Raw genomic sequence first — 106900 nt, forward strand, 5'->3', positions numbered from 1 at the left:
TTCTTTGATCCTGTGGACGCCCGGGTGCCGGTAAACCTGCCGGATGGTGTCCGCGAAGCAGAACTCCAGGTGACCTACCAGGGCTGTGCGGAAGCCGGTCTTTGCTACCCGCCACAGACCCGGGATGTGCTGTATTATCCAGGCGGAAACGGTGGTGAATCCGCCGCTGCCGCAACCAGCAACAGCAGTGGCAGCGCTTCCGGCACCAATTCCGGCCCGGGCTCCGTGCAGGGCGCAGACACTTCCAGCGCCAGCGGCCTGGCCAGCTTCCTGTCCAGCCAGACCATCTGGATGATTGCCGGCCTGTTTTTCCTGCTGGGGCTGGGCCTGACCTTCACCCCCTGCGTGCTACCCATGGTGCCGATCATTTCCAGCATGGTTTCGGGCAATAACACCCGCTCCACCGGCCAGGCGTTGCTGCTGTCCGGCAGTTATGTGCTGGGCATGGCCATTACCTATGCCTCCGCCGGGGTGATCACCGGGTTGCTGGGAGCCAGCTTCAACCTGCAGGCGCACCTGCAATCGCCCTGGGTGCTCGGGGTCTTTGCGGCGATGTTTGTTGTCTTTGCCCTGTCGATGTTCGACATGTTTGAAATCCAGCTGCCGCGCTTTATCCGGGAGCCCCTGAACGATGCCAGCCAGAAGATGACCGGCGGCCGGGTACTGAGCCTGTTCGGTATCGGCGCGCTGTCTGCCCTGATTGTCTCACCCTGCGTGTCGGCTCCCCTTGCCGGCAGCCTGCTCTATATTTCCACCACCCAGGATGCGGTCATTGGCGGCGTTGCCCTGTTGTCCCTGGGCCTGGGTATGGGCGTGCCACTGATCCTGGTAGCCGTGGGCGGGCGCAAGCTGCTGCCTACCTCGGGCCACTGGATGACTACAGTCAAACACTTCTATGGTGTGATGCTGATGGCCGTGGCCATCTGGCTGGTCGAGCGGCTGATTCCGGCCTGGGCCGGGCTGACGCTCTGGGGTCTTCTGATTGCCATCACCGGCGTGCAACTGGGCGCCTTTGATGCCGCCAGGGCCGGTTGGGAGCGCACCCGCAAAGGCTTCGGCCTGGTGTTTTTTGCCTACGGCCTGGCCTTGCTGGCCGGCGCGGCTGGCGGGGCCAGTGATCCCCTGCGCCCGCTGGATCCCTTTGTAGCCACCGCCGGTACCGTGTCAGCGGCTGGCGCTACCGAAGCCCACGCGCCTTTCGAGCGGGTAGAAGACCCGGAGCAGATTCGCGCCATGCTGGCCGATGCCCGCAGCGCCGGGCAGCCCGTAATGCTCGACTTCTACGCCGACTGGTGTATTTCCTGCAAGGTGATGGAACGCAACGTGTTCAGCAAGCCGGATGTGATTCAGGCATTACAGCCCTACACCCTGTTGCAGATTGATATGACAGATAACACCCGGGCCCAGCAGGCCCTTCTGGACGAACTGGGCCTGTTCGGCCCGCCGGCCATCCTGTTTTACCGCAACAATGGCGAGGAGCTGGGCCAGGCCCGGATTCTGGGAGAAATGGACAGGGAGCAGTTCATGGATCATCTGGGCAAGGTCGCCCGGGAAAGCTGAGCTGACTTGCGTTGACCTGGCCGGCGTCAGCCTTCGTTGCGCCGGATCAGGTATACGTATTCCCCATCCTGCTCCTGTTCACCTATCAGCTCATGGCCAAGGAATTGGCAGAAACGGGGGATATCGCGGGTCGTCGACGGGTCTGTGGCCAATACCCGCAGCACTTGCCCGGGCCCCACATCGTTAATGCGGTTGTGCAGCATCATCACCGGTTCCGGGCAAAACAGCCCCCGGGCATCAAGTTCCGCGTCAAAATCTGAACCTGCCAACATTGCCTCCAGAAGTTCTCGTGATTTTTCAGAATTCAGTGCTAAATTATTGTTTATAGCATCGAAAATAAAGGAGATTTTAATGATCCGGGTTCTGATTGAACGCCATATTGCCGAAACACTCGAAACTGCCTATGAAGAGCGGTCCCGACTGGTGCTGCAGCAGGCGGTGGGCGCGCCGGGGTTTATTTCCGGCGAACCCCTGGTCGACAGCCACGACCCCAACCATCGCATCACCCTGGCCAACTGGCGCTCCGAAGCCGACTGGCAACGCTGGTTCCACTCGGAAACCCGCAAGAACCTGATGGCCGAACTGATACCAATGATGGACCAGGATGAGGCCATCACAGTGCTCGAACAAAGCCCTATGCTTTGAGGGCTAGTCGAGCCGCTCGATAAAACAGGTAATCTCTTCACGGTCATGGTACAGGTGGCGGGCCTTCAGCTGACAATGCAGGCCCGCATCCTCCAGGCCCTGAACCAGGATTTCCCGGCACACCAGCCATTCCTCGTACCGTTTTTTCATCGGCAGCTTGAGATTGAACACCGTGTAGCGGCACAGCTTCTCACCCATCCAGTCCACTGCCATCCGCGCCGTCCGGCGGGGTTTATCAACGATGTCGCACACCATCCAGTCCACGGCCCGCTTCGGCCGCCAGGCGTAGCCATCAGCCTCCACATGTTCCACATGGCCACTGGCCATCAGCTCCGGGTTCATGGGGCCATTGTCCACGGCCGTTACCATCATGCCCTGGCGCACCAGCTGCCAGGTCCAGCCGCCGGGAGCGGCGCCAAGGTCAACCGCCTTTTTGCCGCCGCCAAGATAATCCAGCCAGCGCTCTTTTGGCAGAAACACCTTCCAGGCTTCTTCCAGCTTGAGCGCCGACCTGCTGGGGGCTGACGCCGGCAAACGCAACCTGGGCACGCCACCGACAAAGAGTGACCGGTTGCCGGCCAGGCTGTAACCCACCACAGCGGTGCTGAAATCCGTCAGCAGAATCTCCAGCCTTACCGGTGCCTCGGCCTCCGGGTCGTCCTTTAACAGGCCGGCACCGCGCAGACCTTTTGACAGGGGCGCCACCCATTTGCGGGCGAAGTTGCCAAGGTCCCGGTCGTCATTGATTTCCGACAGCCGTACCTCCAGGCGGGCACAGCGGTCGCCTTGCCACCCCTGATCATTCAGGAACGCCAGGATCGCCCCTACCCGATCGCTGGCCGGCAATTCGCAATCGCCCAGCAGCGCAAACCAGTCCCGGGTGAAGACCAGGCTATCCAGGGCCACGCGGCGCATCAGCTCTTCGGCCGGCTCGTTGCCACCAATGGTAAAGCGGAGTAACCCGGTGTTCTTGCCGGGCTGGAAATAACCAAAAATACCGGCCGCCGCAGCCTGGTCGGTCAGTTCCTGACCTGCCTCGGTCTCGAACCCTGGCCGGCATATCAGCATGATCTGTTGCATATAAAGTGTTTCCCGGGGGCCGTCAGGAAAATGACACCTGGCCGGCCACGAAAGTTGAACCTGTTTAACGGTCGTTCTGGTTTGTTCTGGCTACACTTCCCGCTTTGCTGTTACGGGATGTTGTCTATGCTCAACCGAGCCTGTGCCCTGTTTGTAGTGGCTTTGCTGGCCCTGGCCCTGTTCGGCCCGGAGCAGGCCTTTGCCGCCGAGCGCTGCACGGTGCTTGATGCTGCCAGCGCAGACGCCCGACAGCGCATCAATGATCACCTGTGCTTTTACAGCGCCCGTCCCGGCGACCCGGCCCACAGCGCCAAGTTTCCGGGCGCCTTGCCCGAGAACCTGCAATGGCAGGCGGCGCAGGGCCATGACCTGGTGTTCAGCCATACCGACGCGGTGTACTGGGTGACGCTCACGGTCCGTAACAGCAGCCCGCAACAGGCGTTCTGGTTCCTGAAACTCAGTTATCCGCTGCTGGATGAAATCACCTTCTGGCAACACACCCCGGACAATCCCGGGCAGTACACCGAACTGGAACCACCCCTGCAAACCGGTGATCGCTTCCCGTTTGCCAGCCGGGGCATAGATTACCGTTATTACCTGCTGCCCGTCACACTGGATGCACAGGAAGAACGCGCCATTACCCTTCGGATTCACAGCAGCGGTGCGCTCAATGTACCGCTGTCGCTGGTCACACCCGGTGAAGCCGTCGCCGAGAGCAACCACCTGACCCTGGTACACGGGCTGTTCTACGGTGCACTGCTGGTGCTGGCGGTGTTCAACCTGGTGTTGTTCTTCAGCTCCGGCACCCGCTACTACCTCTTCAACGCGTTCTACATAGTCTCCATGGCCCTGTTCCTGTTTGCCATGGGCGGGCTGGCTAACCAGTACTTCTGGCCCGACAGCACCGAACTGGCCAATCAGTCGATCCCCCTGGGGCTGGCCCTGTGTTCCCTGGCCATGGTGCTGTTTGGCGGGTCTTTCCTGGAAATCGAATCGGGCACCCTTGCGGGAAAGGCCATGCAAGTTCTGGCATGGACCTCAGTCGGCTTCCTTGGAGCCAGCTTTATTCTGCCTTACTCGAAAAGCATCCTGCTGAATACCTTCCTGATCCTGTCGGTAATTGCCAGCCTGTCGGTGATTGCCACCATTCGCTGGCGCCAGGGTTACCAGCCCGCGTTCTGGTATCTCGGCGCATGGCTGGTGATGGTGGTTGGCGCTTTGCTGTACGCCCTGGCCGCTTTCGGCCACCTAGGCGACTACCAGGCCCGGGAAGTAATGATGCAGGCAGCCATCGGTGCCCAGGTGGTGCTGCTGAACTACGCCATGGTGCAACGGTGGCGTCTGCTGAACCAGAAGTTGCTGGATATCGAACAGCAAGCCAGGACCGAACTGGAATTCAAGGTACACGAACGCACCACCCAGTTACGCAACACCATGCAGGAACTGGAGCAGGCAAACCGGAAACTGGCGTCTCTGAGCCTCAACGACGCCCTGACCGGGCTGCACAACCGCCGGCACATGGATAACATCATGCCGGAACTCTGTGCCGAGGCCCGGCGCACCGGCCAGCCACTGACGCTGGCGCTGGTCGACGCCGACCACTTCAAGCGGATCAATGACACCTGGGGCCATGATTTTGGCGACCAGTGCCTGAAGAAGATCGCCGACAACCTGGCCGGCCACGTTAAACGCCCCAGAGATGTCGCCATCCGGTTTGGTGGTGAAGAATTTGCCCTTCTGTTACCCGAGACAACGCCCGATGGCGCCGACACTCTGTGCCAGTCCATCCTCCAGGCCATGCGAACCACAGTAATCCGAACCCCCGATGGCGCCGACCTGTGCCTGACCCTGAGCGCCGGCATTGCCGCCCTGCAACCGGGCGAAGGCCCCAGAGAGCTGTTCCGCCGGGCCGACGAAGCGCTTTACACTGCCAAGGCGGCGGGACGGGACCAGGTCAGGGGCGCACCGGGCACTCACGAGGCTGCGACAAAATCCGCCACAAACTGACGGGTATGGCCGGCCGCCTGCTGAATCAGGCTGGCCTGGGTTTCGGGATGCCGCACCGGAGGCTGGAAATCGTGGTTACCACCATCCAGCCAGACCAGCTTCGAAATCCCCGCAATCTCACCCTGGGCTGCCAGCTCATCCGGCTTGCCGAACGGATCCCGGGTGCCCTGCACCACCATCAGCGGGCAGGAAACCTGCGACAGGTGATCAATACGCCAACGGTCTGGCTTGCCCGGGGGATGGAAAGGATAGCCATAACACACCACACCACGGATACCCGCCATGGCTTCGCCGGCAAGCACCGAAGCCATTCGCCCGCCCATGGACTTGCCCCCGATCAGCAGCCTGGCTCCGGGCCCGACTTCCTGCCGGACGGCCGCGACCACTTCCGAAAAACATTCGAGCAATTTCGGCTGCCGGTCCGGTGGGCGTTTTCTGCCATCTTCCCGGCGTTTCTGCATATAAGGAAACTCGAAACGGACACAGGCAATGCCCTGGTCATCCAGGGCTTCGGCCAGCGCTTCAATAAAGGGAGAATCCATCGGCGCACCGGCCCCGTGGGCCAGAATCATTACCATTTCGGCCTGTTTGCCATAGCCTTTGGTCTTAATCAGCTTCACATCGTTCACCTGTTACCTCTGAAGGGGTATCATTTGTCCACGCGCAAGTGGGTGTCTGTTGCCCTTTCAGGGCTTCTGAACCGTGAATGATTGTCATTGCAACTTACTGGTAAAACTCCGGAATCCGGCGAATTTGACGGATATCAGGAGTTGACCTGAATCATTGCAAACAACTAACTGTTTCTCCATACTTGCGCCCGCATAATTCCCCATCCTGAACCCATTGGTAAGGCTATGAGCACAGTAAATGCAAACCTGACATACAACTACAAGGTGGTGAGACAATTCGCCATCATGACAGTGGTATGGGGTATTGTAGGCATGGCTCTGGGTGTGCTGATTGCAGCGCAGCTGGTTTGGCCATCCCTCAACCTCGACCTGCCCTTTACCCACTTCGGCCGACTGCGGCCGCTGCATACCAACGCCGTTATCTTCGGCTTTGGTGGTAGTGCCCTGTTTGCTACCTCCTATTACGTAGTTCAGCGGACCTGTCAGGCCCGCCTGTTCTCCGATGGCCTGGCGGCATTCACCTTCTGGGGCTGGCAGGCCATTATCGTGGCTGCAGCCATCACCCTGCCAATGGGCCTGACCTCCACCAAGGAATACGCAGAGCTGGAATGGCCGATCGACATCGCCATTGCAATCGTCTGGGTAACCTACGCCCTGGTATTCTTCGGCACGGTCACCAAACGCAGCACGCCACACATCTATGTGGCTAACTGGTTCTACGGCGCGTTCATCATTACCGTTGCTGCCCTGCACATCGGTAACAACATGGCGCTGCCAGCGACTGCGTTCAAGTCCTACTCTGCATACGCCGGTGTTACCGATGCCATGATGCAGTGGTGGTACGGCCACAACGCCGTAGGCTTCTTCCTGACCGCCGGCTTCCTGGGCATGATGTACTACTTCGTACCCAAGCAGGCCAACCGTCCGGTTTACTCCTACCGTCTGTCTATCGTGCACTTCTGGGCACTGATCGCCACCTACGTGTGGGCCGGCGGCCACCACCTGCACTACTCTGCCCTGCCTGACTGGGCACAGACTGCCGGTATGGTTATGTCCCTGATCCTGCTGGCTCCGTCCTGGGGCGGTATGATCAACGGCATGATGACCCTGTCCGGTGCCTGGCACAAACTGCGCACTGACCCGATCCTGCGCTTCCTGGTGGTTTCCCTGTCCTTCTATGGTATGTCTACCTTCGAAGGCCCGATGATGTCCATCAAGACCGTAAACGCCCTGTCCCACAACACTGACTGGACCATCGGCCACGTGCACTCAGGTGCCCTGGGCTGGGTTGCCATGATCAGTATCGGTGCGATCTACCACCTGGTTCCGAAACTGTGGGGCCTGAAAGAAATGCACAGCGTATCCCTGATCAACGTGCACTTCTGGCTGGCTACCGTTGGTACCGTACTGTACATCGCGGCCATGTGGGTTAACGGCATCATGCAAGGCCTGATGTGGCGTGCTGTGAACGAAGACGGCACCCTGACCTACTCTTTCGTGGAAGCTCTGGAAGCCTCGTACCCGGGATACTTCGTCCGCTTCATCGGTGGCGCAATCTTCCTGACCGGTATGCTGATCATGGCCTACAACGTGTACATGACCGTACGTCAGAAAGAAGCCGTTGCAGAGGACAATGCTGCGGTTCAGGCGGCGTAAGGGGAGAGACCAGATGAGACACGAAATAGTCGAAAAGAACCTTGGTTTGATGATCGTACTGATCATCTTCACCATCAGTGGCGGTTTCCTTGCAGAAGTTGTGCCCCTGTTCTTCCACCAGCAGGTGAATGAGCCGGTAGAAGGCCTTGAGCCTCTGTCTGCGCTGGAACTGGAAGGCCGGGACATCTACATCCGCGAAGGCTGCCACGTGTGCCACACCCAGCAGATCCGTCCGTTCCGTGCGGAAACCGAGCGGTATGGCCACTACTCCGTTGCGGGCGAGTTCGTTTACGACCGTCCGTTCCTGTGGGGCTCCAAGCGTACCGGTCCGGACCTGGCCCGTGTAGGCGGTCGTTACTCCGATGCCTGGCAGCGCCAGCACCTGTACGATCCGCGCAGCGTTGTTCCCGAATCCAACATGCCGGCGTTCCCCTGGCTGTTCGAAAACCGTGTAGATCACCAGAGCATCGAAGCGCGTATGTCTACGCTGCAGACTCTGGGCGTTCCCTACACCGACGAACAGGTTGCCAAGGCTTCTGCCGACATCGAAGGCAAGTTTGAAATCGAAGCACTGGTTGCCTACCTGCAGCAGCTGGGCACTGTGATTTCAGAGAAACGGTGAGCCAATGGATATCAATGAGTTACGCGGAATTCACACCTTTCTGGTAATGGCCGTTTTTCTCGGCATCGTGTGGTGGGCCTACAGCGCCCACCGCAAGAAGGCCAATGAGGAAGCGGCTCACCTCCCCTTCGACGACGAAGAAGTGGACAAGCGTACTCTCGAACAGGATAAAACGGAGAAAAAACAATGAGTACCTTCTGGAGCATCTGGGTCACTGTGATCGTGCTCGGTACTGTGTTCGGCTGCTGGTGGCTGCTTTGGGCAACCCGCAAGGGCCAGACAACCGACACTGAAACTGACCGCACCATGGGCCATGCCTTTGACGGCATCGAGGAATACGACAATCCGCTGCCGAAGTGGTGGTTCTACCTCTTCATCGCGACCTGCGTATTCGCCCTGGGCTACCTGGCCCTTTACCCCGGCCTGGGTAACTACAAAGGCCTGCTGGGCTGGACTTCTACTAACCAGTGGGAAGCAGAAGTTGCCGAGGCTGACGAGAAATACGGCGAAATCTATGCCCAGTACGGCAACACCGCCATCCCGGAACTGGCCCAGGACGAAGACGCCATGAAAATCGGCCAGCGCCTGTTCGCCAACAACTGTTCCGTATGCCACGGTACTGCCGCTCGCGGCCAGGTGGGCTTCCCCAACCTGACTGACGATGACTGGCTGTGGGGCGGCGAGCCGGACCAGATCCTGCACAGCATCGCCAAGGGTCGTAACGGCAACATGACGCCGAAAGGTGTCATGCCGAACATGACTAACGAGCAGGTTGACCAGGTGGTTAACTACGTTCTGAGCTTCAGCGGCCGTGAACTCGACGCCGAAGCAGCAAAGGCCGGTGAGCAGGTGTTCGCCCAGGCGTGTGTGGCTTGTCACGGTGCCGATGGTACCGGCATGGCAGCCATGGGTGCGCCGAACCTGACCGATAACGTGTGGCTGTATGGTTCCACCTACGAGTGGATCAAGGAGACCGTGGTTAACGGTCGCCAGAACCAGATGCCCGCACAGGAAGGTCGTCTGACCGACGACCAGATTCAGATTCTGGCGGCTTACGTTTACAGCCTGTCAAACTGAGTCAGACCCGGCCAGGCTAGTCCTGGCCCGGTCTTTTCAACCCTGTACCTGCCCTTGCGGGTACAGGCTTGAGAAGATCAGCAGACCCACCGAGGCCCGCTCCCAGCTTTACCCTATACCGGGAGGTACCCATGAGTAACGAGATTCCTGTCAAGCAGGTTGACCCATCCTCCGATCCCTCGAACAACAAAAACAAGAAAGCAGAGACCGTTGACCTCTACGCAAGTCGTGAAAAGATTTACGTAAAAGAGGTAAAAGGCTTTTTCCAGAGAATCCGGAACGTCAGCCTGACCTTGCTCATGGGCATGTATTTCCTGTTTGTCTGGCTCACCCTGGACGGCCAGCCCCTGATCCACTTTGACCTGCCGGCCCGCGAGTTCCACCTTTACGGCATCACCTTCTTCCCGAAAGATTTCTTCCTGCTCTCGGGCATGCTGATTATCAGCGCCTTCGGCCTGTTCTTCATCACCACCCTGTTTGGCCGTGTCTGGTGTGGTTACACCTGCCCGCAAACCGTGTGGACCTTCATCTTTATGTGGATTGAAGAAAAGGTGGAAGGCAGCCGCAACAAGCGGATGAAACTCGACAAGGCCCCCAACTCCCGGGAAAAGGTCACCAAGAAAACCATCAAACACGCACTGTGGCTGTTTGTTGCCTTTGCCACCGGCGCCACCTTTGTTGGCTATTTCTACCCGATCCGCGAACTGATCGTGGACCTGTTTACCCTGCAGGCCAATGGCTGGGCCTACTTCTGGGTTGCCTTCTTCACCGTCGCCACCTACCTGAACGCCGGCTGGATGCGTGAGCAGGTCTGCCTGTATATGTGCCCGTACGCCCGGTTCCAGTCAGTGATGTTCGACCCCAACACCCGGGTAGTCTCTTACGACCCGAACCGGGGCGAGCCCCGCGGCAAGCGCAAGAAAGGTGTTGCACCTGATGAAGTGGGCCTTGGCGACTGTATCGATTGCGAGCAGTGTGTGCAGGTGTGCCCCACCGGCATCGATATCCGCGATGGCCTGCAGTACGAGTGCATCGGCTGTGCGCTGTGTATTGATGCCTGCGACGAAGTCATGGACAAGATGAATTACCCGAGAGGGCTGATTCGCTACACCACCGAGAACGAACTGGAAGGCAAGACCTCCAAGCTGCTGCGCCCGCGTACCTTCGGTTACGGTGCGGTACTGCTGCTGATGATCGGTGCGGTGATCTTTACCGTGGCTACCCGTGTACCGGCCAAGATGGACGTACTGCGGGACCGTGGCGCACTGTTCAGCTTTAACGGCGAAGGCCGGGTAGAGAATTCCTACACGGTGAAGATCCAGAACATGTCGGAAGTGCCCCAGACCTTCGAACTGAGCGTTGACGGCATGGAAGGTATCCGGATCCTGACCGAAACCACCTTTACCATCAGCAGTGGCGAGAACCGCTCCCTGCCGACGGTTGTGGACGTTCCGCCGGAGTCTATTGTCGAATCCAACAACACCATTCGCTTCTTTGCAGAATCAGAGACAGATCCGTCCCTGAACCTGGAAACTGAAAGCCGTTTTGTTGGTCCAAGGCCCCGTTAACGACCCGTGCGCGGGTCTAAAGCCATCATCCGAGATTGAAGAGTAATGACTGATAACGCACCTGTTGCACCCTGGTACCGCCAGCCCTGGTTCTGGTTTCTGACCATTTTCCCGCTGGCGTCGATCATGTGGGGGATCACCACCCTGGTAGTGTCTTCCAGCCTGGACAACTCCATGGTGTCAGACGATTACTCCAAGGAAGGCCGGGGCATCAATATGTCCATCGCCCGGGACGAGCGCGCCGCTGAACTGCAGCTGGCCGGCGAACTGAGCCTGCAGGACAAATCTGCCACCCTGATGCTGGATACCGCTGACGGTGCGGCAGACTATCCGTACCTGGTGTTCAACCTGTATCACCCGACCCTGTCCGGCCAGGACAAAACCGTTCAGTTCACCCGTGTGGCCCCCGGAGAGTACCGTGGCCAGCTGTTTGAGCAGGTCAGTGGCCGCTGGTATTACGACCTGCAGGGTCCGGACAACGACTGGCGGGTAAAAGGCGAAGTGCGCCTGCCCTCTTCCTCTCCAATCACCATTGATGCGAAAGGCAACGCCCAAGGGTGACCGCCCTGAATTGTTTCCATTGCGGAGAGCCAGCGGACGGTGATCCTCCGATCACGCTGGACCTGAACGGAACACAACAGCATTTCTGCTGCCAGGGCTGCAAAGCCGTGTGTCAGACCATCCACCAGGAAGGTCTGACCGGTTTTTATGACTTCCGTACCGAACCGGCCGTCACGCCCCGGGAACTCACCCGTGCCGAGGTTGAGCGCCTGAGGGAGCTGGACCATCCGCTGGTACAACAATCCTTTGTTTCGCCCGTCAAAGCGGGACAGGAAGCCCAGCTGCTGATTGGCGGGATTACCTGCGCAGCCTGTATCTGGCTGCTGGAAAACCACATGAAGCAGCAACCGGGTGTGCTGAGCTTCACGGTTAACCACACCACCCAGCGCGCCAGGCTGGTCTGGGCGCAGGATCAGACCCGCCTGAGCGACCTGCTCATCGCCATCCATGAGCTGGGCTACACCGCCCGCCCCTACCAGGCAGACGAAGCAGAACAGGCCCTGAAGGCTGAACACCGTTCCATGTTGATCCGGCTTGCGGTGGCAGGCATCGGCACCTTCCAGAGCATGATGCTCGCGTTTCCGCTGTACTTCGAACTGATCAACGACCTGTCCAACGATTTTGTCAGCTTCTTCCGCTGGTTCAGCTTGCTGGTGGCCACACCCGTGGTGTTCTACAGCGCCCGGCCGTTTTTCCGTAACGCCCGGCGCGACCTGCAATCCCGGCACCTGACCATGGACGTGCCGGTAGCCATTGCCATCGGCCTGGCCTATGCCGCCAGCGCCTGGATTACCGTGTTCGGCGGCCACGAGGTGTATTTCGAATCGGTCTGCATGTTTACCTTCTTCCTGCTGTTAGGCCGGTACGTGGAAGTGCAGGCGCGATACCGGGCGGGGCTCACCGGCAACGCACTGGCCGGGTTCCAGCCATCAGTCGCCGCACTGGTGAAGGACGGCCACGCCGATATCGTGCCGATGCACCAGGTCAAGGCCGGCGACATTGTCCGGGTACGCCCCGGAGAAACCCTGCCGGTGGATGGTGAAATTGTTTCCGGTGAATCGACCCTGAACGAAGCTGCTCTGACCGGCGAGTATCTACCCGAAACCCGTCGCCCGGGTGACGCGGTCCATGCCGGCAGCGTCAACGGCGAGAACCCGCTGGATGTCCGCGTAATCAAGGCCGGCGCCCAAACGCGGCTGTCCGGAATCCTGCGGGTGCTGGACCGTGTCCAGTCCGAGAAACCGCCAGTGGCCCGGATGGCCGACCGCATTGCCGGAAAATTCGTTGGCCGTGTATTGATCCTGGCGCCAGTCGTCTGGATCGGATGGTGGCTGGCCGGCGCCGATAACGCGTTCGATATCACCCTGTCGGTTCTGGTGGTCACCTGCCCGTGCGCCCTGTCACTGGCTACGCCCACAGCAATTACCTCGGCCACAGTGCGCCTGCGCAAACTCGGCTTCCTGCCTACCCGGGGCCACACCCTGGAATCCATGAACACCATCGACACGGTGGTGTTCGACAAAACCGGTACCCTGACCCGGGGCGAACTCAGCCTCAGTGGCCAGCAACAGTTCGGCGGCATGGACCAGGCAAGCGCCCTGAAACTTGCAGCCGGGCTGGAGAAGCATTCGGAACACCCGATTGCCAAGGTGTTTCACAGCCTGGCGTCTGTTCCGGTTAGCGACGTAACCAACCATCTGGGCGGCGGATTATCCGGTATCTTCAATGGCCAGCCTGTGTATATCGGCCACAAGAGTTTTGTAGCCGGCTACACCCAGGCACCCGAGCCGGAGTCGGCCCCTACCAGGGGCATGGAGATCTGGCTTGCCAGCGATACCGAGTGGCTGGCCAGCTTCCAGCTGGATGACCAGGTTCGGGACGATGCCGGCAAAGCCGTACGCGCCCTGCAGGACGCCGGTATCCAGACCATCCTGCTCAGCGGTGACCGCTCCGGCCACGTGCAGACCGTCGCGCAAATGCTGGGGATCGACCGGGCGATCGGAGAAGCCTCGCCGGAGCAGAAACTGGAGGTGCTGGATCAGCTACGGGCCGAGGGCCACCGGGTGATGATGGTGGGCGACGGCCTGAACGACCTGCCCTCCATGGCCGGCGCCGGTATTTCGGTGGCCATGGGCACCGCCGCCGACCTGACCCAGCTCAAAGCCGATGCTGTCCTGCTGAACGGCCAGCTTTACCAGCTGGTGGAGGCTCTCAACACCAGCCGGCAGACCCGCCGGATTATCCGCCAGAATATGATCTGGGCTTTCGGGTACAATGTCTGTGCGCTGCCCCTGGCTGCCGCAGGGCTGGTGGCGCCCTGGCTGGCCGCGATCGGCATGTCCGCCAGCTCACTCATTGTGGTGCTTAACGCCCTGCGCCTTAGCCGGAAGGCCTGAAACACCTGTCGCATTCCCCATGCAAGGAGGTTGTCGTGCACATTGTCATGTTCCTGGTCCCCCTGATGCTGCTTCTGGTGGCCCTGGGCGTGTTCCTGTTTTCCTGGGCCGTCAAGAATGGCCAGTATGACGACCTGGACGGCCCGGCCCATCGCATCCTGTATGACGACGATAAAGACATGATTCCGGATGATGCCCGCACAGACAAAAAAGCGGATACGGAAGGACAGGCCAGCACCCGGGATTCTGACCAGAACCCCGATAACAAGGCCTGACCGGCACCATGCAGCCGGAACTTTACCTGAGCTATTCGAGCGCCTTCGTTATCGGCTTGCTGGGCAGCACCCATTGCCTGGGCATGTGCGGAGGAATCAGCGCTTCGCTGTCGATGGCGTTGCCGGTCGGCAGGGGGTTTCGCCTGCGCCAGACACTGCTGCTGATGGCCTTCAATTTCGGCAGGATTGGCAGTTACGCCCTGATTGCCACCCTCGTGGCCCTGCTGAGCACCCAGGCCGCCAGCCAATGGCGCTGGGCCGGCTTGCTGCTGATGACCATAGCCGGCCTGCTGCTGATTTTCATGGGCCTATCCATGGGCCAGTGGTGGCAGGGCATACGCTTTGTTGAAAGGGTGGGAACGCCGGTCTGGAGGGCGTTATCGCCGCTGACCAAACGCTTTATTCCGGTCAATAATGCCGGCCAGGCGCTGGCCCTGGGGGCTCTGTGGGGCTGGCTGCCCTGCGGACTGGTGTACAGCACGCTGGGCTGGGCGGCGCTTCAGCCAACAGTGCCGGCCGCCGCCCTGACCATGTTTTTCTTCGGCCTGGGCACCCTGCCCTCGATGCTGGCCACCGGCTACGCCGCCAACTGGATTCGCGGCATCAAGAGCAACCAGGGCTTCCGCAAGATCAGCGGTGTCCTGCTGATCCTGTTCGGCTTGTGGACGCTACCGTTCCAGGCCTTGTTGATGCACTGATCCAACAGCCGGCGGTTGCTGGCTGATCAGAGATTCAGCACGTCCAGTCGGCCGAAGTCCTGTTCCGGCTCCGCAGACTGCACCACCGCCTGGCGCTTGCCGCCCAGCCGCTTGCCTTCCTTGAAATCGTACAGGTTCGGATCCGCCAGGTGCGATGGCTCGACGTTGCACAGGGCCCGGAACATGGTTTCCAGCCGCCCCGGATGCTGCTTGCCCCAGGTCTGGAACATTTCCTTGATCACCTGCCGCTGGAGGTTTTCCTGGGAACCGCAAAGGTTGCAGGGAATGATGGGAAAATTCCGCAGTCCCGCATAGCGGGCAATATCCTTCTCCCGGGCATAGGCCAGCGGGCGGATGACCGTGTTACGGCCGTCGTCGCTGTGAAGAACCGGGGGCATGGATTTCAGCTTGCCGCCATAGAACATGTTCAGGAACAGGGTTTCCAGCATGTCATCGCGGTGATGGCCCAGGGCGATCTTGGTAATACCGTGCTCTTCGGCAAAGTTGTAGAGAATGCCTCGCCGCAGGCGGGAACACAGACCACAGGTCGTCTTGCCCTCAGGCACTTTCTCTTTGACGATGCTGTAGGTGTCTTTCTCGATGATGTGGTATTCGATACCCAGCGACTTCAGGTACTCAGGCAGGATCTCTTCCGGGAAGCCCGGCTGCTTCTGGTCCAGGTTGACGGCAATCAGCTCGAAACGTACCGGCGCACTTTTCTGCAGGTTCAGCAGAATATCCAGCATGGCGTAGGAATCCTTGCCGCCAGACAGGCAACACATCACCTTGTCGCCCGCTTCGATCATCGAGAAGTCGGCAATGGCCTGCCCCACGTCCCGGCGCAGCCGTTTCTGCAGTTTGTTCAGCTCCAGTTTCTGGCGACGCTCCTGCTCGGACATCGGCGCCTGCTCGGCATTGGCGATCATGGCTTCGGACATTCTGTTGGCACACTTGCAAGGTAAATGAGGCGGCAATTATACGCGCCCCGATTGCCGAGTGACAGGGCCCCCGGGCTCGGTACTTTCCTAAGTGCGCCGCACTCCACTTCCCTCCACCCCGATGCTTTCACGTGCTGGCAGAGTGTCATACCATGGCCGCCATGAATACACCCGCACCTTCCACCCGACCGGACCAATCCCCGATCAGCCGCGATCAGCTCGCCTGGCTTGAGCAGCAGGCCGACCACCTGCAGGTGGCTGCCGAACATGAACTTCGGGCGGCAGGCGCTTCCGGGCTGACAGAGCTGGCTTTGATCCGTGCCTTGCAAAGCCCTCGCTGGCAACTCATCGAGCCCGTTACCTTCAGCGACCCGACCGCGCTCTATCCTGTGCACTTCCTGCTTTTCCATGCCCTTTACCGGCTGCAATCGGAGCTGGCACAGGCCAGTGAAACACTGGTGATTTCCCCGCTTCGATTGTGTATTTTGACGACCGGCTCCGGCAATACCCGGGCCCTGCCGGCAGAAGAAGATCCGCTCAGAAGCTTTTACCTGGATATTTCCCGGTACTTCCTGTCCGGCCACGATATCCGGGGCATGATGGAGCGCTTCCTGGCTGGCGTAACACTGGCCGGCAGCCCGGAGGACGTTCAGGAAGCCGCGCAGGTGCTCGGCTTTGATACACTGCCCGGCGACTTCGATACCGTGAAGCAGCGATTCCGCCGGCGGGTGATGCAAGCCCATCCGGATCGCGGCGGGCGCACAGAAGATATCCAGGAGCTGAACCGGGCGTTTTCCGTCCTCAAACGTCACTTTACCCGGCAATAGACTGACATGACCCGACTCAACCGATTCGCAGCTGCGGCCGTCCTTGGCCTGACAGTTTCCGCACCCCACGCCCTTGCCGACCTTGTTGTGCTGCAGTATCACCATGTGGCCGACCATACGCCTCCGGCCACCAGCACCTCCCGCTCATTGTTTGAAGCCCAGCTGGCCATGATCAGTGACTTGAACCTTGAAGTTGTGCCACTGCTGCCCGCAACCCGGCAGGCGCTGGCCGGTGAGGATGACAGCAACCGTGTTGCCATCAACTTTGACGACGCCTACGAGTCGGTCTATCAAACTGCCGCGCCATTGCTCGAACGCCATGGCATGCCCTACACCATCTTTGTAAACACCGACGCCATCGGCAGCCGGGGCTACATGAGCTGGGAACAGTTGCAGGAGCTGGCCACCGACGAACAGGTGACCATTGCCAACCACAGCGCTGACCACGGCCACCTGGCCCGCAAGCCCGGTGAACCCGAAGCCCAATGGCACAAGCGGACAGACCACAGCCTGGACCAGGCCCAGCGCACGCTGAAAACCCAGCTGGGGGTGGAAGAGCCTATGTTTGCCTACCCCTACGGTGAGTTCGACGAAAAACTGGAGGGCAAACTGGAAGCCAGGGGCTGGCTGGGATTCGGGCAACAGTCCGGGGCAATTGGCCGCTATTCCCACAGCACCCGATTGCCCCGTTTTCCCATGGCGAACAGCTTTGGCCAGCTTGGAAGCCTGAAAGACAAGCTGCTGAGCAAGGCCTTTCCAGTGCCCGCCAGCGAGTTACCCGACGGCGTACTGGAAACCAACCCGCCGGAACTGGTGTTCGAACCGGGGGAAAAACTGACCGCAGACCGGCTCACCTGCTTTGCCTCCGGCCAGGGCCGCATCGAATTCCGGACAACCGGCAATCGGGTCTCGGTGAAGGCACCAAAGGCATTCGACAGCCGGCGTTTTCGCTATAACTGCACCCACCCGGCAGGTGATGGCAGCTACTACTGGCTATCCCAGCAATGGCTAAACCTGGACGCTCCGGAAGACTGATCCCTTACTCTTCGAAGGTGGTCAAGCCGAGTTCACCGTATGGCACATGGGGAATCGCCACGGGGCCGTGATCGGCGTCGTACACGGTTTGCGCGCGCAGGTCTTCGCTGCGGGTGAGCACCAATAACCAACGCTCACCCTGCCCCGGGAACACCGGCACCCAGGCTTCCAGGTAGCCCCGCTTACGCCAGGTTTCCGGGTAATAATCCATCACCAGGTCGGTAATCAGGCGAACCGGGCGAAAATCCCGATCCAGAAACGCCAGTGTGGGCACGAACACGCCCTTGTGGGCGTAGGAGCGCAGTCGCGTTACAAAGCCATGGGTAAACTCACCGGAGGGCAAGGCCACCAGCTGGAAGGCGGACTCGCCACTGCTGAAATCATAAACCGGGGAATCTTCGGTGATACGAACGCCGAACTCCCTTCCCTCCTGCCAGTGCTGGAACTCCTTGTTGGATAACGCTTCACAGCAGTTACCGGCAAAGGTGGTCAACACGTTCTCCGGTTCACGCTCGATGCCGAGGACGGCAAAGGCATCCGGATCATGGCCGGCTACGGGCTCGGCCTCTCCGGATTCCTGCCGGGGCAGGTAAACGCTGGCGGGGGTCAGGTTCAGTGGCGCCATGTCCGGGTTACGTTCCCGCTCGGTGCGGGTATCCGGCTTGTAATAGCTGACCCGGACAATGCCGTTGGCATCTCGCCAGGTGTAATAGGGCTGCCGCTGCCCCGGCCGGATAAAACCGTCCCGGGCCAGCTCTTCGCCATCCGGGTAGTTTTCGGTGGTGTAGTCGCCGGCATCCTCAAGCTTGCTGGCAGCATCGGGCTCGCCCAGTGCCCTCTTGGGAGGTAAGCCCGCAGTCTCGGCAACGTCTTCTCTTTCCGGGCTTTCGGATTCTGATTCTGCTTCGGGAATGCGGGAGTAACGTACCTGGCCCTGTTCGTCTACCCAGGTGAAGTAACCGTCCCGCTGCTCGATGGGGGTTCCGCCCAACTGGCAGCCCGCCGACAGGGCCACTGCCAGAACACAGCCTGCCAACCGGACGGATCGCATCAGAACCATGACAAACTACTCCCCGGACTGCATCAGAATTTGGTACGGAAACTCAGCCCCGCCATCACAACCCGCAGCGAAGTCTTGATCTCCAGATCCGCATAGGGGTTGTAAATGATATTGGTGATGTTGTCACAGTTTACGTTACAGCTGCTGTCTGCCGGAATAGTCTCGATAGACTGCAGGTAAGACAGGTTCAGGTCGATTTCCGTGTCTTTGTCCCAGCGATACCCCAGCCCTACGCTGTACAGATTGGCTCCGCCGAACGGCGCCATGATGGAACGCTGATCGTCCGGAATTACCGAATCCCGGATCTCGACACCCGCCCGCAGGTCCAGTCGGGACGACACATGCAGCTCCGCGCCAAAGGCCCAGTTCCACTGGCTCTTGAAGCCCAGCGGCAGGCGCAGGCTGTCTGGCGTGGCGTTGTCCGGCGACAGAATCCGGGCGGCGTTCAGGAACTCCAGCTTGCGGTCGAACTTGAACTCGAAGGCGTCCCACTGGGCAAAGTCGGTCCAGCCGATGTCGGCGTTCAGGGTCAGCATCGGGTGCACATCCACGCTGATCCCGGTCTGGAAATGCTGCGGATACACCAGGTCCATACTGACGTTCCCGGCCTCCCGGGGGGCACCGGAAGGCAGGCTCAGAATAGCCGAGGTTATAGCCCCCAATACAGAACCGTTAACGCTTTGCCAGAACCCGGTCCAGTCATCGGTGTACTGGATCTCGAACTGGCCTTTCAGGTTCATGTCCGCTTCGGAGGTGTAGCTGGCACCCCAGCGGAACCAGTCCGTGGGCTCCCACATGACACCCAGGGCGTAGGTGGGCGAGATGGTTTCCTGCAAGTTCAGGTTCATCGCGCCGATATCGTCCCAGGGGCCCACGTTACCGCCACACAGAGCCAGCCAGGGTTGCAGGGGTTCGTCACCGCTTTCACAGTTGAAAGCGTCCTGCAGAACCTCTGCCACACCAATCAGCATGTTCGGTGCCCGCATGTACTGGTCTGCCGCAAACCCGAAATGGGACAGGTGAATACCGGCACCCACCGACCATTCATCGTTTATCTCATAGCCAACCGTGGGGGAAAGATAGGTTGTCCGCTGAAGCGTTGCAGCCTGGGGCTGGTAACGGCCGGGATCGTCTTTCTCCCGGTAAAAACCGGCGGCCATCGGCATATAGAACGCGTTGGCAAAGGTCAGCTTTGAGCCGGGTGGCTTGATACTGATACCAGCAGAGGGCGCTACCGCCGGCCCCGGCGGCAGCCGCAGAATGCCATAGCCGGGAACGTACAGGGCGACGTTATTGGTGTGGCTGTGAGTATTGGCCACCGGGTCCCGCTGCTTGCCGGTCAGGGGGTCTGTTTCCAGGCCTTTGATACCGAAAATCTCGTAGTCTTCATCCGCGATGAAGTCGGCATCAATATCCAGGTAGATACTCAGCACGTTGACTTCAAGCTGGCGACCATCCAGCTTGGTGAGGCCTGCCGGGTTGTAATGAATGGCCATCAAACCCGGGGGATCGGCGGTTACCGCGTTCCCCAGTGCCAGTGCCTTGGGGTGCAGCGTCAGGTTCTGGGTCATCTGCGCCTGGGCACCGCAGGACAGGCTTGCCGCGATCAGCGCTCCCAGAATGCGTCGCTTGTGACTAGGTTGTCCCATGAAAATCTTCCCTTCCCGTGAAACGTCTGCAGCTCCAATCACTCTTTGAGGCCGGAGAAATTAATGGGCAGGGATATACCCAGGGAGAAATCCGGGGCATCTTCGGTCAGGCCAATCCCCAGACTGGTGTTTACGATGGTCATATCACTGACCCGGGTACCCAGCGACATGCTCAGGAAGCCCGTCATCTGGTCCTGGGCTACGGCCTGGTCGCCGTTAGAGAAAGTCAGAACGGTCTGGTCGCTGTAGCTGACCTGGGCCGAGATACTCAGGGAAATGTCATAAGACAGTGAATAGGCAAAGCCCGCGGAGCCGGAGAGACCAAAGCCGGGCTCCACCTTCTCTAGCAGGCGGGCACCACGAACCTGTTCCAGGCCGTCTTCGGTCAGGTTATAGGTTGCACTGAGCGAACCGAACACCACCACCGGGTCCAGCACCTTGGACATACTCAGGCCGCCACCAACGGAGTAATAACCGCTACCGGTAGACAGCTGTTCCTTGATGTCGATCTCGTAGGGGCTGACACCGGTCTTGCTGTTCAGGGTGCCAAAGAAGGTAGCCGAAGCCTTGCCGGGTACGTAGGCAAAGGGCTGCCAGCGGGCCGTAAAGGAGATGTCGCCGAAGTCGTAAACATTCAGCTCGTCCTCGGTATCGTACTTGACCACCAGCGGTACCCGGGTACCAACCGTAAGGTTGTCCAGCAAGCCGTAGTCGTAGGAAAAGGCATTGGTGAAGTTATGGGTAGCTGACGGCACCACATCCAGATTGCGCACCGAACCATTGGTAATGGCCAGGTCCAGGCGCTGATCCCCGGTGTAGGAATAGTCGAAGGAATAGTTCAGGGAGTGAGATCCCTTCTTCTGCAACGAATAGTTCTTCTCGGCAGCCTGGAACACTTCCTCGAGCTGCTTGGTGGAATCTTCATCACCTTCCTGGCGTGACAGGGCTTCCCGCGCCTGGTCAACATTTCCGTCCTGGGCCATCGCCATGCCCGGAAGCACACCGGCCGCGGAAACAAGGATAAAACCTCGCACTAACCAACGATTCATCCTGACTCCCTACTCTTATTGGTTTTATTCCTGATCCGGGGAAAACCGCCCGGAAAATTAGTTTCGACGGTAGTAAAGCTGTTTACGGGTATTCTCAACGCTACCGTCAGGATTGTTCTTCTGGCGTTCCAGCAAGTTCTGGACGCGTCTTTCTGTGGATTCGGCGAACGCCGGCATCTGTTGGATAGCCAGCAGTGTCATGGTCTGGTCGTCTACAAAGCGCAGGTCTTCCTCTTTCAGTTCGAGGTTGTCCAGCGGCTTGTCGCTGCCCGGGAAGACAATGAACAGCACGTTGTCGTCCCACTTCTCCTGGAACTGGGCCACGGTAAAGGAAATATTGCCGACGGCGGGGTCGGCCAGGTAAACACGGTCATCCCGGATGGTGCGGAGCACTACAAAGTGTTTGAAGCCGGCGTGGTCGATGGGCACGATAGCCGGGTGATCCAGCTCCATCAGGTCGTCAATCTCGGCTTTGAAGCCGCCAGAGGGATAACCCAAAGCCGTCACCAGGCGCTTCATATCGAGCATGGAAAAGGCCCGGCGCTGGACGATGCGATCGCTCTCACCGTAATGCAGCAGCCCTTCCATCACCTGCCGTTCAGAGAGGGTCCGGCCAAGATAGAAATTGAGGACCGTGGTCAGTGCCGCACTGCCACAGCTGTAGTCGTAGGCCTGGCGCACGATGTTCCGGAACTTCTGCTCGACCAGGGGCTCCACCCGCACATCAGAGCGTTGCTCAACCGGGCTCGCATCCACCTTGTGCTCCAGCACGATGGTGCCCGGCTCGAACGGCTCTACCTCGGTGGCTTCCTGCACCATGGCGAATGTGAGAAGGGATCCGGCCAGCACCAGCAGCATTTTGCAAAGTTCCTGTTTTTATTGGATGTGCAACTTTCTTGGATGTGCAACGTCGGCGTTACATGTTGTAACCGTAAGATACCGAAATCGAATCGGGCTTAAAGATAACTGTGCCTCAAATCTGTAGCTGCAGGCGGGGCCAGCAGCGACAGTACTGAGAACTGGTTCAAGGGAGGGAAAGGCCGGACAGCGTCCGGCCCTCAATCACAGGGAGAAAGCGGTTCCCAACAGCGCGTAGGTAATCAGGGTTACCACCACAATACCCATGATATTGAGCGCAAAACCGGCCCTGATCATATCGGAAATCTTCATGTGGCCACTGGAGAACACGATGGCGTTCGGCGGCGTGGCCACCGGCATCATGAAGGCACAACTGGCGGCAATGGCAGCCGGCACCGTCAACAGCAGCGGAGAGACGTCCTGCGACATCGCCAGGGCACCCAGCAGCGGCAGGAACGCCGCCGCTGTAGCGGTGTTACTGGTCACCTCGGTGAGGAAGATAATCACCCCAGCCACCAGGATCATCATCACCAGTACCGGCAGGGTGCCGGCCACGCCCATGCTCTCGGCAATCCACTCGGCCAGTCCGGAACTGCTGATCACGCCCGCCATGGCCAGGCCGCCACCAAACAGCAGCAGCACGCCCCAGGGCAGGCGGTTAGCCGAATCCCAGTCCAGCACGAAGCTCCTGTCCCGGGTGCTTACCGGAATCAGGAACATGGCAATCGCTGCAGCAATGGCAATACCGGTGTCACTCAGCCAGGGCGCAATGCTGCCAGAGAGCAAAGGCCGGAAAATCCACAGCGACGCCGTCACCACAAACACCAGTGCAACCAGCTTTTCACCCTTGCTCATGGGGCCGAGCGCGGCCAGTTCGTCCCGAATCATCTGGCCGCTTTCCTGGGCGCCTTCAATGCCGAAGTCCTTGCGGGTCAGCCACCACCAGGTCAATGTCAGCATCACCACCGTCACAGGCACACCGAGTAGCATCCATTGGGCAAAGCCCACGGAAATGCCCTGATTTTCGCTCAGGTAAGCCGCCAGCAAGGCATTGGGCGGCGTGCCAATCAGGGTGGCAATACCACCCACGCTGGCGGAATAGGCGATGGCCAGCAGCAAGGCCGTGGCATAACGGCGAACCCCGTCCGGATTGCTGTCATCCATCATGCCGATGACCGACAAGCCGATCGGCAGCATCATGATCGCGGTGGCGGTGTTGCTCACCCACATACTCAGGAAGGCTGTTGCCAGCATGAAGCCGGCAATCTGCCGTTTCGGCTTGTCCCCCATCGCCCGCAAGGTCAGCAGCGCAATCCGCCGGTGCAGGTTCCACCTCTGCATGGCCAGGCCGAGGGTGAACCCGCCCAGGAACAGGAAGATGATCGGATTAGCGTAGGGCGATGTGGCCTGACTGATACTTCCCAACCCCAGCGCCGGTATCAGCACAATCGGCAACAGGGAGGTAGCCGGAATGGGAATGGCTTCGGTAGACCACCAGGTGGCCATCATCAGCATCATGCCCAGGGCGGCCCAGGCCTTCGGCCCCATCGTCTCCGGCGCCGGCACCAGCAGGGTAACCAGCAGGAAAGCGGCGCCAAGAAACAAACCAATTACCTGGCTTTTGGGCAATCCTTGCTTCGGTTCTGATCCAGCGGGGTTCTGTGTCATCTTTACCACTCAGTGTTTGTCAGAATTCAGTTGTCGGCGCAATTTACACAAACGGTGGTGTAAGGCAACACCTGAAGCCGGCGCGGATCGATCTGCTCGCCGCATTTTTCGCATTCGTCCCCTGCTCCGCTGTCGATCCGCTCCAGTGCATGGGCAATCTGTACCAGTTCGGCGCGGGTTTCCACTTCCAGTGAATCGACCACTTCGTCGTTCTGGGTTTGCGTGGCCTGCTCTTCAAAATCCTTATCCAATGCACCCGCTTCACGGTGCTGGTGCGCTTCATACCGGGTCAGGCGGGCCTGCAGTTCCGCTTTCAGGGTTTCCAGTTCGGATTTGCGACTGCTCATGGTTTTCTCCACTGTAAGGTTACAAATTCCAGACTAAAGAATATGCTGGAACGGCGTTTGATGCCTGTCAAAATGATGTCACGCATCTAAAGTTAGACTGAGGATTCCAGTCATTCCAACTACAAAGGAGTTGTACCCCATGAACAATGAGCTGTTCGAAAAAGCCAACCGCCTCAATGAAACCCTGTTCAACCAGTTCGGCAAAGCTGCAGAAATGCAGATGGAAGCGTTCCGCCGGTATGCCGATGTTGCCATGGAACAGGCCCGGAAGATGGCAGAGGTACGCGACCTCGAAAGCCTGAAAACCCTGACCACAGACCAGGCCGAAACCCTGAAAACCATCAGCGAGCAGGTATCTGCAGACTGGAAGGCCTGGCAGGACTACGCCAACGAAACCCGCGAGCAACTGCAGCAGGTGTTCGAGGCAAAACCGGCTGATAACACAGCGGAAAAAACACCGGCCACCGGTAAAGGCAGCAACAGCAAAACCGCTGCCTGACACCCTGAATGACCGGCCGGGCCGGAACGTGTGCGACGCTCCGGCCTTTTTGTATCCGAGGCAAGGAGAACCCCGATGCTGGGTATGGACTACATCAGTAAAACCGCAAAGCAGATGATGAAAACCTTTGACGACAACGTGCGTCAGGGCCAGCAGCAACTGGAACAATGGCTGGGCGACACCGGCATGGTAGACCACGCCAAGCTGTCCACCCTCAGCGAAATGTCAGACGCCTATCGTGCCATGGCCGAAGACTTGCTGCTGCATCCGCTTCGCTTTGCCAGCGCCGAGATCGAGCTGGGCAAAAAGCATCTGGGCCTCGCCCGTTACACTTTCAGCCGGCTGACCGGCAAACAGCCCGAGCCGGTGGCCGTTCCGGAATCCGACGATCGTCGTTTCCTGGCTGACGACTGGCGCAAGCATGTGCCTTTCGATGTGCTTCAGCAGGTATACCTGATCAATTCCGGCGCATTCCTGAACTGGGTAGAGAACATGGAAGGCCTGCCCGGCCCCGCCCGGGACCAGATGATGTTCTATGCCCGGCAACTGACCAGCGCCCTGTCGCCCTCCAACTATCCCCTGACCAACCCGGAAGTGCTGCGCATTACCTGGGAACGCAAGGGGATGAACCTGGTGGATGGCGCCCGCAACCTCGCGGAAGACCTGCGCCAGAACCCCGGCCTGTTCAATGTCGGCATGACCGACCGTTCGGCCTTTGAAGTCGGCGGCAACCTGGCCACCACACCGGGCAAGGTGGTGTACCAAAACGAACTGATACAGCTGATCCAGTACACACCCACCACCAAGACGGTAGCGCAGCAGCCGCTGCTGATCATCCCGCCCTGGATCAACAAGTTCTACATACTCGATCTGACCGAGCGCAACTCGTTTATCCGCTGGCTCGTGAGCCAGGGCCAGACGGTGTTCGTGGTGTCCTGGCGTAACCCGGGCCCGGCCCAGAAAGAGACCGGCTGGGATGATTACATGAAGCTCGGCCCCCTCGCGGCGATCGATGCGGTAACAGAGGCCACCGGCGAAGAGCAGATGAACGCCATCGGCTACTGCATTGGCGGCACCCTGCTGGGCTCTACCATGGCCTGGCTGGAGAAGAAGAACCGCAACCCGATCATCAGCACCACCTATCTGACCACCCTGCTGGACTTCTCGGATCCCGGCAGCATCGGCGTATTCATAAACGATCACTCCATCCGTGGCATCGAGCGGGCCATGGAGCGCAAGGGCTACATGGATGGCCGGGCCATGGCCTTCACGTTTAACCTGCTGCGCGAGAACGACCTGTTCTGGTCGTACTGGACCAACAACTACCTCAAAGGCCTGAAACCCGCCGCCTTTGACCTGCTGTACTGGAACACCGACGGCACCAACCTGCCGTACAGAATGCACAGTTACTACCTGCGGGAAATGTACCTGCATAACCGGCTGGTGCAGCCAGATGCCCTGACCATGAACGGCGAAACCATCAACCTGTCGGAAATCCGGGTGCCATCGTTCTTCCTGTCGGCCCGGCAGGACCACATCGCCAAGTGGAAAACCACTTACTTCGGCGCCCGCGCCTACGGCGGTGATGTCCGATTTGTTTTGTCCGGTTCCGGCCACGTCGCCGGTGTGATCAACCCGCCCTACAAAGAAAAATATGGCTTCTGGACCAACAACACCCTGCCGGAAGATCCGGACGCCTGGTTCTCCGGCGCGGAGCAGCATCCGGGCTCCTGGTGGCCATACTGGCGGGAATGGATTGCCGGCCACGAAGGCGACCAGGTACCGGCCAGACAGCCCGGCGAAGGAAAGCTCGAGGTGATTGAAGATGCGCCTGGCAGTTACGTGAAAGTCAAAGCTGCTGAAGCCGGACAATAAACAACCAGATCAACACCTTCTGAAACTGACGTAAATCAAGCGCCCGCGAATTAGCGGGCGTTTTACACTTTAGTCCCATTGTTGCCTCAAAGCCCCGGGCAGAAACTACGCTATTACTTCAGCCTGACATAAAACAAGAATAGGCTGTGCGAACCCTAAACCGGAGGCCAATCTGCAATGACTTTCAGGACTTTCCTGCTCTCGGCATGTCTGCTTTTGCTCGGCAGCGCCACTGTTTCCGCCGAATCTCTCAAGATCGGTCTTAACTACCCGGAAACGGGACGCTACAAAAACCAGGGCCTGCAACAACGCCTGGCTGCCTACCTTGCGGTTGAGGAAATCAACCAGGCCGGCGGTGTGCTGGGGCAACCACTGGAACTGGTCATCCGCAACACCCGCGGCGAGCCGGAAAAAGGCGCGCGCAACACCGCCGAAATGATTGACCAGGAAGGTGTTCAGATGGTGTTTGGCGGTGTATCCAGCGCCGTTGCCATCGCCTCCGGCAAGGCCGCCCGCGACAGGAACCGCATTTACTTCGGTACCCTCACCTATTCCAACGCCACCACCGGCAGTGAAGGCCACCGGTTCATGTTCCGGGAGCCATACAATGCCTGGATGACCGCCAAGGCACTGGGCGATTACCTGAACCAGAACCACGCAAACGACGATTACTTCTACATCACCTCGGACTACACCTGGGGCTGGTCAGTGGAAGAGTCCGTTCGCCAGTTTTCCAATACCCAGGACACCGAACGCCACCCGGGCGTCAAAACCCCGTTTCCCCGGGCACTGATTACCGATTTCCGCAAGGCCCTGGAACAGGCTGCCGAATCTGACGCCAAGGTGTTGATGATGGTACTGTTTGGCGACGACATGGTGCGCGCGCTGCAGGTGGCCTATGAAATGGGTCTGACCAAGCGCATGCAGGTGGTGGTTCCCAACCTGACCCTGGGCATGGCCCGGCAGGTGGGCCCGGCGATGATGGAAGGTGTGATTGGCGGCGCACCCTGGGTATGGACCCTGCCGTACGAGAACAACTACCCCCGCGGCAAGGAGTTTGTTGAAGCCTTCTCTGCCCGCTATGAAATGCGTCCCTCTTCCTCTGCGGCCTCGGCCTACAGTATTGTGTACCAGTACAAGGAAGCGGTTGAGCGTGCCGGCACCACGAATACTGCCGATGTGATCCGGGCACTGGAAGGCCACCGCTACAGTTTCCTGAAAGACGAGCAGTACTGGCGCGAATTTGATCACCAGAACGTACAAAGCGTTTACGTGGTGAAGGTAAAACCCCGTGACCAGGTGATGGCCGATGAATTTGCCTCGGATTATTTCGAGATCATCGGCTCCATGGCCGGAGACCAGGCCGCACAAACCCAGGAAGAGTGGGAGGAGCGCCGCCGCGAGGCCGGCAAGCCAGTCCGGCTCTGACACAAGGAGTGAGCAGACAGTGGTTCGGAAAGCACCAAAAACCAGCACAGAAACATCACCGCTCGGCGGATTCCCGGACCACTGCGATTTGCTTGTTATCGGTGGCGGCGTAAACGGCACAGGCATTGCCATGGACGCCGCCGGCCGCGGGCTAAGGGTTGTCTTGTGTGAGATGAACGACCTGGCCTCGGCGACGTCGTCCAGCAGCAGCAAGCTAATCCACGGCGGCCTGCGTTATCTGGAGCATTACGAGTTCAGACTGGTGCGTGAAGCGCTGGCGGAACGGGAGGCCCTGCTGGGCAACGCTCCCCACATCATGTGGCCGATGCGTTTTCGCTTACCCCACCAGCCTCACCTGAGACCGGCCTGGATGATCCGCACGGGCCTGTTTCTGTACGACCACCTCGCCAAGCGTGAATTGCTGGCCGGCTCCCGGGCCATCAACTTCGGCAAAGAATCCCCCCTGAAACCGGAAATCACCCGGGGCTTTGAATACTCCGATGGCTGGGTAGACGACGCAAGGCTGGTGGTACTCTCAGCTCGCAAGGCCCAGCAAAAAGGCGCCAGTATCCTGCCCCGCACCCGGTGTATCCGGGCCGAACGCAAGGGCTCTGGCTGGCAGGCGGTAATGGAAGATACCCTCACCGGGCACACACGAACCCTCAGCGCCAGGGTGGTGGTGAATGCCACCGGGCCCTGGGTCAGCCGTCTGTTCGGTGAAAGCCTGGGCATGGTTGCGCCCAAACAGATCCGCATGGTCAAGGGCAGCCACATTGTGGTGCCCCGCCTTAACCAGGATGCCGAAGCCTACATTCTCCAGAATGCCGACGAGCGCATTGTGTTCGTCATCCCCTACGAAGATGAGTTCTCCCTGATTGGCACCACCGATGTGGACTACGAGGGCAACCCGTCTGAAGCACGAATTTCCGAAGAGGAAACCCGCTACCTGCTGGACGTGGTGAACCAGTATTTCCGCCGGCAACTGACACCCGGCGATGTGATATGGAGCTACTCCGGGGTCCGGCCGCTGATGGACGATGAAGGCGGCAATGCCCAGAGCGCTTCCCGCGACTACTCCTACGAGGTCGACGACCAGGATCACCAGGCGCCGTTGATTTCCGTGTTCGGTGGCAAGATCACCACCTTCCGTAAGCTGGCCGAGGCGGTCACCGATGCCGTATGCGATTACTTCCCCGGAGCGGGCAAATCCTGGACCCGGAACGCCCTGTTACCGGGGGCCGACTTTGCCAGCCAGCAACAGCTCGCAGAAGAGCTGCAACTGCACTACCCCTGGCTGGACCGCGCCATTATCCGCCGGTTTGTGCGCAGCTATGGCACCGACAGCCACCACATCCTCAAAGGCTGTACCGGCACAGAGGATCTTGGCCACGCCTACACCGCCACCCTGTACCAGCGTGAAGTGGACTACCTGATTGCCCACGAGTGGGCACTGAGCGCGGAAGATGTGCTCTGGCGGCGTACCAAGCAGGGGCTCTATATCACTGAGCAGCAACGGGAGCAGCTGGACAGCTACATCCATCGGGCGGCAACCCGGCACCAGAGCCTGTTCACCGCCGCCGGGTCAGAGTAATTCCCCGATCCGGGCCTGAAGCCGGGGAATCACCTCCTGCTCGAACCAGGGATTGCTTTTCAGCCAGCGGATATTGCGCGGGCTCGGGTGTGGCATGGGCAATAGCCCTGGCCAGTATTCCCGCCAGGCTTTGACATTATCCGTTACCGATTTGCGGCTGTCCGGCAGGTGCCAGGCCTGGGCATACTGGCCGATCACCAGGGTCAGCTCAACCTTGTCCAGCCGCGCCAGCAAGGCCTCGCGCCAGGTTTCGGCGCATTCCGGCCGGGGCGGCAGGTCGCCGGATTTTCCGGTGCCGGGAAAGCAGAACCCCATGGGCAGAATAGCCACCTGTTCCTCGTTGTAGAATTGCTCCCTGTCCACGCCCATCCATTGCCGAAGCCGGTCACCGCTGGGATCGTTGAACGGAATTCCGGTTTCGTGAACCTTGCGGCCGGGCGCCTGGCCGACCACCAGGATTCGGGACGACCGGGACAGCTGGACAACCGGCCTCGGCCCTTCCGGCAAGACATCTTTACACAAGGTACAGGCCCTTACCTGCTGCACCAGCTGGTCAAAGTCCAGGCTATCCAGATCCGTCTGAGTCATGGTCACCTCCCGGCATTGGTCAGGGCCGCTGCAGCGCCGTACAGCCCGGTGTTGCCATCCAGCACCACCTGAACCGGCGTGGCCTCCAATAACGGCCGCATCCGGCCCTTGTTTTCGAAGGCGGCGCGAAAGCCGCTGGCCATGAAAAAGTCGAGAATCGCCGGCACAATGCCGCCACAAAGATAGACACCGCCGTAACTGCCCAGGGTCAGAACGCTGTTGCCGGCTACCCGGCCCAGAATGTCACAGAACAGGCTGAGCGCCCGGGCTGCCAGCTCGTCATTAGCTGCCACGGCCGCTGCGGAAACCTGCTCCGGGGTTTCCTGTACCGGCTTACTGCCGGTAATCTCCGCCAGCGTTCGATACAGGTTCATGATACCCGAACCACACAGCAGTCGTTCCACAGAAACCCGGCCATAGGCGGCGCGAAGACGGCGGGCAATCTCGCACTCAAGGTCATCCAGCGGCGCAAAGTCCACATGGCCCCCTTCGGTTGCCAGCGGTATCCAGCCATCCCCCGCCGGCACCAGTGCCGACATGCCCAGGCCCGTGCCCGGGCCAAGTACCAGTACCGGGCGCGACGGGTCTGCGCCGCCCCCGCCCACCGGCACCCGTTGGCTGGCCGGCACGTGCATTACGCCCAACGCCATGGCGGTGTAATCATTCACCAGCCGGAACCGGTCCAGGCCGAAGCGTTGCGCCAGGTGCCCGGTATCGAACTGCCAGCGGTTGTTGGTCAGGGTGACAACGTCACCGGTAACCGGGGCGGCAACGGCCACACAGGCTTCGCGGACAGTCACCGGCCCTACATGCTTCAGGTACGCCGCAATGGCCTGCCCGGGCCCCGGGAAATCAGCACAGCGGAAAACCTTCAGCGACTGCAACTGCACCGATCCCGGCACCACCAGCGCAAACCGGGCATGGGTGCCGCCAACATCACCCACCAGCGCCATGGCGTGCGGAACAGCTTCCGTCATCAGCCGGCGCTCCAGAACACACTGGCACCCTGCTCCGGATTCGAGACACCCTGGCGCATCCAGCCGAACAGTTCACGGCCATAGCCGGTATGGTTCGCTGCCAGGTCTGCACTGGCCGGGCTGCGGTCAGCCAGTTCCGCCTCGCCGAGCTGCACCGACAGCACACCACTAACGGCATCCACGCAAATAACGTCGCCGTCACAAATCCTGGCCAGCGGGCCGCCCGCCAGTGCTTCCGGGTAAACATGGATAGCCGCCGGCACCTTGCCGGAGGCTCCGGACATCCGGCCATCGGTCACCAGCGCCACCCGATAGCCTCGATCCTGAAGTACACCGAGGTAAGGGGTCAGCTTGTGCAACTCCGGCATGCCGTTGGCTTTCGGCCCCTGAAAGCGCACCACCACCACGCAATCCCGGTCCAGGTCGCCAGCATCAAAGGCGGCTTTCAGTTCGTTCTGGTCGTTGAACACCACCGCCGGCGCCTCAACCCGATGGTGTTCCGGTGCTACCGCCGACACTTTGATCACTCCGCGCCCGAGATTGCCATCCAGCACCCTCAATCCGCCATCCGGGGCGAAGGGCTCTGCAGCGCTGCTCAGCACATCCGGGCGCTGGCTCCTGGTAACAGCCGGGTGCCAGCGAAGGCTTTCCCCTTCCAGCTCCGGCATCCGGGCGTAGGCATCCAGCCCCTTACCGATCACTGTGTTGACGTCGTTATGCAGGTAGCCTTGTGCCAGCAACTCCCGAATCAGGAACGGCGTGCCGCCGGCTTCGTGGAAAGCGTTGATGTCTTCCTGGCCGTTCGGGTAAATACGGGTCATGGAGGGCACCACCGACGACAACTCGGCGTAGTCGTTCCAGTCAACCAGGATCCCGGCCGCCCGGGCAATGGCGATCCAGTGGATGGTGTGGTTGGTGGAGCCACCGGTCACCAGCAGGGCTACCAGGGCATTCACAATGGCTTTCTCGTCCACCATATGGCCGAGCCCCAACTCGCCGCCGTGGGGCCGGGACAACTTGATGACCTGCTCGGTCGCCGCGCGGGTCAGGGCATCCCGCAGGGGCGTATCGGGGTTTACGAAAGCCGCACCGGGCAGGTGCAGGCCCATTACCTCTACCAGTAACTGGTTACTGTTGGCGGTGCCGTAAAAGGTACAGGTGCCCGGGCTGTGGTAAGACTGGCTTTCGGCTTCCAGCAATTCATCCCGGCCGATCTTGCCCTCGGCATAGAGCTGGCGAATCCGCTGCTTTTCCTTGTTCGGCAGCCCGGACGGCATGGGGCCGGATGGCACCAGAATGGCCGGCAGGTGGCCGAAACTCAGGGCACCAATCAGCAACCCTGGCACAATCTTGTCACATATACCCAGTAGCATAACCGCGTCGAACATGTTGTGGCTCAGCGCCACTGCCGTACTCATGGCGATGGTGTCCCGGGAGAACAGGCTCAGCTCCATTCCCGGCTGGCCCTGGGTGACCCCGTCACACATGGCGGGAGTGCCGCCGGCAAACTGGGCTACCGAGCCCATACCATGGGCCGCTTCGCGGATAAGGTCAGGAAAGCGCTGATAAGGCTGATGGGCAGACAACATGTCGTTGTAGGCGGAAACCATGGCCACATTGGCGCGGTTCAGAAACTTCAGGGTATCTTTATCGCCCTGGCTGCAAGCCGCAAAGCCATGGGCCAGGTTACCGCAAGACAAGGTGCCACGATGGGGGTCCTTTGCCGCCAGCCCGGCCATCCTCTCGAGATAATCCGCGCGGGAAGCCCTGCTGCGTTCGATGATGCGGTTGGTCACCTTCTGAACCGTGGAGTGCATGGGCTTTCTCCCTGTATCGTGGTTATTCCAGACCTAAGTGTACTTTCTTTACCGGAGGCTTTCAGGTTCAATTGAACACTCAAATTTTACAGACAAGGACACGCACTATGCTCAGGCGCACCAAGATTGTCGCCACCCTCGGCCCCGCCACCGACAGTGAGGAATCGCTGGCAGGTATCATCGCCGCCGGCGTTGATGTTACCCGCCTCAACTTTTCCCACGGCAGCGCCGAAGAGCATATGGAACGAGCCCGCCGGGTTCGTGCAGCGGCCGCTGCCCAGGGTCGCTTTGTGGCCATCCTGGCCGACCTGCAAGGCCCGAAACTGCGCATCGCCCGCTTCACCGACAACAAGGTCACCCTGGAACGGGGCCAGACCTTCGTGCTCGACGCCACCATGGACAAAGAGGCTGGCACATCGGAGCAAGTTGGCATTGATTACGAACAACTGATCAACGACGTCAGCCCGGGCGATATCCTGGTGCTGGATGACGGCCGCATTGAAATGGAAGTGACCGCGGTCGACGACCACAGCATCACCTCCACTGTGCTGATCGGCGGCCCGCTGTCCAACAACAAGGGCCTGAACAAGCGCGGTGGCGGCCTCTCAGCGGACGCCCTCACCGAGAAAGACAAGCAGGACATCGTAACCGCAGCCCGGCTGGACGCCGACTATGTCGCCGTCTCGTTTGTCCGTACAGCCGACGACATGCACGTGGCCCGTCAGCTGCTGAAAGAAGCCGGCTCCGATGCCGGCCTGGTGGCGAAGATTGAACGGGCCGAACTGGCCCACGATACCGACGCACTGGATGCCGTTATCGAAGCGTCAGACGCCGTAATGGTCGCCCGGGGCGACCTGGCCGTGGAGATCGGCGATGCCGAACTGGTGGCGGTTCAGAAACACATCATCAAGCGGGCCCGGGTACTGAACCGGGCCGTGATCACCGCGACCCAGATGATGGAGTCGATGATCACCAACCCCATGCCCACCCGGGCGGAAGTGTCTGACGTTGCCAACGCGGTGATGGATTACACAGATGCCGTGATGCTGTCCGCCGAGACTGCCGTAGGCGATTACCCGAAAGAAGCCGTGGAAGCCATGGTGCGCATCTGCACCGGTGCGGAACGGCACCCGTCCATGCACCAATCCCAGCACCGGATCCACGAAAGCATGGAAAAGGTAGACGAGGCGATTGCCCTGTCTGCCATGTACGCCGCCAACCACCTGCAGGGTGTGTCTGCCATTATCTGCCTGACAGAAACCGGTTCCACTCCGCGCCTGATGTCACGGATCAAATCCAGCCTGCCGATCTTTGCCTTCTCACGGCACCACTCCACCCAGCACCGGGTGGCTCTGTTCCGGGGCGTGCAGACGGTTCCGTTCGATTCTGCCAACCACGCCAATGAAAAGGTCAATGCACTGGCCGTGGACGAACTGAAGAGCCGGGGTGTTGTGCAGGATAACGACCTGGTGGTGATCACCAAGGGCGACTATGTGAACGCCCAGGGTGGCACCAACTCCATGAAAATCGTTCGTGTAGGGTCCGACATCCAGTAGCCTGCGCCGGTCAGCCCCGGTGGCCAATGGCCGCCAGGCTGGCCCGGGCGATGCCGGTAATGGTCTGCCAGTCCTTACTGGCCACGGCTTCATCCGGCGTCAGCCAGGTGCCGCCCACCGCAGAGACATTATCCAGCGCGAGGTAGGCTGCAGCTGTCTGCTGGCGAACCCCGCCGGTCGGGCAAAAGCAGACATCCGGGAAGGGGCCGGCAAACGCCTTCAGGGCCCTTTCACCCCCGGATACTTCCGCGGGAAACAGCTTGAAGTGCCGGTAGCCGTGGCTGTACCCCATCATCAGTTCCGAGGCGGTGGCAATGCCCGGCAGCAGGGGGGATTCCGAGGTCACACCGAAATCCAGGATGGCATCAGTTACACCAGGGGTAATAACAAACTCGGCCCCGGCTCGCTCGACGTCCCGGTACTGATCGATGCTGATCACCGTACCCGCCCCCACAATCGCGTCCGGAAGCGCTTCCCGAACCCGCCGGATGGCATCCAGGCCATGCTCTGTGCGCAAGGTGATCTCCAGCGCACGAATACCGCCGTCAAACAACGCCCGACAAAGCGGGATGGCATCGTCCGGATGACGGATGGTGATCACGGGTATCAATGGCGACTGCGCCATCACAAACTCGATCTTTTCCTGGTGCTCCACAGACAGCAATGGCATTCAAGTCTCCCCCGGCGCTAACCGGACAACAGCCCGTTACGGGCTCCAGTAAATTCGCAAGCCTGGTTTCAGAAAAGCACGGATTGGCATTTCCCGCCAGTCATCCGGGGCCTTCAGGGCCCGCTCCAGGGTTTCCAGCTTGTCCTCACCCCTGAGATGCAACGCCAGGAACCGGGCGCCCGCCAGCACCGGCCGGGTCAGGGTTACCCGGGTATGGGCCTGGGACGGCGGTGTCATCACGCACACCCGACCGGGCGCCTGAATAGACATTGCCTCCGGCAGCTGGGGCGCATCCGGGAACAGCGACGCCGTATGGCCATCGTTGCCCATGCCCAGAACCACCACATCCAGCGGCAACTTCAACTCGGCCAGCAGCTGCTCGATAGCAGGCAAGGCTTGCTCGGCGCTGCACAGCGGCTGCCGCAGGCTGAGAAAGCGTACCTCCTTTGCCCTGCCCTGCAGCAGGTTCTGCCGCACCAGGGTCGTGTTGCTGGCGGGGTCCCCTTCCGGCACCCAGCGCTCGTCGGCCAGCAGCATCGTGACCCGGGCCCAGGCCAGCTCCTGCTGCGCCAGCGTTTGAAAGAAGGGCACCGGCGTAGAACCACCGGACACCACCAGCGAAGCCCGTCCGCCCCGGCGGAGCCGGCCACGCAGGCTTTCCGCTACGTGTAACGCCAGCTGGCCCGCACATTCCTGCGTGGTCTCACTGAAAAATGCCTGCACCCCTTCGGGTAGCGGCAGGTCACACGTCTTCATACCAGCTCCTGCCATCCCGGGTGATCATGGCAATCGACGCCACCGGCCCCCAGGTGCCTGCGGCGTAGCGCTTCGGCGGTTCGCCGCTGTCGTGCCAGTTACGGATGATCTGGTCGACCCAGCGCCAGGCGTGCTCTACCTCATCGCGGCGGACAAACAGGTACTGGTTGCCCCGCATGATTTCCCACAGCAACCGCTCGTAGGCATCCGGAATCCGATCGGTATCAAAGGTTTCGGAGAACGTCAGCTCCAGTGGCCCCTGGCGCAACCGCATGCCCTTATCCAGCCCCTGGTCCTTGGTGAGGATCTTCAGTGCCATGCCCTCATCGGGCTGCAGCCGGATAATCAGTTTGTTGTTGGCCAGGTGCTTCTGGTCCGGATCGAAGATGTAATGGGGTGCCGGTTTGAAGTGGATGATGATCTGCGACATTTTCTCCGGCAGCCGCTTGCCGGTGCGAATATAGAAGGGCACGCCAGACCAGCGCCAGTTATCAATCTCGGCCTTCAGTGCAACAAAGGTCTCGGTTTCGCTGGCTTTGTTGGCGCCCTCTTCGTCCAGGTAACCGGGCACCGGCTTGCCTTCACTGGTGCCGGAGGTGTACTGCCCGCGCACCACGTATTCCGCCATCATATCCGGGGTAATCCGTTTCAGCGCCTTCAGCACTTTTACCTTTTCGTCCCGGATACTGTCGGCAGACAGGTCCGATGGCGGGTCCATGGCAATCAGACACAGCAGCTGCAGCAGGTGGTTCTGGATCATGTCCCGGATCTGGCCGGCCTGGTCGAAATAACCCCAGCGGCCTTCAATGCCCATGCTTTCTGCCACCGTGATCTCCACGTGGGAGATATGGTTCTGGTCCCACTGGGAAGCGAACAGGTTGTTGGCAAACCGCAAGGCAATCAGGTTCTGGACCGTTTCCTTACCCAGGTAATGATCAATCCGGAACAGCTGGCTTTCCCGATAAACTTCAGCCAGTTCGTCATTGATCACTTTCGAAGATTCCAGGTCGTGGCCGATGGGTTTCTCCACCACCACCCGGGTACGTTCGGTACAGCAACCACCGGCCCTCAGATTCCGGGCAATCACGCCATACATGGATGGCGGCGTGGCCATATAGACAATTAACTGGTTACCGGGATGGCGCCAGTCGTTGAGCACCAGGAAACCGTCGGTATCGGTGAAATCCAGCTCCAGGTATTCCACACGGCTGACGAATCCCTGCGCTACGGTGGCGTCGAACTCCGGCTCCGGAATCTGCTCTTCCAGCCTGGCCAACAGCGCTTTGCGCAGGGCCGCGGTGTCTGTGTCGCGCCGGGCAATGGCCAGCACCCGGCTGTCCGACGCCAGCAATCCGGCCCGGTCAAGCTGATACAGCGCCGGGAACAGTTTGCGCTGGGCAAGGTCTCCCGAGGCTCCGAACAGCATCAGATCGCAGGCACACACAGGTTGATCCACCATCAGCGTCTCCTTCGCCCGGCGTACCGCAAGGCCGGATTTTTCGTAACTTTAGCCAAATAATGGCACTGTCCCGGGGCCAAGCCAAGGGCACTTCCGATATATGACATATTTACTACCCTTTTATTTGCCCGCAGCAGGTATAATGACGTCTTACCACCAGAACAGAAGGGAGTATAGCTGCATGGCGGACAACCCGGGACGCAGAGACGACAACCTGCTTGAGCAGATCCAGAATCGCCTGGAATCGCTGAATAAATCCGAGCGCAAGGTTGCCGAGGCCATTCTCAAAGACCCGAGTGCGGCAACCCGTTACTCCATCGCTGCCCTTGCCCGCGCAGCGGATGTGAGCGAGCCGACGGTCAACCGGTTCTGCCGCGGATTCTCCGCAACCGGCTTTCCGGACTTCAAAATCCGGCTGGCCCAGAGCATTGCCACCGGCACCCCCTACGTGGGCCAGGATATAGAGCCGGATGACAGCCCGGCGGAGTATGGCGAAAAAATCATGCTCAGCACCATCGCCAACCTGGACAAGGCAAGGCAGGCGCTGGACCCACAGGCCATTGCCACAGTGGTGGATTACCTGATCCAGGCCAAGCAGATTGCCTTTTTCGGCATGGGCGGTTCGGCCTCGGTCGCCCTGGATGCCCAACACAAGTTTTTCCGCTTCAACATCCCGGTAACCTCTTACGACGACGCCCTGATGCAACGCATGGTGGCCGCCGGTTCCGGGGTTGGCGACGCCATCGTGCTGATCTCCTTTACCGGCCGTACCCGGGAAACCGTGGAGATTGCCCACCTGGCCAGGGCCAATGGCGCCACGGTTATCGGCATTACCAATCCGGAGTCGCCGCTGGCGGAAGCCTGCACCGCGGTTGTGGGTGTCACTGCACCGGAAGATACCGAGGTCTACATGCCCATGTCTTCCCGGATTATTCACCTGACGGTCATCGATATCCTGGCTACCGGAGTCACCCTCAAGCGCGGCCCGGATTTCCTGGATCACCTGAAAAAGATCAAGGAAAGCCTGAAGGCTACCCGCTTCCCCCAGAACTGATCCCCGGATACGAAAAAGGGTGCCCGAGGGCACCCTTTAAAGTCTGAAGCCTGACCTTAATTCCGCTCGACTTCTGCGGTGTTTCTCAGGTACTGCTGATAGGCCTGGTACTCACGCTGCCCCTCAAGCTGTGCCAGGAACTGCTGCAGCTGGCGGTACTCAGGATTATCATCCTGAACCTCACCCGGGTTAACCGCGCTCAGCACGATCACCGCAGCCTCGCTACCACCCAGCGCCTTGCCGACAACCGGCTGCTCGCCTTCAGGATGCGGCAGGGAGAACACAGCCTGGGCAATGAACGGATCCAGTCCTGCCACGTTACGGCCCTCGCCTTCAAAACCCTGCCACTGGTCAGCCATCGGCTGCTCACCGGCTTCTACCGCAGCCACCAGCTCGGCCGCACGGTCATCCAGGGCTTTACGGGTTGCACGGCTGGTCAGCAGGTCACGAATCTGGCCTTCAACATCCGCCAACTCCAGCTGGCGCGGCTCCTGATACTCGAGAACCCGGGCCACCACCGCACGATTATTTTCAACATCGATCAGTTCGGTGTTATAGCCGCCAGTCAGCACGTCGTCAGAGAACAACTGTCGAACCAGTCCGGCGTGGTCAAACGGCCCAGGGCCGCCGTCGCGAGTTACACCAGAGACTTCCTGAACTTCCAGCCCCAGTTCGGAGGCCGGGCCCGCCAGGTCATCCGCAGCATAGGCAGCATCCGCCAGCTGGGACCGCACTTCGGCGAAACGCTCGGTTGCCCGGGCACGGGCCAGCTCGTCACGCAGTTCGGCTTCCAGCTCCGCAAATGCCGGCACATCGGCACGGCGCACTTCTTCAAGGCGAATCAGGTGCACACCAAAGCTGGTTTCCACCGGGCCGGAGGTTTCACCTTCTTCCAGTGAAAACAGCGCTTGCTCGAAAGCTTCGTCATAAACACCACGACCGGCAAAGCCCAGGTCGCCACCCTCACGGGCGGAAACGGTATCAACCGAGAACTCTTCCGCCAGCGCAGCGAAGGATTCACCCTCTTCCAGACGCTGCTGGATGGTTGCCATGGTTTGCTCTGCCTCGGCACCCGCTTCAATCAGGATATGGGCGGCACGACGCTCTTCACGGGCAAAGTCTTCGGCCCGCTCATCATAGTAGCCACGCACTTCCTCGTCGGAGATTTCGATAGCACTTGCCAGCGCATCCAGCGACAGGGTGATGTAGGCGGCGGAAACCTGTTCCGGTTTACGGAACTGGTCTTTGTTGTCTTCGTAGTATGCCTCGATGTCTGCATCCGATACCGACACCTGGTCGGCTACCGTATCGGCATCAATCGTCAGTACGCGGAAGTCCCGGGTCTGGTTCTGGATAGCCAGCAGTTGTTCCGCCTGGGCGGGAACCGCAAGGCCGGTCTGGGCAATCGCCGCACGGATCTGGTTAACCACGTAGTTCTTGCGCAGGCTTTCACGGAATTCGGCAACACCCATACCCAGGTTACGCACAGTGGCCACAAAGCGGTCGCGGTTGAACTGGCCATCCACCTGGAACTGGGGCATCTGGGTAATCAGGGAATCGATGTCGGCATCGGAAAGTTCGAGGCCCTGGTTGGCAGCGTCCTGGGTGAGCACGGCTTCCTGGATCAAAGCCTCCAGAACATCCCGGCGAACCTGGTCTTCATCCACCAGTGACGGATCCGGGTTTTCCATCTGCATGAGGCGTTGCTGGGTTTCCAGCTGAACGGTGCGCAGGAACTCCCGTTCGGTAATGTCGTTGCCGTTAACGGTGGCCACTTCCGGTTCACCGGTGAAGCCGCCAATGATCGCGTCCATCCCCCAGATCGACAAGGAAATGATCAAAAGGCCGATAATAACCTTTGCGATGGTGCCCTGGGCATTATCCCGAATATCTTGAAGCATGTTATTCCTGAATCCCTGTTCAAGGTCGTGCGGATGTTTTGTTGGCGAGAAGCTGTTCTGGCAGCCCCTTCTTAACGCAAAAAGGCGCACCCTTTACGGAATGCGCCTCGAGTTCCTGCGGCAGCTCCCGCGTGCGAAAGCCGCCAAGGAAAGAACCGTTACTTAACGGCGTCTTTCAGGGCCTTACCTGCTTTGAAGCCAGGTACTTTAGAGGCCGCGATCTTGATTTCAGCGCCGGTCTGCGGGTTGCGGCCGGTACGGGCTGCACGCTCTTTCACAGAGAAGGTACCGAAACCGATCAGGGTAACCTGGTCGCCTTTCTTCAGAGCACCGGTGATGGAGCTGGTCATTGCATCCAGCGCACGGCCAGCTGCTGCTTTGGAAATATCTGCGGATTCTGCAATTGCGTCGATCAGTTCGGACTTGTTCACACTAAACCCCTTCGATTTCAGGTTGAAGATGTTATAGGTCGGATTTTTTTAGCGGACTTTTCCGACTATCGCATAAGCAGTCGGAGAATTCCATTCTTCTGTTTTTTTATTCCTTGCGGTGTTTCACCGGTGATCGGAATAGGCACATACTGCGCGGGAGCCCTTGGTATTGGCTGCTTCACGGCGAAACAGTTATACCAATGGGCTCTCCGACGTGTCAACAACTCATCCCGTCATTAATGAGTATTTATGCGCTCGGTAACATCACTGGCATCTTCTTTTGCTTTCGAAGACGCCGCTTTGCCAGGGGCATTTTCGGCAGACGGATCCGGTGCGTATTCCAGGGCAATGTCCAGCACCTCGTCAATCCACTTCACCGGACGAATCTCCAGCGACTCCTTGATATTATCCGGTATCTCCTTGAGATCACGGACATTTTCATCAGGAATCAGAATGGTCTTGATGCCACCACGGTGGGCTGCCAGCAACTTTTCCTTCAGTCCGCCGATCGGCAGTACCCTGCCCCGCAATGTGATCTCACCGGTCATGGCCACATCGGCCCGCACAGGAATTCGGGTCAGTGCAGAAACCAGTGCGGTGCACATGCCGATACCGGCGCTCGGGCCGTCTTTCGGGGTTGCACCTTCCGGAACGTGGATGTGCAGATCGTGCTTTTCATGGAAATCGTCAGCAATTCCAAGCCCTGCTGCACGGCTGCGAACCACGGTGAGCGCAGTCTGGATAGACTCCTGCATCACATCACCCAGAGAACCGGTTTTCACCACCCGGCCCTTACCCGGAGTCAGGGCGCATTCGATGGTCAGCAGTTCGCCGCCCACCTGGGTCCAGGCCAGGCCCGTCACCTGGCCAACCTGGTTGTTCTCCTCGGCCAGGCCGTACTTGAACTTCTTCACGCCGGAATAATCTTCCAGCATGTCCGGCGTCAGGGTAATAGAAGCGTTATCACTGCTCTCTACGTGCTCACGCACCACCTTACGGCAGATCTTGGCAATCTCCCGCTCCAGGCCACGCACACCGGCTTCCCGGGTGTAGTAGCGGATCAGGTCGCGCAGGGTCTCTTCCGGCAGTTTGAGCTCGTCCTTACGCAGGCCATTAGCCTTGATCTGCTTGGGCAGCAGGTAACGCAGCGCAATGTTGACCTTCTCGTCTTCGGTGTAACCCGGAATCCGGATGATCTCCATACGGTCCAGCAACGCCGGCGGAATATCCATGGAGTTGGAGGTACACACGAACATCACATCCGAAAGATCATAATCCACTTCCAGGTAATGGTCGTTGAAGGTGTGGTTCTGTTCCGGGTCCAGGACCTCAAGCAGGGCCGACGCCGGGTCACCCCGATGGTCCATACCCATCTTGTCGATTTCATCGAACAGGAACAGCGGGTTCTTCACCTCTACCTTGGCCAGCTTCTGCAACAGCTTGCCCGGCAAAGCGCCGATGTAAGTTTTGCGATGACCACGGATTTCCGCTTCGTCACGCACGCCACCCAGGGCCATGCGGGTGTATTTCCGGTTGGTAGCCTTGGCAATGGACTGCCCCAGCGAGGTCTTGCCCACACCGGGAGGCCCTACCAGGCACAATACCGGCCCTTTGACCTTCTTCACCCGGCTTTGCACCGCCAGGTACTCAAGGATGCGCTTTTTGACTTCATCCAGGCCGTAGTGGTCCCGGTCGAGAATCTCGCGCGCTTTTTCCAGGTCGTGGCGAACGCGGCTGCGCTTTTTCCACGGCACTGCCAGCATCCAGTCGATGTAGCCCCGCACTACCGTGGCTTCGGCAGACATGGGAGACATCATCTTCAGCTTGTTCAGCTCCGCTTCGGTCTTCTTGCGGGCTTCTTCCGGCAGGCCGGCCTGCTCGAGCTTCTGCTCCAGCTCTTCAAAATCGTTGTTACCCTCACCCAGATTGCCCATCTCTTTCTGGATGGCCTTCATCTGTTCGTTCAGGTAATACTCCCGCTGGCTGCGCTCCATCTGCTTCTTCACGCGGCCACGGATGCGTTTTTCAACCTCGATCAGGTCGATCTCGCCGTCCAGCTTGCCCAGCAGCAGGTCTACCCGCTTGCGTACATCCAGGGCTTCCAGCAGTTCCTGCTTCTCCGGAATGCGCATATCCAGGTGCGCGGCCATGGTGTCTACCAGGCGCTCCAGCTCATTGATGCCGGTAAGCGCATTGGACACTTCCGAAGGCACTTTCTTGGACAGTTTTACGAACTTCTCGAATTCGCCCATCAGGGTCTTGGTGAGAACGTCTTCTTCGCGCTCGGGCAAAGACTCCTCATCCATCAGAACAGCCTGGCCGGTCAGGAAGTCGGCTTCTTCAATGCCGGTAATGCTGGCCCGGGCATTACCTTCAACCAGCACTTTAACGGTGCCGTCCGGTAACCGGAGCATCTGCAGCACAGTAGCCAGCGTGCCCATGTCGAACACATCTTTCGGGCCCGGCTCGTCGGTAGAAGCGTCTTTCTGGGCGACCAGAAGGATTTCCTTGCTGCCCTCCATCGCGGCTTCCAGGGCCTGGATGGATTTTTCTCGGCCCACAAACAGTGGCACCACCATGTGCGGAAATACCACCACATCCCGCAGCGGGAGCAGCGGATATTCTTGCACGGTTTCTTCAGGTATACGGGTCATAGGGAATCCTCTGACAGCGTTTCTTTCAGCATATCACCCATCATTGGGGCGCAGACAAAAATTGCAATCTTTTTACGAAAGGAAAGCACGGGCGGGATGATGCGGTTTTGTGAAAGCAGGCCAATGAAAAAGGGGCGTTGCCGCCCCTTTTTCTGATGCACCATGACGGTCCGGAAATCAGTCTTCCGGTACTGCCTTGGCGTGATCGCTGCTGGCGTAGATCTTGAAGGGCTCGGAATCGCCCTTGATCACGCTTTCATCAATCACCACCTTGGACACATCGTGCTCGGATGGAATCTGGTACATGGTATCCAGCAGGGTGGCTTCCATGATGGAGCGCAGGCCCCGGGCACCGGTCTTGCGTTCCATGGCCTTTCTGGCCACCGCGCGCAGGGCGTCTTCCCGGAAATCCAGCTCCACACCTTCCATATCGAACAGTTTCTGGTACTGCTTGGTCAGTGCGTTCTTGGGCTCGGTCAGGATCTGCACCAGGGCCTCTTCGTCCAGCTCGGTCAGGGTTGCCACAACCGGCAAACGACCGACGAACTCGGGAATCAGGCCGAACTTCACAAGGTCCTCGGTTTCCACAACACGGATGATGTCGCCGGTGTTCTTGCTGTCGTCCGGGCTCTTCACCGTAGCGGAGAAACCGATGGAGCTGCGCTCGGACCGTTCCTGGATCACCTTTTCCAGGCCAGCGAAGGCACCACCACAGATAAACAGCATGTTGGTGGTATCAACCTGCAGGAACTCCTGCTGCGGATGCTTGCGGCCACCCTGGGGCGGAACCGATGCTACCGTGCCTTCGATCAGCTTAAGCAGTGCCTGCTGAACACCCTCACCGGAAACGTCCCGGGTAATGGAGGGGTTGTCAGACTTGCGGGAAATCTTGTCGATTTCATCGATGTACACAATGCCGCGCTGGGCCTTGTCGACATCGTAGTCGCACTTCTGCAGCAGCTTCTGGATGATGTTTTCAACATCCTCACCCACATAACCGGCTTCGGTCAGCGTGGTGGCATCGGCAATGGTAAACGGCACATTAAGCATGCGGGCCAGGGTTTCGGCCAGCAAGGTCTTACCGCTACCGGTCGGCCCGATCAGCAGGATGTTACTCTTGCCCAGCTCAACGTCGCTCTTGCCTTCACCATAACGCAGACGCTTGTAGTGGTTGTACACCGCTACAGACAGAACCACCTTGGCGCGATCCTGGCCGATCACATATTCGTTCAGGGTCTCCCGGATTTCCGCAGGAGTGGGCAGCCGGTCGCTGGCCTCTTCCTGGGAATTTTCCTGGATTTCTTCCCGAATAATATCGTTACACAGGTCTACACACTCGTCGCAGATGAACACCGAGGGCCCTGCAATGAGCTTACGGACTTCATGCTGGCTCTTTCCACAAAACGAGCAGTACAGCAACTTGCCGTTATCGTCGCCTCTGCCGTTTCTTTCATCTGCCATTGAAATACCTCTGTTCTTCGTTGGTCGGCGCAATCAAACAGTACGCCGACCAGGGATGATGCGATGACTTTCAGTATTAGTTATTCGATACGCGCTTATCAAGTACTGTATCGATCAACCCGTACTCCTTCGCCTGGACCGGGTCCATGAAATTATCACGGTCGGTATCACGGGCGATGGTCTCCAGGTCCTGGCCGGTATGGTGGGCCAGAATGGAGTTCAGGGTATGGCGAATCTTCAGAATCTCGCGGGTGTGGATCTCGATATCCGTTGCCTGGCCCTGATATCCGCCCAGCGGCTGGTGGATCATCACGCGGGAATTGGGCAGGCAGGCACGCTTGCCCTTGGCACCACCGGCAAGCAGGAAAGCACCCATGCTGGCCGCCTGGCCAATACACAGGGTAGAAACGTCCGGCTTGATGAACTGCATGGTGTCGTAGATCGACATACCCGCAGTTACGGAGCCACCCGGGCTGTTGATGTACAGGTGGATATCTTTGTCCGGGTTTTCGGATTCCAGGAATAGCAGCTGGGCAACCACAAGGTTCGCCATGTGATCTTCAACCGGGCCAACCAGGAAAATCACCCGCTCCTTGAGCAGACGTGAATAAATGTCGAAGGAACGCTCTCCACGTGCCGTCTGTTCAATTACCATCGGCACCAGACCGGCGCTGGTTATCATTGTAGGGCCATCAAACGGTTTCTGCGTCATGTGCGCCTGAACTCCTTATGGACAATGGGCATGGACTCCTGCGGAGGATATCCTGAATCGGCGATCAGGACACCCCTGAATACTTATACTCTGCCAGCAGTAAGCCCAGATGAAAACAGCCGGACACGCCGGCTGTTTCCAGAAAGCGGCACCGGGCACCAGGCCCGGGCCTGATCAGCGCTGCTGCTGACCAGCGGCTACTGCTTCTTCGTACTTCATTTTCTTCTCGCTCACCTTGGCCTGGGCCAGGACGTGGTCAACCACGGCATCTTCCAGCACAGAAGACTCAACCTGGGCCTTCTGATCCGGGTTGCTGCTGAAGTGGGCGATAACTTCGTCCGGCTGCTCGTAGGTAGAAGCGATTTCCTGGATCTTCTCTTCAACCTTGGCGTCGTCGGCTTTCAGGTCGTTCTTCTTGACCACTTCCTGGAACAGCAGGCCGGTCTTCACGCGGCGCTTGGCCTGGTCTTCAAAGATTTCCTTCGGCAGCTGCTGGAAGTCAACCTGGCCACCGAAACGCTGAACAGCGTCCTGGCGCAGACGGTCGATTTCCTGGTCTACCAGGGCAGACGGAATGTCCAGCTCGGTGGTCGCCAGCAGGCCTTCAACAACGTCGTTCTTGACCTTGTTGGAAACCGCCTGCTTGAGCTCGCGCTCCATGTTCTTCTTCACTTCCTCACGGAAGGCCGCTTCGTCTTCGGCTTCGATACCGAACTTCTGGAAGAACTCTTCGTTCAGTTCAGGCAGCTGCGGCTCTTCAACGTTGTGAATGGTGATAGCGAACTTGGCAGGCTTACCGGCCAGGTCTTCGTTGTGGTAATCCGCAGGGAATTCCACGTCGATTTCCAGCTCTTCGCCGGCCTTACCACCAACAATGCCCTTCTCGAAGCCCGGAATCATCTGGCCGGAGCCCAGGGTCAGGCGATGGCCTTCAGCGGAGCCGCCTTCGAACTCTTCACCGTCGATGGAGCCTTTGAAGTCGATGGTAACAACGTCCTTGTTCTTGGACTTGCGCTTCACTTCCTTCATGGTGGCCTGCTGACGACGCAGGTTATCGATCATGGTATCGATGTCTTTGTCAGTCACTTCAGACACCGGCTTCTCGACTTCAACCTTGCTCAGGTCGCCCAGCTCGATTTCCGGCAGCACTTCAAAGATAGCCACGAACTCGAGGTCTTTGCCCTCTTCCATGGTCTTCGGCTCGAACCGCGGCCAGCCGGCCGGGTTAACGTCCTGCTCCTGCAGTGCCTTGATGTAGTTGTCGCGCATAACCTCGCCAACAATTTCCTGGCGGATGCTGTCACCGAAACGACGCTTGACCACGCTCATGGGCACCTTGCCAGGGCGGAAACCGTTCAGGCGAACAGTACGGGCAGTTTCCTGCAGGCGTTTCTGGACCGCCTGGTCGATTTCCTGGGCGGGCACACCAATCGTCATGCGACGCTCGATGTTGGAGGTCGTTTCAACAGACACTTGCATGGAAGATCCTCAAATTACAGATTCTGTATGTGAATGAAAATTAAAACAAAATCCCGAATGAAGCGGTTCACCTCAAAGGGACGCAAAATTAAAAGCCGGTAGTTTATCACGGTTTACCCTGCCGAGAGAATCACCCGACACGACGGAATAACGGTTTGAGACCAGCACCACAACCGGACTGGACAAAAGATGGGGACAAATCAGAAAAAAGAAAGGGTGGTGCGAGAGGAGAGACTTGAACTCTCACGGGTTGCCCCGCTGGAACCTAAATCCAGTGCGTCTACCAATTCCGCCACTCTCGCATATCCGTCGCAGCACCGATCCCGGAACGGGAAGGTCAGAACCGCGGAAACAAACAAGGGGAAAAGTGGGGTGGACGAAGGGGTTCGAACCCTCGACCGCAGGAGTCACAATCCTGAGCTCTACCAACTGAGCTACGTCCACCACATCAGGGAGGTACCTTACGGTACGCATCTGCTTACTTCAACTTTGCTGGTTCGGCGAGTCCGGTGCCAACCTGCTTCGAGCAGTATGGCGCGCCCGGCAGGACTCGAACCTGCGACCATCCGCTTAGAAGGCGGATGCTCTATCCAGCTGAGCTACGGGCGCTTGACCGTTCGCCCACCTGAACATCCAGAAAAATGGTCGGGGTAGAGAGATTCGAACTCCCGACATCCTGCTCCCAAAGCAGGCGCGCTACCAGACTGCGCTATACCCCGTTAACTGAACAACAAGTGCCTCAGCAAAGTTGGCGCGCATATTACCGGCGCCTGAGGCATCCGTCAACACGGATTTTAAAAAACCTGCGTATAACGTTGATTCAGAAGACTGCCTGCCCCGGCAAAAGTTCCCTCCGGGAAGCTACATTGGCGTTCACGCCGAAGCATGAGACAATGCGCTGCCTCACTTCACCACTATTCATGCCCAACCGACAAGACGGAAACATGAGCGCCAAACTGATTAACGGAAAAGACATTGCCGCACAGGTCCGGCAGCGGGTTGCTGCCGGCGTGGAAGCCCGCAAACAGAAGGGGCTTCGTGTACCAGGCCTGGCCGTGGTACTGGTCGGCAACGATCCCGCCTCGCAAGTTTATGTAGGCAACAAGCGCAAAGCTTGCGAACAGGCCGGTATCCTTTCACTGTCTTACGACCTGCCCGCAGACACCTCCCAGCAGACCCTTGAAGCCCTGGTAGACGAGCTGAACGAAAACCCGACGGTAGACGGCATCCTGGTACAGCTTCCCCTGCCCTCACACCTGGACGCAGACCCGATCCTGGTAAAAATTCGTCCGGACAAAGATGTGGACGGCTTCCACCCCTACAACACCGGCCGCCTGATGCAGCGCAAGCCCGCCCTGCGCCCCTGCACACCGGCTGGCGTGATTACCCTGCTGGACTCCGTTGGCACATCCTATAAAGGCCAGCACGCCGTGATTGTGGGTGCTTCCAACATCGTCGGCCGCCCCATGTGCATGGAGCTGCTGCTCAAAGGCGCCACCACCACCGTATGCCACCGCTTTACCGACAACCTGGAAAAGTTTGTCAGCGAAGCAGACATCCTGGTCGCCGCAGTGGGCAAACCCGGCATCATCAAGGGCGAATGGGTAAAACCCGGCGCCACGGTGATTGATGTAGGCATTAACCGGATGGCCGACGGAAAACTGTGTGGCGACGTGGACTTTGAGGCGGCAGCTGCGCGGGCCGCTTATATCACCCCGGTTCCCGGTGGTGTGGGACCGATGACCATTGCCACGCTACTGGAGAACACCTTGTATGCGGCGGATGTGCTGCATTCGGAGGTCTAGATTCTTCGGAGACCGGCGCTTACAGAAGGGTGGGGTCGTACCCCCGCCGGGGGTACGACCCCCTTGTAGCCTGCAAGGCCCATAAAAAACCCCGCCGAGGCGGGGTTTTTTGTGTCCGGTCTTACTGACCGTACTTGGCTTTTGCCTTCTGACGATAGGCGTGCAGCAGCGGCTCGGTGTAGCCGGCCGGCTGTTCGCGACCTTTCAGAACCAGGTCCACAGCCGCCTGGAAGGCAATGCTGTCGTCGAAGTTCGGCGCCATGTTGCGGTACCCGGCATCGCCAGCGTTCTGCTTGTCGACCACGGCAGCCATGCGCTTCATGGTTTCCATGATCTGCCCTTCGGTGCAGATACCGTGGTACAGCCAGTTGGTCAGCAGCTGGGAAGAGATACGCAGGGTTGCGCGGTCTTCCATCAGGCCGATGTCGTTGATATCCGGCACCTTGGAGCAGCCAACACCGGAATCGATCCAGCGAACTACGTAGCCGAGAATACCCTGGGCGTTGTTGTCCAGTTCTTGCTGGATGTCTTCGGCAGTCAGGGCAGACGGATCTTCCATCACCGGCACCGTCAGGATGTCCTCCAGGGACGCACGCTCGCGGTTAGCCAGTTCTTTCTGTACGTCGAACACATTCACCTGGTGGTAGTGCGTGGCGTGCAGGGTAGCGGCAGTCGGAGACGGAACCCATGCCGTGTTGGCACCCGCTTTCGGATGACCGATCTTCGCTTCCAGCATGCCAGCCATCAGGTCCGGCATGGCCCACATGCCCTTACCGATCTGGGCAACACCAGACAGGCCGGTTTCCAGGCCGATGTCCACGTTCCACTGCTCGTAGGCGCTGATCCAGGCCGCCTGTTTCATCTCACCCTTACGGATGAACGGACCCAGCTCCATGGAGGTGTGAATCTCGTCGCCGGTACGGTCCAGGAAGCCGGTGTTGATAAACACGGTGCGCTCTTTGGCAGCGTGGATACAGGCTTTCAGGTTAACCGTGGTGCGACGCTCTTCGTCCATAATGCCGACTTTCAGGGTAAAGCGCGGCAGGCCAAGGGCATCTTCAACGCGGCCGAAGAATTCGTTGGTGAAGGCCACTTCTTCCGGGCCGTGCTGCTTGGGCTTAACAATGTACACAGAACCCTTGGTGCTGTTCTGGAACTTGCCGTCACCCTTCAGGTCGTGGATGGCAATCAGGGACGTAACCAGGCCGTCCATCAGGCCTTCCGGAATCTCGCTGCCGTCTTTCAGCAGGATAGCCGGGTTAGTCATCAGGTGGCCGACGTTACGAACAAACAGCAGGCTGCGGCCCTTCAGGGTAACTTCGCTGCCGTCAGCGCCGGTGTAGCTGCGGTCGCCATTCATGCGACGGGTCATCATCTGACCGCCTTTCTCGAAGGACTCTTCCAGGTCACCCTTCATCAGGCCCAGCCAGTTTTTGTAGGCCAGCACCTTGTCATCCGCGTCTACGGCAGCCACGGAGTCTTCGCAGTCCATGATGGTGGTCAGGGCTGATTCCATCAGAACGTCTTTAACGTTGGCACCGTCGTCTTTACCGATCGGATGGCTGGCATCGACCTGGATTTCGAAGTGCATGCCGTTCTTCACCAGCAGAATACCGGTAGGTGCATCGGCAGCGCCGGTGTAACCCACAAAGCCGGACTCGTCTTTCAGGCCGGTCACTTCACCGTTCTGCAGTTTCACCGCCAGCTTGCCGCCGTCGATGTAGTACCTGGCAGCATCGTTATGGCTGCCGGAAGCCAGGGGCGCGGAGCCGTCCAGCAGTTTGCGGGCCCACTCGATAACCTTGGCACCACGAACCGGGTTGTAACCACGGCCTTTCTCGGCACCGCCTTCCTCGGAAATAGCATCGGTGCCGTACAGGGCATCGTACAGGCTACCCCAACGGGCATTGGCAGCGTTCAGGGCAAAACGGGCGTTCATGATCGGCACAACCAGCTGCGGGCCGGCCATGGTGGCGATTTCCGGGTCTACGTTGGCGGTAGAAATTTTGAAATCCGCCGGCTCGTCAACCAGGTAACCGATCTCTTTCAGGAAGGCCTTGTACTCGGCCATGTCCAGTTTCTGGCCTTTATGATCACGGTTCCAGGTGTCCATTTTTTCCTGGATCTCGTCGCGCTTGACCAGCAGGTCGCGGTTGCGCGGAGCCAGCTCGTTCACAATCTTGTCGAACTCGGCCCAGAATTTGTCAGCGTCAACGCCGGTACCCGGGATCGCTTCGTTGTTTACGAAATCGTACAGATTCTTGGCGATCTGAATGCCGCCAACTTGAACGCGTTCTGTCATCGTTGCTTGCCTCGATGGGTTATGTTTCCCGACTCCCCCTTAGCGCACCAGGTGCGGGGGCATTAGTATTTGAGCGGCGTATTGTACGTGAAAATCCCTACAAGGTCATTCCCACTCAGCACAATGCGACTTTATGTGTATCAACCGGATCTCAGGCGCGGCGCCAGGTGGTTCCTTCCCGGCTGTCATCCAGGATAATGCCCTTGTCCAGCAGTTCATCGCGAATGCGGTCTGCTTCGGCAAAATCCTTCCCCTTGCGCGCGTCGGCGCGGGCCTGGATCATCGCCTCGATATCTTCCGCCGTCAGCTCACTGCCGGTATCCGCCTGGAAGAAAGCTTCCGGGTCCTGCTGCAGCAAGCCCAGCACCGCACCCAAACGCACCAGCACGGCCGCACTGCGCTTGGCAGCCTCTTCGTCACCTCCCCGGCGCTGATGATTGATGTCATTAGCTACCGCGTGCAACACAGCAATGGCGCCGGCAGTGTTGAAATCGTCGTCCATAGCCTCGGCAAACCGGCGATCATGGTCGGACTCCGGCACATCGGCTTCCTTGGCCGGCGTAATACCACGCAGGGCGTGATACAGCTTGGTCAGCGTGCGGCCAGCTTCGGCCAGGTTGTCTTCGGAATAGTCGACCTGGCTGCGGTAGTGGCTGGACACCAGGAAGTAGCGCACCACTTCCGCCGGGTATTTTTCCAGGATCTCGCGGATGGTGAAGAAGTTGCCCAGAGACTTGGACATCTTTTCTTTATTTACACGAATGGCGCCGGCGTGCATCCAGGTGTGCACAAACTTGTGGCCAGTGGCGCACTCGGACTGGGCAATCTCGTTCTCGTGGTGCGGGAACAGCAGGTCCGGGCCGCCGCCGTGGATATCGAAGGTATCACCCAAGCACTTGGTGGACATGGCAGAGCACTCGATGTGCCAGCCCGGGCGACCTTCACCCCAGGGCGACTGCCAGCTCACCTCACCCGGCTTGGCGGCTTTCCACAGGGCGAAGTCCGCCGGGCTGCGCTTGGCTTCCTGCACGTCCACACGGGCACCTGCCAGCAGGTCCTCCAGCTTCTTCTTGCTGAGCTTGCCGTAATCCGGGAATGAATCCACCGCAAAGTACACATCGCCGTTGTCCGCCGCATAGGCGTGACCGCCGGAAATCAGGGTCTGGATCATGGCGATGATGTCGTCGATGTAAGCTGTCGCCCGGGGCTCGTCATTGGGCGCCAGCACGCCCAGACGCGCTTCGTCTTCGTGCATGGCGTGGATCATGCGGCCGGTCAGGTCGGTGTAGACCTCACCGTTTTCGTCCGCCCGACGCAGGATCTTGTCGTCGATATCGGTAATGTTGCGCACGTAGTGCACATCATAACCACGGTGGCGCAGGTACCGGGTAATCACATCGAAGGCCACCAGCACCCGGGCATGGCCCAGGTGGCAGTAGTCGTAAACCGTCATGCCGCACACATACATGCGCACCTTGCCCGGCTCGATGGTTTTGAACTCTTCCTTTTGCTGCGTCAGCGTGTTGTAGATGCGCATTACTTGCCTCCCTTACCCCAGGAATCCCTCAGGGTCACGGTACGGTTGAACACCGGCTTGCCGGCCTTGGCGGTCAGTTCCTGGTCGCAGAAGAAATAGCCTTCCCGCTCGAACTGGTAAGGCAGGTCGGTGCGCGGCTCGGCCAGGCTCTTCTCTACCCGCGCGCCCTTCAGCACCACCAGGGAGTCCGGGTTCAGGTGGTCCAGGAAGTCGCCTTCCTTGTCGCTGTCCGGATTCTCGTGGTTGAACAGGCGGTCGTACAGATTGATGTCGGACTCAACGCTGTCACTGGCCGATACCCAGTGAATCACGCCGTTAGGCTTGTAGCCTTCGGGGTTCACGCCCAGAGTGTTCGGATCGTATTCGCACTTCAGCTCGACAATCTCGCCGCTGTCATCACGCACAACCTCTTTGCAGGTCATCACGTAACCGCCGCGCAGGCGCACTGCCTGGTCCGGAGCCAGCCGCTTCCACTTGCGCGGCGGTTCCATCTCGAAGTCTTCCCGGTCGATGTACAGGGTCTGGCTCCAGGTCACTTCCCGCTCACCCATTTCCGGCTTCTGCGGATGCACCGGCAGGGTCAGGGTTTCAACCTGGTCGGCCGGGTAGTTGGTCAGGGTCACCTTGAGCGGCCGCATCACGCACATGGCGCGGGGCGCCCGGTCGTTCAGGTCTTCACGAATGGCATATTCCAGCATGCCCACATCCACGGTACCGCCAGCCTTGTTCACACCGATCATGTCGCAGAAGCTGCGGATGGATTCCGGGGTATAGCCACGGCGACGCATGCCCGAAATGGTCGGCATCCTGGGATCGTTCCAGCCGTCGACCACGTTTTCGTCCACCAGCCGCTTCAGCTTGCGCTTGCTGGTGATGGTGTAGTTCAGGTTGAGCCGGGCAAATTCGATCTGGCGCGGGTGGCACGGAATGGTGATGTTATCCAGCACCCAGTCGTACAGCGGCCGGTGATCTTCAAACTCCAGGGTGCACAGGGAATGGGTAATCCCTTCCAGGGCATCGGAAATCGGGTGGGTAAAGTCGTACATCGGGTAGATGCACCACTTGCTGCCGGTCTGGTGGTGGTCGGCATAGCGAATGCGGTACAGGATCGGGTCCCGCATGTTGATGTTCGGGGAGGCCATGTCAATCTTGGCCCGCAACACCAGCTCGCCGTTCTGGAACTTGCCGTCGCGCATATCCCGGAACAACTGCAGGCTCTCTTCCACCGGACGGTCCCGGTACGGGCTGTTCTTGCCCGGCTCTTTCAGGGAACCCCGGTACTCGGCCATCTGTTCGGCATTCAGCGCGCACACATAGGCCTTGCCCTTCTGGATCAGCTCTTCCGCGAATAAATACAGCTGGTCAAAGTAATCGGAAGCGTAGAGTACTTCGTCTGCCCATTTGTAACCCAGCCACTCGACATCCTGCTTGATGGCGTCGATATACTCCTGGCTTTCTTTTTCCGGGTTGGTGTCATCAAAGCGCAGGTTGCATTCGCCACCGAAGGTTTCGGCAATGCCGAAGTTCAGGCAAATGGACTTGGCGTGACCAACGTGCAGATATCCATTGGGCTCCGGCGGAAAACGGGTAACGACCGTGCCGGTGTGCTCGCCCTTGGCGATGGCATCTTCGATCAGGCTTTGAATAAAGTTGTGGGCTTTCTTCGACTCGGCGCTCATACAATCTCTGTCAACGGGGGATGAAACATGGGAGCAATCCGAAGGCTCCGTGAAACCGCCTATTATACCCACAAATAGTCTCAGGACTCATGCACACAACGAAACTCTTCAGTACAATAGCGACTTTGATCATTCCGACCTCAAACTACAGGAAGCCCTGATGATTCTGCTGAAAACCAACCTCGGTGATATCAAACTGGAACTGGACTACGAAAACGCGCCGGAAACCGCCAAGAACTTCGAACAGTATGTTCGTGAAGGTTTCTACGATGGCCTGATCTTCCACCGGGTAATCAGCAATTTCATGATCCAGGGCGGCGGCTTCGAGCCAGGCATGACTCCGCGTAAAACCCGCGAGCCAATCCAGAACGAAGCCGATAACGGCCTGAGCAACAAAACCGGCACCATCGCCATGGCCCGCACCATGGATCCGCACTCCGCAACTGCCCAGTTCTTCATCAACGTGCAGGACAACGGCTTCCTGGACCACACCGCCAAGAATGCTGAAGGCTGGGGTTACTGCGTGTTCGGTAAGGTTGTCGACGGCATGGACACGGTGAATCAGATCCGCGCCGTTCGCACCACCATGAACGCCGGCCACCAGGACGTTCCCTTCGAGGACGTGGTTATCGAGAAGGCCGAGGTTCTGGAGGACGCGTGACCACGCTGTTTATCTCCGACCTGCACCTGGAAGAATCGCGCCCGGGCATCACGGGCGCCTTTCTCGGGTTCCTGAAAACCCACGCCATGGGTGTGGAGCAGCTGTACATTCTGGGCGACTTCTTTGAAGCCTGGATTGGCGATGACGAACGCACGCCGCTACAGGAACAGGTAGCTGCGGCACTCCGTGAAGTGCGGGACAGTGGCACAGAGATTTTCCTGATGCACGGCAACCGTGACTTCCTGATCGGCAATGACTACTGCGAGCGGGCCGGCGCCACCCTGCTGGACGACCCTACTGTGATCGACCTGTACGGCACCCCTGCCCTGCTGATGCATGGCGACAGCCTGTGCACCGCCGACGTGGAATACCAGAAGTTCCGGGCCAACATGCGTAATCCGCAGATGCAGAAAATGATGCTGGCCCGCCCACTGGAAGACCGCCAGCAGATGGCGCGACAGCTACGCCAGATGTCCATGGCCAAGAATCAGGGCAAAGCCGAAGACATCATGGATGTCACGCCCGAAGAAGTGGTGAAAGAGCTTGAACATCATGGCGTACAGCTGATGATCCACGGCCACACTCACCGCCCGGCCACCCATGACCTGGAAGCCAACGGCGAACCCGCCCGGCGGATTGTTCTGGGTGACTGGGACACGCACGTTTGGTGGCTGGAAGCCCGTTCAGGGCAGGAACCGCAACTGAAGAAAGCCCCGCTATGATCCGGGGCCGCCGGCCGGCTCCCGATAGGTTTCCAGCCGCTTCAGCCAGCCTGGCAGCCAGCGTTCCCGCTCAATCGGGTTCCCGGCATTCTCTGCCCGCCGGGTAAGCACCCGGCCGGCGGCTTCCCGGAACGACTGCAGTTCCGTTTTATCACCGGCCGCGTCCATCTCCAGCAATACCTGCAACAGCCCCCAGCCTTGGCCCTGGTAACGCTCACCATCCGCCAGCCCCTCTCCCTTGAAGTTCACATAATCCATAAGGGCGTATACGCCGCCGGGGGTAGCACTCAAAGCTTCCAGGTGAGCACTTACCTGCTGCTGGCGACTCTCCGGAGCGGCCGCCACGATCTTGCCCAGAGATTCCGCTGCCCGTCGAAAAATGAACTCCGCCTGAAGCCCCTGGGTTCCGGCCAAAAACTCTCTCAACTCGGCAATCCTGGCAGAATCTTCCAGGGCGAGAAACGCAGCCCTGTCAGGCCAGGGCGCATCGAAGGGCTCGAGGCTGCGCAACCAGTCTGGCACCTTGGCCTGGCGTTGCACCATGTAACGGATAAGCTGGGGGAAACTTTCTGTGAATCGGCCCTCTACCCCCTCCGGATACCAGATAAAGTGCCCGATACCCAGAGACGGAAAGGCTTCGCCTTCATTCCAGTGCACCAGGCAATCGAACCGGCTGGCGCATTCGTTGGCGAAGATTTTCTGGCCCACCCAGTCCAGCTGGGCGGGCTTAAGGGCCAGCGAGTCCGCCGTCACCGGGTCCCGGTCCGCATCGCACCCGGACAAGGCCAACAGCATGGCCGTCAGCAACAACGGAATCAGCGGCCTCATTTACTGCTCCACAAATGCCCGCTCGATAACATAGTGGCCCATGTCACCGCCACGGGCTTCTTTAAAGCCCATGTCGTTGAGGATGTTGCAGGTATCCTTGAGCATGCTCGGGCTGCCGCAAATCATGAAGCGGTCCTGCTCGATATCAAATTCCGGCAGGCCCAGATCCCGCGTGATCTTGCCGGTCTTCATGGCTTCAGTCAGGCGGCCCTGGTTGCGGAACGGCTCCCGGGTAACGGTCGGGTAGTACAGCAGCTTGCCGGACACCATCTCGCCAAAGAATTCATTCTCCGGCAATTCGTCGATCTCTTGCTGGTACGCCAGCTCAGACACGTAGCGCACGCCGTGAGTGAGGATCACCTTATCGAAGGCCTCGTACACTTCCGGGTCTTTGATAATGCTCATAAACGGCGCCAGTCCGGTACCGGTGCTGATCAGCCACAGGTTGCGGCCCGGCAGCAGGTTATCCAGCACCAGGGTGCCAGTGGGCTTGCGGCTGACCAGGATCTCGTCACCTACCTTGATCTGCTGCAGGCGGGAAGTCAGCGGGCCATCGGGCACTTTGATAGAGAAGAACTCCAGTTCTTCCTCGTAATTGGCACTGGCGATGCTGTAGGCACGCATCAGCGGCTTGCCATCGGTTTCCAGGCCGATCATCACAAAATGGCCGTTCTTGAAACGGAAGCCCGGGTCCCGGCTGGTTTTGAAACTGAACAAGGTGTCGTTCCAGTGATGCACACTGGTCACGGTTTCTTTCATCATTTTGCTCATGGGGCCCTCGCCAGATTATTTGCGGTCAGTCATCAATTGGTAACCAGTTTAACCTTTCGCTTGAAATCGACAAAACAGGCTGTTCTCATAAACCTGTTCGATTTTATCGATAACATGGCCTCACCCATTAAAAAAGCTGCAACAGTGCCGGACCAATCATGAAATACAGTTTCCGTCAGCTCGAAGTCTTCCTTGCCGCCGCCCACTTCCAGAACATCACCCGGGCTGCGGAATCCCTGGCCATGTCGCAGTCGGCTGCCAGCAGTGCCCTGAAGGAACTGGAAAACCAGTTCGACATCCAGCTGTTCGACCGCGTAGGCAAGCGCCTGCAGCTGAACGAACTGGGCAGGCTGTACCGGCCCAAGGCCGAGTCCCTGCTGGCCCAGGCCACCGAACTGGAACAGGCCCTGAGCAAGCACTCGGAAGTCGGCGCCCTGAAAGTAGGTGCCACACTGACCATAGGTAACTATCTGGCCGTTGGCGTGATGGCCCAATACATGAATACCCCTACCCGGCCGAAAGTATCGCTGGAAGTGGCCAACACCAGCACCATCGCAAAACGGGTCAGGGACTTTGAGCTGGACATCGGCTTGATTGAAGGTGAACTGCAAGCATCGGAACTGGAAGTGATCCCCTGGCGGGAAGACCGGCTGGTAGCCTTCTGCTCCCCTACCCACCCGCTGGCAGCAAAGGGCGAACTGACCGACGACGACCTTCGCGGCGCCACCTGGATTTTGAGGGAACAGGGCTCCGGCACCCGCCAGAGCTTCGAGCGCGGCATGCACGGCCTGCTGCCAGACCTGAACGTACTGCTGGAACTGGAACACACCGAAGCCATCAAGCGCGCCGTGGAAGCGGACCTGGGCATCGGATGTCTGTCAGAGGTGGTGCTGGCCGATGCCTTCAAACGCGGCAGCCTGGTGCCCCTGAAAGTGCCCCACCGGCAGTTTGACCGGCATTTCTACTTCATCCTGCACAAGCAGAAATACCGAAGTGCGGGGATTGCCCGGTGGATGGCCTTGTGCCAGGAGCTTTAAAGACTGTTTTTTGCCACGAAATCCACTGAAAAACACGGAAATAAAAGATTAAAGAATTTTTTGCCACGAAACCCACGAAAGGACACGAAAATAAAAACCTTAAAGATTTTTTAGCCACGGACACTCACAGACGCTCACGGACAAAAGATTAAATCGGTACCGCTGTTGTCCGTGTGATTCCGTGAGTGTCCGTGGCAAATTAGTTCTTATTTTTCGTGTTCTTTCGTGGGTTTCGTGGCAAATAAGTTTTTGTTTTTCCGTGCCCTTCCGTGGATTCCGTGGCAAAATTTCAGTTAACCAAAGGCCCGCTATGAAACCGGAACTCCGAATCCGGCTCTTCAATCAACTTCTGTTCAATAGCCAGAAAATCCGCCACCCGCTCATCCACCGGACCGCCATTAGCCTGTACCGCCAGTTTCAGGTAATCCTGGTAATGCCGCGCTTCGGATTTCAGCAGGCTGTTGTAGAACTCCGCCAGTCTCTCATCCAGGTGCGGTGCCAGGGCTGCGAAGCGTTCGCAGGAGCGGGCTTCGATGATGGCACCGACAATCAGCACGTCCACCAGACGGCCCGGGTCGTCCTTGCGCACGGCTTCGCGCAGGCCGGCGGCGTAGCGGGCCGGTGTCAGGTGGGTGTAGGCCACTCCCCGCTTGTTCATGATCGCCAGCACCTGCTCGAAGTGCCGCAGTTCTTCCCGTGCCAGGCGGGACATTTTGTTCAGCAGGTCGGTGTTGTCCACATACCGGTACATCAGGCTCAGGGCCGTAGAGGCTGCTTTCTTTTCGCAATGGGCGTGGTCAATCAGCATCAGGTCCTGGTTGGCCAGGGCGTTCTCGATCCAGCGCGATGGCGTTCGGCAGGGCAGGAAATCGTGTATCTCTTGCAGGGCTTCGTTCATGGCTTTGGCAACCGTCCGGTTCAACAAGCGCGGGAGTATAACGCACCTAACAGATCTCTCCGACCTCTGTCCAACTTAACTTTATAAGGGCTTTCCTATAGAATGCAGCGCCAGATCAAGGAGTCTCTGAATAAATCCTGAAACCCCATCGGTGATTTGAGGCCTTATTCAGAGGCTCCTGCGGCCTTTTCGCCAAAAAACTCCCGCCGGGCACCACGCCCACAGCGCGGAACATTCCAACTGATGAGGGTCCATATCGTGTTAGAAGCCTATCGTGAACACGTTGCTGAACGTGAAGCCCTGGGTATCCCGCCCAAGCCCCTGAACCCCGAGCAGACTGCTGGTCTGATCGAGCTGCTGAAGAACCCGCCGGCCGGTGAAGAAGCCACCCTGGTTGACCTGCTGGAAAACCGCGTTCCGCCGGGAGTGGACGAAGCCGCTTACGTAAAAGCTGCTTTCCTGACCGCGATCGTTAAAGGCGAAGCTGCTTCCCCGCTGATCGACAAGAAGAAGGCTGTCCAGCTGCTGGGCATGATGCAGGGCGGCTACAACATCGCTACTCTGGTCGACCTTCTGGACGACAGCGAGCTGGCCGAACTGGCTGGTGAAGAACTCAAGCACACCCTGCTGATGTTCGACGCGTTCAACGACGTTAAAGAAAAGATGGACGCCGGCAACGCCGTTGCCAAGTCTGTTGTTGAGTCCTGGGCCAATGCCGAGTGGTTCACCAACAAGAACAAGGTTCCCGAGAGCACCAAGATGGTCGTGTTCAAGGTAACCGGCGAAACCAACACCGACGACCTGTCTCCGGCTCCGGATGCCTGGTCCCGCCCGGACATCCCGCTCCACGCCCGCGCCGCCTATAAGATGGAGCGCGACGGCCTGAAGCCGGAAGAGCCCGGCGTAACTGGCCCGATGAGCCAGATTGAAGAAATCAAGTCCAAGGGCCTGCCGGTTGCCTTCGTAGGCGACGTAGTCGGTACCGGTTCTTCCCGTAAGTCTGCCACTAACTCTGTTCTGTGGTTCTTCGGCGACGACATCCCGGGCGTGCCGAACAAGCGTGCCGGCGGTGTGTGTATCGGTAACAAGGTTGCCCCGATCTTCTTCAACACCATGGAAGATGCCGGCGCCCTGGTTTTCGAAGCACCTGTAGACAACATGAACATGGGCGACGTGATCGAAATCCGCCCGTACGAAGGCAAGATCCTGAACGAAGCCGGCGAGACCATCTCCGAGTTCAAGTTCAAGTCTGACGTCATCCTGGACGAAGTTCAGGCCGGCGGTCGTATCCCGCTGATCATCGGCCGTGGCCTGACCGCCAAGGCGCGTACTGCACTGGGCATGGGCCCGACAGACCTGTTCCGCCTGCCGAAAGATCCGGAAGCCGGCACCAAGGGGTTCACCCTGGGCCAGAAGATGGTCGGCAAGGCCTGCGGTCTGGAAGAAGGCCAGGGCGTGCGCCCGGGTACCTACTGCGAGCCGCACATGACCACTGTTGGTTCCCAGGACACCACTGGTCCGATGACCCGTGACGAACTGAAAGACCTGGCGTGTCTGGGCTTCCAGGCTGACCTGGTTATGCAGTCCTTCTGTCACACCGCCGCTTATCCGAAGCCGGTTGACGTTGAAATGCAGCACACCATGCCGGACTTCATCCGTACCCGTGGCGGTGTTTCCCTGCGTCCGGGCGACGGTATCATCCACTCCTGGCTGAACCGCATGCTGCTGCCGGACACCGTGGGTACCGGTGGTGACTCCCACACCCGTTTCCCGATGGGCATCTCCTTCCCGGCCGGTTCTGGCCTGGTAGCGTTTGCTGCAGCCACCGGCGTTATGCCGCTGGATATGCCGGAATCCGTTCTGGTTCGCTTCAAAGGCGAAATGCAGCCGGGCATCACCCTGCGTGACCTGGTACACGCCATTCCGCTGTACGGCATCAAGAACGGCATGCTGACCGTTGAGAAGAAAGGCAAGATCAACGAGTTCTCTGGCCGCATCCTGGAAATCGAAGGTCTGGAGCACCTGACCGTTGAGCAGGCGTTCGAATTGTCTGACGCTTCTGCTGAGCGCTCTGCTGCCGGTTGTACCATCAACCTGTCTGAAGAGTCTGTTGCCGAGTACCTGCGCTCCAACATCGTGATGCTGCGCTGGATGATTGCCGAAGGTTACGGCGATCCGCGTACCCTGGAGCGTCGCGCCCAGCAGATGGAAGAGTGGCTGGCCAATCCGAAGCTGATGCGTGCTGATGCAGACGCAGAATACGCCCACGTGGTCGAAATCGACCTGGCCGACATCAAAGAGCCGATCGTGTGCTGCCCGAACGACCCTGACGATGCCAAGTTCCTGTCCGAAGTGGCTGGCGACAAGGTAGACGAAGTGTTCATCGGTTCCTGCATGACCAACATCGGTCACTTCCGCGCTGCCGGCAAGCTGCTTGAGCAGAACAAAGAGCCGCTCAAGACCCGTCTGTGGATGTCTCCGCCCACCAAGATGGACCAGCAGCAGCTGATGGAAGAAGGCTACTTCAACACCTACGGCACCGCCGGTGTTCGCACCGAGATGCCGGGCTGCTCCCTGTGCATGGGTAACCAGGCACGTGTAGCTGCCAAGTCTACGGTTCTGTCTACCTCTACCCGTAACTTCCCGAACCGTCTGGGTGATGGTGCCAACGTGTACCTGACCTCTGCGGAACTGGCAGCTGTGGGCGCGGTACTGGGCAAACTCCCGACTCCTGCGGAGTACATGGAGTACGCCAAGGACCTGAACAGCATGTCCAAAGAGATCTACAAGTATCTCAACTTCGACCAGATGGAAGAGTACACCCAGAAGGCATCTGAGGCTTCCGTAGCCTGAGACCCTCTGAGGTAGCTTTACCTCTGATCTGAAACGCCAGCCTTCGGGCTGGCGTTTTTTTATGCCTCAGGTTTACCTTTTTCAGGAAACCCAGTGCCGCTATTACCGGCCCTAAACTCAGGCTCGGGAGTTTTGCCGGCCCCGCGGCGGGGGAGTCTTTTCTTCCGGGAAAAACAACTCGCTTCGCTCAGACATCTTTTTCCCTGCAGAAAAGACTCCCCCACCCCGTGGCCAGCGCAGAACCATGTGTGGGTTTCAGGTACAAAAAAGGGCTCCCCTTGGGGAGCCCTTGTCAGAACACTGATGTGAATCAGTGGATTCTGTTACCGCTGGATATGCTGGTACTCACCAGAATCCTTGGTGGCCAGGCTGACCACTACGATGGCAATGAAGGCGGCAACGAAACCAGGGATGATTTCATATACGCCCGGGCCACCCATGAAGCTGCCGTTCCAGCCCAGGGAGATCCAGATCATTACAGTCGCAGCACCCACGACCATACCGGCAATGGCACCGGCGCCGTTGGTGCGGGACCACATCAGGGACAGCAGGATCAGCGGGCCGAAGGCGGCACCGAAGCCTGCCCAGGCGTTACTGACCAGGGCCAGAACCTGGGAGTTCGGGTCAGAGGCGATAACTGCCGCCACCAGGCCAACTGCAACAACGCAGGCACGGCCGACGTTGACGCACTCTTTGTCGGTCGCTTCTTTGCGCAGGAACAGGCGGTAGAAATCCTCAGTCAGTGAGGAAGACGATACCAGCAGCTGACTGGAGATGGTGCTCATGACCGCCGCCAGCAGGGCTGCGTAAAGGAAGCCGGTGATCAGCGGGTGGAACAGCAGATCAGACAGGATGATGAAGATGGTTTCCGGGTCTGCGATGTCCATACCGTTACGAACGGCGTAGGCACGGCCGAAGATACCCAGTGAGATGGCACCGATCAGGGAGATCGCCATCCAGCCCATACCGATGTTACGGGCGGTCGGAACGTCTTTCAGGGAACGTATAGCCATGAAGCGCACGATGATGTGCGGCTGGCCAAAATAGCCCAGGCCCCAGGTGACGGCCGACAGCCAGCCAATAAAGGTGAGCCCCTCTGTCCAGGACAGCAAGGTCGGATCAACTTCATTCAAGGTCTGGGACGCCTGAGCAAAGCCACCGCCACCTTCACCGAACAGCACAACTGCCGGCATGATCACCAGTGCCAGCATCATGATGCAGCCCTGCACGAAGTCGGTCATGCTCACTGCCAGGAAGCCACCTACTACGGTGTAGGCCAGAACCACGCCGAGGGTGATTACAATACCCACTGCATAATCGCTCAGGCCGCCGAAGTTGAAGATGCCGGCAAAGGCACTTTCAAACAGCTTGCCACCGGCAACCAGGCCGGATGCGGTGTAAACCGCAAAGAAGATAACGATAACAATGGCAGACACGGTTCTCAGGGACAGAGCCTGAGTCGGGAACCGGTTTGCAAGGAAAGACGGGATGGTGATGGCGTTACCGTAGTGAACGGTTTGTTCCCGCAGGCGGGGTGCCACCAGAACCCAGTTAAAGAATGCGCCCACAAACAGGCCGATACCGATCCAGGCTGAAGCCAGACCGGATACATACAATGCCCCGGGCAGACCCAGAAGCAACCAGCCACTCATATCGGAAGCACCGGCAGACAGTGCCGCTACTTTCGGGCTGAGTGCCCGCCCACCGAGCATGTAATCTTCAGATGAAGACGTAGATCTCTGCATTGCATAAATGCCAATGGCAATCATGATTGCAAAGTACGCAAATAGACTGATCCAAACGCCAATAGCCATAAGGCTCCTCCGGTTTAAGTGAGTCGGACCTCGGTCCGCTCTCAGAGCACAGCGCCGGCACGTGGCCTGCGGACTGCACTGTTTTTCTTGTTTACCTGAAATCTTCCTGACTGGAGCGGGACTTACCCGCACGGATACTCCTTCACTATAGTCGACCGCCGCTGGTTTGCGACAATCGCCTACCCTGCTTCCGCAAGGCGGGAATACAGACGCTATAAGTTAGTATTACTACGGATGCCCGGCTTACAAAATCCTACGATTGTTTTGCACAATCCTACGGGACTGTCGGCTTTACGGGCAGATCAGGCTACCCGGTCACCAATCTGTAACCGGGACGGGGTCGTTCCCTTGTATTTGCGCAGGGCATTGGTAAGTGCGCTCTGGGAGGAAAAGCCGGTCCGGTAACTGATTTCAGACACCGAGAGGGTCGTTGACGACAACAGGCGCACGGCCTGGTCGAGCCGGGTCTGTATCAGAAACTGATGCGGGGTAATGCCCGACACTTCGCGGAACACTTCGTGGAAACGGCTGGTACTCAGGCAGGCTTCCCGAGCCAGGTCCTGCACGGTGATCTTCCGGTGCAGGTTATCGACGATATACCGGCGAATGGCGTCCGGGCTGATGCTATGCCGGCTGGCACGGGTGGCCTGCCCGTCTACAATCCGGTCGGCCATGGAATACAGGATACTGGCCGCCAGGTGCCGGTGCAGGGGTTCGTTATCCGGGGAGCGGTCGAATTCTCCGGCGGCAAACTGCACAAGGCCCTGCAGCCGGTTGTCCATCTGGATAGTGCGGGGCTTCTCGAAGACCCCGGCCATGCGTTCGTAGTCGGCATGGGCCGGGGAATCCAGGACAGGGCTCAGCGGGTCCAGGTTAATCACCAGCACGTGGTTCTCGTGATCCCCGCAGTAGTCGTGCCGGGCTTCGGTTGGCACCAGGCAGGCTTTCCAGGTGTCCAGAAACGAACCCACGCCGTCGACACTCAGTTCGGCAGCGCCACGCACGCCCACCACAATCTGGTGATGTTCGTGATGGTGTTGGTGTGAATTGACCGGCAGTTTCAGAAGCTTTGCGTCAAGCATTCAAGCTGCACGCCTTTAATCGAGAATGTGTTGCAATTAAAGCAGATCGCGACAGAAAGTGCACGAAATCAACTATCAACGCGGGCAAGGGCCGACAGCAATCCCGTCACACTTTCCGAAACCTGCGCCAGGGGCAAGGCGGCATTCACAACATGGTATTGCATGGGTGCAGCGGTCGCCCGGGCCAGGTAGGTATCGCGAATCCGCTGGAAAAAGGCCAGCTCTTCCTGCTCGAACCGGTCCAGTTCGCCCCGTTTCTTTGCACGGGCCATGCCGGTTTCTACCGGTGCGTCCAGAAGGACAACATGGTCCGGCCGCACATCGCCCTGCACCAGGGTTTCCAGCAGCGCTATGCGCTCCTCAGGCACCCCCCTGCCCCCGCCCTGATAGGCGAAGGTGGCATCGGTAAAGCGGTCGCACAGCACCCACTTGCCTGCGGCCAGGGCCGGCAGAATCCGGTTGTGCAGGTGCTGGGCACGGGCGGCGAACATCAGCAGCAGTTCGGTGGTTTCATGCACCGGTTCTTCCCTGGGGGCCAGTAACAGCTCCCGGATCTTTTCCGCCATGGGCGTGCCACCCGGTTCGCGGGTAACCACCACATCAATTCCCAGCGATGTCAGCGTGTCTGCCGCGTTCTGCAACTGGGTGGATTTACCAACCCCCTCGGTGCCCTCAAAGGTAATAAAACGGCCTCTGGCAGCCATCAGTTTTCCTCGTTGTCATCTGCGCCGGCACCCGGTGCCGGGAAGGATCGGTAATCTTCTCTGCGGTTCAGCTGGAACTCCCGAACCGCTTTCTGGTGTTCGGCCAGGGTTCGGGAGAACGTGTGGCTGCCATCACCACGGGCCACAAAGTACAGGGCGTCACCGTCGTCCGGATGCAAGGCGGCATGTACAGAATCCCGGCCGGGCAAGGCAATGGGCGTGGGTGGCAGGCCGTCAATCCGGTAGGTGTTATAGGGCGTGTAGGCGCGCAGGTCCCGGGTACGGATACGGCCATCGTAGCTGTCACCCATGCCGTAGATCACCGTCGGGTCGGTCTGCAGGCGCATGCCTTTCTGCAAGCGGCGCACAAACACACCGGCCACCTGCTGCCGCTCATAGGCCACGCCGGTTTCCCGCTCGACAATCGAGGCCATGATCAATGCTTCGTAGGGGGAGCTATAGGGCAAGCCTTCTTCCCGGTTCTCCCACTCTTCTTCAAGGACAGCCGTCATCCGCTTATAGGCGCGTTTGAGGATATCCAGGTCGGTCTCGCTGCCACTGAACATGTAGGTATCCGGGAAGAACCAACCCTCAGGGTGTTGGCCTTCGGCGCCAACGGCTTCCATAACCTGCTCGTCAGTCCAGTCTGTGGTTTCTTTCCGGAGCCGTCTGGAGTTGGCCAGGGCGGTTCTCATGTCAGAGAAGGTCCAGCCCTCAATAAACTGGACGGACCAGAGTTTCACCTTGCCCTCTACCATGGTGTCGAGCATGGCCAGTGGTGTCATCCCCGGTTGCAGTTCGTAGTCACCAGCCTTAATCCGGGTCTGTTCCGGGTTCAGGCGGCCGTATAGCTTTAACCAGAGCGGATCGCTGACCAGGCCGTCGTCCGACAGCTTCTGCGCCAGCCGGCCAAAGGAGGTGCCCTGCTCTACACTGAACAACACCGGCTCATCCAGGGCAACCGGTTGCTTCAGGGTCTGCAGGCCCTGCCATAGCCACAAACCGGCGCCAGCAGCCGCCAGGACCGCGAGGGCCACAATCAGAATCAGTAACTTCCTGAACACACGCATTATTCCAAAGTTGTGGAGAGACGGCAGATTGTCGCAAGGCACCGCTCTGCAGGCAAATCCTGGCCCGCCAGGTTGCGAACCCTCACTACCCCGAGCACGCTGTTGGTGAGGTACAGGCCCCGGCAAACTTCCGGCTGCAACTGTTCCCTCGTGATGGATCCTTCACGGAAAGGCTCCCCGGCCTGCTGCAAGCGCTCGATAACCAGCTGGCGCATAACACCGGCCACGGCTACGGAATTCGCGGGGGGTGTTATCCAGCCTTCATCGGTGAGTACAAACAGATTGGTTCGGGTGCCCTCGACAATATGCCCGGCGGCATCTGCCATCAGCACCTCAAAGCAGTCGCCGGAGAGTTCCCGGGCTGCCATCACCTGCTCGAGGCGGTTGAGGGATTTGATACCGGCCAGCAAGGGATTGACCGTAAGGGGTACTGATGAGAACTCCACCACCACGCCGGCAGAATCGGGCATCGGCGGCGCATCGGAACAAGATGCCAGCAGGTTGGGCTCCATGCAGGCCCCCGGGCGATAGCCTCGCCCACCCGCGCCACGGGTCAGGATCAGTTTCAGGACCCACACCTTCCCGGGGCTTCCGTAACGCTCAAGGGCTTCGCCGCTGGCCGCGAGCAGTTCGTCCTGGCGCACCTCAATTCCCAGCCGGGCAGCATCCCGCACCAGCCGGGCCAGATGGTAATCCAGCCAGGGGGCTGAGCTCCCTTCTGCACGAATGGTTTCAAACAGGCCATCGCCGTAGGCCAGGCCCCGGTCTGCCGCCGGCAAACCGGTTTCATCCGCCCAGAAGCGCTTTACCACAGAGGTCTCAGCCTTCGTAACGGCGGAAAATCAACGTACCGTTGGTACCGCCAAAGCCGAAGGAGTTGGACAGCGCTACCCGGACATCGGATTTGCGGCTCTGATTGGCCACGAAGTCCAGGTCACAACCTTCATCCGGGTTATCCAGGTTAATGGTTGGTGGCAGAATGCCGTCGCGCAGGGCCAGCACCGAGAAAATGGCCTCAACGGCACCGGCAGCGCCCAGCAAGTGGCCCGTCATGGACTTGGTGCTGCTCATGGCCAGCTTTTGCGCATGGCCGCCAAATACCGCTTTAACAGCAGCCACTTCGGCTACATCCCCCACCAGGGTCGATGTGCCGTGGGCGTTGATGTAATCCACTTCTTCCGGCTTCAGGCCCGCATCCCGCAAGGCATTGGCCATGGACCGGGCAGCGCCGTCGCCGCCTGCAGGGGGTGCGGTAATGTGATGGGCGTCGTCGCTCATGCCAAAGCCGACCACTTCGCCGTATATCGTCGCGCCACGGGCTTTTGCATGTTCCAACTCTTCCAGGACCAGCACGCCAGCCCCATCACTCAATACAAAACCGTCGCGCTCCTTGTCCCAGGGGCGGCTGGCCTTTTCCGGCTCATCATTGCGGGTCGACAGGGCACGGGCGGAAGAGAATGCTGCAACGCCGGAACGGGTGGTGGCCATTTCGGCACCGCCGGCCAGCATCACGTCAGCATCGCCATAGGCGATGGTGCGGGCCGCATAGCCAATGTTGTGGGTACCGGTGGTGCAGGCGGTCACAATGGCGATGTTCGGGCCTTTGTAGCCAAACCGGATAGCCGCATTACCGGAAATCATATTGATTACAGACGCCGGCACAAAGAACGGAGATACCTTGCGGGGGCCGGCCTTTTCCATCTGGATAATGTTCTTTTCGATGTACTCCAGGCCGCCAATACCGGAACCGATGGCAATGCCCACCCGCTCCTTGTCGAGCTTGTCGAACTGTTCCAGGCCACTGTCGTCCACCGCCTGCTGGGCGGCAATCAGGCCATAGTGAATGAAAGCGTCAAGCTTGCGGGCTTCTTTGGAAGACAGCCAGGGTTCGATATCCAGGTCCTTCACCGCCCCGCCGATACGCGTGCCGTATTCACTGGCATCGAACCGGTCGATCTGGCCAATGCCACTGCGCCCGGCACACACTGCGTTCCAGGAGGTACTGACATCGTTCCCTACCGGGGACAACATCCCCATGCCTGTAATGACAACCCGTCGCTTGCTCATAACCCCACTCACCTGAATATTCCGTGTCGTTTTTAACCGAAATGCTGATATTCAGCCAATAAAAAAGCCGTCCTTCAAGAAGCCTAAAGGACGGCTTTTAGCCTGGCTATCTGATCTACTGAGTATCAGGTATGCGCGACAATATAGTCGATTGCGTCCTGAACGGAGCCCAGCTTCTCAGCCTCTTCATCCGGAATTTCAGTTTCGAATTCCTCTTCCAGGGCCATAACCAGCTCAACAGTGTCCAGTGAGTCAGCGCCAAGATCCTCTACAAAAGAAGATGTGTTCTGAACTTCGGACTCTTTAACGCCCAGCTGCTCACAAACAATCTTCTTCACGCGCTCTTCAACTGTACTCATAATGTCCTCACTTTAGTGTCAACCAAGCAACTCAATGGCTGCCAGTTTAGTTTAAACCCTACCTGCAAACAAGCAGGGATTCAGTTAAACATGTTGTGCGACAAGGGGTTGCACTACAGCCCGAAACGGGCTTAACCCATGTACATGCCGCCATTCACATGAATGGTTTCTCCGGTAACGTAAGCTGCGCCCTGAGAGGCCAGGAAAGCCACCACAGAAGCTACTTCTTCCGGCTCGCCCAAACGCCCTGCCGGAATAATTTCCAGCATAGCGTCACGCTGCTTGTCGTCCAGTTTTTTGGTCATATCGGTGTCAATAAAACCGGGCGCTACACAGTTAGCGGTAATGCCACGGTTAGACATTTCTTTGGCCAGGCTGCGGGTGAAGCCCTCAACCCCGGCCTTGGCAGCGCAATAATTGCCCTGCCCCGGGTTGCCCATACCGGCAACCACGGAACTGATATTGATAATCCGGCCCCAGCGGGCCTTGGCCATACCACGCAAAACGGCCTTGCTGGTACGGTAAACACTGGAAAGGTTGGTTTCCAGCACAGACGTCCAGTCGTCGTCTTTCAAGCGCATCAACAGGTTATCACGGGTGATACCCGCATTGTTGACCAGGATCTGCGGAGCACCAGACTGTTCGGTCAGCTGCTTCAGGCCCGCCTCGATGCTGTCGGCATCGGCTACGTTCATCACAATACCGTAGCCCTTGAAGCCAGCAGACTTCAGGCCTTCGGTAATGGATTCAGCACCTTCAGCACTGGTAGCCGTGCCCACAACTTCCGCGCCCTGCCGGGCCAGCTCATGGGCAATGGCCTTGCCAATCCCCCGGGTAGCACCGGTTACCAGTGCAACTTTGCCTTCCAAAGACATAAACAACTCCGTTTATCAGGACTGGCCAAACGCCTTCAGGGCGGCTGCCAGAGAATCGGGATCTTCGATGCTGTTCACCGCCAACTGGCGGTCAATGCGCTTGGCCAGCCCGGCCAGAACCTTGCCGGCACCACACTCAACCGACACGTTAACGCCCTCGGCAACCAACGCCCGCACAGAGTCTGTCCAAAGCACCGGGGAATACAACTGCTTCAGGAGGTTTGCCTTGAGCGTATCGGCATCTTTAACCACGGCTGCATTCACATTCTGAACCACCGGAATGACAGCATCGTTAAAGCGGACATCTTCCAGTGCTTCAGCCAGCTGCTCGGCAGCGCCTTTCATCAGGGAGCAGTGGGAAGGCACGCTCACCGGCAGCGGCATGGCCTTGCGGGCACCCTTTGCCTTGCAAACCTCGATTGCGCGCTCTACCGCCGCAGCGGAACCGGCAATCACCACCTGGCCGGGTGCGTTGAAGTTCACTGCTGCAACCACGTCGCCCTGGGCGGCTTCTTCACAGGCCGCAACCACATCGGCGTCTTCCAGGCCCAGGATAGCTGCCATCTTGCCTTCACCGGCAGGCACGGCATCCTGCATCAGCTCGCCGCGCAGTTGAACAAGCTTTACAGCTTCAATGAAGTCGAGGCTCTCAGCAGCCACCAGGGCGCTGTACTCACCCAGGCTGTGGCCAGCTACGAAGTCCGGGCGCGGGCCTTCAGACACGCACCACTGGCGCCACAAGGCGACACTGGCGGTCAGCAACGCAGGCTGTGTTACCATGGTCTGATTCAGCTCTTCAGCCGGCCCATGCTGGCACAGGTGCCACAAGTCATAGCCCAGAACATTAGACGCTTCATCAAAGGTTTCACTGATCATAGGCCACGCCTCGGCAGCAGCAGAAAGCATGCCTACCGACTGGGAGCCTTGTCCGGGGAAAATAAACGCTGATTTCATGGGCGGAATCTTATCGTCATTGAAGGGTGGGTGGAGATTAGCCAATAGTACAACTCAGGCCAATTATCCGCGAATAAGGGCGCAAATGCGGGCAGACTTTAGTCTCAGCAGCCGTTGGCGACCTATAACATCAGGTCATCGAGCCGTTCGTTGATGCGACGAGGCACTTCCAGCTCCACTTCGCGAACTGCCTGCCGGATTGCCGCCAGCATCGCACGCTCGTTGGCGTTGCCGTGGCTCTTGATAACGACTCCCTGAAGCCCCAGCAAACTGGCACCGTTATGCCGTGAAGGGTCCATCAGCTGCAAAAGCCGGCCGATAATCGGCTTGGCCAGGAGCCCCACAAAGCGCCCCCATAGCGAGCGGGTAAAGGCCTGCTCCAGCAGTTCGATCAGCAACCCCGCAACACCCTCACCGGTCTTCAGGGCAATATTGCCCACAAAGCCGTCACACACTACAACATCGGCCACATCACGGAAAAGGTCGTTGCCCTCGACATACCCTATGTAGTTCAGAGTGTCGCACTGGGCAAGCATATGGGAGGCCAGGCGAACCTGTTCGTTGCCCTTGATCTCTTCCTCACCCACGTTCAGCAGGGCCACGCGAGGTTCGGCCAGGCTACAGATGGCGGTGGCCATCAGCGATCCCATCAAGGCGTACTGGTAGAGGTTTTCGGCGCTGGAATCCACGTTGGCGCCAAGGTCGAGCACGTGGCAACGGCCCCGCAACGAGGGAACCAGCTTGGCAATGGCCGGCCGCTCAATGCCGGGATACATGCGGATAATAGATCGCCCGAAAGCCATCAGCGCACCGGTATTTCCGGCACTGACACAGCCCTGGGCTTCGCCGTCGCGCACCAGGGAGAGCGCAATGGCCATAGAGGAGTTTTTCTTGTGTCGCAGCGCATGGGAGGGGCGCTCGTTCATGCGCACCACATCCGCCGCTTCAACAATGCGGATTCTGGCATGCCCATCACGCAACAAGGCCTCGAGCTCGCTCCGGATACCTACCAGAACGAGACTCAAGGCCTCATTTTCGCGCACTGCTTCCAGCGCTGCATGGACCACCACTGAAGCGCCACGATCACCGCTCATGGCATCAATGGCTATGGTGACTGGTTTACTCACCACGGGTCCATGCGACACAGGTCAGAAGAGTTTCCCGACGATCTTACTCGTCGCGAGCTTCAACAACCTGCTTGCCGCGGTAGAAACCGTCCGGAGATACGTGGTGACGACGATGTACTTCACCAGTAGTTGCGTCGGTGCTCAGAGCAGCAGTGCTCAGGGCATCGTGTGAACGGCGCATGCCGCGCTTGGAACGGGTCTTGCGATTTTGCTGTACAGCCATGATTATGCTCCTGACCTGATTACGAAAACGTTAGTGCTTGGTGTTTTTGAGGCCCGCCAGAACACTGAACGGGTTATCCTCGCGTTTCTTTGCCTCGGGCTTCTCGGTGGCCTGCTGTGGTTCCAGTGCTTCCAGTTCCTTGCTCGCCGGGCAATCCTGGCGTTCATGCAGGGGGAACGGCGGCAGAACCAGCAACAGTTCATCTTCCACCATGGCCCACAAATCTGCGTTGTAGTCTTCCATCGGGAAGGGTTCCAACGCCTTGGGCAACCTCTGAGCCTGCTCATCGTTGAGCACAAGCCCCAAATCAAAACGGGATTCCAGCGTTGTCTGCATGTTATTCATGCAACGCTGGCATTCCAGTATCACCGGTGCGGATACTTCACCCGACACCAACCGGCGACGTTCGCTATCCATATAAAAGGAAAGCTTAACGTGGCACTCGCTGCCTTCCGGCAACCCCGGAACCGCTTCGGAGAAACGAACAAGCCCCGCGAGCGGAATAACTCCCTCCAGGGTCGTGTTCTGTTCCGCCAGTCGGTTAGGGTCTACGGATTTTGGCAGTTGAGCATTCGGTGCTTCAGACATAGGCGCGCAATTTTAGGGGCGAGACCGCCTGCTGTCAAAGACTTAATCGCTTTTAACCCACCCCTTCCCGTTTAAGTAGGGGTATTTTACGATAACCTCCGGCGTTTCCGCCTGAATCACCGCACCATACACCGGAACCAGAAGGCATTCATGAACCAACCGCCCCTGCTGCTCGCCTCATCCTCCCCTTACCGCAAAGAGCTGTTGGCAAGGCTGGGGCTACCCTTTAACAGTGCGAGCCCGGACATTGATGAAACGCCGGCTCCCGGCGAATCCGCCGAACAACTCGCGCTCCGGTTGGCCACCGGCAAGGCCCGGGCGCTGGCAGAACACTACCCGGACACAATCATCATCGGCTCCGACCAGGTGGCCACACTACCGGACGGCACCTTACTGAACAAACCCGGCAGCCACCAGAAGGCCCGGGAACAACTAGGCCTCAGCAGCGGCAACAGCGTGAGATTCCTGACCGGGCTTGCGGTACTGGACACCCGTACCGGCACCCTGAAAACCCGGTGCGAACCTTTCGAGGTCCACTTCCGGGAACTGACAGCTGAAGAAATCGAAAACTACCTGAACAAAGAACAGCCCTACGACTGCGCAGGCAGCTTCAAGATGGAAGGGCTCGGCATTGCCCTGTTCCGAAGCATGGAAGGGCGAGACCCGAACAGCCTGATCGGCCTGCCACTGATTGCGCTGATCGACCTGCTCAGGGAACTGGGCGTTAATCCGCTGCTGCAGCCCTGATCAAGCCGGATCAGGACTGCTTCACCCGAAAAGCCTGGCTCAGCGAATCTCCAGGCGGGACTCCAGCATGCGGCTGGCCACGCCCTCACCCACCGCAACACCAAGCTGGTCCACCAGTTCCTGGAACGGCGAACGGTTGCGGCTGTAATCAACCAGTTTTTCTTCGCCCACCAGCTGGCGAGCCACCCAGGAGGTGCTACCCAGCCCGTCAATCAAGCCAAGCTCCAGCGCCTGCTCGCCGCTCCACACCAGGCCGGAGAACAATTCTTCGTTATCCGCCAGGCGGTCACCCCGACCAGCCTTAACAGCTTCCACGAACTGCTTGTGGGTGTTTTCAAGCACGCTCTGCCAGAAGGCAACCTCGCCTTCACGCTCGGGTGAGAACGGATCCAGGAACGCCTTGTTTTCGCCAGCGGTATAAAGCCGCCGATCGACACCCAGCTTCTCCATCAGCCCGGTAAAACCGAAACCACCGGCAACCACGCCGATAGACCCCACCAGGCTTGCCCGGTTGGCGTAGATTTCATCAGCCGCCGCGGCAATGTAATAGGCACCGGAAGCCCCAATATCGGAAATCACCGCATACAGCTTTTTATCCGGGTACTCTTCCCGCAGGCGCTTGATCTCGTCGTAGACATAACCGGACTGCACCGGGCTGCCACCCGGGCTGTTGATGCGCAGCACAACCGCCCTGGAGTTCTCGGCCTCGAAAGCCGAGCGCAGCGCACCCACCAGATTGTCGGCACTGGCCAGCTCATCCGCCGCAATGGTGCCATTCACTTCTACCAATGCCGTGTGGGCACCGGTGGCACCCGCCATGCCATCACCGATGGGAGACCGGATCAGGAACAGCAACGCGAACAGGTAACCGAAGGTCAGAAACTTGAAAAAGATGCCCCAGCGCCGGCTGCGTCGCTGCTCCGCCTGCAACGACATCACCAGCTTCTCGATCAGCCGCCAGTCCCGGCCAGACTCCGGCGGCATAGCCGGCTGCTTCTTGCCAAACCAGCCTTTCTTATCGGAAGACGCACCCTGCCCTTTTTCTTCAGGTTGCGCCGGCTCATCGCCCCAGCCGGGCTGCTTGTCCGAATCCCACTCGCTCATCCGCTATCCCTTAACCGATCAATGCGGTAACAAAACCATTAAAGCCCCAGAACCCGACGCAATTCGTCTACCGACGTAACGACCGCGTGGGGGTCGTATTCCTGCAGCACATCCCGCTGGTGCACACCCCACTCAACGCCAATGGACGGCATACCGATACGCCGGGCCATATCCAGGTCGTAGCGGGTATCACCAATCATCACCGCCTCTTCCGGCTCATAGCCGTAGAACGCCAGGATCTCCTCCAGCATCAGCGGATCCGGCTTGGAACGGGTTTCGTCCGCACACCGGGTGATATCGAAGTGCGGGCCCAAGCCACTGGAGGTCAGGGCCCTCGCCAGGCCGCGACGGCTTTTGCCGGTCGCCACAGAGCAGCCGCGCCCGGAACGCCGGATATCGGTAACCACGTCGGCCATACCGTCAAATACGTTCTGCGGGGTGGTCACCTTCTGGAAGAAATACCCTGCGTAACCATCGCGGATGCGCTGCATTTCGTCGCGGGTCAGCCCCGGATACAGCTTTTCCAGAGCCTCGATCATGCCCAGGCCGATGATATCCCGATAGGCCTCACGCTCCAGTTCCGGATACCCAAGCTCGGTGGCGGCCTGGTGCAGGCTGTCAGCAATGTGGTCTACGGAATCAATCAGGGTTCCGTCCCAGTCAAAAATCACTACTTTTACATTCATCAGAACTTACCTTTACTGCGACGGGCAAGCGCATTAACCAGCTTGCCGAAAGGGGTATCATACGGAGCTTCCAGCCGCATTGCTTCACCTGAACCGGGCAATGTGAACTCCAGCGCCCGGGCGTGCAGCATCAACCGCTCACCGCCCACGGCCCGAAACGCCTTCAGGCTGGCGTCATCCATATACTTGTCGTCTCCGGCAATCGGGTGGCCCGCCCAGGCACAATGTACGCGAATCTGGTGGGTACGGCCGGTAACCGGCGAAGCCTCAACCAGCGAATAACCCTCAAACCGCTGCAAACACCGATACAGCGTGAGCGATTCCTTGCCCTCGCCACTCACCTTCACCCGGCGCTCGCCGTTAGGCATCTCGTAACGCAACAGCGGCTCGGCCACCCGCGCCAGCTTTTCCGGCCAGGTGCCCGCCACCAGCGCATGGTAGTGTTTACGTATCCGCTTGTGGCGCAGTTCATCCTGCAGAAAACGCAGGGCTGATCGTTTCTTCGCCACCATCACCAGCCCGGAAGTATCACGGTCAAGCCGGTGCACCAGTTCCAGGAACTTCGCCTGTGGCCGGGAAGAACGGAGCACTTCGATCAGCCCGAAGCTCAAACCGCTGCCGCCGTGCACGGCAATACCGGAGGGTTTGTTCACCACCAGCATATCGTCGTTTTCAAACACCACGGCTGCTTCCATGACGCCCTGCACCCGGTCACCGGGCTTTGGATGCTCCGCTTTCGCCTGCTGCACCATGGGCGGAATACGTACCACATCACCGGCCTGCAAGCGGGTATCCGGCTTCACGCGCCCTTTATTAACCCGCACCTCGCCCTTGCGGACAATCCGGTACACCGTGCTTTTGGGCACACCCCGCAAGCGGGCCATCAGAAAGTTATCCACCCGCTGGCCGGCCATATCCTCATCTACGCTGATCCATTGCACCCCCTTCTGCACCGTGCGCTCCGCCGGCGCGGCAGCCGGCGCAGGTGCCGCAGCCCTGCCCTGCCCTGCCCGGGAAGAGCCCGGCCGGCCCGGTTTGCCAGCCCTGGACGGCTTGTTACGGGAACCAGAATTGCGCACCATGGGAAACCTTTTGCGGTGGATGAATGCAGGATTGAATGATCAGCCCTTTACTGTTATATTCCGGCGTGCTCTGCCGTTTGTCTACGGCCTGACGAACTCTGGTCAGAAGCCGGAGCGGCAGCAGTATACCGACACTGATTAAGAGATTGAACGCCGCAAGCCCAATCATTACCGGGCACGGCGGGAGACAAACTTCCGGACTCACAGGCCAGACCCAGAGAGGCTGCACCTGACCGGGAGCTGAAACAACCGAACGGAAAACCGTCGGGCGACATCGCGAAGAATCATTGCCACGCGAACCCGGGCCGTCTGCAAACCAATACGACGTGAGACCCAGGAGTTTGTGTGAACCTGAAAACGGATATTATGCGTCAACAGACACTCAACCTGAACGAACTCTCCCTGCCCACAGGCAGGCGAATCACAGGCGGTGGTCTCAGACTTACAGGATCTCACCCCATAAGGGTATGATCCGTCTGGCCGCCGGCCCCTCCCTGCTGTAACAGGGCCTGCGGCACGCACATCCTGCTTCGCTGATGCGAACCCTCCGGTTTTCTGTCACAAACAAACGACAGGAACCCTTTCTTTCCATGAAAAGAATGCTGATCAATGCAACTCACCCCGAAGAGTTGCGCGTAGCGCTTGTAGACGGCCAACGGCTGTTTGACCTGGATATCGAATCCAGCACCCGCGAACAGAAAAAATCCAACATTTACAAAGGCCGCATCACCCGCGTAGAGCCCAGCCTGGAAGCTGCCTTTGTCGACTTCGGCGCCGACCGCCACGGCTTCCTTCCCCTGAAGGAAATCTCCAAGGAATACTTCAAGAAATCCCCGGGCCAGATCGAAGGCAAGATCAACATCAAGGATGTGGTCTCCGAAGGCCAGGAAGTCATCGTACAGGTCGATAAAGAAGAGCGTGGCAACAAGGGCGCAGCCCTGACCACCTTCATCTCCCTGGCCGGCCGCTACCTGGTGCTGATGCCGAACAACCCCCGTGCCGGCGGCATTTCCCGCCGTATCGAAGGTGAAGAGCGGGCCCAGCTGAAAGAAGCCATGAACGGCGTCCAGGTGCCCAAGTCTATGGGCATCATTGTGCGTACTGCCGGTATCGGCCGTACCACCGAAGAGCTCCAGTGGGACCTCGACTACCTGGTGCAGTTCTGGGAAGCCATTACCCAGGCGGCCGGTGAGCGCAAGGCTCCGTTCCTGATTCACCAGGAAAGCAACGTGATCATCCGCGCCGTGCGCGACTACCTCCGCCAGGACATCGGCGAAGTCCTGATCGACGCCGAAAGCGTGTATGAAGACGTTCTGAGCTTCGTGCGCGCCGTCATGCCCACCTTCGAAAACAAGATCAAGCTGTACAAGGATGAAATCCCCCTGTTCAGCCGTTACCAGATCGAAGGCCAGATTGAGACCGCATTCCAGCGCGAAGTAAAACTGCCGTCCGGCGGTTCCATCGTGATCGATCCGACCGAAGCGCTGGTATCCATCGACATCAACTCCTCCCGGGCCACCAAGGGCCACGATATCGAGGAGACTGCCCTGCAGACCAACCTGGAAGCGGCCGAAGAGATCGCTCGCCAGTTGCGCCTGCGCGACATGGGCGGCCTGATCGTGATCGACTTCATCGACATGACCCCGGCCAAGCACCAGCGTGAAGTCGAGCACAAAATGCGCGAAGCCCTGGAAATCGACCGGGCCCGCGTTCAGGTTGGCAAGATCTCCCGCTTCGGCCTGCTGGAAATGTCACGACAGCGCCTGCGCCCGTCCCTGGGTGAAACCCGCAGTGAAGTGTGCCCGCGCTGTGAAGGCCAGGGCACCATCCGGGGTATCGAATCCCTGGCCCTGAGCATCATGCGCCTGATCTACGAAGAGTCTTCCAAGGAAAAAACCGCCGAAGTCCGCGCCATGGTGCCGGTCTCTGTGGCCACCTTCCTGCTGAACGAGAAGCGCAAGCAGCTGGCCGATATCGAAGCCCGCCAGGGTGTCTCTGTTGTGGTTGCCCCGGTGCCCAACATGGAAACCCCGCACTTCGAAATCATTCGTCTGCGCCAGGATGAAGCCACCCCGGAACACGTTTCCAGCCACCAGGTTGCCCAGCAGTACAACGAGCGCGAAGAAGAAGCCGTCGTTGAAATGCCCGGCACCGAAAAGCCGGTACGCGAACAGGCCGCTGTAAAAGCCATTCGCCCGGCGGCTCCTGCGCCCACTCCGGCAGCGGCGCCGGCCAGCCAGGAAGCCAGCGAGCAGGAAGAAGGCCTGTTCCGCAAACTGGGCAAGAAGATTGCCTGTTTCTTCCGCGGCGACCAGCCGGAAAGCGAAGGCATCACCAACCAGCGCAGCACCACCCGCGAGCGTACTGACGACCGTCGGCCCCAGGCCCGCCAGGATCGCCGGAAAACCCGCGTAGCCCGTGGTGATCAGCGCAGTGGCGGTGGCAGCAATAACCGCAACGGCAACGATCGCCGTCAGGGCGGCTCCCAGAACCGCAGCGACGACAACCGCAGCCGTAACCGCAACAACCGGAGCGACGACCAGTCCCGCAGTAGCGGCAGTCGCCAGGGTCAGCAGGACAAGTCTGCCGACAACAAAGGCGCGGATAACCGCGGAAACGACAACCGTCGCGATAACCGCCGGGATTCCCAGAACCGCAGCCAGAACCGTAACCGTCCGCAGGGGGATCCGAAGGACCAGAAAGACCAGAAGGAAACCCGCGACCAGGCTGACAACCAGCAGCCCCAGCAGGCCAGCGACAAGCCGGCAGCCGATGACAAGCGCCGCAAGCCGCGTCGTCAGCGTAACCGGGACGGTTCTCCGGCCGAGGCTCCGGTGTCTACTCCGGCTGAGCGTAAAGCCGAGCGTAGCGAAAAGCACCAGAAAGACACCCAGCCGGAAAAAGCCGTCGAGCAGGATACTGCCGAGGTGAAAAAAGCTGAGGTAGCCAAGGCCGAGGTGAAGCAAGAGGTTGCCAAGCAGCCCGCGAAGGCTCCGGCGGCTGAAGAAACCAAGCCTGCAGAGCCCAAGGCTGAAGAGACCAAGCCAGAAGCGGAAAAGGCTGAGGCGAAAGTTGAGCAGACTGAAAGCACCGAAGCCAAGGCCGAGGAAAAGCCTCAAGCCAGCGAAGACAAGCCGGCCCGCAAACCACGCTCCGGCGGCCGCCCGCGCAAGCCCAAGGCTGCAGAAAAAGCAGAGAAGGCAGACAAGGCAGACAAGGCGGATAACGCTGACAAGCCGGAACAAGCCGACAAGGCAGAAACGGCTCCGGAAGCCACCAGCAGGCCGGCCGAAACGGCTGAGCCTGCCAAGGCTCCTGAAGCGAAAACCGAGCCCAAGGCTGAGGAAAAGGCTGAAGCCAAGCCAGAGCCCAAGCCTGAAGTGAAGGCCGAAGAAAAGCCGGAAGCAAAGGCCGAGAAGGCGGAAGAGCCAGCTCCCGAAGCCCAGGCCAAGCCGGAAGACGTACCGGTAACTCCGGGCCGCGCTTACAATGATCCAAGAGAGGTCCGCAAGCGTCAGCGAGCGGCCGAAGAAGCTAAAAAGGCCGAAGCTGAAAAGCAGGCCGGGAGTAATTGATTATGCTGACCAATTCGGACATCGAAGCGCTGGAAGACATCCTCTTCGCCGAGCCCTGGGGTGACGACGCCCTGGACTTCTTCGGACTGCACGGGGTGGTATGCGCCAGCGTCGTTGGCCCGGTCAGCCTCGGGGCGGAAGATATCTTCCGCCTTGCCACCGGCGCAGATAACCTGCCCGAAGGCGGGGTACCCGAGATCTTCGCTCACTGCGTGAACGAACTCTCCAGGGAAATGGGCCACCTGCTGGATATGGGCCAGTCGCTGGAACTCCCGGAGCCGGAAGACGGCGACCCCATGAACGCACTGGAAAACTGGTGCGCAGGGTTCGTAGACACCTTCCTGGATCACGAGGAAGAATGGCTCGAAGCCGCCGATGAAGAAGAAGTGGCAGACCTGATGGTGCCCATGCTGACACTGTCTGGCCTGTTCGACGATGAAGACTTCCAGAAAGTCCGCAACGACGAGAAACTGGCCAGCCGGATGGCAGAAGCCATCCCGGATTCACTGACCGATCTGTACCTGCTGTTCCACGCGCCGGATTAAACCCCGGCGCTGACCGGCTGCTTGAAATGATGCCAGACGGGCTCCAGCCCCTCTGGCATTTTTGTTATCTTGCCCAGCTCGCACCAGGGCGCACCGGGAAAGTGGAAATCACTGCCCTGCGATGCCAGCAGCTTCTCCCGCCTGGCCAGTTCCGCCACAAAGCCCAGATCACCACTGGACTGCCCGGAAACAGACACCTCGATACCTCGCCCCCCGGCTCTTCGGAAATCCGCCGTCAGCTCCCGCAACTTGGTCGCGGTCAGCTTGTACTTGCGGGGATGCGCCAGCACAGAGATCCCCCCGGCCCGCTCAATCCAGCCAACCACCTCGTCCAGTTCCGGCCAGCAGGCTTTCACATCACCCGGCTTGCCGGTACCCAGATAGCGCTTGAAGGCGGCATCCATTCGGGAGACCACACCCTCATCAATCAGCACCCGGGCAAAGTGGGGGCGGCCCGGAACATCCCCACCGGCATGGGCGGTGGCCTTTTCCAGTAATCCATCCACTTTCAGCTTGGACAGCTTGTCGGCGATCAACCGGGCACGCTGCCAGCGGTTGTCATGCTGGCGCGCCAGCGCTGCCAGGAAATCGGCATCCTCGTGATCAAAATCCAGCCCGACGATATGAATGGTCTGGCTGCGCCATACGCAGGACAGCTCAGTGCCGTTAACCAGTGTCATCCCGTGCCCTGCAGCCGCCTGTCGCGCCGGCTCCAGGCCGTTGATCGTATCGTGGTCCGTCAGGGCCAGGTGGGTAACGCCCTGCTCTGCCGCGCGCTGAACCAGCTCCTCGGGAGCCAATGCGCCATCCGACGCGGTGCTGTGGCAATGCAGGTCGATGCATGGATTCTGGTGTTGGGGTATAGTCACGGGCATTCCTGTCATAAAACGTGGCCACAGTGTATCAGCCTTGGCCTGCGGGCCGTTACCCCGGCCCACGATAACCGGAGCACCTATGTATTACGCCATTATCAGTGAAGACATCCCGGACAGCCTGGCCCTGCGCAAACAGGCGCGCCCGGCCCACCTGGCCCGGCTTGAAGACCTCAAAAACCAGGGCCGCCTGCTGGTTGCCGGCCCGCACCCGGCCATCGACTCACCGGAACCGGGCGATTCCGGCTTTACCGGCAGCCTGGTAATTGCCGAGTTTGAATCCCTTGAGCAGGCACAGGCCTGGGCCGATGCCGACCCGTATGTGGATGCCGGTGTTTACAAGGAAGTGAAAGTGAAGCCCTACAAGGTCGCCCTGCCCTGAGCAGCATGAGCGGATTGTAACCCTCGGGCGCTTTTGAACCACGGCCATCCTGTGACAAAATTGGCGCCTTGATTTTCAGGCAAACTAAAGCAACAACCGTCAAACTCAGGGAAACCCGCCCGTGACACCGTTTCGTTTATTTCTCAGCTTACTGCTTATCATCAGCTCGGTTGCCGTGGCCCAGGCCCGAACGGTTTGGGTAGACGACAAAGTTTACCTGCCTGTCCGCACCGGCGCCGGCTCCCAGTTCCGCATTATCGAGAACGCAGTCAGCGGCACCCGCATGGAAGTGCTCGAAACCGGAGACGGCTACACCCGGGTACGCACCTCCAAGGGTAACGAAGGCTGGGTAGCCAGCCAGTATCTGAGCAACCAGCCCATCGCAGAAGACCGTCTGCAACAGGCAACCCGAGACCTTGAAACCGCCCGGGCAGAACTGGCCCAGGCCCGGGAACAGCTGAATGCCGTTACCTCCGAGCGCGACGAACTGGAGAGTGCCGAAAGCAACCTGTCCAGCCGGTCCCGGCAATTGCAGACAGAACTGGAGCGCATCAAGAACATCGCCGCCGACTCCATCAACCTGGAGCGCCGCAACCGGGAGCTGCTGGAAGACAACCAGAAACTGCGTAACGACCTGGAAGTACTGACCGCAGAAAACGAGCGCCTGGAGGCTGGTAAAGAATCCGACTTCATGCTGCTGGGCGCAGGCCTGGTGTTTGCCGGCGTGTTGCTGGCGCTTCTGGTGCCTATGCTTAAGCCTACCCGCAAGACCGACAACTGGGCCTGATCACCGGCCCTTCAAGTTCCAGTCCTGCAAACAAAAACGGCGGCCCATCTGGCCGCCGTTTTTGTTTCTGCTTCCTGCCCCGGAATTACACCAGGGGCTTCTCGGAAACAATGATGCCGTTGTTATCGGCATAGACATACTGCCCCGGGTGGAACGTCACCCCGTGGAAGGTCACCGGAATGTTCAGGTCACCAATGCCACGCTTCTCGGTCTTGCGCGGAATGGTACCCAGCGCCTGAACACCCAGATGGGTCTTGCCGATCTCGTCTACATCGCGGATGCAGCCATAGATAACCAGCCCGGCCCAGCCGTTCTCAGCGGCTTTCTCGGCCAGCATATCGCCCAGCAGCGCATTCCGCTTTGAGCCGCCACCGTCAACCACCATCACCCGGCCGTTGCCCGGCAGGCCAACCTGCTCTTTTACGATGGAGTTATCTTCGAAGCACTTAACCGTTACGATTTCGCCGCCAAACTGGCGAACACCACCGTAGTTGTTGAAACCGGCTTCCACCACCTGTACTTCCGGAAACTCGTCGCACAGATCCGGCGTAATAATATTGCTCACCTTGCTACTCTCCTTTTTCCGAAGCGTTCGTAATCAGTCAATCTTTTCGTCGGCCAGGAAGAACCAGGTATCCAGGACAGAATCCGGGTTCAGGGATACCGTATCGATACCCTCGTCCATCAGCCACTTGGCCAGGTCCGGATGATCCGACGGGCCCTGACCACAGATGCCGATGTACTTGCCGGCTTTCTTGCAGGCCTGGATAGCGTTGGACAGGAGGATCTTCACCGCATCGTTCCGCTCATCGAACAGGTGGGCAATGATGCCGGAATCCCGGTCCAGGCCCAGGGTCAGCTGGGTCAGGTCGTTGGAACCGATAGAGAAGCCATCGAAGTGCTCCAGGAACTGATCCGCCAGCAGAGCGTTGGCCGGCAGTTCGCACATCATGATCACCCGCAAGCCGTTCTCACCACGCTTCAGGCCGTTCTCCGCCAGCAGGTTCACCACCTGCTCGGCTTCGCCCACCGTGCGCACAAACGGAACCATCACTTCCACGTTGGTGAGGCCCATCTCGTTGCGCACCTTTTTCAGGGCACGGCATTCCAGCTCGAAACAGTCACGGAAGGTTTCGGAAATGTAGCGGGACGCACCACGGAAGCCCAGCATCGGGTTCTCTTCGTCCGGCTCGTACAAAGTACCGCCAATCAGGTTGGCGTACTCGTTGGATTTGAAGTCAGACAGGCGAACAATCACCTTCTTGGGCGCAAAGGCTGCGGCCAGGGTGGAAATACCCTCAACCAGCTTGTCCACGTAGAAGTCCACCGGCGAGGTGTAGCCGGCAATGCGCTTGTCTACGGTCTGCTTGATGTCCCGCGGCAGGTTGTCGTAGTTCAACAGCGCTTTCGGGTGCACGCCGATCATACGGTTGATGATGAACTCGAGGCGGGCCAGGCCCACACCTTCGTTCGGCAGCGCCTGGAAATCAAAGGCACGGTCCGGGTTGCCCACGTTCATCATGATCTTGAACGGAATGTTGGGCATGGAATCGACGGTGTTCTCACGCAGTTCGAAGTCCAGCGCACCCTCGTAGATCATGCCGGTGTCGCCTTCGGCGCAGGACACAGTCACTTCCTGGCCATCGTTCAGCAGCTCGGTGGCATCACCACAGCCGACTACCGCCGGGATACCCAGCTCACGGGCAATGATCGCCGCGTGGCAGGTACGGCCGCCACGGTCTGTCACAATGGCAGACGCGCGCTTCATAACCGGTTCCCAGTCCGGGTCGGTCATGTCTGTTACCAGCACGTCGCCGGGCTGCACACGGTCCATTTCGTTAATACTGGTGACAATTTTCACCGGGCCACTGCCGATCTTGTGGCCGATACTGCGGCCTTCCACCAGCACCTTGCCGGTTTCTTTCAGCAAGTAGCGCTCCATAACGTTGGCAGACGCACGGCTCTTGACGGTTTCAGGGCGGGCCTGAACGATGTAGATCTTGCCGTCATCGCCGTCTTTGGCCCACTCGATGTCCATCGGGCGCTGGTAGTGCTTTTCGATGATCATGGCCTGCTTGGCCAGCTCTTCTACTTCCGCGTCGGTGATGGAGAAGCTGTTGCGCTCGTCGTGGTCTACCTTCACGGTCTCCACAAACTTACCTTCGCCCGGCTCGGAATGGTAAACCATCTTGATGGCCTTGCTGCCCAGGTTACGGCGCAGCACAGACGGACGGCCCGCTTCCAGGGTCGGCTTGTGTACATAGAATTCGTCAGGGTTTACCGCGCCCTGTACCACTGTCTCGCCCAGGCCATAGGAAGAGGTGATAAACACCACGTCACGGAAACCGGATTCAGTGTCCAGGGTAAACATGACGCCGCTGGAAGCGGTTTCACTGCGCACCATTTTCTGGATACCGGCAGACAGCGCCACCAGCTTGTGGTCAAAGCCGTGGTGAACCCGGTAGGAAATCGCACGGTCGTTGAACAGGGAGGCAAATACTTCTTTGACAGAAACACGAACCTGCTCCAGGCCAACCACGTTCAGGAAGGTTTCCTGCTGGCCAGCGAAAGATGCATCCGGCAGGTCTTCCGCAGTCGCAGAAGAACGAACAGCAACCGCCATGGACTCATTGCCATCCCGGAGTTTCGCGTAGGCTTCTTTCAGGGCATTATCAAGAACGTCGGGGAACGGGGTGTCGATCACCCACTGGCGAATCTGTGCGCCAACCCGGGCCAGTTCGTTAACATCGTTAACGTCCAGGGCATCCAGGGCTTCATCAATGCGGTCTTTCAGGCCATCGGTGGCCAGGAATTCCCGGTAGGCGTGTGCAGTTGTTGCAAAACCGCCAGGAACGGTAACACCTGCATTGGCGAGATTACTGATCATTTCACCGAGGGAAGCGTTCTTGCCTCCAACACGGTCAACATCGGACATTCCCAGGTGGTCAAACCAGATAATGTAATCTTCCAAAGCGTGGTCTCCCTTGAGTCTGTGTGGCGCGGAGTCTCGAATATGGCGGCTATGATACTGTAAGCTGCGGGAATTACCTAGGGACTAGCCTAAAACTGAACGGAAAGAAATCATGAAAAGAACGGCTTTTTTTATCTCGGACGGCACAGGGCTGACCGCCGAAGCACTGGGCCACGCGCTGTTGGCACAGTTTGAAAAAATTGATTTCGAACGGGTAACCGTGCCCTATATTGACGACGAAGACAAAGCCCGCGAGATGGTCATCCGCATCAACAAGGCCGCTGAAGTGGATGGCGAACGGCCCCTGGTGTTCGACACCATTGTGAACAGTACCATCCGCGAGATTATCAGCGATGCTGAAGGCTTCATGATCGATATCTTCGGCACCTTCCTGAGCCCGCTGGAGCAGGAACTGAGTTCGTCGTCGTCTTACTCGGTGGGCAAGTCCCACTCCATCAACAACGAAGGCAGCTACGAGCGGCGCATCCATGCAGTCAACTTTGCACTGGATAACGACGACGGCGCCCGCACCCGCCACTACGACGAAGCAGACCTGATCCTGGTAGGCGCGTCCCGAAGTGGCAAAACGCCGACCTGCCTGTACCTGGCCCTGCAGTACGGCATCAAGGCCGCCAACTATCCGATCACCGAAGAAGACCTGGACGACCAGAAAATGCCGGCGGCCCTGCGGCCCCATAAAGAAAAGCTGTTCGGCCTGACCATCGACCCGGAGCGGCTGGCCACCATCCGTAACGAACGGCGGCCCAATTCCCGGTACTCGTCCATCCAGCAGTGCATGCACGAAATCGAAGAAATCGAGCTGATGTACAAGCGGGAACGCATCCCCTACCTGAACACCACGGCCTATTCGGTGGAAGAGATTTCAACCCGGATTATGGTAACCACCGGGTTGAAACGTCACCGTTAAAGCTCCTGGATAGCCAGCCCCAGCCCTTCGGCAACTTCCCGGTTGTCCGGGCTGGTGACTACCGCCACGCTGGCGTTTTCCGGCTTCAGCCAGGTGTCTGCCACCCGGCGCAGCTCATCCATCGTCACGCCCAGCACCCGCTCCCGGAACCGGGCACGCTGCTCCGGTGACCGGCCAAACAAGCCATTATGGAACGCATGGCGAGCCGCACCGGCCGGAGAACGGGGCCGGTCAAGCTGGCCGATCACGCCCAGAATAGCTTCTTCCAGGGATTGGTGATCATGCTGTTCGGTGCGCAGCCACTCGAGCGCCGCATCGAAATCGTCCAGGGTTTCCGCCAGGCGTGGATCGCGGTACGAGAAGAACCGGAACACACCGTTCACACTGTCCTGCCCGGAACCACCACCGTAGGCGCCGCCCTTCTCACGGATAGCCCGGTGCAGGTAACCGTTACGCAGGAAACCACCCAATACCGTCAGCGCTGCTGCATCCGGATGGTCCACAGCAACAGTGCTGTAGGCCTTGGCGCAGAAGTTCACCTGGGTAGAGGTCAGCCAGGCTTCGCGGGTGTTGTAGTTCACCGGCTCCATGCTCCAGCTTTCGCTGGTTTCACCGCTGTCGTTCTGCCAGCAGGCTTTCAGGTCGTCCAGCATAGGCGCCAGCTGGCCATCTTCGCCAATCAGCAGGAACTGGCGACCCTGGTTGCGGATCTTGTCATGCAGCGCGGCCAGGCTGGCACAGAAATCCTTCAGGGCCTGTTCGTCTTTCAGGGACTTGTCCAGGGCCTTGGTGCCCCGAATCCCTTCCAGGCCACCCAACCGGAACGTCAGCCAGGCACCTGCACTCAGCCCCTGGGCGGCAGCACCCATCGCCAGTGCGTGGCCACTGCCGGTGACCGCCTGTTCGCGGCGGGCTCGGGCCTGGGCCACGATTTCGCGAATGCGATCATGCTCGTCAAACCGCACACCGGTATACACATCTTTCAGCAGGCGGGTCAGCGCCGCGCTGTTGCGGGCCAGGGCCTTGCCGCTGAAGATCAGGTAGCCGGACATAGCCTGTACATCGTCAATCCGGCCCTTGGCGGTGAAGGATGCGCCAATGCCGCCGGATTCTGCGGAAATACGATCCTGCATCTGCAGGTAATCCAGGTCGCCACAACCCAGCTCGGAAATCAGGGTGGTGTAGTAAGGCAACAGCAGCAGTTCGTCTTTGCTCAGGGCCGGAAGTGGCAGGACTACCTGCTGGTACACCAGGCCGTTGGTGCCGCGGGCATACACCGTAGCGCCAATTTCAGCATCGTAACTGCCGACTGGCTCCGGCATCTGCAGGGGCACATCGTCCAGCCCTACCTTCGGCAGAATGGAATCGTCGTCTTTGCGCAGCTGGCGCTCTTCCAGCGCCTGTGCCCGCTCGACAATCTGCTGCACTTCCTCTTCGCTCAGGCTGGCCTTGCGCTTGGCCAGGGTTTCCCGGATCGCCTTCTGATGCTGGCTTTCCAGGTTTTCGTCCGGGCGCAGGGTCAGGGTTACCCGGTGCGGGTTATCCAGCAGTTTGCGACGAATCAGGCCCGGCACGTAGTCCGGGTCTTTAATCTTTTCACGCAGGGTAGCCAGTACCGGTTCAAGGTCCAGCAGCTCCACAGGATCCCCGCCATGTACCATGGGTGAAATCGCGTGCATGATCAGCTGCAATCCATACGGGAAGCTGTCGCCGGCGATCTCCCGCTGATGCAGCTCCAGCTGGTGCAGAATAGCTTCCAGCCGCTCCTGGCTGATGCCTTCGTCGACCACCTTCTGCAAGGTAGACTCCACCAGCTGCTCCAGCTCGTAACGGCGCTCCGGCTCACTGCCTTCAATACCGCATACAAAGGTCATTTCCCGGTTGGAATCTTCCAGCCCGCACATGGGCGATGGCGCGTGGCCCAGATCGGTGGTTTCCAGCGCCCGCATCAGGGGTGACGCACTGTTTTCCAGCAAGACGGAAGACAGCAGCTGGCCTTCCAGGTTTTCCTGCAGGTCAAAGCTGTGACCCAGCAACCAGCCCATCACAATGTGGGTTTTGTTCTCGCTGCCTTCACCTTCATTCACCGCATAGCCCTGCTCTACCCGCATAGGGGCGAACATGCGCTTTTCGTCCCGCACCGGCAGTTCGATGTCCAGCTTGTCGAACTGTTTCAGAGCCAGCTCTTCGAATTTCTCGTGGTGCTCATAGGCGGGAATATTGCCATAGGTGGCAAAAATCGCGTTGCTCGGGTGGTAATGGTGCTTGTAGAACTTCACCAGGTCCTGGTAGGTCAGGTCCACTATATGGTCCGGCTCACCGCCACTGTTGTAGTGGTAGGTGGTCGTCGGGAACAGGTGGCTGGTCAGGTTCTGCCACAACTGGGAAGTGGGCGCACTCATGGCCCCTTTCATTTCGTTATAGACCACGCCCCGGTACACCAGGTCGCTGGACGGGTCGTCCGGCTTGTCGAACTCCAGACGATGACCTTCCTGGGCAAAGTCCAGCGGGTCCAGCTTGGAGAAGAACACCGAATCCAGGTACACCGACAACAGGTTGTCGAAGTCCTTGCGGTTCATGCTGGCGAACGGGTAGGCGGTCCAGTCGCTGCTGGTAAAGGCGTTCATAAAGGTGTTCAGGGAACGCCGGATCATCATGAAAAACGGGTCGCGAACGGGATAACGCTCACTGCCGCACAGTGCCGTATGCTCGAGAATGTGCGCAACACCGGTGGAGTCCATCGGGAAGGTACGCAGGGCCACGAAAAACACGTTCTCGTCGTTATCTGCCGCCAGGTGAAGATGGCGGGCACCGGTTTTCTTGTGGCGATACTCCTCAACCTCCAGGTTAAGGGTGCCAATCCGGTGACTGCGAATTTTCTCGAAAGCCGGATGGATTGCGTTGTCTGTCGCTGCAGCCATTAAAACGATCCTGTGTATTGAACAATTGGAGAATTACAGGGTAACACGTACTATCGGATATGATGCACGGAACGGACTCAACAAGGTAGCCTGCCGATTTATGACAGACCATACCCAGAAGCACATAGACTCTCCTGAAGTAGCCGCCTGGTGGGCCGAACGCCGCCGGTACCTGGAGCAGATCCGCAAAACACCGGAACTCAGACAGCAGTTTCGCAAGGAAGTTGCCCTCTACCTGCTGCGCCGCGCCCTGTGGTGTTACGGCTTCTTCCCCGTGGTGATCGCCTTCTGGCTGCCCTTTGTACTGTCCAGCTTCAACCCGGTGGTGATGGCCAACAGCCTGATCCCCATGCTGCAGGAGTTCGTTGCCTCCAACCCGGAACAACAGGCCACCACCCTGAGCACCCTGACCATTGCCTGGCTGTCCATTGGCAGCTTTTTCCTGGTGTTCGACTTCGTTCTGACCCCGTTCCGGTCACCCTATGAATATGAAGCCGACGTGTACATGAAAGCGTGGGAGCAGGTTAACCATGACCCGCTTCCGGACAAAGTGTGATTTGGCCAGCATTCTGACCAACTGCAGGCGGTTTCTGTTACATAACGTTGCAGACAGTGGTTAAGATGAAACCATAACAAAAGCATCCGGAACGTATGGATCACGAGGTTTCATCATGGTCGATTTCAGACCACTGCTGTTCATCAACGCGCTTGCCCTAATGCTGCTGGTTACCGCCGGATTTGCCTTGGTACGCAAAGACATCACCCTGCCCGTAGCCCAGGCGCCCCAGGTGGAAGCCGCCATTACCAAAGCCGGTGCAGAGCCCGGCCCGGAGCCCGCCGAAACCCCGGAACCGGTGTTTGCCGATGCAGAACCCGAACAGCCCCTGATTGCCGAACCCTTCTCGGTTGAACCCATGCCCGAAGAGCCGGAAATGCTCGCCATGGCCGAGCCCGTGGCTGCTATCTCAGCCCCGGCTGCCACGCCGGCACCAAAGGCCGAACCCAAAACTGCCGCCAAACCTGCTCCGGAGCCCGAACCGGCAACCACCGGCAAGCTGGTACTGCGCTCCAACGTGGTGGGCGATGTGGTCACCATTAACGGCCGCAACTATGGCGCCACCCGCCTGGACCTGGAACTGGACCCCGGCCGTTACGACGTCACCATTGCCAAGCCCGGCTACCAGCCCTGGACCAATTCGGTGGCCCTGAAAGCCGGTCAGCAGATGACCCTGGTTGGCCAGCTCGAAGAACTCACCCGCGTTGAATTCCGCAACGGCCAGTGGCTGGGTGGCGTTAAAACCGGCGATGGCACTTACGAAGACGATACCGGCCTGCGTTACGAAGGCCACTTTATCGATGGCAAGTTCCACGGTGAAGGCACCGCCTGGTATCCGGATGGCAGCCGCTACAACGGCCTTTTCGAACGCAACGAATTCCATGGCAAGGGCACCCTGGCCCGGGCCAACGGCGACACCCTGACCGGCAACTGGGCCCAGGGCAACCTGCACGGACAGGGTTCCCTGACCACCACCGGCGGCATGCTTTATGTGGGCGGCTTCCGCAATGGCGAGTTCCACGGCCAGGGCGCACTCACCTACCCCGATGGCCGCACCTATGAAGGCGAATTCTCCAATGGTGAATTCCACGGCCAGGGCACAGAAATTTTTGCAGACGGGAAGAAGTACGATGGGCAATACATGGAAGGAAAATTCCATGGCAAGGGGCTGCTGCGCAACCCCAACGGAAGCTCCATCGAAGCCACTTTCCGCCACGGTGAACCCTACGGACAGGTTCGCCTGACAACCGCAGCCGGCGAAATATTTACCGCCCGCTCAACGGAACCCGGTGTGTGTTATCGGGAAAAAAGCTATCGGGCCACCCAGTGCCCGCAACTGGAAGGCTGGTAATCAAAAACCCGGTCGCAGCACCCACGCGTCAGCAGTAACAGGTTGAGGAAGTGACATGCCAATCAAGAATGCTCTGCTTGTGGACGACTCCAAGGTAGCCCGGTTTGCCCTCAGCAAACTGCTCGAGAGTCGTGACATGGAAGTGAACATGGCAAGCTCTGCCGAGGAAGCCCTGGACTTCCTGAAAAACAACGGCCGCCCGGATGTGATCTTCATGGATCACCTGATGCCCGGCATGAACGGCGTAGAGGCCACCAAGGCCATCAAGGGCAACCCGGACACCGCCGGCATTCCGATTATCATGTGCACCTCCAAGAAATCCTCCGATTTCACAGATGAAGCCAGGAACTTCGGCATCTACAGCATTCTCACCAAGCCGCCCCAGACCGACCGCCTGGAGCTCGCCCTGCAGGAGCTGGCCAACGACGTAGAGCACGGCACCCTGCCGGAGCCGCCGGCTGAGGTGGAATCCGCCGAGGTCGAGCCGAAATCCGAGATCAACCTGAACGGCCACGCCGGTGCTGATGTGGTGCCGCTGACCAGCGACCTGATCGAACAGATTTCCCGCTCGGCGGTTAAAACCCACATCAACAATCGCCTGCACGAACTGCTGAGTGACCTGTTTGATGAACAGTACGACCACTTGAAACGGGCCCTGGACGACTCCCGGAGCAAGCAGGAGGCGGAGCTGGAAGAACGCCTGAACACTCTCACCGCGATGGTCGACGAGCGCACCCGCAACCTGCGGGACGACGTAGCCGCCGAGGTGAACATCAACCTGGGCCGGGAACTGTCGGCCCTGAAGAAAGAACTCTCGAAAACCGCCGGCTTTACCCCCGATCACCTGGCCGAGCTGAAAGACCACATCACCAATGTGCAGACCATCGACACCGAGTTCTGGCAAACCCTGCAGTCTGAAGCCATTCAGCAGGCCCACGAAATCTCCCGTGAAACCGCGGAAGACATCGCCCAGCGCACCATCGACCTGTACGCATCCCAGCAGCGCTCCGCCAACTCCCGCATGTACACGCTGGGCCTGGCCGTGAGCCTCGGTATTTTCAGTGTGGGTATTGCCTGGCTGTCAGGCCTGTTCGGCGTTTAACGCCGCACGTACCTGACGCCAGTCGCCGGGGGTGTCGACATCCTGTTGCACCCCGGCAATCTCTACCCGGCCGGCTCCCGCACGGTTCAGGATAACGCCCGCTCCGGCATCCCCTTCCAGCTGAAATACCTGCGGCCAAAGGGCCCTCGGAATCCACGCCGGCACACCCGTTCTGCGCCCGTAACCGGCGCCCAGGGCTTTTGCCGGGTTACCCCGGGCCTGCCGGGCCAGCTGCTTCAGGCCGTCCACATCCAATAACGGCTGATCCCCCAACACCACAAACACCCCCAATGCCTGCGGCCCCAGGGCCGCCACACCCGCCTTCAGGGATTCCGCCAGCCCGGCCTGCCAGTTGTCGCACACAATCCAGCTTGCCGGCTGCCTGTGGCAGCGAAAACGCACCAGCGGATAACCCGCACCAGCCACCACGGTAACCTGCGCCGACAACTGCCGGGCCTGGCCAATGGCGTTGTCCAGTAACGTGCCGCGCCCAGGAACCCGCAACAACTGTTTGTAATGCCCCATTCGGGAGGCACGGCCCGCCGCCAGCACCAATGCCGGAAACTGCTGATCGTGAGAACGAGGGTTGATGGTTAAGATGCCGGATTCCTTAATAGCGTGGATAGCTGCAGTAAACTGCTGAATCCCGCGATTTTTGCTAGAATTCCGCCACCATGCAACCAAATCAGCCGGACCATTCATGAACCACCTCTTTGTCGACAACCTCACCGTGATTGACTTCGCCTACCTGGACCCAAGCCGGGGCCTTGTGGGTGAAAGCTGGATTGCCGACGTGGTTCTGGGCGGCGAACTGGACGAACAGGGCATGGTGTTCGATTTCAGCCTGGTCAAACGCACCATCAAACGGGTGATCGACGAGCGGGTAGACCACCGCCTGGTGATCCCCCGTGGCTATGAAGGCTTGCACTGGGACGAAGAAACCCCGGACACCTTTGTCTGGGACCTGACCGACGGCAGCCGCATCGAACACCGCTCACCGGATGAAGCCGTGGTGTGGCTGTCCTCAGACCGCGTAGTCCCCTCGGCCGTAGCCGCCCTGCTGGAAAAAGAACTGATGGCAGTGCTGCCCGGCAACGTCACCTCCGTGGAAATCAACCTGCGGGAAGACGTGATTGAAGGCGCTTACTACCACTACGTACACGGCCTGAAGAAACACCTGGGCAACTGCCAGCGCATCGCCCACGGCCACCGCTCCCCCATCCGCATCGACCGCAACGGCCACCGGGACTACGACCTGGAAAACCGCTGGGCCAAACTGTGGAAGGATATCTACGTAGGCACCGAAGAAGACGTAACCCGCCGCTTTGTAGGCGACGACGGCGCGGCGTACATCACCTTCGAATACGAAGCCAACCAGGGCGAGTTCGCCCTCACCCTGCCGGAAAGCCGCGTGTACATGCTCGACACAGACACCACCGTAGAGCTGATTGCGGCACATATTGCCGACACGCTGAAGGCAGAGTTTCCGGAAGACGAGATTCGGGTGAAGGCGTATGAGGGCGTGGGCAAGGGAGCGATTGCCGCCCGCTAGGGGACCAGGGGGCAGCCCCCAGGGGTCAGACTCCCCAACGGGGGTCTGACCCCTTTTAACTCGGAGAATCGGGAGAACTTCGGGGTCACTTCAGAACTGGGGGTCAGACCCCCGTTGGGGAGTCTGACCCCGGGGGCAAATTCCAGGCACAAAAAAACCGCCCGAAGGCGGTTTTTTTGATGGCTATCCGGTGGACTAAACCGTCAAGCCGTATTGGCGTCCCCTAGGGGGTTCGAACCCCTGTTGCCGCCGTGAAAGGGCGGAGTCCTAGGCCACTAGACGAAGGGGACTAGAAATTGGTGGAGCCAAGCGGGATCGAACCGCTGACCTCAACACTGCCAGTGTTGCGCTCTCCCAGCTGAGCTATGGCCCCTCAACGGATGCGTATATTAAGGATCCGCCCCTAGGCCGTCAACACCCGATTTCGCTTTTTTTAAAGTTTTTTGAACATCCCTGTTCACATCGTTCAATTATCCGACAAACCGCTTATTAAATACCCAAAGCGGCGTATTCTTTCTCTACTTTCTTGGTTTCTTTCTTGGAGAAACCACCCATTACGTCCAGTGCGGTGCGCAAACGGGCGCGGGTCATGTCCGGGCCAAGCAGGGCCATGGAGTCCATCACCGACCAGGAATTGGGCGTTCCGGCAATGGCCACGAAGATCGAGAACATGAAATCCCCCATCTTCAGGTCCATGGCCTTGGCCAGGGCCTTGATGTCGGCAAAGATGGTTTCCTTGCTCCAGTGGCGCTGGGCCTCCAGCTTCCACAGGGTGAACTGCAGCACCCGCTTGACCTGGGCTTCTTCCAGCTTGTTGTGGGCGAAGTCTTCCGGCTTCAGGTTCAGCATGCCGCTGAACATGAACTGAGCCATCGGAGCTACGTCAGAGAACACCTCTGCCCTGCCCTTGATGTGCGGCACCAGCGCTTGCAGGTCGTCACGGTTGAACCACCACTGGTGCATCCGCTCCATGAACTGTACGTCGCTCAGCTCATCGCGAATCCACTGGCCGTTCAGCCAGCGCAGCTTCTCTACATCAAACACCGGGCCACCGAGAGACACACGCTGGATGTCGAAGTTCTCGATCATCTCATCCAGGGTGAACTTCTCGCGCTCGTCCGGCATGGACCAGCCCATGCGGCCCAGATAGTTTGTGACCGCCTCCGGCAAAAAGCCCATGCGCTCATAGAAGTTGATGCTGGTTGGGTTCTTGCGCTTCGACAGCTTGCTCTTGTCCGGGTTACGCAGCAGCGGCAGGTGACAAAGCTCCGGCATGTCCCAACCAAAGTACTGGTACAGCAGCTTGTGCTTGGGCGCGGAGTTGATCCACTCCTCACCCCGCAGCACGTGGGTAATGCCCATCAAATGGTCATCTACCACGTTAGCCAGGTGGTAGGTAGGCATGCCGTCGGATTTCAGCAGGATCTGGCAGTCCACCTGGGCCCAGTCAATTTCGATGGTTCCCCGGAGCATGTCCTGGATCTCGCACACACCTTCATCCGGCACCTTCATGCGGATAACGTAAGACTCACCGGCATCCAGGCGGCGCTTCACTTCGTCTGCCGGCAACTCCAGATCACCCTTGATACCCGGGTTCAGGCCCTGGGCCTTGCGCTCTTCGCGGATGGCGTCCAGTTCTTCCGGAGTGCGGAAGCAATAGAAGGCATGGCCGGCGGTAACCAGGTCTTCTGCATACTGGCCGTACATGTGCTTACGCTCAGACTGGCGATAAGGGCCGTGGGGGCCGCCCACATCGGGGCCTTCATCCCAGTTCAGGCCCAGCCAGCGCAAGGCCTTGAGAATATCCTGCTCGGATTCCGCCGTGCTGCGGGCCTGGTCCGTGTCTTCAATGCGCAGAATGAACTGGCCACCGTGCTGGCGTGCAAAACACAGGTTGAACAGGGCCACGTAGGCGGTACCAACGTGTGGATCGCCAGTGGGCGACGGGGCAATTCGGGTGCGTACTGTCATGAAACCATCCTGAAAATAAGTGGCCGATTTATAAAGGGCGCATTATAGCGGCCATGGGGCGGTTTCGCATGATCGGCTTTGCACCAACTGCCGTTAATGTAATATTATAACGTTTCAGGACATCATCAGGATTCAGTACCATGAAACGCAGCACCCTCTCTCTCGCCCTTGGCATGGCCGCGGCCGTTACCGCCTTTCCGGCCTCTGCCGCCAACGTTGTTACCTCCATCAAGCCTCTGGAACTGCTGGTGAAAGCGGTGGCCGGCGACAGCGTGCAGGTTTCAACCCTGGTACCTGCCGGCTCCAGCCCCCACAACTACACCATGAAACCCTCCCAGCGCCGTGCCCTGGAGCAGGCCGATGCCATCTTCTGGGTTGGGCCGGAGATGGAAACCTTCCTCAGCCGCCTGCTCGGTGGCCATGAATTCGACGGCAGGGTGGTGGCCTTTACCGACGTGCCGGAAGGCGAAGACGATCATCACGAAGATGAACACAGCGGCCATGATCACCACGACGACCATGGCCACGACCACGGAGACGGCGAAGACCCGCACATCTGGACAGACCCGCAACTGGCCCTGGACATGGCACGGGACATCCACGCCAGACTGGTCACGCTGGAGGATATGAAGAAAGAAGAACTAGACGCCAACCTGGCCCGGTTCGAGCAAGACCTGAATGCAGCAGAACAGGACATCAAAGCCAGCCTGGCACCGCTTCACAGCATCAGCCTGTTCGCCTACCACAGTGCCTTTGAACGCTTTGCCGAACACTATGAACTGAACTTGGATGGCGTGCTCACCCTGAACCCGGAGCTGTCTCCCGGCGCCCGGCATATTGCCGAAGTGCAGGACAAACTGCGCCAGGCCAACCAGCCCTGCCTACTGACCGAACCCCAGTTCAACCGCCAGTGGTGGCGTTCCATTACGGAAGGCCTGAACGTGACCTTCAGCACCTGGGACCCGCTGGCCACCGATATCGAATCGACCAGCGAAGGCTACATCCAGTTCCAGCAATCCATTGCCGATGCCGTGCTGGAATGCCTACCAGAACAGGCTCAGTATTAATGGAATGGTGACCATCGCCAGCAAGGTCTGCCCGCTGATGATACCCGCCATCAGCGGCGCATCACCGCCCAACTGGCGTGCCAGGATATAAGCCGAGGTGGCGGTAGGCAACGCTGCCAGCAACACCGCTACCTGCACCAGCAAACCACTCATTCCCAGCGCCCAGGCCAGCCCCACCACCATGGCGGGGAAAGCCAGCAGCTTCAACCCGGACGACACCAGGAACGGCGCCGAAGCACCCCGCAAGGCGCTCAACTGCAACCCTGCCCCCACCGTCATCAGCCCCATGGGCAACGCCAGGTTGCTCAGGGGTGCCAGGATGCCCGCCAGTAGCGGATGGAAACCGATCTGGAACCAGCTCCAAAATACCCCCAGCACCGAGCCGACAATCAGCGGGTTGGTCACAATCGCCCGCAACACCTGAACCACGCTGACCTTGTCCTGCCCCGCCACCAGCGAGAACATCAGAATGCACAGCAGATTAAGCAACGGCACCATAATGGCCACCGCGATGGCCGTCAGGGACAGCCCATCATCCCCCAGCAGCATTCCGCCCGCCGCCAGGCCCACGTAGGAGTTAAAGCGAATAGCGCCCTGATACACCGAAGAAAACACCGGCCCGCTCCAGCGCCAGAACAGCTGAACCGCCACCAGCACCGCCGTCATCGCCAGCAGCATGGCCACAATCAGCAGCGCAGTGTCGGCATAGGCCGAGGCCGGCAACCTGGCCTGCCCCAGCTTGAACACCAGCATGGCCGGGAAAAGAATGTAATAGGTGAAGCGCTCCGCCTGGGGCCAGAAATCCCCGCCTGGGAAGTTAAGCCGCCGTAAAACATGGCCCAACATGATCAATACGAAAACCGGAAACAGGGCCTGTACAACTACCGGCATGCCATCATCCTTTTAACCGTTGCCATTTTGCTCTTTGGGGGTTAGATTCAGCCTATAGCATCCTATAACGGACTGATTCGAACAACGTGAACAGCCAGATTTCCTGTATTCACACATCCTCTTTGGCACTGCGGTCTTCCTCTGCGAACACCGGCAGGGCTGCTATCCGCCTCTGATTTCGCTGAATCCACCTTACAACCCTTCCGGATTCAGCGCTTAAAACCCAACATTGTTGAACCATTTTTCCGGAGATTTCTATGTCTGAATTACCCTCTATTACTGTTGCCGAAGAAGATTACAACCGCCTGAGCACCCTGCTCGAGCGCATGGCCGGCAAGTCCGACGTCGCCGACGGCCTGGAAGACGAACTCAGCCGCGCAGACCTCGTGCCCCTGGCCGAAATGCCCGAAGGCGTGGTTACCATGAACTCGATGGTGCGCTTTGTGGATGAAGACGCCGGCAAAGAACACGAAATGATGCTGGTGTACCCCCACGAAGTGGGCGATGCAGACCACAAGGTTTCCATCCTGGCCCCGGCCGGTGCCGCCATGCTGGGCCTGAGCATCGGCGACAGCATCGAATGGCCCATGAAAGGCCGCAAGCCCATCCACCTGAAGGTGGTGAGCGTTACCCGCGGCGCATAGGCAATTTCCTTTACAAATGTCATAAATTGACATTTCTCCAAATGGCCAGCGGCCTCCGGTGTTAGCCTGAAAGCAAGCTAACGAGACCATCAGGAGGCCGTATGACCGAACAGCGCCACGAAGACTGGGACCCAAGAGCCGCCAGCGTAAAGAAAGACCAGATCCGCGCGTACGACGACATGCGCGAACGCTGCCCCGTGGCCTGGAGCGACTACCAGCAATGGACGCTGTTCCGCCATGCAGACGTCATGGCCGTACTGGAAGACCACGACACCTTCAGCAACGCCGTGTCTGCTCACCTGTCTGTTCCCAACGGCATGGACCCGCCCGAGCACACTCCCTATCGCAAAGTGATCGAACCCTACTTCGCCCCGGAACCCATGGCCCGGTTCGAACCAATTTGCCGTGAGATTGCCCGTGGGCTGGTAAGCCAGTTGGCCAAGGGGGAAACCGTGGACGTGGTCGATGCCCTCAGCCGCCCCTTCGCCCTGCATATCCAATGCGCCTTCATGGGCTGGCCCGAGCGCCTGCACGAACCCCTGGCGGAATGGGTACGCAAGAACCACCGCGCCACCCTCGCCCGGGACCGCCAGGCCATGGCCGAGGTCGCCCAGGAATTTGATGGTTATATCCGCGACATCCTCGACGCCCGCCGCCAGGCCGGTGACCAGGCTCCGGACGACGTTACTACCTCGCTGATGCGCGAACAGGTAAACGGCAAGCCGATGACCGATGAAGAGCTGGTCAGCCTGATGCGAAACTGGACCGTGGGCGAATTGGCCACCATTTCCGCCTCCGTCTCGATACTGCTGAACTACCTGGCCCGGCACCCGGCTTTAATGGCCGACCTGAAAGCCGCACCGGAGCTGCTGCCCGAAGCCATCGACGAAATCCTGCGCATGGATGCCCCGCTGATCTCCAACCGCCGGGTAACCACCCGCGAAGTCGAAATCGGCGGCCGCACCATTCCGGCCGGCGAGAAAATCACCCTCCTCTGGGCCTCCGCCAACCGGGACGAAGCCGAATTCGGCAACCCGGACAGCTACTGCCCGCACCAGAACGCCAGCAAAAACCTGCTCTACGGCGCTGGCATCCACGTATGCCCCGGCGCCCCCCTGGCCCGCATGGAGCTGCAGGTATTCATGGAAGAATTCCTGAAACAGATAGCCGCCGTGGACAGCACAGAAGGCGAACAACCAGAACGCGCCATGTTCCCCACCGGCGGCTTCAACCACCTGCCCCTGATCTTCCATGGGGGTCAGACCCCCGGTACATTTTGACTCACCAAATGTATTCGGGGTCTGACCCCGGATACAAAAAAGCCGCGCCGGGTTTGGTACCGGGCGCGGCTTTTTGATTGCGGGTGCGATCAGTCTTCGATGAACACCAAGCTCTCTTCGGAACCGGTCGCTTCCAGGCGACCCAGCGGCTGAAGCTCCAGCCCCTGCTCGCGGGCCTTGGCTTCGAAGGCTTCGCGGCTGCTTTCGGCTACGCTCACCATCAGGCCGCCACTGGTTTGCGGATCGCAGAACAGCAGCTTGTCGGCCTCGGTCATGCCGGAGATCGCCTTGCCGAACGCTGCCGCGTTGCGGTGGGTGCCGCCCGGAATGCAGTCGGCATCAATGTACGGCTGCAGGTTTGGCAGGGTCGGAATCGCCTTGCGGCTGACGGTAGCCTTCAGGCCACTGCCCCGGCAGACTTCCAGCAGGTGGCCAGCCAGGCCGAAACCGGTTACGTCGGTCATCGCATTCACGCCATCAAGCTGTGCGAACACCTCGCCCACCTTGTTCAGGGTCGACATGTTCTGCACCGCGACGGCCAGGTCTTCCGGCGTTACCTTGCCCTTCTTGGAGGCACTGGTCAGAATGCCCACGCCCAGCGGCTTGGTCAGATACAGCAGGTCACCCGCCTTGGCGGTGTCGTTGCGGATAATGCGATCAACCGCCACCTGTCCGGTCACCGCCAGCCCGAAAATCGGCTCCGGGGAATCGATACTGTGGCCACCGGCCAGAGCAATGCCTGCCTCGGCGCATACGGCACGGCCGCCATCAATCACCTTCGCGGCAATCTCCGGCGCCAGCTCATTCACCGGCCAGCCCAGAATCGCAATCGCCATCACCGGCTTGCCGCCCATGGCGTACACATCACTGATGGCGTTCGCCGCCGCAATCCGGCCGAAATCGTACGGATCATCCACCACCGGCATAAAGAAATCGGTGGTGCTGATCACGCCAATCCCGTTGCCGATGTCCGCTACCGCTGCGTCATCCCGGCTGCTGTTACCCACCAGCAACTTTGGATCATGAAAATCCGGCATATCGGTGTGCAGAATCCGGTCCAGAACATCCGGCGCAATCTTGCAACCACAGCCCGCGCCGTGGCTGAATTCAGTCAACTTGATAGACAAAGCGTCATCCTTCTTTGGGTTGAAGCAACTTGGTTATCCTCTCAATACGCAACAGTCTACAATGCGGCCTACTCCCCGGCCAATAAAACCACCGGGGTCAGACCCCGGGGTCTGACCCCGAAGTTTTTATCCCAACAAGAGGATAAATAGACTTTATCCCCTGCAGGGTATATGGTTAAGAAAATCCGCTTAAGGGGATAAGTGTGAGAATCACATCACCTGAAATGCTGGCGCAGGCATTGAAGAACATCAGGAAGGAGCGTCAGCTCAGCCAGAGCGTGGTTGCTGATAACGTTGGCCTGAAACAGGCGACCATATCTGGCTTCGAGAACAAGCCGGGGGCGTCTCGGGTTGAAACGCTGTTCAAGCTGCTTACCTCCCTCGATCTGGAGATGCACCTGAGCGAGCGCGATGCAAAAAATGCCGAAGCTGGCTGGGACCAGGAGTGGTGAGATGTCACAACTGCTGGTAGCCCTCAACGGAATTGAGGTTGGCACTCTTGAAAAGGCTCGCTCCGGCGCGATGACTTTTCAGTACCTGAAAGAATGGGTAGACCGGCCGGGCGCGCGGGCTATCTCGTTGTCCTTGCCGCTCACACTTGCACCCTACAAGGGTGAAAAAGTCTATAACTTCTTCGACAACCTGCTGCCGGATTCCGATACCCTCCGAGCCCGCATGCAAGCTCGCTTTCGTGTTGCCAGCAGTCACCCCTTCGATCTCCTTGCCAGCGTGGGCAGAGACTGCATTGGGGCCATTCAGCTATACCCCAATGGCATGGTGCTGCCTGACGTTACACAAACCAGGGCCAGGCCGCTGAACAACCGGGACATCGAGAACCTTCTGGCAGGCTACCAGGATGCGCCGCTGGGTATGGCCAAAGATCACGATTTCCGCATATCACTGGCGGGCGCGCAGGAGAAAACCGCACTGCTGTGGCACCAAAATCAATGGCAACTTCCTCTGGGGTCGACGCCCACCAGCCACATTTTCAAACTACCGATTGGTTTTCTCGAGCACAGCAACATTGATCTGCGCGAAAGCAGCGAGAACGAATGGCTCTGCCTTCAGATTCTCAAAGCCTTCGGCCTGCCAACCGCCAATGCAGACCTGGCGTGTTTCGGGAACCAAAGCATCCTGATTGTCGAACGTTTTGACCGGAAATGGTCAAGTGATGGTTCCTGGCTGATGCGTCTGCCCCAGGAAGACTTCTGCCAGGCACTGGGCATTTCGCCCGCGCTGAAATACGAAAGCGATGGCGGGCCAGGTCTTCGCCAATGCATGAAGATTCTTGAAGGCTCGCAGAATGCCAGCCAGGACCGGGATACGTTTTTCAAAACCCAGCTGGTGTTCTGGCTTCTGGCGGCCATCGACGGCCACGCCAAGAACTTCAGTCTGTTCCTTGAACCCGGCTCGGCTTACCGCATGACGCCACTGTACGACGTCATTTCAGCCTATCCGCTGATGGATCACGACAGCCTGGCACCCGCACGCGCTAAGATGCTTCCCCGGCACTTCCTCTCAACAGCGAAGGCCATGGGCTTTTCGCCGACGCGGGCCGCCGCCATAATGGAAGAAACGGTGGCTCAAACCGAAGCCGTCATCGAATCCGTCAACGCGCGGCTACCCAATGGATTTCCGGCGAAAGTAGCTGACCCGATTCTCACCGACCTTCGAGCACAAGCCCAGAAAGTGGGGTCTGACCCCGATCATTTTATCCCTTTCAACGGATAAGCCGAATCTCCTCCGCACAAACAGGAACCACCATGAACCACAAAGGCCCCGCCACCCGCATCATCCACAACCGCCGGCACATGGATCAGTTCGGCAGCCCCTACTCGCCAGTGTACAACACCACCACCTACCGGTTCGAGAACACCGCCGCGTTGCTGGATGTGATTGAAGGGCGCAGCGAAGGCAACCTGTACACCCGCTGGGGCACCAACCCGAGCATCCGTGAACTGGAACAGGGGCTGGCCGGGCTGGAGCAGGCGGAAGCGGCACTGGCGTTTGGCTCGGGCATGGCGGCAATTTCTGCAACGCTGCTGGCCCACGGCCGCAAGGGGATTGTCTGCGTGGGGGACCTGTACGGCGGCACCCAGGAACTGCTGAAAAATCACTGCATGGCCCTGGGCATTCCGGTCACCTTCCTGTTCCGTGAAGAACAGAACCGGCTGGCACACGAGCTGGGCGAATCGGGCAAACTGGTGTATTTCGAAACCCCGGCCAACCCGAACATGGCCATCCTGGACATTCGCGCCATCGCAGAAACCGCCCACCAACACGGCGCCCTGGTGGCGGTAGACAACACCTTCGCCAGCCCAATCAACCAGCAACCGCTGGTACTGGGGGCAGATCTGGTACTGCACAGCGCCACCAAATACCTGAGCGGCCACAGCGACATCACCGCCGGCGCCCTGATGGCCTCAGCCGAACTGGCCAAACCGGTAGCCGCCTGGCGCAAAAACCTGGGCCAGCTGATCGCCCCGGAAACCGCCGCCCTGCTATCCCGCAGCCTGCGAACCCTGCCGGTGCGCATCCGCCAGCACAACGAAAACGCCATGGCGGTAGCTGAGGCCATGGAACAGCACCCGAAAATCACCAAAGTCCACTACCCCGGCCTGCCCTCCTTCGAAGGCCACGACCTGGCCAAACAACAAATGACCGGCTTCGGCGGCATGCTCAGCATTGAAGTGGAAGGCGGCCAGCAAGCAGCCGTAAAGGTGGCAGATTCCCTGAAAATCTTCCTGCTCGCCACCAGCCTGGGCGGCGTCGAAAGCCTGGTCAGCCAACCCAGCGCCACCAGCCACCACGGCCTGAGCCGCGAAGAACGCCTGAAACGCGGCATCGGCGACGGCATGCTGCGGCTGTCCGTAGGCCTGGAAGACGTCGAAGACCTGATCGCCGACCTCAACCAGGCCCTCTCCTGATTCGGGGTCAGACCCCCGATAAATTATCCTCCAGAGCGGATTTTTATCGGCGGGTCAGACCCGCCACCGATCACCGGCTAACCAAAAAATCCGCCAACCGGCGCGTCATAAACCCCGGCAACAACTTGTTGGTAAACCACAACCCCCGGGCCCGCCAGCCCGGGATCACCATAAAGCGCCGGGCCTCAATGCCCTTGCGAATCCGCCGAACCGCGTAATCCAGCGGCAGCGTACCCGCCATAAGTTTCAGGGCTTCCGTTTGCTTCGGCCTGTTCAGCCGCTCCGCTTCCACCATCGGCGTTTCCACCTCCGGCGGGCACACCACGGTTACATCAATCCCCTTCTGCGCCAGCTCAATCCGCAACACCTCCGCCAGCCCAACCACCCCGTATTTCGAAGCGCAGTAAGCCGCATACCCGTAACAGCCCACCAGCCCGGCCATGGAAGCAATCAGCACCAACTGCGAGCCGGATTTCAGGTGAGGCAGCGCCCCCGCCACCACATTGCGGGTGCCAACCAGGTTAATGTTGATCACCCGGGCGTAGGTGTCGTCATCAATCGCCTCGAAATCCGCCGCCACGCAAATGCCGGCACAGTGAATCATTACATCCGGCTGTGCATCCCTTGCGGCCTCTGCAAGCACCTCCCGCACCTGCTCCGGCCGGGTGACATCCACCGCAAACGCCCGCACCTTGTGCGCCCCGGCAAGCGCCGAAAGCTCCGCCACCGCCTGCTCCGCCGGCTGCACATCAAACAAAGTCACCGCTGCGCCCGTGCACAAATAACTCCGCGCCAGCTGCAACCCGATACCACTGGCCCCGCCGGTAATAAACACCTGTCGACTCATAAAACCCACACTCCGCTCATTGAACTTGTTATTCCGGTAAACTTACCAACCCACCCCGCCACAAACCTTGGCCCAACCGACACACTGCGGGGGTCAGCCCCCCGATACATTCAGCCACACGAAATGTACTGGGGGTCTGACCCCGAATTGGAGAAGAAACTATGAGTAACGCACTGAAAGCCCTGTTTAACATCGAGAAGCCCATCATCCAGGCGCCGATGGCGGGGGTTCAGGATTATCGGCTGGCGGCGGCGGTTTCGAATGCCCGTGGGCTCGGGTCTTTGCCTTGTGCAATGCTGGGAGGGGAGGCTTTGCGGGAAGAGCTTAAGGCGTTGAATGAAGCCACCAGCAAGCCCTACAACCTGAACTTTTTTGCGCACACGCCACCCGAGCCCAACCCCCAGCAAGAAGCCAACTGGCGGCAGGCGCTGGCGCCCTATTACAAGGAGTTCGGCATTGATCCGGCCAGCATCACCGCCGGCCCGGGGCGCATGCCGTTTAATGAAGAGTCCGCAGCGATTGTGGAAGAGTTTCGCCCCGCCGTGGTGAGTTTTCACTTTGGCCTGCCGAAGCCGGAACTTCTGGAGCGCGTCAAAAAAGCCGGTGCGAAGGTGCTGTCCACTGCCACCACCGTAGACGAAGCCCTCTGGCTGGAACAGCACGGCGCCGATGCCATCATCGCGCAAGGTCTGGAAGCCGGTGGGCACCGGGGCATTTTCCTCACCAAGGACATGACCACCCAGATGGGCACGTTCGCCCTGCTGCCGCAGATTGTGGCTGCCGTGAAGATTCCGGTCATCGCCGCCGGTGGCATTGCCACCGCTGAAGGTGTGCGGGCAGCCCTGGACCTGGGCGCCGTAGCTGCACAAATCGGCACCGCATTCATGCTCTGCCCGGAAGCCACCACCAAACCCCTGCACCGCGAGGCCCTGAAAAGCCCGGCGGCGCGGCATACGGCCATCACCAACCTGTTCTCCGGCGGCCCCGCGCGGGGCATTGTTAACCGGGTAATGCGGGAGCTGGGCCCGGTTTGCGCTCAGGCACCGGCATTTCCCCTTGCAACGAATGCCATTGCACCGCTGCGGGCGGCCGGAGAAGCGGCTGGCACCGGGGATTTCTCACCATTGTGGTCCGGGCAGAATGCCAGCGGTTGTCGGGAGATTCCGGCGGGAGTCTTGGTAGAAGAACTGGCAGGCTAATGAACGGGGTCAGACCCCCAATACATTTCACCACTCGAAATGTACCGGGGGTCTGACCCCGCCTTATGAAGTGACCCCCGAAAGTTGGACACCGACTTTTGGGGAGTCACATGACAAGAACACATAGTGAAGCATTCAAATTAAAGATGGTGAAGCTTTACCTCGAAGGCGGGGCCAGCTTCAACCGCATCTCCAGAGAATTCAATGTCGATAGATCTTTGGTTCGGCGGTGGGTGACGAGATACCGGCACCATGGTCTGAAGGGGCTGGAGCCCGCAACCAAGCACCATTACAGCCCGTCGTTCAAGCTCCATGTCGTCAAGTGCGTGACCCGAGATGGCCTGACGGACCGGCAGGCAGAGGCGAGATTTAACCTCAGGAGCACGGGGCTTATTGGCAAATGGCTGGTGCAGTATCATAGTGGCCAGCTAACCAAGCCACTTTCCGAGACCAAGCGAGCTGCCCCGATGGCCAAAAAGTCTGTAGACCTCCCACCTGCTGATGCGCCAGAGCGCAGTCTCTCGCAGGATGAGTTGATCGAAGAGCTGTTGTACCTGCGGGCGGAGAACGCTTATCTAAAAAAGCTGGATGCCTTGATCCAGAAAGAGAAAGCCGCAGCGCGCAGCAAAAAGCGCAAGCGGTCCAAGGGTTAAGGCAGAAGCATTCCCTGGCACGACTGCTGCGTGCAGCCGGGCTGTCCCGCAGCACGTTCTATTA

96 protein-coding genes and 6 tRNA genes (1 of these 102 running past the window's edge) are annotated in these 106900 nt (G+C 59.2%); 43 read left to right on the forward strand and 59 right to left on the reverse strand.

All coding sequences use genetic code 11. The features are described from left to right. On the forward strand, window positions 1-1560 hold the 3' portion of the coding sequence (gene dsbD / locus B9Q17_RS04045) for a protein-disulfide reductase DsbD (protein WP_244177302.1). Its footprint begins 357 nt before the window's first position; only the last 1560 of its 1917 coding nucleotides appear in the window; its start codon lies off the left edge, out of view; the stop codon is at window positions 1558-1560. Window positions 1561-1586: 26 nt separating this feature from the next. Here the strand turns inward: dsbD and tusA are convergent, their stop codons facing one another. Next, complete coding sequence (gene tusA, locus B9Q17_RS04050) at window positions 1587-1832, reverse strand: sulfurtransferase TusA (protein ID WP_208618752.1); 246 nt, start codon at window positions 1830-1832, stop codon at window positions 1587-1589. A gap of 79 nt (window positions 1833-1911) precedes the next feature. Here tusA and B9Q17_RS04055 point away from each other — a divergent pair, with 79 nt between their 5' ends. Beyond that, window positions 1912-2205: an antibiotic biosynthesis monooxygenase family protein gene (locus B9Q17_RS04055; RefSeq protein WP_094624199.1), complete on the forward strand. Its 294-nt coding sequence runs from the start codon at window positions 1912-1914 to the stop codon at window positions 2203-2205. Between the two features lie 3 nt (window positions 2206-2208). Here the strand turns inward: B9Q17_RS04055 and rlmM are convergent, their stop codons facing one another. Next, complete coding sequence (gene rlmM / locus B9Q17_RS04060) at window positions 2209-3285, reverse strand: 23S rRNA (cytidine(2498)-2'-O)-methyltransferase RlmM (protein ID WP_094624200.1); 1077 nt, start codon at window positions 3283-3285, stop codon at window positions 2209-2211. A 126-nt stretch (window positions 3286-3411) separates the two neighbouring features. On the opposite strand from rlmM, the gene B9Q17_RS04065 reads away from it, so the two are divergent. Beyond that, window positions 3412-5292, forward strand: coding sequence for a sensor domain-containing diguanylate cyclase (locus B9Q17_RS04065; RefSeq protein ID WP_094624201.1), 1881 nt, complete (start codon window positions 3412-3414; stop codon window positions 5290-5292). Here B9Q17_RS04065 and B9Q17_RS04070 read toward each other — a convergent pair. Then, the gene (locus B9Q17_RS04070; protein ID WP_244177303.1) at window positions 5259-5912 is read right to left on the reverse strand and encodes an alpha/beta family hydrolase; all 654 of its coding nucleotides are present in this window, start codon (window positions 5910-5912) and stop codon (window positions 5259-5261) included. The two genes, B9Q17_RS04065 and B9Q17_RS04070, sit on opposite strands and share 34 nt — an antisense overlap. A gap of 234 nt (window positions 5913-6146) precedes the next feature. Here B9Q17_RS04070 and ccoN point away from each other — a divergent pair, with 234 nt between their 5' ends. The 9 genes from ccoN to B9Q17_RS04115 all read left to right on the forward strand — a co-directional run bounded on the left by ccoN (window position 6147) and on the right by B9Q17_RS04115 (window position 14774). Then, window positions 6147-7577, forward strand: a complete 1431-nt coding sequence (gene ccoN, locus B9Q17_RS04075) for a cytochrome-c oxidase, cbb3-type subunit I (RefSeq protein ID WP_094624202.1) — start codon at window positions 6147-6149, stop codon at window positions 7575-7577. A 13-nt stretch (window positions 7578-7590) separates the two neighbouring features. Continuing rightward, window positions 7591-8199: a cytochrome-c oxidase, cbb3-type subunit II gene (gene ccoO, locus B9Q17_RS04080; protein WP_022988015.1), complete on the forward strand. Its 609-nt coding sequence runs from the start codon at window positions 7591-7593 to the stop codon at window positions 8197-8199. Between the two features lie 4 nt (window positions 8200-8203). Further along, window positions 8204-8389, forward strand: coding sequence for a CcoQ/FixQ family Cbb3-type cytochrome c oxidase assembly chaperone (locus B9Q17_RS04085; protein WP_022988016.1), 186 nt, complete (start codon window positions 8204-8206; stop codon window positions 8387-8389). Then, entirely contained in the window at window positions 8386-9276 is an 891-nt protein-coding gene (gene ccoP, locus B9Q17_RS04090) for a cytochrome-c oxidase, cbb3-type subunit III (protein WP_094624203.1), read from the forward strand. Before B9Q17_RS04085 ends, ccoP begins: the two co-directional genes overlap by 4 nt. 131 nt (window positions 9277-9407) lie before the next feature. Continuing rightward, window positions 9408-10844 (forward strand): cytochrome c oxidase accessory protein CcoG, encoded by a 1437-nt coding sequence (gene ccoG, locus B9Q17_RS04095; protein WP_094624204.1) that lies wholly within the window; start codon window positions 9408-9410, stop codon window positions 10842-10844. A 45-nt stretch (window positions 10845-10889) separates the two neighbouring features. Next, window positions 10890-11405 (forward strand): FixH family protein, encoded by a 516-nt coding sequence (locus tag B9Q17_RS04100; protein ID WP_022988019.1) that lies wholly within the window; start codon window positions 10890-10892, stop codon window positions 11403-11405. Continuing rightward, a complete protein-coding gene (locus B9Q17_RS04105; protein WP_094624205.1) occupies window positions 11402-13801 on the forward strand; it encodes a heavy metal translocating P-type ATPase in 2400 nt (799 codons plus the stop codon). The genes B9Q17_RS04100 and B9Q17_RS04105 overlap by 4 nt, the downstream gene beginning before the upstream one ends. Before the next feature lie 35 nt (window positions 13802-13836). Next, window positions 13837-14076, forward strand: coding sequence for a cbb3-type cytochrome oxidase assembly protein CcoS (gene ccoS, locus B9Q17_RS04110; protein ID WP_094624206.1), 240 nt, complete (start codon window positions 13837-13839; stop codon window positions 14074-14076). An 8-nt stretch (window positions 14077-14084) separates the two neighbouring features. Further along, the gene (locus tag B9Q17_RS04115; RefSeq protein ID WP_094624207.1) at window positions 14085-14774 is read left to right on the forward strand and encodes a sulfite exporter TauE/SafE family protein; all 690 of its coding nucleotides are present in this window, start codon (window positions 14085-14087) and stop codon (window positions 14772-14774) included. Between the two features lie 26 nt (window positions 14775-14800). On the opposite strand, the gene ttcA is transcribed toward B9Q17_RS04115, so the two are convergent. Next, a complete protein-coding gene (gene ttcA, locus B9Q17_RS04120) occupies window positions 14801-15673 on the reverse strand; it encodes a tRNA 2-thiocytidine(32) synthetase TtcA (protein WP_244177311.1) in 873 nt (290 codons plus the stop codon). A gap of 191 nt (window positions 15674-15864) precedes the next feature. Between ttcA and B9Q17_RS04125 the strand changes: the two genes are divergently transcribed. Together B9Q17_RS04125 and B9Q17_RS04130 are read left to right on the forward strand one after the other, a co-directional pair. After that, window positions 15865-16539: a DNA-J related domain-containing protein gene (locus B9Q17_RS04125; RefSeq protein ID WP_244177304.1), complete on the forward strand. Its 675-nt coding sequence runs from the start codon at window positions 15865-15867 to the stop codon at window positions 16537-16539. Between the two features lie 6 nt (window positions 16540-16545). Continuing rightward, window positions 16546-17574 (forward strand): polysaccharide deacetylase family protein, encoded by a 1029-nt coding sequence (locus tag B9Q17_RS04130; RefSeq protein ID WP_094624209.1) that lies wholly within the window; start codon window positions 16546-16548, stop codon window positions 17572-17574. 4 nt (window positions 17575-17578) lie between these two features. Here the strand turns inward: B9Q17_RS04130 and B9Q17_RS04135 are convergent, their stop codons facing one another. The 6 genes from B9Q17_RS04135 to B9Q17_RS04160 all read right to left on the reverse strand — a co-directional run bounded on the left by B9Q17_RS04135 (window position 17579) and on the right by B9Q17_RS04160 (window position 24205). Next, window positions 17579-18634, reverse strand: coding sequence for a MalM family protein (locus B9Q17_RS04135; RefSeq protein ID WP_022988026.1), 1056 nt, complete (start codon window positions 18632-18634; stop codon window positions 17579-17581). Between the two features lie 23 nt (window positions 18635-18657). Beyond that, complete coding sequence (locus B9Q17_RS04140; RefSeq protein WP_094624210.1) at window positions 18658-20283, reverse strand: OmpP1/FadL family transporter; 1626 nt, start codon at window positions 20281-20283, stop codon at window positions 18658-18660. Between the two features lie 38 nt (window positions 20284-20321). After that, on the reverse strand, window positions 20322-21332 hold the full coding sequence (locus tag B9Q17_RS04145; protein ID WP_058340063.1) for a hypothetical protein: 1011 nt from the start codon (window positions 21330-21332) through the stop codon (window positions 20322-20324). 57 nt (window positions 21333-21389) lie between these two features. Further along, window positions 21390-22190, reverse strand: a complete 801-nt coding sequence (locus tag B9Q17_RS04150; protein WP_022988030.1) for a C39 family peptidase — start codon at window positions 22188-22190, stop codon at window positions 21390-21392. Window positions 22191-22394: 204 nt separating this feature from the next. Then, window positions 22395-23858, reverse strand: coding sequence for an SLC13 family permease (locus B9Q17_RS04155; RefSeq protein ID WP_052009658.1), 1464 nt, complete (start codon window positions 23856-23858; stop codon window positions 22395-22397). A gap of 26 nt (window positions 23859-23884) precedes the next feature. Continuing rightward, on the reverse strand, window positions 23885-24205 hold the full coding sequence (locus B9Q17_RS04160) for a TraR/DksA family transcriptional regulator (RefSeq protein ID WP_036219003.1): 321 nt from the start codon (window positions 24203-24205) through the stop codon (window positions 23885-23887). Window positions 24206-24344: 139 nt separating this feature from the next. Between B9Q17_RS04160 and B9Q17_RS04165 the strand changes: the two genes are divergently transcribed. The 4 genes from B9Q17_RS04165 (at window position 24345) to glpD (ending at window position 29598) form a co-directional block, all read left to right on the forward strand. Beyond that, window positions 24345-24704 (forward strand): phasin family protein, encoded by a 360-nt coding sequence (locus tag B9Q17_RS04165; protein ID WP_094624211.1) that lies wholly within the window; start codon window positions 24345-24347, stop codon window positions 24702-24704. A gap of 75 nt (window positions 24705-24779) precedes the next feature. Beyond that, window positions 24780-26579: a PHA/PHB synthase family protein gene (locus B9Q17_RS04170; RefSeq protein ID WP_094624212.1), complete on the forward strand. Its 1800-nt coding sequence runs from the start codon at window positions 24780-24782 to the stop codon at window positions 26577-26579. Between the two features lie 177 nt (window positions 26580-26756). After that, window positions 26757-28007 carry an ABC transporter substrate-binding protein gene (locus B9Q17_RS04175; protein WP_094624213.1) on the forward strand — a complete coding sequence of 417 codons (1251 nt, stop codon included), beginning with the start codon at window positions 26757-26759 and terminating at the stop codon, window positions 28005-28007. Window positions 28008-28095: 88 nt separating this feature from the next. Then, complete coding sequence (gene glpD, locus B9Q17_RS04180; protein ID WP_279627993.1) at window positions 28096-29598, forward strand: glycerol-3-phosphate dehydrogenase; 1503 nt, start codon at window positions 28096-28098, stop codon at window positions 29596-29598. Here the strand turns inward: glpD and B9Q17_RS04185 are convergent. Genes B9Q17_RS04185 through edd form a run of 3 tightly spaced genes read right to left on the reverse strand, consistent with a single transcriptional unit; the run spans window position 29590 to window position 32980 of the window. Beyond that, entirely contained in the window at window positions 29590-30186 is a 597-nt protein-coding gene (locus B9Q17_RS04185; protein ID WP_094624215.1) for a uracil-DNA glycosylase family protein, read from the reverse strand. The two genes, glpD and B9Q17_RS04185, sit on opposite strands and share 9 nt — an antisense overlap. A 2-nt stretch (window positions 30187-30188) precedes the next feature. Then, window positions 30189-31163 carry a glucokinase gene (glk, locus tag B9Q17_RS04190; protein WP_094624216.1) on the reverse strand — a complete coding sequence of 325 codons (975 nt, stop codon included), beginning with the start codon at window positions 31161-31163 and terminating at the stop codon, window positions 30189-30191. Continuing rightward, window positions 31163-32980, reverse strand: a complete 1818-nt coding sequence (gene edd, locus B9Q17_RS04195) for a phosphogluconate dehydratase (RefSeq protein ID WP_094624217.1) — start codon at window positions 32978-32980, stop codon at window positions 31163-31165. Before edd ends, glk begins: the two co-directional genes overlap by 1 nt. Before the next feature lie 107 nt (window positions 32981-33087). Between edd and pyk the strand changes: the two genes are divergently transcribed. Continuing rightward, window positions 33088-34536: a pyruvate kinase gene (gene pyk, locus B9Q17_RS04200; RefSeq protein ID WP_058340072.1), complete on the forward strand. Its 1449-nt coding sequence runs from the start codon at window positions 33088-33090 to the stop codon at window positions 34534-34536. Window positions 34537-34546: 10 nt separating this feature from the next. Here the strand turns inward: pyk and B9Q17_RS04205 are convergent, their stop codons facing one another. The 3 genes from B9Q17_RS04205 to zwf are packed head-to-tail and all read right to left on the reverse strand — an operon-like array spanning window position 34547 to window position 37421. Further along, window positions 34547-35206: a bifunctional 4-hydroxy-2-oxoglutarate aldolase/2-dehydro-3-deoxy-phosphogluconate aldolase gene (locus tag B9Q17_RS04205; RefSeq protein ID WP_058340073.1), complete on the reverse strand. Its 660-nt coding sequence runs from the start codon at window positions 35204-35206 to the stop codon at window positions 34547-34549. Window positions 35207-35242: 36 nt separating this feature from the next. Next, the gene (gene pgl / locus B9Q17_RS04210; protein WP_094624218.1) at window positions 35243-35962 is read right to left on the reverse strand and encodes a 6-phosphogluconolactonase; all 720 of its coding nucleotides are present in this window, start codon (window positions 35960-35962) and stop codon (window positions 35243-35245) included. Beyond that, on the reverse strand, window positions 35949-37421 hold the full coding sequence (gene zwf, locus B9Q17_RS04215) for a glucose-6-phosphate dehydrogenase (RefSeq protein ID WP_058340075.1): 1473 nt from the start codon (window positions 37419-37421) through the stop codon (window positions 35949-35951). Before zwf ends, pgl begins: the two co-directional genes overlap by 14 nt. A 181-nt stretch (window positions 37422-37602) precedes the next feature. Between zwf and B9Q17_RS04220 the strand changes: the two genes are divergently transcribed. Beyond that, window positions 37603-38475 carry a MurR/RpiR family transcriptional regulator gene (locus B9Q17_RS04220; RefSeq protein WP_058340076.1) on the forward strand — a complete coding sequence of 291 codons (873 nt, stop codon included), beginning with the start codon at window positions 37603-37605 and terminating at the stop codon, window positions 38473-38475. Window positions 38476-38531: 56 nt separating this feature from the next. On the opposite strand, the gene B9Q17_RS04225 is transcribed toward B9Q17_RS04220, so the two are convergent. The 11 genes from B9Q17_RS04225 to B9Q17_RS04270 form a co-directional block, all read right to left on the reverse strand. Then, complete coding sequence (locus B9Q17_RS04225; protein WP_094624219.1) at window positions 38532-40376, reverse strand: SurA N-terminal domain-containing protein; 1845 nt, start codon at window positions 40374-40376, stop codon at window positions 38532-38534. A 158-nt stretch (window positions 40377-40534) separates the two neighbouring features. Beyond that, window positions 40535-40807: a non-specific DNA-binding protein Hbs gene (locus tag B9Q17_RS04230; protein ID WP_022988046.1), complete on the reverse strand. Its 273-nt coding sequence runs from the start codon at window positions 40805-40807 to the stop codon at window positions 40535-40537. 236 nt (window positions 40808-41043) lie between these two features. Next, window positions 41044-43461, reverse strand: coding sequence for an endopeptidase La (gene lon, locus B9Q17_RS04235; protein WP_022988047.1), 2418 nt, complete (start codon window positions 43459-43461; stop codon window positions 41044-41046). After that, the gene (locus B9Q17_RS17995; RefSeq protein ID WP_022988048.1) at window positions 43458-43625 is read right to left on the reverse strand and encodes a hypothetical protein; all 168 of its coding nucleotides are present in this window, start codon (window positions 43623-43625) and stop codon (window positions 43458-43460) included. Before B9Q17_RS17995 ends, lon begins: the two co-directional genes overlap by 4 nt. A gap of 13 nt (window positions 43626-43638) precedes the next feature. Further along, on the reverse strand, window positions 43639-44922 hold the full coding sequence (gene clpX, locus B9Q17_RS04240; protein WP_094624220.1) for an ATP-dependent Clp protease ATP-binding subunit ClpX: 1284 nt from the start codon (window positions 44920-44922) through the stop codon (window positions 43639-43641). Window positions 44923-44998: 76 nt separating this feature from the next. After that, window positions 44999-45634, reverse strand: coding sequence for an ATP-dependent Clp endopeptidase proteolytic subunit ClpP (gene clpP / locus B9Q17_RS04245; protein ID WP_094624221.1), 636 nt, complete (start codon window positions 45632-45634; stop codon window positions 44999-45001). Window positions 45635-45808: 174 nt separating this feature from the next. Then, window positions 45809-47113, reverse strand: a complete 1305-nt coding sequence (gene tig / locus B9Q17_RS04250; protein WP_094624222.1) for a trigger factor — start codon at window positions 47111-47113, stop codon at window positions 45809-45811. A 217-nt stretch (window positions 47114-47330) separates the two neighbouring features. Further along, window positions 47331-47415 (reverse strand) — tRNA-Leu (locus tag B9Q17_RS04255). Between the two features lie 66 nt (window positions 47416-47481). Continuing rightward, a tRNA-His gene (locus B9Q17_RS04260) sits at window positions 47482-47557 on the reverse strand. Between the two features lie 88 nt (window positions 47558-47645). Continuing rightward, window positions 47646-47722, reverse strand: a tRNA-Arg gene (locus B9Q17_RS04265). A gap of 33 nt (window positions 47723-47755) precedes the next feature. After that, a tRNA-Pro gene (locus tag B9Q17_RS04270) sits at window positions 47756-47832 on the reverse strand. Between the two features lie 225 nt (window positions 47833-48057). On the opposite strand from B9Q17_RS04270, the gene folD reads away from it, so the two are divergent. Next, window positions 48058-48918, forward strand: coding sequence for a bifunctional methylenetetrahydrofolate dehydrogenase/methenyltetrahydrofolate cyclohydrolase FolD (folD, locus tag B9Q17_RS04275; protein WP_094624223.1), 861 nt, complete (start codon window positions 48058-48060; stop codon window positions 48916-48918). 121 nt (window positions 48919-49039) lie between these two features. Here the strand turns inward: folD and B9Q17_RS04280 are convergent, their stop codons facing one another. The 3 genes from B9Q17_RS04280 to B9Q17_RS04290 form a co-directional block, all read right to left on the reverse strand. Then, a complete protein-coding gene (locus B9Q17_RS04280) occupies window positions 49040-51220 on the reverse strand; it encodes a malate synthase G (RefSeq protein WP_094624224.1) in 2181 nt (726 codons plus the stop codon). Window positions 51221-51371: 151 nt separating this feature from the next. Continuing rightward, window positions 51372-52757 (reverse strand): cysteine--tRNA ligase, encoded by a 1386-nt coding sequence (gene cysS / locus B9Q17_RS04285; protein WP_094624225.1) that lies wholly within the window; start codon window positions 52755-52757, stop codon window positions 51372-51374. Beyond that, entirely contained in the window at window positions 52757-54436 is a 1680-nt protein-coding gene (locus B9Q17_RS04290; RefSeq protein ID WP_094624226.1) for a glutamine--tRNA ligase/YqeY domain fusion protein, read from the reverse strand. The genes cysS and B9Q17_RS04290 overlap by 1 nt, the downstream gene beginning before the upstream one ends. Window positions 54437-54596: 160 nt before the next feature. Here B9Q17_RS04290 and B9Q17_RS04295 point away from each other — a divergent pair, with 160 nt between their 5' ends. After that, complete coding sequence (locus tag B9Q17_RS04295; protein WP_058340083.1) at window positions 54597-55097, forward strand: peptidylprolyl isomerase; 501 nt, start codon at window positions 54597-54599, stop codon at window positions 55095-55097. Further along, window positions 55094-55819: a UDP-2,3-diacylglucosamine diphosphatase gene (locus B9Q17_RS04300; protein WP_094624227.1), complete on the forward strand. Its 726-nt coding sequence runs from the start codon at window positions 55094-55096 to the stop codon at window positions 55817-55819. Before B9Q17_RS04295 ends, B9Q17_RS04300 begins: the two co-directional genes overlap by 4 nt. Here B9Q17_RS04300 and B9Q17_RS04305 read toward each other — a convergent pair. After that, window positions 55814-56647, reverse strand: coding sequence for a hypothetical protein (locus B9Q17_RS04305; protein ID WP_094624228.1), 834 nt, complete (start codon window positions 56645-56647; stop codon window positions 55814-55816). The two genes, B9Q17_RS04300 and B9Q17_RS04305, sit on opposite strands and share 6 nt — an antisense overlap. After that, a complete protein-coding gene (locus B9Q17_RS04310; protein WP_022988060.1) occupies window positions 56648-57418 on the reverse strand; it encodes a ferredoxin--NADP reductase in 771 nt (256 codons plus the stop codon). It abuts the gene before it with no gap. A 158-nt stretch (window positions 57419-57576) separates the two neighbouring features. Between B9Q17_RS04310 and B9Q17_RS04315 the strand changes: the two genes are divergently transcribed. Then, complete coding sequence (locus B9Q17_RS04315; RefSeq protein ID WP_094624229.1) at window positions 57577-58455, forward strand: LysR family transcriptional regulator; 879 nt, start codon at window positions 57577-57579, stop codon at window positions 58453-58455. Between the two features lie 289 nt (window positions 58456-58744). Here B9Q17_RS04315 and B9Q17_RS04320 read toward each other — a convergent pair whose 3' ends face one another. Beyond that, the gene (locus B9Q17_RS04320) at window positions 58745-59353 is read right to left on the reverse strand and encodes a MiaE family protein (RefSeq protein WP_094624230.1); all 609 of its coding nucleotides are present in this window, start codon (window positions 59351-59353) and stop codon (window positions 58745-58747) included. Between the two features lie 258 nt (window positions 59354-59611). On the opposite strand from B9Q17_RS04320, the gene B9Q17_RS04325 reads away from it, so the two are divergent. Then, entirely contained in the window at window positions 59612-62206 is a 2595-nt protein-coding gene (locus B9Q17_RS04325; RefSeq protein WP_036219010.1) for a bifunctional aconitate hydratase 2/2-methylisocitrate dehydratase, read from the forward strand. A 323-nt stretch (window positions 62207-62529) separates the two neighbouring features. Here B9Q17_RS04325 and putP read toward each other — a convergent pair whose 3' ends face one another. The 12 genes from putP to B9Q17_RS04385 form a co-directional block, all read right to left on the reverse strand. After that, the gene (putP, locus tag B9Q17_RS04330; protein ID WP_058340088.1) at window positions 62530-64020 is read right to left on the reverse strand and encodes a sodium/proline symporter PutP; all 1491 of its coding nucleotides are present in this window, start codon (window positions 64018-64020) and stop codon (window positions 62530-62532) included. A gap of 302 nt (window positions 64021-64322) precedes the next feature. After that, entirely contained in the window at window positions 64323-65102 is a 780-nt protein-coding gene (locus tag B9Q17_RS04335; RefSeq protein WP_094624231.1) for an AraC family transcriptional regulator, read from the reverse strand. A gap of 68 nt (window positions 65103-65170) precedes the next feature. Continuing rightward, the gene (tmk, locus tag B9Q17_RS04340) at window positions 65171-65806 is read right to left on the reverse strand and encodes a dTMP kinase (protein WP_022988066.1); all 636 of its coding nucleotides are present in this window, start codon (window positions 65804-65806) and stop codon (window positions 65171-65173) included. Further along, window positions 65806-66876, reverse strand: a complete 1071-nt coding sequence (gene mltG, locus B9Q17_RS04345) for an endolytic transglycosylase MltG (protein ID WP_094624232.1) — start codon at window positions 66874-66876, stop codon at window positions 65806-65808. Before mltG ends, tmk begins: the two co-directional genes overlap by 1 nt. Next, on the reverse strand, window positions 66876-67688 hold the full coding sequence (gene pabC / locus B9Q17_RS04350) for an aminodeoxychorismate lyase (protein ID WP_094624233.1): 813 nt from the start codon (window positions 67686-67688) through the stop codon (window positions 66876-66878). Before pabC ends, mltG begins: the two co-directional genes overlap by 1 nt. 7 nt (window positions 67689-67695) lie before the next feature. Then, the gene (fabF, locus tag B9Q17_RS04355; RefSeq protein ID WP_094624234.1) at window positions 67696-68943 is read right to left on the reverse strand and encodes a beta-ketoacyl-ACP synthase II; all 1248 of its coding nucleotides are present in this window, start codon (window positions 68941-68943) and stop codon (window positions 67696-67698) included. A 125-nt stretch (window positions 68944-69068) separates the two neighbouring features. Beyond that, window positions 69069-69302 carry an acyl carrier protein gene (acpP, locus tag B9Q17_RS04360; RefSeq protein ID WP_022988070.1) on the reverse strand — a complete coding sequence of 78 codons (234 nt, stop codon included), beginning with the start codon at window positions 69300-69302 and terminating at the stop codon, window positions 69069-69071. A gap of 131 nt (window positions 69303-69433) precedes the next feature. Continuing rightward, window positions 69434-70177 (reverse strand): 3-oxoacyl-ACP reductase FabG, encoded by a 744-nt coding sequence (gene fabG / locus B9Q17_RS04365; RefSeq protein WP_094624235.1) that lies wholly within the window; start codon window positions 70175-70177, stop codon window positions 69434-69436. Between the two features lie 15 nt (window positions 70178-70192). Beyond that, complete coding sequence (fabD, locus tag B9Q17_RS04370) at window positions 70193-71131, reverse strand: ACP S-malonyltransferase (RefSeq protein ID WP_094624236.1); 939 nt, start codon at window positions 71129-71131, stop codon at window positions 70193-70195. 122 nt (window positions 71132-71253) lie between these two features. Further along, window positions 71254-72258 carry a phosphate acyltransferase PlsX gene (gene plsX / locus B9Q17_RS04375; RefSeq protein WP_201785312.1) on the reverse strand — a complete coding sequence of 335 codons (1005 nt, stop codon included), beginning with the start codon at window positions 72256-72258 and terminating at the stop codon, window positions 71254-71256. Between the two features lie 43 nt (window positions 72259-72301). Beyond that, window positions 72302-72481: a 50S ribosomal protein L32 gene (gene rpmF / locus B9Q17_RS04380; protein WP_022988074.1), complete on the reverse strand. Its 180-nt coding sequence runs from the start codon at window positions 72479-72481 to the stop codon at window positions 72302-72304. Window positions 72482-72511: 30 nt separating this feature from the next. Next, the gene (locus tag B9Q17_RS04385) at window positions 72512-73069 is read right to left on the reverse strand and encodes a YceD family protein (RefSeq protein WP_094624237.1); all 558 of its coding nucleotides are present in this window, start codon (window positions 73067-73069) and stop codon (window positions 72512-72514) included. A gap of 150 nt (window positions 73070-73219) precedes the next feature. Between B9Q17_RS04385 and B9Q17_RS04390 the strand changes: the two genes are divergently transcribed. Then, entirely contained in the window at window positions 73220-73816 is a 597-nt protein-coding gene (locus B9Q17_RS04390; RefSeq protein WP_094624238.1) for a Maf family protein, read from the forward strand. 39 nt (window positions 73817-73855) lie between these two features. On the opposite strand, the gene B9Q17_RS04395 is transcribed toward B9Q17_RS04390, so the two are convergent. Genes B9Q17_RS04395 through rluC form a run of 3 tightly spaced genes read right to left on the reverse strand, consistent with a single transcriptional unit; the run spans window position 73856 to window position 76688 of the window. Continuing rightward, the gene (locus B9Q17_RS04395) at window positions 73856-74920 is read right to left on the reverse strand and encodes a S49 family peptidase (RefSeq protein WP_094624239.1); all 1065 of its coding nucleotides are present in this window, start codon (window positions 74918-74920) and stop codon (window positions 73856-73858) included. 38 nt (window positions 74921-74958) lie between these two features. Further along, on the reverse strand, window positions 74959-75606 hold the full coding sequence (locus B9Q17_RS04400) for an HAD family hydrolase (protein ID WP_058340096.1): 648 nt from the start codon (window positions 75604-75606) through the stop codon (window positions 74959-74961). Further along, window positions 75606-76688: a 23S rRNA pseudouridine(955/2504/2580) synthase RluC gene (gene rluC, locus B9Q17_RS04405; protein ID WP_094624240.1), complete on the reverse strand. Its 1083-nt coding sequence runs from the start codon at window positions 76686-76688 to the stop codon at window positions 75606-75608. Before rluC ends, B9Q17_RS04400 begins: the two co-directional genes overlap by 1 nt. Window positions 76689-77278: 590 nt before the next feature. Between rluC and rne the strand changes: the two genes are divergently transcribed. Both rne and B9Q17_RS04415 read left to right on the forward strand, forming a co-directional pair. Next, window positions 77279-80263, forward strand: a complete 2985-nt coding sequence (rne, locus tag B9Q17_RS04410) for a ribonuclease E (protein WP_094624241.1) — start codon at window positions 77279-77281, stop codon at window positions 80261-80263. A 2-nt stretch (window positions 80264-80265) separates the two neighbouring features. Beyond that, window positions 80266-80808 (forward strand): YecA/YgfB family protein, encoded by a 543-nt coding sequence (locus B9Q17_RS04415; protein WP_094624242.1) that lies wholly within the window; start codon window positions 80266-80268, stop codon window positions 80806-80808. Here B9Q17_RS04415 and B9Q17_RS04420 read toward each other — a convergent pair. Then, window positions 80805-81677, reverse strand: coding sequence for a PHP domain-containing protein (locus B9Q17_RS04420; RefSeq protein WP_022988083.1), 873 nt, complete (start codon window positions 81675-81677; stop codon window positions 80805-80807). The genes B9Q17_RS04415 and B9Q17_RS04420 overlap by 4 nt on opposite strands. Before the next feature lie 85 nt (window positions 81678-81762). Between B9Q17_RS04420 and B9Q17_RS04425 the strand changes: the two genes are divergently transcribed. Further along, window positions 81763-82062: a YciI family protein gene (locus tag B9Q17_RS04425; RefSeq protein ID WP_058340100.1), complete on the forward strand. Its 300-nt coding sequence runs from the start codon at window positions 81763-81765 to the stop codon at window positions 82060-82062. A 121-nt stretch (window positions 82063-82183) separates the two neighbouring features. Next, window positions 82184-82849: a TIGR04211 family SH3 domain-containing protein gene (locus tag B9Q17_RS04430; protein ID WP_094624243.1), complete on the forward strand. Its 666-nt coding sequence runs from the start codon at window positions 82184-82186 to the stop codon at window positions 82847-82849. Window positions 82850-82934: 85 nt separating this feature from the next. Here B9Q17_RS04430 and rraA read toward each other — a convergent pair whose 3' ends face one another. After that, complete coding sequence (gene rraA / locus B9Q17_RS04435; RefSeq protein WP_022988086.1) at window positions 82935-83414, reverse strand: ribonuclease E activity regulator RraA; 480 nt, start codon at window positions 83412-83414, stop codon at window positions 82935-82937. Window positions 83415-83447: 33 nt separating this feature from the next. Then, on the reverse strand, window positions 83448-85820 hold the full coding sequence (gene ppsA, locus B9Q17_RS04440; protein WP_094624244.1) for a phosphoenolpyruvate synthase: 2373 nt from the start codon (window positions 85818-85820) through the stop codon (window positions 83448-83450). A gap of 112 nt (window positions 85821-85932) precedes the next feature. Between ppsA and ppsR the strand changes: the two genes are divergently transcribed. Continuing rightward, the gene (ppsR, locus tag B9Q17_RS04445) at window positions 85933-86748 is read left to right on the forward strand and encodes a phosphoenolpyruvate synthetase regulatory kinase/phosphorylase PpsR (protein WP_094624245.1); all 816 of its coding nucleotides are present in this window, start codon (window positions 85933-85935) and stop codon (window positions 86746-86748) included. On the opposite strand, the gene B9Q17_RS04450 is transcribed toward ppsR, so the two are convergent. Continuing rightward, window positions 86745-89669 carry an insulinase family protein gene (locus B9Q17_RS04450; protein WP_094624246.1) on the reverse strand — a complete coding sequence of 975 codons (2925 nt, stop codon included), beginning with the start codon at window positions 89667-89669 and terminating at the stop codon, window positions 86745-86747. The genes ppsR and B9Q17_RS04450 overlap by 4 nt on opposite strands. A 100-nt stretch (window positions 89670-89769) precedes the next feature. On the opposite strand from B9Q17_RS04450, the gene B9Q17_RS04455 reads away from it, so the two are divergent. The 3 genes from B9Q17_RS04455 (at window position 89770) to B9Q17_RS04465 (ending at window position 92678) form a co-directional block, all read left to right on the forward strand. Then, window positions 89770-90225: a hypothetical protein gene (locus B9Q17_RS04455; RefSeq protein WP_094624247.1), complete on the forward strand. Its 456-nt coding sequence runs from the start codon at window positions 89770-89772 to the stop codon at window positions 90223-90225. Window positions 90226-90340: 115 nt separating this feature from the next. After that, the gene (locus B9Q17_RS04460; RefSeq protein WP_094624248.1) at window positions 90341-91576 is read left to right on the forward strand and encodes a PEGA domain-containing protein; all 1236 of its coding nucleotides are present in this window, start codon (window positions 90341-90343) and stop codon (window positions 91574-91576) included. 55 nt (window positions 91577-91631) lie between these two features. Then, a complete protein-coding gene (locus B9Q17_RS04465; protein WP_094624249.1) occupies window positions 91632-92678 on the forward strand; it encodes a response regulator in 1047 nt (348 codons plus the stop codon). Here B9Q17_RS04465 and B9Q17_RS04470 read toward each other — a convergent pair. Further along, entirely contained in the window at window positions 92658-93203 is a 546-nt protein-coding gene (locus B9Q17_RS04470; protein WP_244177305.1) for a nucleotidyltransferase family protein, read from the reverse strand. The genes B9Q17_RS04465 and B9Q17_RS04470 overlap by 21 nt on opposite strands. Before the next feature lie 175 nt (window positions 93204-93378). On the opposite strand from B9Q17_RS04470, the gene B9Q17_RS04475 reads away from it, so the two are divergent. Beyond that, window positions 93379-94230, forward strand: coding sequence for a 6-carboxytetrahydropterin synthase (locus B9Q17_RS04475; RefSeq protein ID WP_094624251.1), 852 nt, complete (start codon window positions 93379-93381; stop codon window positions 94228-94230). Window positions 94231-94444: 214 nt separating this feature from the next. Here B9Q17_RS04475 and B9Q17_RS04480 read toward each other — a convergent pair. From B9Q17_RS04480 to gltX, 3 genes are all read right to left on the reverse strand, one after another. After that, window positions 94445-94520, reverse strand: a tRNA-Glu gene (locus B9Q17_RS04480). Window positions 94521-94527: 7 nt separating this feature from the next. After that, window positions 94528-94603 (reverse strand) — tRNA-Ala (locus B9Q17_RS04485). A gap of 116 nt (window positions 94604-94719) precedes the next feature. Next, window positions 94720-96201, reverse strand: a complete 1482-nt coding sequence (gltX, locus tag B9Q17_RS04490; RefSeq protein WP_094624252.1) for a glutamate--tRNA ligase — start codon at window positions 96199-96201, stop codon at window positions 94720-94722. 140 nt (window positions 96202-96341) lie between these two features. On the opposite strand from gltX, the gene B9Q17_RS04495 reads away from it, so the two are divergent. Beyond that, on the forward strand, window positions 96342-97268 hold the full coding sequence (locus tag B9Q17_RS04495; protein ID WP_094624253.1) for a zinc ABC transporter substrate-binding protein: 927 nt from the start codon (window positions 96342-96344) through the stop codon (window positions 97266-97268). On the opposite strand, the gene B9Q17_RS04500 is transcribed toward B9Q17_RS04495, so the two are convergent. Beyond that, a complete protein-coding gene (locus B9Q17_RS04500; RefSeq protein WP_094624254.1) occupies window positions 97245-98159 on the reverse strand; it encodes an AEC family transporter in 915 nt (304 codons plus the stop codon). The two genes, B9Q17_RS04495 and B9Q17_RS04500, sit on opposite strands and share 24 nt — an antisense overlap. A 257-nt stretch (window positions 98160-98416) precedes the next feature. Here B9Q17_RS04500 and rnk point away from each other — a divergent pair, with 257 nt between their 5' ends. Beyond that, window positions 98417-98803 carry a nucleoside diphosphate kinase regulator gene (gene rnk / locus B9Q17_RS04505; protein ID WP_094624255.1) on the forward strand — a complete coding sequence of 129 codons (387 nt, stop codon included), beginning with the start codon at window positions 98417-98419 and terminating at the stop codon, window positions 98801-98803. Between the two features lie 101 nt (window positions 98804-98904). Next, a complete protein-coding gene (locus tag B9Q17_RS04510; RefSeq protein WP_094624256.1) occupies window positions 98905-100083 on the forward strand; it encodes a cytochrome P450 in 1179 nt (392 codons plus the stop codon). 89 nt (window positions 100084-100172) lie between these two features. Here B9Q17_RS04510 and selD read toward each other — a convergent pair whose 3' ends face one another. Next, window positions 100173-101210, reverse strand: coding sequence for a selenide, water dikinase SelD (selD, locus tag B9Q17_RS04515; protein ID WP_094624257.1), 1038 nt, complete (start codon window positions 101208-101210; stop codon window positions 100173-100175). 203 nt (window positions 101211-101413) lie between these two features. On the opposite strand from selD, the gene B9Q17_RS04520 reads away from it, so the two are divergent. From B9Q17_RS04520 to B9Q17_RS04530, 3 genes are read left to right on the forward strand one after another with little or no spacing between them, the layout of a single operon-like run. Further along, window positions 101414-101662: a type II toxin-antitoxin system RelB family anti-toxin gene (locus B9Q17_RS04520; protein ID WP_094624258.1), complete on the forward strand. Its 249-nt coding sequence runs from the start codon at window positions 101414-101416 to the stop codon at window positions 101660-101662. 1 nt (window position 101663) lies between these two features. Next, on the forward strand, window positions 101664-102941 hold the full coding sequence (locus B9Q17_RS04525; protein ID WP_094624260.1) for a type II toxin-antitoxin system HipA family toxin: 1278 nt from the start codon (window positions 101664-101666) through the stop codon (window positions 102939-102941). 32 nt (window positions 102942-102973) lie between these two features. Next, window positions 102974-104137, forward strand: coding sequence for a trans-sulfuration enzyme family protein (locus B9Q17_RS04530; RefSeq protein ID WP_094624261.1), 1164 nt, complete (start codon window positions 102974-102976; stop codon window positions 104135-104137). A gap of 70 nt (window positions 104138-104207) precedes the next feature. On the opposite strand, the gene B9Q17_RS04535 is transcribed toward B9Q17_RS04530, so the two are convergent. Then, window positions 104208-104984, reverse strand: a complete 777-nt coding sequence (locus tag B9Q17_RS04535; RefSeq protein WP_094624262.1) for an SDR family oxidoreductase — start codon at window positions 104982-104984, stop codon at window positions 104208-104210. 161 nt (window positions 104985-105145) lie between these two features. On the opposite strand from B9Q17_RS04535, the gene B9Q17_RS04540 reads away from it, so the two are divergent. Both B9Q17_RS04540 and B9Q17_RS04545 read left to right on the forward strand, forming a co-directional pair. Then, window positions 105146-106183 (forward strand): NAD(P)H-dependent flavin oxidoreductase, encoded by a 1038-nt coding sequence (locus B9Q17_RS04540; RefSeq protein ID WP_094624263.1) that lies wholly within the window; start codon window positions 105146-105148, stop codon window positions 106181-106183. A gap of 110 nt (window positions 106184-106293) precedes the next feature. After that, window positions 106294-106836: a helix-turn-helix domain-containing protein gene (locus tag B9Q17_RS04545; RefSeq protein ID WP_094624264.1), complete on the forward strand. Its 543-nt coding sequence runs from the start codon at window positions 106294-106296 to the stop codon at window positions 106834-106836. The last annotated feature ends 64 nt before the right edge of the window (window positions 106837-106900 follow it).

It is taken from the genome of Marinobacter vinifirmus (assembly GCF_002258215.1).
Taxonomy (GTDB): Bacteria; Pseudomonadota; Gammaproteobacteria; order Pseudomonadales; family Oleiphilaceae; genus Marinobacter; species Marinobacter vinifirmus.

Excerpts from the sequence above, each read along its gene's own strand:
- B9Q17_RS04450 (WP_094624246.1), bottom strand. The coding sequence starts at position 89,669 with ATGGCTGCAGCGACAGACAACGCAATCCATCCGGCTTTCGAGAAAATT.
- B9Q17_RS04535 (WP_094624262.1), bottom strand. The coding sequence starts at position 104,984 with ATGAGTCGACAGGTGTTTATTACCGGCGGGGCCAGTGGTATCGGGTTG.
- tusA (WP_208618752.1), bottom strand. The coding sequence starts at position 1,832 with ATGTTGGCAGGTTCAGATTTTGACGCGGAACTTGATGCCCGGGGGCTG.
- B9Q17_RS04085 (WP_022988016.1), top strand. The coding sequence starts at position 8,204 with ATGGATATCAATGAGTTACGCGGAATTCACACCTTTCTGGTAATGGCC.
- pyk (WP_058340072.1), top strand. The coding sequence starts at position 33,088 with ATGCTCAGGCGCACCAAGATTGTCGCCACCCTCGGCCCCGCCACCGAC.
- acpP (WP_022988070.1), bottom strand. The coding sequence starts at position 69,302 with ATGAGTACAGTTGAAGAGCGCGTGAAGAAGATTGTTTGTGAGCAGCTG.
- B9Q17_RS04130 (WP_094624209.1), top strand. The coding sequence starts at position 16,546 with ATGACCCGACTCAACCGATTCGCAGCTGCGGCCGTCCTTGGCCTGACA.
- mltG (WP_094624232.1), bottom strand. The coding sequence starts at position 66,876 with ATGCGTGTGTTCAGGAAGTTACTGATTCTGATTGTGGCCCTCGCGGTC.
- ccoN (WP_094624202.1), top strand. The coding sequence starts at position 6,147 with ATGAGCACAGTAAATGCAAACCTGACATACAACTACAAGGTGGTGAGA.
- gltX (WP_094624252.1), bottom strand. The coding sequence starts at position 96,201 with ATGACAGTACGCACCCGAATTGCCCCGTCGCCCACTGGCGATCCACAC.
- B9Q17_RS04205 (WP_058340073.1), bottom strand. The coding sequence starts at position 35,206 with ATGCCATTGCTGTCTGTGGAGCACCAGGAAAAGATCGAGTTTGTGATG.
- tmk (WP_022988066.1), bottom strand. The coding sequence starts at position 65,806 with ATGGCTGCCAGAGGCCGTTTTATTACCTTTGAGGGCACCGAGGGGGTT.
- B9Q17_RS04315 (WP_094624229.1), top strand. The coding sequence starts at position 57,577 with ATGAAATACAGTTTCCGTCAGCTCGAAGTCTTCCTTGCCGCCGCCCAC.
- edd (WP_094624217.1), bottom strand. The coding sequence starts at position 32,980 with ATGCACTCCACGGTTCAGAAGGTGACCAACCGCATCATCGAACGCAGC.
- B9Q17_RS04390 (WP_094624238.1), top strand. The coding sequence starts at position 73,220 with ATGAACCAACCGCCCCTGCTGCTCGCCTCATCCTCCCCTTACCGCAAA.
- B9Q17_RS04305 (WP_094624228.1), bottom strand. The coding sequence starts at position 56,647 with ATGAGGCCGCTGATTCCGTTGTTGCTGACGGCCATGCTGTTGGCCTTG.
- fabF (WP_094624234.1), bottom strand. The coding sequence starts at position 68,943 with ATGAGCAAGCGACGGGTTGTCATTACAGGCATGGGGATGTTGTCCCCG.
- B9Q17_RS04495 (WP_094624253.1), top strand. The coding sequence starts at position 96,342 with ATGAAACGCAGCACCCTCTCTCTCGCCCTTGGCATGGCCGCGGCCGTT.
- B9Q17_RS04140 (WP_094624210.1), bottom strand. The coding sequence starts at position 20,283 with ATGGGACAACCTAGTCACAAGCGACGCATTCTGGGAGCGCTGATCGCG.
- B9Q17_RS04220 (WP_058340076.1), top strand. The coding sequence starts at position 37,603 with ATGGCGGACAACCCGGGACGCAGAGACGACAACCTGCTTGAGCAGATC.
- B9Q17_RS04100 (WP_022988019.1), top strand. The coding sequence starts at position 10,890 with ATGACTGATAACGCACCTGTTGCACCCTGGTACCGCCAGCCCTGGTTC.
- B9Q17_RS04540 (WP_094624263.1), top strand. The coding sequence starts at position 105,146 with ATGAGTAACGCACTGAAAGCCCTGTTTAACATCGAGAAGCCCATCATC.
- B9Q17_RS04165 (WP_094624211.1), top strand. The coding sequence starts at position 24,345 with ATGAACAATGAGCTGTTCGAAAAAGCCAACCGCCTCAATGAAACCCTG.
- B9Q17_RS04530 (WP_094624261.1), top strand. The coding sequence starts at position 102,974 with ATGAACCACAAAGGCCCCGCCACCCGCATCATCCACAACCGCCGGCAC.
- B9Q17_RS04185 (WP_094624215.1), bottom strand. The coding sequence starts at position 30,186 with ATGACTCAGACGGATCTGGATAGCCTGGACTTTGACCAGCTGGTGCAG.
- putP (WP_058340088.1), bottom strand. The coding sequence starts at position 64,020 with ATGGCTATTGGCGTTTGGATCAGTCTATTTGCGTACTTTGCAATCATG.
- tig (WP_094624222.1), bottom strand. The coding sequence starts at position 47,113 with ATGCAAGTGTCTGTTGAAACGACCTCCAACATCGAGCGTCGCATGACG.
- B9Q17_RS04500 (WP_094624254.1), bottom strand. The coding sequence starts at position 98,159 with ATGCCGGTAGTTGTACAGGCCCTGTTTCCGGTTTTCGTATTGATCATG.
- fabD (WP_094624236.1), bottom strand. The coding sequence starts at position 71,131 with ATGAAATCAGCGTTTATTTTCCCCGGACAAGGCTCCCAGTCGGTAGGC.
- rpmF (WP_022988074.1), bottom strand. The coding sequence starts at position 72,481 with ATGGCTGTACAGCAAAATCGCAAGACCCGTTCCAAGCGCGGCATGCGC.
- lon (WP_022988047.1), bottom strand. The coding sequence starts at position 43,461 with ATGACCCGTATACCTGAAGAAACCGTGCAAGAATATCCGCTGCTCCCG.
- B9Q17_RS04320 (WP_094624230.1), bottom strand. The coding sequence starts at position 59,353 with ATGAACGAAGCCCTGCAAGAGATACACGATTTCCTGCCCTGCCGAACG.
- ccoO (WP_022988015.1), top strand. The coding sequence starts at position 7,591 with ATGAGACACGAAATAGTCGAAAAGAACCTTGGTTTGATGATCGTACTG.
- B9Q17_RS04115 (WP_094624207.1), top strand. The coding sequence starts at position 14,085 with ATGCAGCCGGAACTTTACCTGAGCTATTCGAGCGCCTTCGTTATCGGC.
- B9Q17_RS04145 (WP_058340063.1), bottom strand. The coding sequence starts at position 21,332 with ATGAATCGTTGGTTAGTGCGAGGTTTTATCCTTGTTTCCGCGGCCGGT.
- B9Q17_RS04150 (WP_022988030.1), bottom strand. The coding sequence starts at position 22,190 with ATGCTGCTGGTGCTGGCCGGATCCCTTCTCACATTCGCCATGGTGCAG.
- B9Q17_RS04135 (WP_022988026.1), bottom strand. The coding sequence starts at position 18,634 with ATGGTTCTGATGCGATCCGTCCGGTTGGCAGGCTGTGTTCTGGCAGTG.
- rnk (WP_094624255.1), top strand. The coding sequence starts at position 98,417 with ATGTCTGAATTACCCTCTATTACTGTTGCCGAAGAAGATTACAACCGC.
- B9Q17_RS04065 (WP_094624201.1), top strand. The coding sequence starts at position 3,412 with ATGCTCAACCGAGCCTGTGCCCTGTTTGTAGTGGCTTTGCTGGCCCTG.
- B9Q17_RS04160 (WP_036219003.1), bottom strand. The coding sequence starts at position 24,205 with ATGAGCAGTCGCAAATCCGAACTGGAAACCCTGAAAGCGGAACTGCAG.
- B9Q17_RS04175 (WP_094624213.1), top strand. The coding sequence starts at position 26,757 with ATGACTTTCAGGACTTTCCTGCTCTCGGCATGTCTGCTTTTGCTCGGC.
- B9Q17_RS04225 (WP_094624219.1), bottom strand. The coding sequence starts at position 40,376 with ATGCTTCAAGATATTCGGGATAATGCCCAGGGCACCATCGCAAAGGTT.
- B9Q17_RS04310 (WP_022988060.1), bottom strand. The coding sequence starts at position 57,418 with ATGAGCAAAATGATGAAAGAAACCGTGACCAGTGTGCATCACTGGAAC.
- rne (WP_094624241.1), top strand. The coding sequence starts at position 77,279 with ATGAAAAGAATGCTGATCAATGCAACTCACCCCGAAGAGTTGCGCGTA.
- rlmM (WP_094624200.1), bottom strand. The coding sequence starts at position 3,285 with ATGCAACAGATCATGCTGATATGCCGGCCAGGGTTCGAGACCGAGGCA.
- B9Q17_RS04455 (WP_094624247.1), top strand. The coding sequence starts at position 89,770 with ATGACAGACCATACCCAGAAGCACATAGACTCTCCTGAAGTAGCCGCC.
- zwf (WP_058340075.1), bottom strand. The coding sequence starts at position 37,421 with ATGGTGGATCAACCTGTGTGTGCCTGCGATCTGATGCTGTTCGGAGCC.
- B9Q17_RS04465 (WP_094624249.1), top strand. The coding sequence starts at position 91,632 with ATGCCAATCAAGAATGCTCTGCTTGTGGACGACTCCAAGGTAGCCCGG.
- B9Q17_RS17995 (WP_022988048.1), bottom strand. The coding sequence starts at position 43,625 with ATGGTGCATCAGAAAAAGGGGCGGCAACGCCCCTTTTTCATTGGCCTG.
- B9Q17_RS04055 (WP_094624199.1), top strand. The coding sequence starts at position 1,912 with ATGATCCGGGTTCTGATTGAACGCCATATTGCCGAAACACTCGAAACT.
- clpP (WP_094624221.1), bottom strand. The coding sequence starts at position 45,634 with ATGACGCAGAAACCGTTTGATGGCCCTACAATGATAACCAGCGCCGGT.
- B9Q17_RS04125 (WP_244177304.1), top strand. The coding sequence starts at position 15,865 with ATGGCCGCCATGAATACACCCGCACCTTCCACCCGACCGGACCAATCC.
- B9Q17_RS04290 (WP_094624226.1), bottom strand. The coding sequence starts at position 54,436 with ATGAGCGCCGAGTCGAAGAAAGCCCACAACTTTATTCAAAGCCTGATC.
- cysS (WP_094624225.1), bottom strand. The coding sequence starts at position 52,757 with ATGCGCATCTACAACACGCTGACGCAGCAAAAGGAAGAGTTCAAAACC.
- ttcA (WP_244177311.1), bottom strand. The coding sequence starts at position 15,673 with ATGTCCGAGCAGGAGCGTCGCCAGAAACTGGAGCTGAACAAACTGCAG.
- B9Q17_RS04385 (WP_094624237.1), bottom strand. The coding sequence starts at position 73,069 with ATGTCTGAAGCACCGAATGCTCAACTGCCAAAATCCGTAGACCCTAAC.
- ppsR (WP_094624245.1), top strand. The coding sequence starts at position 85,933 with ATGAAAAGAACGGCTTTTTTTATCTCGGACGGCACAGGGCTGACCGCC.
- clpX (WP_094624220.1), bottom strand. The coding sequence starts at position 44,922 with ATGGCAGATGAAAGAAACGGCAGAGGCGACGATAACGGCAAGTTGCTG.
- rluC (WP_094624240.1), bottom strand. The coding sequence starts at position 76,688 with ATGGTGCGCAATTCTGGTTCCCGTAACAAGCCGTCCAGGGCTGGCAAA.
- B9Q17_RS04335 (WP_094624231.1), bottom strand. The coding sequence starts at position 65,102 with ATGCTTGACGCAAAGCTTCTGAAACTGCCGGTCAATTCACACCAACAC.
- B9Q17_RS04280 (WP_094624224.1), bottom strand. The coding sequence starts at position 51,220 with ATGACAGAACGCGTTCAAGTTGGCGGCATTCAGATCGCCAAGAATCTG.
- B9Q17_RS04525 (WP_094624260.1), top strand. The coding sequence starts at position 101,664 with ATGTCACAACTGCTGGTAGCCCTCAACGGAATTGAGGTTGGCACTCTT.
- B9Q17_RS04170 (WP_094624212.1), top strand. The coding sequence starts at position 24,780 with ATGCTGGGTATGGACTACATCAGTAAAACCGCAAAGCAGATGATGAAA.
- folD (WP_094624223.1), top strand. The coding sequence starts at position 48,058 with ATGAGCGCCAAACTGATTAACGGAAAAGACATTGCCGCACAGGTCCGG.
- B9Q17_RS04395 (WP_094624239.1), bottom strand. The coding sequence starts at position 74,920 with ATGAGCGAGTGGGATTCGGACAAGCAGCCCGGCTGGGGCGATGAGCCG.
- B9Q17_RS04545 (WP_094624264.1), top strand. The coding sequence starts at position 106,294 with ATGACAAGAACACATAGTGAAGCATTCAAATTAAAGATGGTGAAGCTT.
- B9Q17_RS04155 (WP_052009658.1), bottom strand. The coding sequence starts at position 23,858 with ATGACACAGAACCCCGCTGGATCAGAACCGAAGCAAGGATTGCCCAAA.
- ccoP (WP_094624203.1), top strand. The coding sequence starts at position 8,386 with ATGAGTACCTTCTGGAGCATCTGGGTCACTGTGATCGTGCTCGGTACT.
- B9Q17_RS04425 (WP_058340100.1), top strand. The coding sequence starts at position 81,763 with ATGTATTACGCCATTATCAGTGAAGACATCCCGGACAGCCTGGCCCTG.
- pgl (WP_094624218.1), bottom strand. The coding sequence starts at position 35,962 with ATGAAGACGTGTGACCTGCCGCTACCCGAAGGGGTGCAGGCATTTTTC.
- ccoG (WP_094624204.1), top strand. The coding sequence starts at position 9,408 with ATGAGTAACGAGATTCCTGTCAAGCAGGTTGACCCATCCTCCGATCCC.
- fabG (WP_094624235.1), bottom strand. The coding sequence starts at position 70,177 with ATGTCTTTGGAAGGCAAAGTTGCACTGGTAACCGGTGCTACCCGGGGG.
- glk (WP_094624216.1), bottom strand. The coding sequence starts at position 31,163 with ATGACGGAAGCTGTTCCGCACGCCATGGCGCTGGTGGGTGATGTTGGC.
- B9Q17_RS04510 (WP_094624256.1), top strand. The coding sequence starts at position 98,905 with ATGACCGAACAGCGCCACGAAGACTGGGACCCAAGAGCCGCCAGCGTA.
- B9Q17_RS04295 (WP_058340083.1), top strand. The coding sequence starts at position 54,597 with ATGATTCTGCTGAAAACCAACCTCGGTGATATCAAACTGGAACTGGAC.
- B9Q17_RS04475 (WP_094624251.1), top strand. The coding sequence starts at position 93,379 with ATGAACCACCTCTTTGTCGACAACCTCACCGTGATTGACTTCGCCTAC.
- B9Q17_RS04415 (WP_094624242.1), top strand. The coding sequence starts at position 80,266 with ATGCTGACCAATTCGGACATCGAAGCGCTGGAAGACATCCTCTTCGCC.
- B9Q17_RS04400 (WP_058340096.1), bottom strand. The coding sequence starts at position 75,606 with ATGAATGTAAAAGTAGTGATTTTTGACTGGGACGGAACCCTGATTGAT.
- B9Q17_RS04470 (WP_244177305.1), bottom strand. The coding sequence starts at position 93,203 with ATGGGGCATTACAAACAGTTGTTGCGGGTTCCTGGGCGCGGCACGTTA.
- B9Q17_RS04460 (WP_094624248.1), top strand. The coding sequence starts at position 90,341 with ATGGTCGATTTCAGACCACTGCTGTTCATCAACGCGCTTGCCCTAATG.